This window comes from Mycolicibacterium aichiense (assembly GCF_010726245.1).
Classification (GTDB): domain Bacteria; phylum Actinomycetota; class Actinomycetes; order Mycobacteriales; family Mycobacteriaceae; genus Mycobacterium; species Mycobacterium aichiense.
In genome coordinates this window covers 1,823,849-1,938,218 of record NZ_AP022561.1, presented here as the reverse complement: position 1 = coordinate 1,938,218, position 114,370 = coordinate 1,823,849, and the positions used below count along the sequence as shown (strand labels likewise).

108 protein-coding genes and 2 tRNA genes (2 of these 110 cut by a window edge) are annotated in these 114,370 nt (G+C 67.3%); 33 read left to right on the top strand and 77 right to left on the bottom strand.

What is annotated here, in order from left to right; translation table 11 throughout:
• Positions 1-73 carry the 3' portion of a MarR family winged helix-turn-helix transcriptional regulator gene (locus tag G6N32_RS09355; RefSeq protein ID WP_115319357.1) on the top strand. The gene continues 353 nt to the left of window position 1, outside the view, so 73 of the gene's 426 nt are visible here — the last part of the coding sequence; its start codon lies beyond the left edge, outside the window; the stop codon is at positions 71-73.
• 42 nt (positions 74-115) lie between these two features.
• On the opposite strand, the gene G6N32_RS09350 is transcribed toward G6N32_RS09355, so the two are convergent.
• The 8 genes from G6N32_RS09350 to rpsB form a co-directional block, all read right to left on the bottom strand.
• Complete coding sequence (locus G6N32_RS09350) at positions 116-2,095, bottom strand: primary-amine oxidase (RefSeq protein ID WP_115319356.1); 1,980 nt, start codon at positions 2,093-2,095, stop codon at positions 116-118.
• Between the two features lie 6 nt (positions 2,096-2,101).
• The gene (locus tag G6N32_RS09345) at positions 2,102-3,622 is read right to left on the bottom strand and encodes an APC family permease (protein ID WP_163789209.1); all 1,521 of its coding nucleotides are present in this window, start codon (positions 3,620-3,622) and stop codon (positions 2,102-2,104) included.
• A 24-nt stretch (positions 3,623-3,646) separates the two neighbouring features.
• The gene (locus G6N32_RS09340) at positions 3,647-4,369 is read right to left on the bottom strand and encodes an ABC transporter ATP-binding protein (RefSeq protein ID WP_115319355.1); all 723 of its coding nucleotides are present in this window, start codon (positions 4,367-4,369) and stop codon (positions 3,647-3,649) included.
• A gap of 2 nt (positions 4,370-4,371) precedes the next feature.
• A complete protein-coding gene (locus G6N32_RS09335) occupies positions 4,372-4,938 on the bottom strand; it encodes an ABC transporter permease (protein ID WP_115319354.1) in 567 nt (188 codons plus the stop codon).
• Entirely contained in the window at positions 4,938-6,107 is a 1,170-nt protein-coding gene (locus G6N32_RS09330) for an FtsX-like permease family protein (RefSeq protein ID WP_163789207.1), read from the bottom strand. The genes G6N32_RS09335 and G6N32_RS09330 overlap by 1 nt, the downstream gene beginning before the upstream one ends.
• Before the next feature lie 100 nt (positions 6,108-6,207).
• Complete coding sequence (locus G6N32_RS09325; RefSeq protein WP_115319352.1) at positions 6,208-7,635, bottom strand: amidase; 1,428 nt, start codon at positions 7,633-7,635, stop codon at positions 6,208-6,210.
• A 136-nt stretch (positions 7,636-7,771) separates the two neighbouring features.
• On the bottom strand, positions 7,772-8,587 hold the full coding sequence (gene tsf, locus G6N32_RS09320) for a translation elongation factor Ts (RefSeq protein WP_115319351.1): 816 nt from the start codon (positions 8,585-8,587) through the stop codon (positions 7,772-7,774).
• A gap of 18 nt (positions 8,588-8,605) precedes the next feature.
• Positions 8,606-9,445 (bottom strand): 30S ribosomal protein S2, encoded by an 840-nt coding sequence (gene rpsB / locus G6N32_RS09315; protein WP_036339000.1) that lies wholly within the window; start codon positions 9,443-9,445, stop codon positions 8,606-8,608.
• 299 nt (positions 9,446-9,744) lie between these two features.
• Between rpsB and G6N32_RS09310 the strand changes: the two genes are divergently transcribed.
• Together G6N32_RS09310 and G6N32_RS09305 are read left to right on the top strand one after the other, a co-directional pair.
• Positions 9,745-10,236: a M23 family metallopeptidase gene (locus G6N32_RS09310; RefSeq protein ID WP_115319350.1), complete on the top strand. Its 492-nt coding sequence runs from the start codon at positions 9,745-9,747 to the stop codon at positions 10,234-10,236.
• A gap of 43 nt (positions 10,237-10,279) precedes the next feature.
• Complete coding sequence (locus G6N32_RS09305) at positions 10,280-11,710, top strand: protein adenylyltransferase SelO (protein WP_115319349.1); 1,431 nt, start codon at positions 10,280-10,282, stop codon at positions 11,708-11,710.
• Between the two features lie 4 nt (positions 11,711-11,714).
• Here G6N32_RS09305 and G6N32_RS09300 read toward each other — a convergent pair whose 3' ends face one another.
• Complete coding sequence (locus G6N32_RS09300; RefSeq protein WP_410432611.1) at positions 11,715-12,608, bottom strand: tyrosine recombinase XerC; 894 nt, start codon at positions 12,606-12,608, stop codon at positions 11,715-11,717.
• Between the two features lie 296 nt (positions 12,609-12,904).
• Complete coding sequence (locus G6N32_RS29245; protein WP_115319347.1) at positions 12,905-13,228, bottom strand: metal-sensitive transcriptional regulator; 324 nt, start codon at positions 13,226-13,228, stop codon at positions 12,905-12,907.
• Between the two features lie 92 nt (positions 13,229-13,320).
• On the opposite strand from G6N32_RS29245, the gene G6N32_RS09290 reads away from it, so the two are divergent.
• Positions 13,321-13,752, top strand: a complete 432-nt coding sequence (locus tag G6N32_RS09290; RefSeq protein ID WP_232077578.1) for an MmpS family transport accessory protein — start codon at positions 13,321-13,323, stop codon at positions 13,750-13,752.
• A complete protein-coding gene (locus G6N32_RS09285; RefSeq protein WP_115319345.1) occupies positions 13,749-16,724 on the top strand; it encodes an MMPL/RND family transporter in 2,976 nt (991 codons plus the stop codon). Before G6N32_RS09290 ends, G6N32_RS09285 begins: the two co-directional genes overlap by 4 nt.
• Here the strand turns inward: G6N32_RS09285 and G6N32_RS09280 are convergent.
• From G6N32_RS09280 to G6N32_RS09265, 4 genes are all read right to left on the bottom strand, one after another.
• Positions 16,721-17,569 carry a siderophore-interacting protein gene (locus tag G6N32_RS09280; protein WP_115319344.1) on the bottom strand — a complete coding sequence of 283 codons (849 nt, stop codon included), beginning with the start codon at positions 17,567-17,569 and terminating at the stop codon, positions 16,721-16,723. The two genes, G6N32_RS09285 and G6N32_RS09280, sit on opposite strands and share 4 nt — an antisense overlap.
• A gap of 76 nt (positions 17,570-17,645) precedes the next feature.
• Positions 17,646-18,809: a DNA-processing protein DprA gene (gene dprA / locus G6N32_RS09275; RefSeq protein WP_410432609.1), complete on the bottom strand. Its 1,164-nt coding sequence runs from the start codon at positions 18,807-18,809 to the stop codon at positions 17,646-17,648.
• Entirely contained in the window at positions 18,776-20,287 is a 1,512-nt protein-coding gene (locus tag G6N32_RS09270) for a YifB family Mg chelatase-like AAA ATPase (protein ID WP_115319342.1), read from the bottom strand. The genes dprA and G6N32_RS09270 overlap by 34 nt, the downstream gene beginning before the upstream one ends.
• A complete protein-coding gene (locus tag G6N32_RS09265; RefSeq protein WP_115319341.1) occupies positions 20,287-20,652 on the bottom strand; it encodes a YraN family protein in 366 nt (121 codons plus the stop codon). The genes G6N32_RS09270 and G6N32_RS09265 overlap by 1 nt, the downstream gene beginning before the upstream one ends.
• Positions 20,653-20,920: 268 nt before the next feature.
• Here G6N32_RS09265 and G6N32_RS09260 point away from each other — a divergent pair, with 268 nt between their 5' ends.
• Positions 20,921-21,379 carry a hypothetical protein gene (locus G6N32_RS09260; RefSeq protein ID WP_147292006.1) on the top strand — a complete coding sequence of 153 codons (459 nt, stop codon included), beginning with the start codon at positions 20,921-20,923 and terminating at the stop codon, positions 21,377-21,379.
• A gap of 32 nt (positions 21,380-21,411) precedes the next feature.
• Here the strand turns inward: G6N32_RS09260 and G6N32_RS09255 are convergent, their stop codons facing one another.
• The 3 genes from G6N32_RS09255 to G6N32_RS09245 form a co-directional block, all read right to left on the bottom strand.
• Positions 21,412-22,152 carry an HAD-IIA family hydrolase gene (locus G6N32_RS09255; RefSeq protein ID WP_276047688.1) on the bottom strand — a complete coding sequence of 247 codons (741 nt, stop codon included), beginning with the start codon at positions 22,150-22,152 and terminating at the stop codon, positions 21,412-21,414.
• 110 nt (positions 22,153-22,262) lie between these two features.
• A complete protein-coding gene (locus G6N32_RS09250; protein ID WP_115319338.1) occupies positions 22,263-22,871 on the bottom strand; it encodes a hypothetical protein in 609 nt (202 codons plus the stop codon).
• A 123-nt stretch (positions 22,872-22,994) separates the two neighbouring features.
• Positions 22,995-24,215 carry an MFS transporter gene (locus G6N32_RS09245; protein ID WP_115319337.1) on the bottom strand — a complete coding sequence of 407 codons (1,221 nt, stop codon included), beginning with the start codon at positions 24,213-24,215 and terminating at the stop codon, positions 22,995-22,997.
• Positions 24,216-24,393: 178 nt separating this feature from the next.
• Here G6N32_RS09245 and G6N32_RS09240 point away from each other — a divergent pair, with 178 nt between their 5' ends.
• Positions 24,394-25,572 carry an ROK family protein gene (locus tag G6N32_RS09240; RefSeq protein WP_115319336.1) on the top strand — a complete coding sequence of 393 codons (1,179 nt, stop codon included), beginning with the start codon at positions 24,394-24,396 and terminating at the stop codon, positions 25,570-25,572.
• A gap of 37 nt (positions 25,573-25,609) precedes the next feature.
• Here G6N32_RS09240 and G6N32_RS09235 read toward each other — a convergent pair whose 3' ends face one another.
• The 4 genes from G6N32_RS09235 to rplS are packed head-to-tail and all read right to left on the bottom strand — an operon-like array spanning position 25,610 to position 27,909.
• Positions 25,610-25,915, bottom strand: a complete 306-nt coding sequence (locus G6N32_RS09235) for a DUF2469 domain-containing protein (RefSeq protein WP_005148868.1) — start codon at positions 25,913-25,915, stop codon at positions 25,610-25,612.
• A 47-nt stretch (positions 25,916-25,962) separates the two neighbouring features.
• Complete coding sequence (locus G6N32_RS09230) at positions 25,963-26,676, bottom strand: ribonuclease HII (protein ID WP_115319335.1); 714 nt, start codon at positions 26,674-26,676, stop codon at positions 25,963-25,965.
• A gap of 3 nt (positions 26,677-26,679) precedes the next feature.
• A complete protein-coding gene (gene lepB, locus G6N32_RS09225; protein ID WP_115319334.1) occupies positions 26,680-27,513 on the bottom strand; it encodes a signal peptidase I in 834 nt (277 codons plus the stop codon).
• Between the two features lie 54 nt (positions 27,514-27,567).
• Positions 27,568-27,909 carry a 50S ribosomal protein L19 gene (gene rplS / locus G6N32_RS09220; RefSeq protein WP_036339053.1) on the bottom strand — a complete coding sequence of 114 codons (342 nt, stop codon included), beginning with the start codon at positions 27,907-27,909 and terminating at the stop codon, positions 27,568-27,570.
• Positions 27,910-28,220: 311 nt separating this feature from the next.
• On the opposite strand from rplS, the gene G6N32_RS09215 reads away from it, so the two are divergent.
• Complete coding sequence (locus G6N32_RS09215; protein WP_115321035.1) at positions 28,221-29,153, top strand: serine hydrolase; 933 nt, start codon at positions 28,221-28,223, stop codon at positions 29,151-29,153.
• A 13-nt stretch (positions 29,154-29,166) separates the two neighbouring features.
• On the opposite strand, the gene G6N32_RS09210 is transcribed toward G6N32_RS09215, so the two are convergent.
• The 6 genes from G6N32_RS09210 to G6N32_RS09185 form a co-directional block, all read right to left on the bottom strand.
• Positions 29,167-31,299: an MDR family MFS transporter gene (locus G6N32_RS09210; protein ID WP_232077752.1), complete on the bottom strand. Its 2,133-nt coding sequence runs from the start codon at positions 31,297-31,299 to the stop codon at positions 29,167-29,169.
• 149 nt (positions 31,300-31,448) lie between these two features.
• A complete protein-coding gene (gene trmD, locus G6N32_RS09205) occupies positions 31,449-32,153 on the bottom strand; it encodes a tRNA (guanosine(37)-N1)-methyltransferase TrmD (RefSeq protein WP_115319332.1) in 705 nt (234 codons plus the stop codon).
• 11 nt (positions 32,154-32,164) lie between these two features.
• Entirely contained in the window at positions 32,165-32,695 is a 531-nt protein-coding gene (gene rimM, locus G6N32_RS09200; protein WP_115319331.1) for a ribosome maturation factor RimM, read from the bottom strand.
• A 5-nt stretch (positions 32,696-32,700) separates the two neighbouring features.
• Positions 32,701-32,943 carry an RNA-binding protein gene (locus tag G6N32_RS09195; protein WP_005148848.1) on the bottom strand — a complete coding sequence of 81 codons (243 nt, stop codon included), beginning with the start codon at positions 32,941-32,943 and terminating at the stop codon, positions 32,701-32,703.
• Positions 32,940-33,416 (bottom strand): 30S ribosomal protein S16, encoded by a 477-nt coding sequence (gene rpsP, locus G6N32_RS09190; RefSeq protein ID WP_115319330.1) that lies wholly within the window; start codon positions 33,414-33,416, stop codon positions 32,940-32,942. The genes G6N32_RS09195 and rpsP overlap by 4 nt, the downstream gene beginning before the upstream one ends.
• A gap of 183 nt (positions 33,417-33,599) precedes the next feature.
• Positions 33,600-34,016 carry a nuclear transport factor 2 family protein gene (locus tag G6N32_RS09185; RefSeq protein ID WP_115319329.1) on the bottom strand — a complete coding sequence of 139 codons (417 nt, stop codon included), beginning with the start codon at positions 34,014-34,016 and terminating at the stop codon, positions 33,600-33,602.
• A 102-nt stretch (positions 34,017-34,118) separates the two neighbouring features.
• On the opposite strand from G6N32_RS09185, the gene G6N32_RS09180 reads away from it, so the two are divergent.
• Together G6N32_RS09180 and G6N32_RS09175 are read left to right on the top strand one after the other, a co-directional pair.
• Positions 34,119-35,753 (top strand): sulfite reductase subunit alpha, encoded by a 1,635-nt coding sequence (locus tag G6N32_RS09180; protein WP_115319328.1) that lies wholly within the window; start codon positions 34,119-34,121, stop codon positions 35,751-35,753.
• Positions 35,754-35,777: 24 nt separating this feature from the next.
• Positions 35,778-36,653, top strand: a complete 876-nt coding sequence (locus G6N32_RS09175) for a D-alanyl-D-alanine carboxypeptidase family protein (RefSeq protein ID WP_115319327.1) — start codon at positions 35,778-35,780, stop codon at positions 36,651-36,653.
• A 9-nt stretch (positions 36,654-36,662) separates the two neighbouring features.
• Here the strand turns inward: G6N32_RS09175 and G6N32_RS09170 are convergent, their stop codons facing one another.
• A complete protein-coding gene (locus tag G6N32_RS09170; protein ID WP_115321034.1) occupies positions 36,663-37,295 on the bottom strand; it encodes a DUF1942 domain-containing protein in 633 nt (210 codons plus the stop codon).
• Positions 37,296-37,505: 210 nt separating this feature from the next.
• Between G6N32_RS09170 and G6N32_RS09165 the strand changes: the two genes are divergently transcribed.
• Together G6N32_RS09165 and G6N32_RS09160 are read left to right on the top strand one after the other, a co-directional pair.
• Positions 37,506-38,348, top strand: coding sequence for a D-alanyl-D-alanine carboxypeptidase family protein (locus tag G6N32_RS09165; RefSeq protein WP_115319326.1), 843 nt, complete (start codon positions 37,506-37,508; stop codon positions 38,346-38,348).
• A 156-nt stretch (positions 38,349-38,504) separates the two neighbouring features.
• Positions 38,505-39,944: a hypothetical protein gene (locus G6N32_RS09160; protein WP_115319325.1), complete on the top strand. Its 1,440-nt coding sequence runs from the start codon at positions 38,505-38,507 to the stop codon at positions 39,942-39,944.
• Between the two features lies 1 nt (position 39,945).
• Here the strand turns inward: G6N32_RS09160 and G6N32_RS09155 are convergent, their stop codons facing one another.
• From G6N32_RS09155 to ftsY, 6 genes are all read right to left on the bottom strand, one after another.
• The gene (locus tag G6N32_RS09155; RefSeq protein WP_115319324.1) at positions 39,946-41,013 is read right to left on the bottom strand and encodes a metal-dependent hydrolase family protein; all 1,068 of its coding nucleotides are present in this window, start codon (positions 41,011-41,013) and stop codon (positions 39,946-39,948) included.
• Position 41,014: 1 nt separating this feature from the next.
• On the bottom strand, positions 41,015-42,580 hold the full coding sequence (gene ffh, locus G6N32_RS09150) for a signal recognition particle protein (protein WP_115319323.1): 1,566 nt from the start codon (positions 42,578-42,580) through the stop codon (positions 41,015-41,017).
• A 95-nt stretch (positions 42,581-42,675) separates the two neighbouring features.
• Positions 42,676-45,159, bottom strand: coding sequence for a [protein-PII] uridylyltransferase (locus tag G6N32_RS09145; protein WP_115319322.1), 2,484 nt, complete (start codon positions 45,157-45,159; stop codon positions 42,676-42,678).
• A gap of 74 nt (positions 45,160-45,233) precedes the next feature.
• Positions 45,234-45,572, bottom strand: a complete 339-nt coding sequence (locus G6N32_RS09140; RefSeq protein ID WP_036339085.1) for a P-II family nitrogen regulator — start codon at positions 45,570-45,572, stop codon at positions 45,234-45,236.
• Positions 45,573-45,577: 5 nt separating this feature from the next.
• Complete coding sequence (locus G6N32_RS09135; RefSeq protein ID WP_115319321.1) at positions 45,578-46,915, bottom strand: ammonium transporter; 1,338 nt, start codon at positions 46,913-46,915, stop codon at positions 45,578-45,580.
• A 195-nt stretch (positions 46,916-47,110) separates the two neighbouring features.
• The gene (gene ftsY / locus G6N32_RS09130) at positions 47,111-48,466 is read right to left on the bottom strand and encodes a signal recognition particle-docking protein FtsY (RefSeq protein WP_115319320.1); all 1,356 of its coding nucleotides are present in this window, start codon (positions 48,464-48,466) and stop codon (positions 47,111-47,113) included.
• 114 nt (positions 48,467-48,580) lie between these two features.
• Here ftsY and fni point away from each other — a divergent pair, with 114 nt between their 5' ends.
• Positions 48,581-49,591 (top strand): type 2 isopentenyl-diphosphate Delta-isomerase, encoded by a 1,011-nt coding sequence (gene fni, locus G6N32_RS09125; protein WP_115321033.1) that lies wholly within the window; start codon positions 48,581-48,583, stop codon positions 49,589-49,591.
• On the opposite strand, the gene G6N32_RS09120 is transcribed toward fni, so the two are convergent.
• On the bottom strand, positions 49,575-49,931 hold the full coding sequence (locus G6N32_RS09120; RefSeq protein ID WP_308213156.1) for an STAS domain-containing protein: 357 nt from the start codon (positions 49,929-49,931) through the stop codon (positions 49,575-49,577). The two genes, fni and G6N32_RS09120, sit on opposite strands and share 17 nt — an antisense overlap.
• Before the next feature lie 146 nt (positions 49,932-50,077).
• Here G6N32_RS09120 and G6N32_RS09115 point away from each other — a divergent pair, with 146 nt between their 5' ends.
• Both G6N32_RS09115 and G6N32_RS09110 read left to right on the top strand, forming a co-directional pair.
• Positions 50,078-51,328, top strand: coding sequence for a PP2C family protein-serine/threonine phosphatase (locus G6N32_RS09115; protein ID WP_115319319.1), 1,251 nt, complete (start codon positions 50,078-50,080; stop codon positions 51,326-51,328).
• Positions 51,316-52,317 carry a cobalamin B12-binding domain-containing protein gene (locus G6N32_RS09110; protein ID WP_115319318.1) on the top strand — a complete coding sequence of 334 codons (1,002 nt, stop codon included), beginning with the start codon at positions 51,316-51,318 and terminating at the stop codon, positions 52,315-52,317. The genes G6N32_RS09115 and G6N32_RS09110 overlap by 13 nt, the downstream gene beginning before the upstream one ends.
• A gap of 11 nt (positions 52,318-52,328) precedes the next feature.
• On the opposite strand, the gene smc is transcribed toward G6N32_RS09110, so the two are convergent.
• The 14 genes from smc to G6N32_RS09040 all read right to left on the bottom strand — a co-directional run bounded on the left by smc (position 52,329) and on the right by G6N32_RS09040 (position 67,539).
• Positions 52,329-55,919, bottom strand: a complete 3,591-nt coding sequence (gene smc, locus G6N32_RS09105) for a chromosome segregation protein SMC (protein ID WP_115319317.1) — start codon at positions 55,917-55,919, stop codon at positions 52,329-52,331.
• An 11-nt stretch (positions 55,920-55,930) separates the two neighbouring features.
• Entirely contained in the window at positions 55,931-56,218 is a 288-nt protein-coding gene (locus G6N32_RS09100; protein WP_115319316.1) for an acylphosphatase, read from the bottom strand.
• A complete protein-coding gene (locus G6N32_RS09095; RefSeq protein ID WP_115319315.1) occupies positions 56,199-56,615 on the bottom strand; it encodes an OsmC family protein in 417 nt (138 codons plus the stop codon). Before G6N32_RS09095 ends, G6N32_RS09100 begins: the two co-directional genes overlap by 20 nt.
• Positions 56,616-56,649: 34 nt before the next feature.
• On the bottom strand, positions 56,650-57,513 hold the full coding sequence (mutM, locus tag G6N32_RS09090; RefSeq protein WP_115319314.1) for a DNA-formamidopyrimidine glycosylase: 864 nt from the start codon (positions 57,511-57,513) through the stop codon (positions 56,650-56,652).
• Between the two features lie 27 nt (positions 57,514-57,540).
• On the bottom strand, positions 57,541-58,188 hold the full coding sequence (gene rnc / locus G6N32_RS09085) for a ribonuclease III (protein WP_276047952.1): 648 nt from the start codon (positions 58,186-58,188) through the stop codon (positions 57,541-57,543).
• A gap of 41 nt (positions 58,189-58,229) precedes the next feature.
• On the bottom strand, positions 58,230-58,829 hold the full coding sequence (locus G6N32_RS09080; RefSeq protein ID WP_115319312.1) for a YceD family protein: 600 nt from the start codon (positions 58,827-58,829) through the stop codon (positions 58,230-58,232).
• 58 nt (positions 58,830-58,887) lie between these two features.
• Positions 58,888-59,625: a cell division protein SepIVA gene (gene sepIVA, locus G6N32_RS09075; protein ID WP_115319311.1), complete on the bottom strand. Its 738-nt coding sequence runs from the start codon at positions 59,623-59,625 to the stop codon at positions 58,888-58,890.
• 169 nt (positions 59,626-59,794) lie between these two features.
• On the bottom strand, positions 59,795-60,361 hold the full coding sequence (locus tag G6N32_RS09070) for a hemerythrin domain-containing protein (protein WP_115319310.1): 567 nt from the start codon (positions 60,359-60,361) through the stop codon (positions 59,795-59,797).
• A gap of 89 nt (positions 60,362-60,450) precedes the next feature.
• Positions 60,451-60,936, bottom strand: a complete 486-nt coding sequence (coaD, locus tag G6N32_RS09065; protein WP_115319309.1) for a pantetheine-phosphate adenylyltransferase — start codon at positions 60,934-60,936, stop codon at positions 60,451-60,453.
• A gap of 11 nt (positions 60,937-60,947) precedes the next feature.
• Positions 60,948-61,499, bottom strand: a complete 552-nt coding sequence (gene rsmD / locus G6N32_RS09060; protein WP_115319308.1) for a 16S rRNA (guanine(966)-N(2))-methyltransferase RsmD — start codon at positions 61,497-61,499, stop codon at positions 60,948-60,950.
• Complete coding sequence (locus G6N32_RS09055; RefSeq protein ID WP_115319307.1) at positions 61,496-64,906, bottom strand: pyruvate carboxylase; 3,411 nt, start codon at positions 64,904-64,906, stop codon at positions 61,496-61,498. The genes rsmD and G6N32_RS09055 overlap by 4 nt, the downstream gene beginning before the upstream one ends.
• Positions 64,907-64,946: 40 nt before the next feature.
• Complete coding sequence (locus tag G6N32_RS09050; RefSeq protein WP_115319306.1) at positions 64,947-65,585, bottom strand: vitamin K epoxide reductase family protein; 639 nt, start codon at positions 65,583-65,585, stop codon at positions 64,947-64,949.
• Positions 65,582-66,370: a DsbA family protein gene (locus G6N32_RS09045; RefSeq protein ID WP_115319305.1), complete on the bottom strand. Its 789-nt coding sequence runs from the start codon at positions 66,368-66,370 to the stop codon at positions 65,582-65,584. The genes G6N32_RS09050 and G6N32_RS09045 overlap by 4 nt, the downstream gene beginning before the upstream one ends.
• A 74-nt stretch (positions 66,371-66,444) precedes the next feature.
• On the bottom strand, positions 66,445-67,539 hold the full coding sequence (locus tag G6N32_RS09040; RefSeq protein WP_115319304.1) for an alpha/beta hydrolase: 1,095 nt from the start codon (positions 67,537-67,539) through the stop codon (positions 66,445-66,447).
• A gap of 258 nt (positions 67,540-67,797) precedes the next feature.
• On the opposite strand from G6N32_RS09040, the gene G6N32_RS09035 reads away from it, so the two are divergent.
• A complete protein-coding gene (locus tag G6N32_RS09035; RefSeq protein WP_115319303.1) occupies positions 67,798-68,613 on the top strand; it encodes an aldo/keto reductase in 816 nt (271 codons plus the stop codon).
• Between the two features lie 41 nt (positions 68,614-68,654).
• On the opposite strand, the gene G6N32_RS09030 is transcribed toward G6N32_RS09035, so the two are convergent.
• The 5 genes from G6N32_RS09030 to G6N32_RS09010 all read right to left on the bottom strand — a co-directional run bounded on the left by G6N32_RS09030 (position 68,655) and on the right by G6N32_RS09010 (position 75,051).
• Positions 68,655-69,887: a globin domain-containing protein gene (locus tag G6N32_RS09030; RefSeq protein ID WP_115319302.1), complete on the bottom strand. Its 1,233-nt coding sequence runs from the start codon at positions 69,885-69,887 to the stop codon at positions 68,655-68,657.
• The gene (locus G6N32_RS09025) at positions 69,884-70,348 is read right to left on the bottom strand and encodes an RrF2 family transcriptional regulator (RefSeq protein WP_115319301.1); all 465 of its coding nucleotides are present in this window, start codon (positions 70,346-70,348) and stop codon (positions 69,884-69,886) included. The genes G6N32_RS09030 and G6N32_RS09025 overlap by 4 nt, the downstream gene beginning before the upstream one ends.
• 136 nt (positions 70,349-70,484) lie before the next feature.
• Positions 70,485-71,192 carry an HNH endonuclease family protein gene (locus G6N32_RS09020; protein ID WP_115319300.1) on the bottom strand — a complete coding sequence of 236 codons (708 nt, stop codon included), beginning with the start codon at positions 71,190-71,192 and terminating at the stop codon, positions 70,485-70,487.
• The gene (gene recG / locus G6N32_RS09015) at positions 71,189-73,405 is read right to left on the bottom strand and encodes an ATP-dependent DNA helicase RecG (RefSeq protein ID WP_115319299.1); all 2,217 of its coding nucleotides are present in this window, start codon (positions 73,403-73,405) and stop codon (positions 71,189-71,191) included. The genes G6N32_RS09020 and recG overlap by 4 nt, the downstream gene beginning before the upstream one ends.
• Before the next feature lie 2 nt (positions 73,406-73,407).
• Positions 73,408-75,051 (bottom strand): fatty acid kinase ATP-binding subunit FakA, encoded by a 1,644-nt coding sequence (locus G6N32_RS09010; protein ID WP_115321031.1) that lies wholly within the window; start codon positions 75,049-75,051, stop codon positions 73,408-73,410.
• 262 nt (positions 75,052-75,313) lie between these two features.
• On the opposite strand from G6N32_RS09010, the gene rpmB reads away from it, so the two are divergent.
• Positions 75,314-75,508, top strand: a complete 195-nt coding sequence (gene rpmB, locus G6N32_RS09005; RefSeq protein ID WP_036339124.1) for a 50S ribosomal protein L28 — start codon at positions 75,314-75,316, stop codon at positions 75,506-75,508.
• Between the two features lie 78 nt (positions 75,509-75,586).
• On the opposite strand, the gene G6N32_RS09000 is transcribed toward rpmB, so the two are convergent.
• Both G6N32_RS09000 and G6N32_RS08995 read right to left on the bottom strand, forming a co-directional pair.
• Positions 75,587-76,309, bottom strand: a complete 723-nt coding sequence (locus G6N32_RS09000) for a uracil-DNA glycosylase (protein ID WP_115319298.1) — start codon at positions 76,307-76,309, stop codon at positions 75,587-75,589.
• A gap of 22 nt (positions 76,310-76,331) precedes the next feature.
• Positions 76,332-77,327 (bottom strand): thiamine-phosphate kinase, encoded by a 996-nt coding sequence (locus G6N32_RS08995; protein WP_410432643.1) that lies wholly within the window; start codon positions 77,325-77,327, stop codon positions 76,332-76,334.
• A 92-nt stretch (positions 77,328-77,419) separates the two neighbouring features.
• On the opposite strand from G6N32_RS08995, the gene G6N32_RS08990 reads away from it, so the two are divergent.
• Together G6N32_RS08990 and G6N32_RS08985 are read left to right on the top strand one after the other, a co-directional pair.
• Positions 77,420-77,656, top strand: coding sequence for an Lrp/AsnC ligand binding domain-containing protein (locus G6N32_RS08990; RefSeq protein WP_115319296.1), 237 nt, complete (start codon positions 77,420-77,422; stop codon positions 77,654-77,656).
• Complete coding sequence (locus G6N32_RS08985; RefSeq protein WP_115319295.1) at positions 77,646-78,212, top strand: DUF3515 domain-containing protein; 567 nt, start codon at positions 77,646-77,648, stop codon at positions 78,210-78,212. Before G6N32_RS08990 ends, G6N32_RS08985 begins: the two co-directional genes overlap by 11 nt.
• Before the next feature lies 1 nt (position 78,213).
• Here G6N32_RS08985 and G6N32_RS08980 read toward each other — a convergent pair whose 3' ends face one another.
• From G6N32_RS08980 to G6N32_RS08970, 3 genes are read right to left on the bottom strand one after another with little or no spacing between them, the layout of a single operon-like run.
• A complete protein-coding gene (locus G6N32_RS08980) occupies positions 78,214-79,317 on the bottom strand; it encodes a D-alanine--D-alanine ligase family protein (protein WP_115319294.1) in 1,104 nt (367 codons plus the stop codon).
• 59 nt (positions 79,318-79,376) lie between these two features.
• Positions 79,377-80,486 carry a cystathionine gamma-lyase gene (locus G6N32_RS08975; protein ID WP_115319293.1) on the bottom strand — a complete coding sequence of 370 codons (1,110 nt, stop codon included), beginning with the start codon at positions 80,484-80,486 and terminating at the stop codon, positions 79,377-79,379.
• Positions 80,483-81,499, bottom strand: coding sequence for an NAD(P)H-dependent glycerol-3-phosphate dehydrogenase (locus tag G6N32_RS08970; protein ID WP_276047944.1), 1,017 nt, complete (start codon positions 81,497-81,499; stop codon positions 80,483-80,485). Before G6N32_RS08970 ends, G6N32_RS08975 begins: the two co-directional genes overlap by 4 nt.
• A 69-nt stretch (positions 81,500-81,568) precedes the next feature.
• On the opposite strand from G6N32_RS08970, the gene cofC reads away from it, so the two are divergent.
• The 3 genes from cofC (at position 81,569) to mutT1 (ending at position 85,482) form a co-directional block, all read left to right on the top strand.
• Positions 81,569-82,207 (top strand): 2-phospho-L-lactate guanylyltransferase, encoded by a 639-nt coding sequence (cofC, locus tag G6N32_RS08965; RefSeq protein ID WP_115319292.1) that lies wholly within the window; start codon positions 81,569-81,571, stop codon positions 82,205-82,207.
• Positions 82,208-82,274: 67 nt separating this feature from the next.
• Positions 82,275-84,446: an RNA degradosome polyphosphate kinase gene (locus G6N32_RS08960; RefSeq protein ID WP_115319291.1), complete on the top strand. Its 2,172-nt coding sequence runs from the start codon at positions 82,275-82,277 to the stop codon at positions 84,444-84,446.
• Positions 84,447-84,516: 70 nt separating this feature from the next.
• On the top strand, positions 84,517-85,482 hold the full coding sequence (gene mutT1 / locus G6N32_RS08955; protein WP_115319290.1) for an 8-oxo-(d)GTP phosphatase MutT1: 966 nt from the start codon (positions 84,517-84,519) through the stop codon (positions 85,480-85,482).
• Positions 85,483-85,534: 52 nt separating this feature from the next.
• Here mutT1 and G6N32_RS08950 read toward each other — a convergent pair whose 3' ends face one another.
• The 3 genes from G6N32_RS08950 to leuC form a co-directional block, all read right to left on the bottom strand.
• On the bottom strand, positions 85,535-86,194 hold the full coding sequence (locus G6N32_RS08950) for an HU family DNA-binding protein (RefSeq protein ID WP_115319289.1): 660 nt from the start codon (positions 86,192-86,194) through the stop codon (positions 85,535-85,537).
• A gap of 199 nt (positions 86,195-86,393) precedes the next feature.
• Positions 86,394-86,990 (bottom strand): 3-isopropylmalate dehydratase small subunit, encoded by a 597-nt coding sequence (leuD, locus tag G6N32_RS08945; protein WP_115319288.1) that lies wholly within the window; start codon positions 86,988-86,990, stop codon positions 86,394-86,396.
• Positions 86,991-87,009: 19 nt separating this feature from the next.
• Positions 87,010-88,443: a 3-isopropylmalate dehydratase large subunit gene (gene leuC, locus G6N32_RS08940; RefSeq protein ID WP_115319287.1), complete on the bottom strand. Its 1,434-nt coding sequence runs from the start codon at positions 88,441-88,443 to the stop codon at positions 87,010-87,012.
• Positions 88,444-88,518: 75 nt separating this feature from the next.
• Between leuC and G6N32_RS08935 the strand changes: the two genes are divergently transcribed.
• Both G6N32_RS08935 and G6N32_RS08930 read left to right on the top strand, forming a co-directional pair.
• Positions 88,519-89,220, top strand: coding sequence for an IclR family transcriptional regulator (locus tag G6N32_RS08935; protein WP_115319286.1), 702 nt, complete (start codon positions 88,519-88,521; stop codon positions 89,218-89,220).
• Between the two features lie 42 nt (positions 89,221-89,262).
• Positions 89,263-89,760, top strand: coding sequence for a PPOX class F420-dependent oxidoreductase (locus G6N32_RS08930; protein WP_115319285.1), 498 nt, complete (start codon positions 89,263-89,265; stop codon positions 89,758-89,760).
• Positions 89,761-89,810: 50 nt separating this feature from the next.
• Here G6N32_RS08930 and G6N32_RS08925 read toward each other — a convergent pair.
• The 4 genes from G6N32_RS08925 to G6N32_RS08910 all read right to left on the bottom strand — a co-directional run bounded on the left by G6N32_RS08925 (position 89,811) and on the right by G6N32_RS08910 (position 92,404).
• Positions 89,811-89,886: transfer RNA gene (locus G6N32_RS08925), tRNA-Glu, on the bottom strand.
• A 75-nt stretch (positions 89,887-89,961) separates the two neighbouring features.
• Positions 89,962-90,033, bottom strand: a tRNA-Gln gene (locus G6N32_RS08920).
• Positions 90,034-90,137: 104 nt separating this feature from the next.
• Positions 90,138-91,628 (bottom strand): glutamate--tRNA ligase, encoded by a 1,491-nt coding sequence (gltX, locus tag G6N32_RS08915; RefSeq protein WP_115319284.1) that lies wholly within the window; start codon positions 91,626-91,628, stop codon positions 90,138-90,140.
• Entirely contained in the window at positions 91,628-92,404 is a 777-nt protein-coding gene (locus G6N32_RS08910; protein ID WP_115319283.1) for a fumarylacetoacetate hydrolase family protein, read from the bottom strand. The genes gltX and G6N32_RS08910 overlap by 1 nt, the downstream gene beginning before the upstream one ends.
• 105 nt (positions 92,405-92,509) lie before the next feature.
• On the opposite strand from G6N32_RS08910, the gene G6N32_RS08905 reads away from it, so the two are divergent.
• Positions 92,510-93,697, top strand: coding sequence for an MFS transporter (locus G6N32_RS08905; RefSeq protein ID WP_115321029.1), 1,188 nt, complete (start codon positions 92,510-92,512; stop codon positions 93,695-93,697).
• On the opposite strand, the gene G6N32_RS08900 is transcribed toward G6N32_RS08905, so the two are convergent.
• Positions 93,694-94,704 (bottom strand): 3-isopropylmalate dehydrogenase, encoded by a 1,011-nt coding sequence (locus G6N32_RS08900; RefSeq protein WP_115319282.1) that lies wholly within the window; start codon positions 94,702-94,704, stop codon positions 93,694-93,696. The two genes, G6N32_RS08905 and G6N32_RS08900, sit on opposite strands and share 4 nt — an antisense overlap.
• Positions 94,701-96,287, bottom strand: a complete 1,587-nt coding sequence (gene serA, locus G6N32_RS08895; RefSeq protein ID WP_115319281.1) for a phosphoglycerate dehydrogenase — start codon at positions 96,285-96,287, stop codon at positions 94,701-94,703. Before serA ends, G6N32_RS08900 begins: the two co-directional genes overlap by 4 nt.
• A 65-nt stretch (positions 96,288-96,352) precedes the next feature.
• Between serA and G6N32_RS08890 the strand changes: the two genes are divergently transcribed.
• Positions 96,353-97,780 carry a phytoene desaturase family protein gene (locus tag G6N32_RS08890; RefSeq protein WP_115319280.1) on the top strand — a complete coding sequence of 476 codons (1,428 nt, stop codon included), beginning with the start codon at positions 96,353-96,355 and terminating at the stop codon, positions 97,778-97,780.
• 50 nt (positions 97,781-97,830) lie between these two features.
• On the opposite strand, the gene ilvC is transcribed toward G6N32_RS08890, so the two are convergent.
• From ilvC to G6N32_RS08875, 3 genes are read right to left on the bottom strand one after another with little or no spacing between them, the layout of a single operon-like run.
• Positions 97,831-98,832 carry a ketol-acid reductoisomerase gene (gene ilvC, locus G6N32_RS08885; RefSeq protein WP_172507308.1) on the bottom strand — a complete coding sequence of 334 codons (1,002 nt, stop codon included), beginning with the start codon at positions 98,830-98,832 and terminating at the stop codon, positions 97,831-97,833.
• A 52-nt stretch (positions 98,833-98,884) separates the two neighbouring features.
• Complete coding sequence (gene ilvN / locus G6N32_RS08880) at positions 98,885-99,397, bottom strand: acetolactate synthase small subunit (protein WP_036339188.1); 513 nt, start codon at positions 99,395-99,397, stop codon at positions 98,885-98,887.
• Positions 99,397-101,256: an acetolactate synthase large subunit gene (locus tag G6N32_RS08875; protein ID WP_115321028.1), complete on the bottom strand. Its 1,860-nt coding sequence runs from the start codon at positions 101,254-101,256 to the stop codon at positions 99,397-99,399. The genes ilvN and G6N32_RS08875 overlap by 1 nt, the downstream gene beginning before the upstream one ends.
• Before the next feature lie 258 nt (positions 101,257-101,514).
• Between G6N32_RS08875 and G6N32_RS08870 the strand changes: the two genes are divergently transcribed.
• Positions 101,515-101,919 (top strand): PH domain-containing protein, encoded by a 405-nt coding sequence (locus G6N32_RS08870; protein ID WP_115321027.1) that lies wholly within the window; start codon positions 101,515-101,517, stop codon positions 101,917-101,919.
• Here the strand turns inward: G6N32_RS08870 and G6N32_RS08865 are convergent, their stop codons facing one another.
• Positions 101,920-102,753, bottom strand: a complete 834-nt coding sequence (locus G6N32_RS08865) for a DoxX family protein (protein WP_178059265.1) — start codon at positions 102,751-102,753, stop codon at positions 101,920-101,922.
• A gap of 136 nt (positions 102,754-102,889) precedes the next feature.
• On the opposite strand from G6N32_RS08865, the gene G6N32_RS08860 reads away from it, so the two are divergent.
• Both G6N32_RS08860 and G6N32_RS08855 read left to right on the top strand, forming a co-directional pair.
• Positions 102,890-104,020 carry a PQQ-dependent sugar dehydrogenase gene (locus G6N32_RS08860; protein ID WP_115319277.1) on the top strand — a complete coding sequence of 377 codons (1,131 nt, stop codon included), beginning with the start codon at positions 102,890-102,892 and terminating at the stop codon, positions 104,018-104,020.
• A 126-nt stretch (positions 104,021-104,146) separates the two neighbouring features.
• On the top strand, positions 104,147-105,430 hold the full coding sequence (locus G6N32_RS08855; protein WP_115319276.1) for a TetR/AcrR family transcriptional regulator: 1,284 nt from the start codon (positions 104,147-104,149) through the stop codon (positions 105,428-105,430).
• On the opposite strand, the gene G6N32_RS08850 is transcribed toward G6N32_RS08855, so the two are convergent.
• Genes G6N32_RS08850 through G6N32_RS08835 form a run of 4 tightly spaced genes read right to left on the bottom strand, consistent with a single transcriptional unit; the run spans position 105,417 to position 109,229 of the window.
• Positions 105,417-105,887 (bottom strand): ribose-5-phosphate isomerase, encoded by a 471-nt coding sequence (locus G6N32_RS08850; RefSeq protein ID WP_115319275.1) that lies wholly within the window; start codon positions 105,885-105,887, stop codon positions 105,417-105,419. The two genes, G6N32_RS08855 and G6N32_RS08850, sit on opposite strands and share 14 nt — an antisense overlap.
• Positions 105,884-107,602, bottom strand: coding sequence for a dihydroxyacetone kinase family protein (locus G6N32_RS08845; protein WP_115319274.1), 1,719 nt, complete (start codon positions 107,600-107,602; stop codon positions 105,884-105,886). The genes G6N32_RS08850 and G6N32_RS08845 overlap by 4 nt, the downstream gene beginning before the upstream one ends.
• A gap of 8 nt (positions 107,603-107,610) precedes the next feature.
• Complete coding sequence (locus G6N32_RS08840; RefSeq protein ID WP_115319273.1) at positions 107,611-108,378, bottom strand: SDR family NAD(P)-dependent oxidoreductase; 768 nt, start codon at positions 108,376-108,378, stop codon at positions 107,611-107,613.
• 20 nt (positions 108,379-108,398) lie between these two features.
• Positions 108,399-109,229, bottom strand: coding sequence for a sugar phosphate isomerase/epimerase family protein (locus tag G6N32_RS08835; RefSeq protein WP_115321026.1), 831 nt, complete (start codon positions 109,227-109,229; stop codon positions 108,399-108,401).
• 202 nt (positions 109,230-109,431) lie between these two features.
• On the opposite strand from G6N32_RS08835, the gene G6N32_RS08830 reads away from it, so the two are divergent.
• Genes G6N32_RS08830 through G6N32_RS08815 form a run of 4 tightly spaced genes read left to right on the top strand, consistent with a single transcriptional unit; the run spans position 109,432 to position 113,304 of the window.
• Positions 109,432-110,775, top strand: coding sequence for an MFS transporter (locus G6N32_RS08830; protein WP_115321025.1), 1,344 nt, complete (start codon positions 109,432-109,434; stop codon positions 110,773-110,775).
• A complete protein-coding gene (locus tag G6N32_RS08825) occupies positions 110,775-111,614 on the top strand; it encodes a transketolase (protein WP_115319272.1) in 840 nt (279 codons plus the stop codon). The genes G6N32_RS08830 and G6N32_RS08825 overlap by 1 nt, the downstream gene beginning before the upstream one ends.
• Positions 111,611-112,600, top strand: a complete 990-nt coding sequence (locus tag G6N32_RS08820; protein WP_115319271.1) for a transketolase family protein — start codon at positions 111,611-111,613, stop codon at positions 112,598-112,600. Before G6N32_RS08825 ends, G6N32_RS08820 begins: the two co-directional genes overlap by 4 nt.
• A 44-nt stretch (positions 112,601-112,644) precedes the next feature.
• Positions 112,645-113,304 carry a GntR family transcriptional regulator gene (locus G6N32_RS08815; protein WP_115319270.1) on the top strand — a complete coding sequence of 220 codons (660 nt, stop codon included), beginning with the start codon at positions 112,645-112,647 and terminating at the stop codon, positions 113,302-113,304.
• 181 nt (positions 113,305-113,485) lie between these two features.
• Here G6N32_RS08815 and hypE read toward each other — a convergent pair whose 3' ends face one another.
• Positions 113,486-114,370, bottom strand: the 3' portion of a protein-coding gene (gene hypE, locus G6N32_RS08810) for a hydrogenase expression/formation protein HypE (protein WP_115319269.1). It continues 183 nt past the right edge of the window; 885 of the gene's 1,068 nt are visible here — the last part of the coding sequence; its start codon lies beyond the right edge, outside the window — the gene reads right to left on this strand; the stop codon is at positions 113,486-113,488.

Sequence of the window (114,370 nt, the reverse complement as noted above, 5' to 3'; positions counted from 1 at the left end):
GATGGCGGGCCTGTCCGCCGAGCAGCGGCGAGAATTCCGTAACATTCTCGCCGCCCTCGGTGCCCCGGACTAAAAGCTGCTCCCGAATTACGTTGCGGTGCAGCGTCGGTGGTTGTCAGTGATTGGCGTGACAGCCTTTCGGTGGTGACGGCGGCAGGTCGAGCGCGGGATTGCCGTCGAAGAAGCCGATCGGCTTGAGGTGGAATCCGGTGTACGCGCAGGGCATCACCGGCCAGTCCTCGGGCCGGACGATGTGATGTGCCCCCACCGTGTACCAGAGCACCACGTCGGTGTTGTCCAACGGTGCGTCGTCGGCGATGTACTCGGGCAGACCCTGCGCCTCCGCACACTGATACATGTAGTCCCCGGCGGCGAACTTCTCGGCCGGGTCGTACTTCGTCACCCACAAGTTGTGCTGCACGAAGCGGGCCCGGTCATAGATGTAGGAGCCCTCCTGCACCATCACCGGTACCGGATCACGTGGCACCAGCTTGTAGCCCACCTCGGCGCCGAGTTCGTTGATCTTCGACGGGTTGGTGACCTTCCAGTACCGCCCGGTCTGCCAGTTCCAGTCCCGCGCACCCTCGGCCTCCGACGCCACCAGGGTGTCTCTGGTGATCCAGGCGTTGTGGTGCGGATTGAGCGCCGGATCGGGCTCGGCGATCGAATCCACCTCGTAGACACTGTTGTTCGCTCCGTCAATGGCCATGTCGAGCCGGAAGCTGAAGAAGTGCTGGTGATTCGGGCCGTAGATACCGGGCGCCACGAGCTTGCCCCACCGCGGCTTCTCCCCCTCGGGAATCGACCCTGTCGTGAGCACCCCGGAGAGTTTGACCTCCATCTCGATCGATGCGTCGTTGTACAGGTACCAGAAGAATCCGTACTCATAGTTGCCGACGGTGCAGATCATCGAGATCACCAGCCGGCGCGACCGGCGCACCTCGACCTCGCCCGTGCGAAAATCGGTGTGCTTCCAGGAGATTCCGTAGTCTTCTTCGTGCATGCAGATCGCATTCGGGATGGTGACCGCGTTGCCGTCGGAATCGTGCACCATGCCGTCGAAGTAGAAGATCTCGCCCAGACAGTCGCAACCCAGGGTCAGCGGGTTCGCCGAGAAGCCCATGCCGACCTCGCCCATGTCGAAGACGTTCTTGTTCCAGTGCGTCGGCGAGGTGTCCCCGTACGGCACCACCATTTCCGAGAGCGCGGCCCGGTACATGATCGGCCGGACGGTACCCCGGTCGTTGTAGGTGATCTCGTGCAACGTCAGACCCTCGCGGGGGTTGAATCCCACCCGCAGAGACCACTTCTGCCACTGAACCTTCCAGCCGTCGACGGTGAAGCTCGGTCCGTCCGGCTGGGTGATCTCGATGGTTTTGACGTCGTCCCGGAACTCGGTGAAGGCCGGCCGGTTGTCGGCGTCGAACATGAACTGCGCCGAGTAGTTGCCCGCTTTGGGCGGCAACGGCACCACGCCGTGGTCTTCGACATCGAGCACCGTCATGGAGTCGAGGTCGAAGGTCACGATGACCCCTTCCACCGGACGCGCGTATCCGTGCTCCGACGGCGCCGCCCGCATGAACGTCAGCGGGCGGCAGATCAGCGGTGAGTTCTCGTAATGATCCTGCGCGCCGTAGTAGCCGGCCGGCCACGGATCGATCATCGCCAGGTCGAAATCGGTGATGCCGCGCTTGCGCATCGCCTCCTGCCAGCGCGGGTCCGCCCGGACCACCTCCTCGACGCCGGTCATGTGCTCGACCAGATACGACGGGAAGCGGCCCGGGATCGCGGTCCAGGACTCCACCACCCGGGCGCCGATGTCGACGACCGATTCGTAGACCAGCTTGGCTGCCGCGTCGTACATCGTGCAGAAGGCACGACGCGGGACATCGGTCGCCGACTCGAACGTCAGCTGCGCGTTCTTGTCCGGCTCGGCGAGCTGGATCATCACGAATTTCAGTGTCGGCGTTGCATAGTCGGACTCTTTGACGATCGCGGCCGCCATCTCGATCTCGGCACCGCTGAGCGGGTCGAGCGGGTAAGCGGCGCGGTCATCGGTCGTTCCCGTGCTCAGCACGGTGCTGTCCATGGTCATTGTCGGTCAAACCGCCTCAGGGCTAGGTGATTCGGACTTCTTGAGATCGAGCACAGCCAGATGGGCCAGTGCGTCTCCTTCGGTCATCTTGCGTGCCGAGCGCCGGCCGAAGATGTAGACGATGACGCCGAGGGCGAACATGCCGACCGCGATGCTGCCGGTCCACATCATCCAGGTGCTGTCGGGGACGTCCTTGATCCACGACTTGGCGAACGAGTAGTAGATGCCGCCCAGGGTGCCCAGCGTGCCGATGGTCACGGTGATCCAGACGCCCACCGTGCCACCGGGAATCCGCCAGAACTTCTCGGCGGCATAGCGATCCGCGTACTTCTTGCGCGCCAGGATGACCGGGAACAGGAAGAAGAACCCGGAGATCAGCCAGGCGATGGACAGGCCACCCTGCAGGAACACCGTGACGTTGGCCATGCTGCTCTGCGAGTACAACCCGACGATCAGCAACGACGACAGCACGCCCTGGATCAGCACGGCGGTGACGGGGTTGCGCGTACGCGGGTTGAGGTGGGTGAAGATTCGCGGCAGGTGACGCTCCAGGCCGGAGACGAAGATCAGCCGCGAATAGGTCACCTGGTAGCTCATCAGCGCGACGAACACGATGCAGGCCAACACCACGGCCGCGACTTCCATCACGCCCTTGGGAGCGGCGGTCCCCAGCATGCCGATGACGCCGGTGACCGGGTCGACCTGGTCGGCAGGCAACACCATCACGGTGCCCAAGGTGGTCAACAGATAGATCAGGATCAGCGCGATCGATCCGTAGACCACCATCTTCGGGCCACTCTTGCGCACCGAGAGGAACTCGGCGCCCATGTTGTACGGCGTCTCGACACCCACCAGGTACAGCAGCACCGTGCCGTACAGGAAACCCGCTCCGGCGAAATCGGGCACCAGCGCGGCGTGCGCGGTGAACGGCTGCGCCGACCCGTTACGGAAGGCGTAGACGACGCCGGCGATGAAGATGACGGCGGTCAGGGCCCAGTAGATGACGAAGACGGTGTTCATGATGCGTTGGTTGGCAGCGAGTTTGGCCAGCGCCAGCCCGATGACGGCCCACAGCAACGCCACCTGGATGATGATGGTGAGCGTCAGGCCCAGCTCGGCGTGGAAGGCCAGCAGCAGGAACTGCAGGATGATCGCCGGCGACGACGCGGAGTTGAGCACCACCGGAATCCACGACAGGTAGCCGCCGATGAATCCCCATGTCTCCCCCATGGTTCGGGTCGCCCAGATATAGACACCACCTTCACCGGGCCACAGGTTGCCCAGTTCGGCGACCGCCATGCCCGCCGGAATCAGGAAGGTGAGAATGCCGAGAATCCACATCGGGATCGCGGTCCACCCGCCGGCGGCCATGATCGACGAGCCGGTGATCCAGCAGATGATGAAGACGTAGGTGGCGGTCAGGCCGAAGGTGGTCATCACCTTCGGCAGTACCTGCTCGGGAACGAGCTCTGTGGTCAGCAGCTTGTCACGTCCGGCCGAGGCCGGCGCGTCTATTTGTTGCGTCATACGTAACTCCCCATCGGAGTTGGATCAATTGATGATTTGTCCGTCTCTCATCCGGACGACACGGCTCGCTTCATCGGCCACCGTGGGATCGTGGGTGCTGGCAACGACCGTCACGCCCAGCGTTGAGCACAGGTCGCGCAGCATGCGCACCACCGTTTCCCCCGTGCGGTGGTCCAGATTCGCCGTCGGCTCGTCGGCCAGCACCAGCGTCGGGTTACTGATCAGCGACCGCGCGATCGCGGTGCGCTGCTGCTCGCCGCCCGACATCTTGGTCGGCTGGTGGTGCACGCGGTGGCTCAGCCCGACCAGGTCGAGCAGGTCGAGTGCGCGCTGCCGCAACGCCTTACGGTCGTACGGCTCGAACATCAGCGGCAGCTCGACGTTCTCCACCGCGGACAGGAACGGGATCAGGTTGTAGCTCTGGAAGATGAACCCGATGGTGTCGTGGCGCAGCGCGGCGAACTGGCTTTCGGTCAGCCTGGCGGTGTCCCGGCCTGCGATCAGCACCGACCCTTTGGTCGGCCGGTCCAAGCCGCCGATGATGTTCAACAGCGTCGACTTGCCGCTACCGCTCGGACCCATCAGGCAGACGAATTCGCCTGGCATCACGGTCAACTCGGCGGAGATCAGGGCTTTGACGACTTCGTCGCCGAGCTTGTGCAGCTTCCACACGTCGCTGATCTCGATCACCGGCGACGGCTCGGGCGCCGATGCGACGTCGGAGACGGCGTCTTCGACTGCGGTCATGTCTAACCTCCGGTCGACAGGGAGTGGACAGGGGGACGCGACGCCGCGTTCCAGGTGGGTATGACGCTGGTCGCCAGAGCGGCGGCGATGCTGACGACGATCGCGATCGCCGCGCCGAATCCAAGACCGACCGCCGACACCCCGGTGGGCACCAGGCCGAGCATTCCCAGTGCAACAGCGGCGATCATCGCCAGTACCACACCGACAATCGCTCCGAGCGTGGCCGCGACGGCCGGCTCCACGAGCAGTGCGGCGATGACGGGACGGCGCGGCACTCCGGTGGCGCCGAGCACCCCGAGTTCGCGGGTGCGGTGGGCGATCGTGCGGGTGGTCGCCACCGCCACTTCCACGACACCCACCAGCAGCACGGTGATCGCGATCAGGATGACGGCCCGGCCGATCTCGTTGGCATGGCCCAGCGACGCCGACTGTTCCTGGATGCCGGCCGACATTCCGAAGACGATGACGACGAGGAAGGCGCCCGTTGCGGTGGTGACGATCGGTAGCACCATCTCGCGGACCCGGCGTCGTGCCGCCAGCCAGCCGTAGGAGAGTCCGAATTTCATCATCAGCGCGCTCCGAGCAGGTCGACCGGACGGTTCTGCAGCAGGCGATGCACCGGTATCAGCGCGCCGACGATCGACATCGCGGGCAGGAAGCCCGCCACCATGCCCGCCGCCTGCAGCCAGGCAACCGGGGTGGCGATGCCCGGAATCACCAGCCACACAGCGACTCCCGCGGTCAGCACGCCCACCACGTAGGCCGCCACGAACACCACGGCGGACTCCACCAGGAAGAAATAGAGCACCTCGTCGGCCAGGCCGATGCTGGACATGATGCCGAACTCACGGCGGCGTTCCTGCACAGCCGCCAGGAAAGACGACACCGCGATGATGAAGCCCAGCACCAGCCCGATGATCGAGATGATGCCCAGCGTCGAGCTGGTGACCTTGCCGGAGAACAGCGCCGAGAACTTCTGGTCGAATGTCAGCGGACCGGTTCCGCCCACCGTGTCGTAGATCAGTCCCGGGCCACCGGGATCGGGCTTGACGGACGGATCGGAGGTCGACCGCAGTCCTACCGCGTCACCGAAGGCGCTGCCGAGGGTTCGGCTCTTCTCCTGCCCGGTCGGCGCGAACACGGTCCACCACCCGTTGTCGCCCACCACGGTGCGCGCCAGTGGGGTCGACACCGTGACCGATTCTCCCGCGCCGCGCACCACCACAGCGAGGCTCTGCGAGCCGACGCTGACCCGGTCACCGTCGTGCACACCCAGACGCTGCGCGACACCGGAGCCCAAAACCGCTTGACCGTCCGGGATTTCGTCGCCGCCACGCAGTGAGACCGGCGTACCGCCGATGTCGGTGGTGCCCGAGAGCGTCTTGATCGCACGCCACCCCCCGGGGGCGTCGATCGCCGGGACCGGACCGTCGGCGACGAGCGCCTGCACCGAGCTGTCGTAGTGGACGCCCGCGGCGGGCACCGCCCACAGTTGAGCACCACCGAGCACGTCGGTCACCGAATCGGCGCCGGTGATGGCGAAGCTCGATGAAATCGTGCGCACCACCGTCACGCAGGTGATCGCCAGTGCGATACCGAGAACCGACAGCACAAACCGTTCGGGCCGCCGGCGGATGTTCGCCCAAGCAAACCGGAGCAGACGCACGAACGTCTTGTTTCCGGATGTTGTGGCGATCACCGATGGCCGCGAAATCGTTGTGGAGGCAGAGGTTTCCACACCGAAAATATTCGGCGTGGACTGTTTCGGCCACCGAATCCGCTGATGTCCCTCGAGTTACGCGAACACCCCGGCTGTTAAATCAAGGTGTCCGCGCCAACTACTGCGACAGCGGCTGTTGGTGCGCGGTGTCGATGCGCGGCCACGGCTGCGCGGCCTCGAGTTCGTAGGCGAGTTCCAGGAGTCGGCGTTCGTGGCCGAGCGGTCCGGCCAGCATCATGCCCACCGGCATCCCGGACGCGGATTGGGCCAGTGGCAGGGAGATTGCCGGCTCGCCGGTCGCGTTCTGCAACGGGGTGAACGCCACCCAGTCGATCAGTCGGTCCATGATCTGCTCGAAGTCCGCGGTGGGGTCCAGATGACCGATCCGGGGCGTCTCATCGGCGAGCGTGGGCATCAGGATCACGTCGTAGGTTTGATAGAGCCGGGCGGTGACCCGCCGCAGCCTGCGCAGCCGCGTAATGGCGATCGGCAACTTGTGCAGGTTGCGACTGGCGTGCCGGTCGAGGCCCAGGGTGAGGTTGTCGAGCTTCGTCTTGTCGAAACTCTGCCCGAATGTCCGCTGCCCGGTGCGCACCAGTGTCATCGCCAAAAATGCCCAGTACAACAGGAAGTCGTCCAGGAAGTAGCGCGGCACCGGCGGCTGGTCAAGGTACTCGACGTTATGGCCAAGGCCGGCAAGCAATTCGGCGGTCTTCAGAGTGTGGTCACGGATGCTGGGCGCGGCCTGGCGGACGACCGACTGGGTCACGACGGCGATGCGCAGCCGGGCAGCGCTCGGCCCGGTGACGGCACCGATCGGTGGCAGTTTGCGGTCACGCCAGACTCGCTCGGCTTCCCGGTAGAACGCGGCGGTGTCGCGCACACTGCGGGTCAGCACCCCGTCGTTGACGATGCGCACCGGCATCTGTCGGGTCATCTTGTCCAGCGGCAGCCGGCCCCGCGAAGGCTTGAGGCCCACCAGACCGTTGCAGGCGGCGGGGATGCGGATGGAGCCGCCGCCGTCATTGGCGTGAGCGATGGGCACCACGCCTGCCGCGACGAACGCACCGGAGCCCGACGACGACGCGCCGGCGGTGAAATCGGTGTCCCAGGGATTGCGCACAGCGCCCAGCCGCGGATGCTCCGCGGACGCGCTGAACCCGAATTCCGAGAGCTGCGTCTTGCCCAGCGGCACCAGGCCGGTGGCCAGGAAGAGACTGGCGAACTCACCGTGCGCGGGCTTCAGACGCGGCTCCCAGGCGTCGGTGCCCTGCATCGTCGGCATGCCTTCGACGTCGACGTTGTCCTTGATGAACGTCGGCACCCCGTCGAAGTATCCGCGGCCGCCGGCGTGGCTGCGGGCCAGTGCCCGCTCGAACGTCTGATGGGCCAAACCGTTGAGCATGGGGTTGACCGCCTCGGTGCGCGCGATGGCGGCCTCGACGAGCTCAGGGCGGGACACTTTGCCGGTGCGGAGGGCGTCGACCAGGGCGACGGCGTCCATCGTGCCGAGCGCGTCGTCGCGGTAGGCGTTCACATGTTGCATTCCGCCGACGCTAGCAGGCACGTGTTCAATAACGGCGATCCCCAGACATGGCAAAACCCCGCGCCTCCGGGATCGCCGGATGTGGCACGGGGTTTTCCAGTGGACGGTTGGTGTTCCGTCCAAGCTTGGTGTCGGGCTAGGCCTGGCCGACCTCGAACCGGACGAACCGTGTCACGGTCACGCCGGCCTCGTCGAGCAGTGCCTTGACCGTCTTCTTGCTGTCGGACACCGACGGCTGGTCGAGCAGCACGACGTCCTTGTAGAAGCCGGTGACCCTGCCCTCGATGATCTTGGGCAGTGCCTGCTCGGGCTTGCCTTCGGCCTTGGCGGTCTCCTCCGCGATGTGGCGCTCGTTGGCCACGATGTCGGCGGGGACGTCGTCACGGGTCAGGTACTTGGCCTTCAGCGCGGCGATCTGCAGTGCCACCGAGTGCGCGGCCTCTTTGTCCGAACCGGTGTACTCGACCAGCACGCCCACGGCGGGCGGCAGGTCGGCAGCACGCTTGTGCAGGTAGGCCTCGACGTTGCCGTCGAAGTACGTGGCACGGCGCAGTTCGAGCTTCTCGCCAATCTTGGCCGACAGCTCCGCGACGGCCTGCTCGACCGTCTTGTCACCGATTTTGGCGGCCTTGAGGGCCTCCACGTCGGCGGCCTTGGACTCTGCCGCGGCCGCGACCACGTCGGAGGCCAGCTGCTGGAACTCGGCGTTCTTGGCGACGAAGTCGGTCTCGGAGTTGAGCTCGATCATCGCCCCGCCCTTGGCGGCGACCAGGCCTTCGGCGGTGGCGCGCTCAGCGCGCTTGCCGACGTCCTTGGCGCCCTTGATGCGCAGCGCCTCGACAGCCTTGTCGAAGTCGCCGTCGCTCTCGGCCAGGGCGTTCTTGCAGTCGAGCATGCCCGCACCGGTGAGCTCCCGAAGCCGCTTGACGTCGGCAGCGGTGTAGTTAGCCATGTGGCCCTTCCCTAAGAACTAAGAACCTTCAGTGGTGGTTTCGGTGGCGACCGGCCCAGCGTCGTTGGGGGCCGACGCGGTTGCGCTGGCGAGCAGCTCCTGCTCCCACTCGGCGAGCGGCTCGGCAGCGGCTCCGGAACCGGAGTCGGCCTTGTCGCCCGCATTGACGCCGGAGCGTGCCTGCAGACCCTCGGCCACCGCGGAGGCGATCACCTTGGTCAGCAGCGCCGCGGAGCGGATCGCGTCGTCGTTGCCCGGGATCGGGTAGTTGACCTGATCGGGGTCGCAGTTGGTGTCCAGGATCGCGATGACCGGGATGCCGAGCTTGATGGCCTCGCTGATCGCGAGGTGCTCCTTGTTGGTGTCGACGACCCACACCGCGGACGGCACCTTGGCCATGTCGCGGATACCGCCGAGGCTGCGCTCGAGCTTGGTCTTCTCGCGGGTCAGCATCAAGATTTCCTTCTTGGTGCGACCCTCGAAGCCACCGGTCTGCTCCATGGCCTCGAGCTCCTTCATCCGCTGAAGGCGCTTGTGCACGGTCTGGAAGTTGGTGAGCATGCCGCCCAGCCAGCGCTGGTTCACATACGGCATGCCGACGCGCGTCGCCTCTTCGGCGATGGATTCCTGGGCCTGCTTCTTGGTGCCGACGAACAGGATCGTGCCGCCATGGGCGACGGTCTCCTTGACGAACTCGTAAGCCTGATCGATGTAGGTCAGCGTCTGCTGCAGATCGATGATGTAGATGCCGTTGCGGTCGGTGAAGATGAACCGCTTCATCTTGGGGTTCCAGCGTCGGGTCTGGTGCCCGAAGTGCGTGCCGCTGTCAAGCAGCTGCTTCATGGTTACAACAGCCATGGGTCGGCCATTCCTTATGTGTTGTCGGTTGTCGCCCGGCTTCGGGTGAAGCCAAGCCCTGGCGCCTGAGGCGTGCCGACCCGTCGTTGTGAAACCTCGGACGAGACCAACCGGCATGCGTGGTGCAAGTGTCGACGTGGCGAACTTGCGGAACAGGCGCGCGAAGTCAACCCGCTCGCGCGAGTTGCAGGCAAAAGTTTACACCGCCCGAAGGGGTGCTTTGTCCACAGCGCCGCGGCCGTCCCCAATGTGGCTCCTGGCGGCTTTCGCCTCCCCGTATAACACGCTGAACTGGAGCGATGCGGGTCCTTGCGGTGGTGGTGGCGGCGTTGCTGGTGTGCGCGGGTACCGGACGTGCCGACGCCGGGCGGTTGCTGTGGCCGCTGCGGCCTGCGCCATCGGTGACCAGGACCTTCGATGCACCGTCACCGGACTGGCAGCGCGGCCACCGCGGCGTTGACCTGGCCGGGCTGCCTGACCAGCCGGTTTACGCCGCCGGCTCGGCGACGGTGGTGTTCGCCGGGAGGCTGGCCGGACGCCCGGTGGTGTCGCTGGCGCATGCCGGCGGATTGCGCACCAGCTACGAACCGGTCGACGCCGCGGTGCGGGTCGGTCAGTTGGTCGATGGGTCGACGCCGCTGGGCCGGCTGCTGCCCGGGCACGCGGGTTGCCCGGCACCGGCGTGCCTGCACTGGGGTGCGATGTGGGGTCCATCGTCGCGAGCCGACTACGTCGATCCGCTGGGCCTGTTGGCAAGCACACCGGTCCGGCTCAAGCCGCTGACCGGGTGAGCATCCCTACCGCGAGCAGCAATTCTCCGTAGGCTGGTCGTCAATGAGCATCGCGCCCGACACGACCGTCGTCCTCGGCCACCGATTCGCCGCCGAGCTGCCCGAGATCGCGCTGCGCTGGCAGGCCGAAGTTGCACCCGATCCACGGCTGCTCGTGCTCAACGAGCCGCTGGCCGCGGAGTTGGGAATGGATCCCGGGTGGCTGCGCAGCTCCGACGGCGTCGGTCTGCTGGTCGGGACCCGGCTGCCCGCGGACGCCGAGCCCGTCGCGCAGGGATATGCCGGACACCAGTTCGGCGGTTGGGTGCCGCGGCTCGGCGACGGTCGCGCATTGCTGCTCGGCGAGCTGGTCGATGCCGGCGGGCAGACCCGGGATCTTCATCTGAAGGGGTCGGGACGCACTCCGTTCGCCCGCGGCGGCGACGGCTTGGCGGCAATCGGTCCGATGCTGCGCGAATACCTGATCAGCGAGGCGATGCACGCACTGGGCATTCCGACCACCCGTTCGCTGTCGGTTGTGGCCACCGGGCGCGTCGTCCAGCGGGACACCCCACTGGAGGGTGCCGTGCTGGCCCGTGTCGCGTCGAGCCATCTGCGCGTCGGCACCTTCCAATATGTCGGTGCCGCAGGCCAACTCGAGGTGCTGCGGCGACTCGCCGACCATGCGATCAGCAGGCACTACCCGGGCGCCGCCGAAGCAGACAATCCGTATCTGGCGCTGCTCGACTCGGTGATCGCAGCTCAAGCCGACCTCGTCGCGCAGTGGATGCTGGTCGGGTTCGTCCACGGCGTGATGAACACCGACAACATGACGATCTCGGGTGAGACGATCGACTACGGGCCATGCGCGTTCATGGACGCCTTCGACCCCAAAACGGTGTTCAGTTCGATCGACTCGTGGGGCCGGTACGCCTATGGCAACCAGCCTTCGGTGGCCACCTGGAATCTGGCTCGCTTCGCCGAAGCGTTGCTCGGGCTGATCGCTGAGGATCAGGACCGCGCTGTCGAGCTGGCCACCGAGTCGCTTCAGCAGTTCGCGCCGCAGTACTCGGCAGCGTGGTTGGCGGGCATGCGCCGAAAGCTCGGACTGGGTCACGACGTTGAGGACGGAACCGCCGTGCAACTCACCGAGGATTTGGTGGAGCTACTCGACAGCGAGCGCGTCGACTACACCTCGTTCTTCCGCCGACTCGCCGACGGTGTCATCGCGCCGCCGTTCGAGGCGTGGGCGTCCCGGTGGCGCGGCCTGAGCCCGGACATCGATGCGATGCGCCGGGTCAATCCGGTGTACATCCCCCGCAACCACCTCGTCGAGGAGGCGCTGGCCGCCGCCACGGCGGGCGACCTGGAGCCGTTCACCCGGCTGCTGGTCGCGCTCAACTCGCCGTACGACGAGCGGGCAGGATTCGAGCGCTACGCCGAGCCCGCCCCGGAAGATTTCGGCCGCTGCTTCCAAACATTCTGCGGCACTTAGATTTTCAGGCGCGCGGATGCGCTTGGTCGTGCACGGCACGTAGGCGCGCCACCGTCACATGGGTGTAGAGCTGCGTGGTGGCCAACGTCGAGTGGCCCAAGATCTCCTGGACGATGCGCAAGTCGGCGCCGCCTTCGAGGAGATGGGTGGCCGCACTGTGCCGCAGGCCGTGCGGTCCGATGTCAGGCGCTCCGTCGACCGCCGACATCGTTTGGTGCACGACCGTGCGGGCCTGGCGGGGGTCGAGTCGCTTGCCGCGCGTCCCGAGTAACAACGCGGAACCGGAGTCGGTGGTGGCCAATTCGGGTCGGCCGTCGGTGAGCCAGGCGGTGAGCGCGGCCAGCGCCGGCGCCCCGAACGGGACCGTGCGTTGTTTGTTGCCCTTGCCCAGGACCCGCAGCACCCGCCGGCCGGTGTCGACGTCGTCGATGTCCAGACCGCACAACTCGCTGACGCGGATGCCGGTGGCGTAGAGCAGCTCGACGATCAGCCGGTCCCGGAGCGCAAGCGGGTCACCCTGCTCGGCGCCGAGGTCAGCGGCGGCCATGGCGGCCAACGCCTGATCCTGACGTAGTACCGCGGGCAGGGTGCGACGGGCCTTGGGCAGCTGGAGCCGAACCGCGGGGTCGTCCGCGAGCAGACCGCGCCGGGCGGCCCACGCGGTGAACGTCTTGACTGCCGAGGTGCGCCTGGCAAGGGTCGTTCGGGCCGCCCCGGCGGCGGATTGCGCGGCCAGCCAGGACCGCAGGACCGGTAGGCTCAGTCCGCCCAGCCCGGCGCCGGGGGCGCGCTCGTCGAGGAACGAGAACAGCGATTTCAGGTCGGTGAGGTAGGCCCGCTGGGTGTGCTCGGAGCGGGAACGCTCCAGCGCGAGGTACTCGGCGTAGTCGTCAAGGATCGCCGCGTAGTCACTCGGGTCCACTCCCCTACGTTCGCACCCCCGCACACCCGGGCGCGCGCGGACGCGCGGCGTGTCCCGCCGTCGTGACTATTCCGTTGCGTCAGGACCGCTTGAACGGGTTCCAGCGCGACCGCGGCGCTTCGCTCTCGGCGTGACCCGAGCACCACTGCCCGGCAGGCACGCCGCGACGTACTTCATCGACGTGCATGCCACAGCCCGACCACGTCGTCTTCCCGCACACCCGACAATTCACAGCTCGGCACATCGTGATCTCCTTTCCGGAAGAGCCGGCGTCAGGCCAGGCTCAAGAACAATTTCTCCAACTCGTCGATCGTCAACTTCTGGGCGCCTTCGCGCCCCGCGACGGCTGGGTCGATGCATTCACGCAGGCCGGTCGCGATGATCGTGAAACCCGCACGGTCCAAGGCCTTTGACACCGCTGCGAGCTGCGTGACGACATCCTTGCACCCGCGACCCTCTTCGATCATCCCGATCACACCGCCGAGTTGGCCGTGCACGCGGCGCAGCCGCGTCAGGGTTGCGGCGACGGCCGCATCACACTGCGGCTGCTGGTCATTCTCGACGTCGACGACATCGACTTTCTCGGTTCCCACCATTTCTGTATACCATACCCCCTATGGTATTACTAGATCGTCGTCGTCCACGGGCTGCGGCCTGAGTCGCGTCACACGAGAGGGAGATGCCGCCGATGGTTGGCTTGCTGAAACGGTTTTGGGTGGTGGCGATAGTGGCCGTCGCCCTGCTCGCCGCGGTCGGTGTGGTAGGCCGGCTCCGGACGTTCTTCGACTCCGACAAGCCCTATGTGGCTGCCGCGATGCCGGCAGACGCCATCAAGCCGATCAACACCAAGCGGGTGACCTATCAGATCGTCGGCCCCGCAGAGGCATCCGGGCGAATCAGCTACCTCGACGTCAACGGCAGAACGATAGAGGCGTCCTTCACCGAGTTGCCCTGGTCGGTGACGGTGAGCACCACCGACCCTGGCGTGCTGGCCAATGTGGTCGCCCAGGGTGACACCGATGCGCTGGGCTGCCGCATCCTGGTCGACGACAAACTCGTCGCCGAGAACTTCGCCAACGGCCGTGATGCGCAGGCTTTCTGTCTGGACAAAGCCGCATGAGCGCGCACGTCAAGAACAACCGCACCCGCATCCCTCGCACCATCCGGGCACTGGCCGTCCCCATCATCCTCGTCTGGGTGGCCGTCACCGCAGCCGTGAATCTGCTTGTCCCCCAGGTCGAGAAGGTCGGCATGGCCAACGCTGTGTCGATGTCACCGCAGGACGCGCCCGCGGTGATCGCCGCCAAGCGGATGGGGCAGAAATTCCAGGAGTCCAGTTCCGACAGCATCGCCATGGTGGTGCTCGTCGGCGACCAACCCCTGGGCGACGCGGCGCGCCGCTACTACGAGACCCTCGTCGAGAAGTTCAAGGCCGACTCCAAGCACGTCGAGCATGTTCAGGACTTCTGGGGCGACATGATCACCGCCGCGGGCGTCCAGAGCAGTGACGGCAAGGCCGCGTACGTCCAGCTGAACTTGGCCGGCGACCAGGGCAGCACCGAAGGCAACCACTCGGTGGACGCCGTGCGCACGATCATCGACCAAACCCCGCCTCCGGCAGGGCTACACGCCTATGTCACCGGGCCTGCGCCGTTGACCACGGATTCACTCGAGGCCAGTGACCGCGGCATGATCAAGATGACCGTGGTCACGATGATCGTCATCACGATCATGCTGGCCCTGGTGTACCGATCGGTGAGCACCGTGCTGCTCATACTGGCCATCGTCGGCATCGAGATGGGTGCCGCCCGCGGCGCGGTCGCGGTGATCGGCCACCTCGGAATCATGGACTTCTCGACGTTCTCGGTTCCACTGATGACAGCATTGTCGATCGCAGCGGGCACCGACTACGCCATCTTCCTGATCGGTCGATACCACGAAGCCCGACAGAACGGCGAGGATCCGGAATCGGCCTACTACAGCGCATTCCACGGCGTCGGCCACGTCATCCTCGGCTCCGGACTGACCATCGCGGGCGCGATGCTGACGTTGCGGCTGACCCGGCTGTCCTACTTCAATTCGCTGGCCTACCCGTCGGCCATGGCCCTGATCATCGTCGTCGCCGCCGCGCTGACCGTCGCCCCGGCCATCCTGGTCGTCGCCAGCCGATTCGGTCTGCTCGATCCCAAACGGATGATGAAGACCAGAGGGTGGCGCAAGGTCGGCACCGCAACAGTGCGCTGGCCCAAACCCATTCTCGCCGCGGCGACCAGCGTCGTACTGCTCGGCCTGCTGGCCATGATCGGCTACAAGACGAGCTATGACGACCGTCGCTACATTCCCTCAGACGTGCCGGCCAACGTCGGGTACGCAGCGGCCGAAAAACACTTCAGCACAGCGCGGCTCAACCCCGACATCATGACCATCGAGTCGGACCACGACATGCGCAACCCCACCGACATGATCGTGCTCGACCGAATTGCGAAGGCACTGTTCAGGATCAAAGGCATCGCGATGGTGCAGAGCATCACCCGGCCACTGGGCTCCCCCATCGCCCACAGCTCCATCCCGTACCAGATCAGCATGTCCTCCGTACCGATCACCCAGAACCTGCAGTTCTTGAAGCAGCGCGTCGGTGACATCAGCAAGATGAGTGACGACATGGGCGCAATGATCGGTTCGATGACACAGCTGCAGGCGCTGATGGTGAAGTTCTCCGACGCCATGCACACCACCGTCGGCTCGGGCAACGGCATGGTCGAGTCAGCGCACCGCAGCATCGCCGACATGGACACCATGAAGGCCACGCTGGACCAGATGCGGGACAACATCGCCAATTTCGACGACGAGGTGCGGCCGTTCCGCAACTACTTCTACTGGGAGCCAAACTGTTTCAACATCCCAGCCTGCTTTGCGGTGCGCTCGGCGTTCGACGCCATGGACGGCGTCAACACGTTCAGCGACAATATGGCTTCGCTGCAGACCGACATGACCGCGATGGTCGACGGCATGGACAAGATGGTCAACGGCATGGACAGCATCGACGCACTGGTGCCACAGATGGTGGCGCAGTTCGGCCCGATCATCGCGACCGCCACGACTATGCAGCACACCCTGCAGACCATCCACAGCAGTTTCGACGGGCTCATCCAGCAGATGCAGCAGATGACCGACACGGCCACCGCTATGGGTGAGGCGTTCGACGCATCCAAGAGTGACGACTACTTCTACCTGCCGCCGGAGGTGTTCGCCAACCCCGACTTCCAGAAGGGGCTCAAGCTGTTCCTCTCACCGGACGGCAAAGCGGCCCGGCTGATCGTGACCCACGACGTGAATCCCGCCTCGGAAGCCGGCATCTCGGTGGTCGACGATCAGCTGACGGCAGCACACGAGGCGATCAAGGGCACCGCGCTGGCCAACGCGGACGTCTACCTGACCGGCACCGCCGCCACCTACCGCGACGTGCAGGCCGGTGCCAAATACGACACGATGATCGCCGCGTTCGCCGCTCTGACACTGATCTTCATCGTGATGCTGATCATCACGCGTGCATTGGTGGCGTCGATGGTGATCGTCGGGACGGTGGTGATCTCGCTGGGTGCCGCGTTCGGCTTGTCGGTGTTCATCTTCGAACGGATCGTGGGCATCGAATTGAACTGGATCGTGCTGGCATTCGCGGTGATCATCCTGATGGCCGTCGGCAGCGACTACAACCTGCTGTTGGTGTCGCGGTTCAAGGAGGAGATCGGCGCGGGTATCAACACTGGCATCATCCGGTCGATGGGCAGTACCGGCACGGTGGTGACCGCCGCCGGACTCGTGTTCGCGTTCACCATGGGTTCGATGATCTCCGGCGACCTGCTCAACGTCGGTCAGGGCGGGATGACGATCGGGATCGGCCTGCTGCTCGACACGTTGATCGTGAGGTCCCTGATGACACCGTCGATCGCCGCCATCCTCGGGCCCTGGTTCTGGTGGCCGCTGCGGGTGCGCCAACGGCCGGCCTACAGCGAGCGGATGCGCGCCGTCCCGGCCGAGCGGGCTGTCACGTCCGGAACCGGAGATGACACCGAGGTGCTTGCCCCGGCTTAGCCCTCCCCGGCTTCGGCCTCGGCGAGTTCGCGCTTCCACTGCTTGAACGTCTCTTCGGTGCGGCCGCGCCGCCAATAGCCGGAGATGGAGGCCCACTTGGCGTCGACGCCGCGCTCCTTGCGGATGTAGGGCCGCAGGTTGTGCATGACGGCTTGGGCTTCACCGTGGATGAAGACCTGGACCTGGCCCGGAAGCCACAGGGTGGTGGTGACGGCCTCGATCAGCGGTGCGTTGTCGCCGGCCCGCTCATCGCCGACGAGATCGGCGCGACCGCCGCGGTAGATCCAGTTGATGGCCACGGATTCCGGCGCAATGAGCTCGACTTCATCTTCAGGTCCGGCAACCTCGATGAAGGCCTTGCCAACAGCGTTGGGCGGCAACGCTTCCAGGGCCGCGCTGATGGCGGGAAGCCCTGCCTCGTCGCCGGCGAACAGATGCCAGTCGGCGGCCGGGTCCGGCGCGTACGCCCCGCCGGGCCCCATCAGATAGATGGTGTCGCCGGGCTTGGCGGCCGCCGCCCATGGTCCGGCGACGCCGTGCTCACCGTGGACCACGAAGTCGACAGTGATCTGACGAGCCTGCGGGTCGACGCGGCGCACCGTGTAGGTGCGCACGGTGGGCTGCTGTTCGGGCGGGAAGTCCGTGAAGCTGTCCAGCGTCAGTGGATGCGGCAGCGAGGAGACGTCGATGTCGTCACGGACGAAGACGAACTTGACGTAGGAGTCGGTGAACTCGCCGGGTGTGAACGTGTCGAACCCGGTGCCACCGAGGACGACGCGCACCATGTGCGGCGCCAGCTGCTCGGTACTGACAACCTGAAATGTGTGTAGTGGTCGACCCGCCACATCGCCTCCCGACGAAAATCGATAGCCAACCGGCTCGACTATACGTTTCGAGCGTGTGTTCCGGCCGTCTACATCGTCAGGCCGGCCTGCGTGCGAGCCGCCAGCAGCCGTCCTCACGGCGGACAAGTCCGGCGATCTCCAGCATCGCCAGCGGACCGAGCACCGCGGTCGGCGCCAGGCCGGACGCCACCGCGATCTCGTCGGCGCTGCGCACACCGCGGGCCGGCAGCGCCTCGTACACCTGCTTCTCAGGGTCACTCAGGCCGTCGAGCGGGCCAACCGGTCGCGGCTCCTCGTCGGCGAATTCACCGGCCCGACCGACCAATTCGACAATCTCTTCGGCTCGTGTCACCAGCTCGGCGCCACCCCGCAGCAACGTGTGGCAGCCCATCGACGACGCCGAGGTCACCGGCCCGGGCACCGCACACACCACCCGGCCGAGTGCCCGTGCCCACGCGGCGGTGTTCGCCGCCCCGCTGCGGACACCGGCCTCCACCACGACGGTGGCCGTAGCCAGCGCCGCCACCAGCCGATTACGGGTGAGGAAGCGGTGCCGCGCGGGCCGCACGCCCGGCGGGTACTCCGTGAGTAGCAGGCCGGAATTGCCGATCCGGTGCAGCAGCGACGAATGGCCGGCCGGATACAGCACGTCGATGCCACCGGCCAGCACCGCCACCGTCTGGCCCTCACCCGCCAGCACGGCTCGGTGCGCCACGCCGTCGATGCCGTACGCGCCGCCGGATACCACCGCGACGTCCTGCTCGGCCAATCCCGCGGCCAGGTCGGCGGCGACGTGTTCGCCGTACCCCGACGCCGCCCGCGTACCCACGATGGCCGCAGCCCGCTCCGCGACCTCGTCGAGCCGGGCCGGGCCGATCGCCCACAGCGCGATCGGTGCTCGACCGTGCGGCCTTTCCCGCACCGCAGATCCACCGAAGGCCGCGAACGCCAGGGTCGGCCATTCGTCGTCGTCGGGCGTGATCAGGCGGCCTCCGCGCCGCCGCAGCAGAGCCAGGTCTGCCTCAGCTGCATTGATGTCACGCCGAGCGGCCGTCCGCTTCCGCAACGCATCGCTCACCTCGCCCGCGGCGACCCGGTGGGCGGTGTCCACCGGGCCGACATCGCCCACCAACGTGGCGATCTCGTCGCAGGGCGGTTCGGCGACCCTGGACAGATATGCCCATGCCAGCGTTCTGGCCGCGTCCGTCACGGCTTTGCCCCTCCCTGGCGGAAGCTCAATGCCACCGCCACGTCATCGATGTTCGGTGCAGTGCGTCCGGCCAGATCCGCCAAGGTCCACGCGACCCGCAGTGAGCGGTCCACGCCCCGGATACTCAGCACCCCGCGTTCGAGGGCGGTCTTCAGCGGCGCCATGGCGGTGGCGTCGAGCCGGAACTTGCGGCGCAGCACCGACCCGGTGACCTCGGCGTTGGTGGTGAACCCGTACCGCCGCCACCGCTGCGCGGCCGCCGCGCGCGCCTGTGCCACCCGATCACGCACGGCGACAGTGGGTTCCGCGGCATCGGGGGCGAAGGCACCGGCACGCACCATGTGCATCTCGACCCGCAGGTCCACTCGATCCATCAACGGCCCGGACAGCTTGCCGAGATAGCGGCGTTTCTCCACTGACGTGCAGATACAGTCTTTCGGGTCGGTTTGCGCGCAGGCGCACGGGTTGGCCGCCATCACGAGCTGAAACCGCGCGGGGTAGCACGCCACCCCATCACGGCGCGCAAGCCGAATTTCACCGTCTTCCAACGGTGTTCGCAAAGACTCGAGCACGCTGACCCGAATCTCGGCACATTCGTCGAGGAAGAGCACTCCACGATGTGCGCGACTGACCGCACCGGGCCGCGCGATGCCCGAGCCGCCGCCGACCAGGGCGGCCACACTCGACGAGTGATGCGGGGCGATGAACGGCGGCCGGGTGATCAGCGGGGTGGTCTCGGACAGCATTCCGACCACCGAATGGATCGCCGTCACCTCCAGCGCCTCACGTTCGGTGAGTTCGGGTAGCAACCCGGGAAGGCGTTGGGCCAGCATGGTTTTCCCCACGCCGGGCGGTCCGGTGAGCATCAGGTGGTGCGCACCGGCGGCAGCCACCTCGACGGCGAACCTGGCGTGCGCCTGGCCCACCACATCAGCCAGGTCGGCAACCGAATCAGTGTGCGGCGCCGGTGTGGCCACGCGATCGGCGAGGGCGGCCTTTCCCGTCAACCAGCCTTGCAGCTGCCGCAACGTCTGGGCGCCAAGCACTTCGATACCGTCGACCAGGCTCGCTTCAGCGAGATTGGCGACCGGCACCACCACAGTGGGCCAGCCTTGTCGCTTGGCCGCCAAGACGGCCGGGAGGACGCCGCGCACCGACCGGATCCGGCCGTCGAGCGCCAGTTCGCCCAGCAGCACCGTCTTCTCCAGCCGATCCCACGGCTTCTTATGGCTTGCCGACAGCACCGCGGCGGCGATCGCGATGTCGTACAGCGACCCGGCTTTGGCCAACGTCGCCGGCGAGAGCGCCAACGTCAGTCGCGACATCGGCCACTCGTTGCCGCAGTTGGTGATTGCCGCGCGCACCCGATCTCGGGACTCGCGCAGCGCAGCGTCGGGCAGCCCCACCAGGTACACCCCGGGGAGCCCAGCGGTGATGTCGGCCTCGATCTCGACGATCTCGCCGTCGAGGCCCCGTACCGCGACCGAGTAGGCGCGCCCCAGCGCCATCAGCCGACTCCACGCAGGTGGGTGATCTCCGGTGTGCGCTGCCGACCGATGCGCACCCCGATGACGTCGATGCGGACCGCGGACCAACTCAGGTCTTGGCTGGCCAGCCAGATCCCCACGAGTCGTCGGATCCGCCGCACCTTGGCCGGGGTGACCGCGTACTCGACCCCGCCGAACCCGTCACCGGTGCGGGTTTTCACCTCCACGAACACGACCGTGCCGTCAGACGCGGCCGCGATCACGTCGAGTTCGCCGTAGCGGCAGCGCCAATTGCGAACCATGATTCGCCAACCCAGCGACTCCAGATGCTCGACCGCCAGCTGCTCCCCCAGCGCACCGAGCTGGTTGCGGCTCATCGTCGTCATGGGTGCAGCGTCGGTGATTCGACCGACAGGCGCAGACCGCCGAGATCCGAATCACCGCGAAACGGACCGACCTATCCCCAGATCCGCGCTCATCCACAGGCTGTCCCGTCGCTGCGTTCGAGCGTGTGCGGGCTCGAGGGCGCGGTTGGTCTGGAACCGGAGTTGCATCAGTAGCCCGATGCCACGGTTGCTTTCGGGAGGCCTGTCGGCGGGCAGCCTCGGGTAAGCGCGTTCGCGACCGCTCACCGCTGTCCGTAGACTCCGGCGCATGGTGCGCATCGTGTCGGCCTTGCTTGCGGGTGTCGCACCTCTGGTGCTCATATCGTGCAGTCATCCCGAAGCCGCAGAGCCGGCACCGAGCCCGATGGCCGCCTCGAGCTCAGCCGCGGCGCCGCCTCCCGTCGGGCCGGCCTTTGGGCAGTCCTGTCACCTCGCGCCCGTGCGCGACCTGCTGGAGTGGCACCGCTCGGTTCACCCACCCGGACCGGACGGCTCCACGGGACAGCCGCCGTCGGCCGTGAAGTTCGGTGACGTCAACCTGGTGGGTTGCAAGAGTTCGCTCGACGGATGGGTTGAACGGCACTCGGACAGCGCGGCCGACACCGCTGCCGGGTTCCGGGACTGCAGCGAAATCGCCTGGGCTGACGACAATCCCGGTTACGACGTCCATGCATTGCCGGCGCCGCGCCTCAAACACGTTCTCTTGCAAGCGGGCAACGACTGCTGATCAGACCGCCACGGGACACCGCAGCCGGCGGCTCAGATCAGCTCGATCGCCTCGGCGATCGAGGGCAACACCCGCGCCGGGCGGAACGGGTAGCGCTCGATGTCCTCGACCGTCGTCGAACCCGTGAGCACCAGAATCGTTTCCAGCCCCGCTTCGATTCCGGCCACCACGTCGGTGTCCATCCGGTCGCCGACCATCACCGTGCTCTCCGAATGCGCCTCGATCCGGTTCAGCGCGCTGCGGAACATCATCGGGTTGGGCTTGCCCACGAAGTAGGGTTCGCGCCCGGTGGCCTTGGTGATCATCGCGGCCACCGACCCCGTGGCCGGCATCGGTCCTTCGGCCGACGGCCCGGTCACGTCGGGGTTGGTGGCGATGAAGCGGGCACCCTGGCCGATCAGCCGGACTGCCTTGGTGATCGCCTCGAAGGAGTAAGTGCGCGTCTCGCCGAGCACCACGAAGTCCGGATCGGTATCGGTCAGTGTGTAGCCCGCCTCGTGCAGAGCGGTGGTCAGTCCTGCCTCGCCGATGACGTACGCCGATCCGCCGGGCAGTTGATCGTTCAGGAAAGCCGCGGTGGCCATGGCCGAGGTCCAGATGGCCTCTTCCGGCACATCCAGTCCCGAACGCGCCAGCCGCGCCGCCAGGTCACGCGGTGTGTAGATCGAGTTGTTGGTCAGCACCAGGAATCGCCGCCGCTTGTCGATCAGGCACGCCAAGAACTCGGCGGCCCCGGGCAACGCATGCTCCTCGCGCACCAGCACACCGTCCATATCGGTAAGCCAGCATTCCGGTGTCGTTCGCACGGTCCTCCCTTCGGGGACGTCCTCCACATCAGTGTTACCCGATAAGGCGTCGCCAACCCCACGTTCGAGCAAGGCGGTCATGACGCGATATCCGCAGCAGCCCGACGCTGCACCACCCGGCCGACGCTGGTGCACGCCTGCGTGAACGTCGCCACCGGTGTCGCCCGAAGGTGCTCGTCATCCATAGCGGGCGGAACACCATGGCTACCAGAGGATTCCGAGCCGTAGAGCACGCTCCACCCCACTGAGCCGTTGTCATCGGAATGAGCGACCACCAGGGCGTCTCGCGTCGACATCTGGTCCAGCAGTGTTTCGAGCACATAGTCGGGTTCGGCCAGCACGACGACGGGCTCGGCGCCCAGCGCGGCCAGTCGCGCCACTTCCTCGTGCAGTCCGGTCTGCTCCGTCAGCAGGATCTGCAGCAGCATCCGATCACTTGACGTATCCCGATGCACTGCACCGACTCTGGTCCGCACCCACATGCCGCCGACCAGTCCCTCGATGTGCTCGACGATCGGGGGCAGCTCGCGGCGGTCCACGTGCAGCCGCTCGCACAGGCACATCCGGTAGGACGCACGGGCCTCGGCCAGCGTGTTGGCTCCGCCGGCGCAGCCGCTGGGCACACCGCGGAAGGCCAGCTGAGGCTGGTGGTCGGGGTCGTGGCGAAATATCACATGCTCAGCCATCAGCGTGCCTCCCGGCGGTGGCCCGCTGCCCTACGACGATCGTCACCCGTTGCCGCGCAGGCAGATACAGGTCTACGCACATCGGTGCCCGCCGTCTCAGGAGGAATGCCAGCATCGCGCGGATCACGAGGACACCGCCGCAGATCGACGCTGCAGAGCGACCGAGACGCTCAACACCACCAGGCCGACGACCGCCAGCGCCGCACCCGCGGCAGCCGGTGCGGTGTAGCCATACCCCGCTGCGATCACCAGCCCGCCGATCCACGCCCCCGACGCGTTGGCGATGTTCAAGGCCGAATGATTCAGCGCGGCGGCCAGCGTCTGCGCCTCGGCGGCGACATCCATCAGCCGGGTTTGCAGCGCGGGCGCGATCGCCGCTCCGCTGGCACCGATGCCGAACAGCAGCAGCATTGCCGTGAACGGGTTGTGCGCGCCGGCCACGAAAGCCGCGAGCACCACCGCAAGCGCCGTCATCGACACATACAGTCCGCGGATCACCGAGCGGTCGGCCATCCGGCCGCCGGCCAGGTTGCCGACCACCATGCCGGCCCCGAAAACCATCAACCCCAACGGAACCCACGAGCGGGAGACTCCGGTGACGTCGGTCAGCGTTGTTGCGATGTAGGTGTAGACGGCGAACATGCCGCCGAAGCCGACCATGCCGATCGCCAGCGCCAACCAGACCTGCGGGCGTCGCAGCGCGCCCAGCTCGGCCCGGGGGCTGGTGCTGCTGGTCGCAGCCAAGTCCGGGAGCCACATCCAGATCGCAGCCAACGTCACCAGCCCGATGCCGACGACGAGCGCGAAAGCACTTCGCCAGCCGAGCAACTGGCCGAGCCAGGACGCCAGCGGCACTCCGATCACGGTCGCCACGGTCAGGCCGGTCATCACCTGCGCGACCGCCTTGGCCCGGCGCTCCGGCCCGAGCAATTGCGCAGCCACCAGTGCCGAGACACCGAAGAATGCGCCATGCGGAAGGCCCGCGAGGAAGCGGGCGGCGATCAGGACTCCATAGCTGGGCGCCAGCACGGTCAGCACGTTGCCGAGGGCGAACAATGCCATCAGGGTCATCAGCACGACCTTGCGATTGAATTTCGCGGTCAGCGCGGCGATCACGGGCGCACCGACCACGACGCCGAGCGCGTAAGCGGAGATGATGTGGCCCGCGGTCGGTTCAGAGATCCGCAGGCCGCCGGCGATCTCGGGCAGCAGGCCCATCGCGACGAATTCGTTGGTGCCGATGCCGAAGGCGCCGAGCGCCAGGGCAAGAATGCCCAGCCCGGTCCTGGTCGGGCAGAGCGCGGGAGACGCCGCCGGTGCGGCGGGTCGGAGCGTGAGGGTCACGGGTGCTATCGACTTTCTGTGCGGTGGCGGATGCTGCCGCGGTGCAGCGCTCGGTCCCTGTCCCCCGACCCTACCGCCACTTAAACCACACAACCAACCGACTTTTGTCTAAATCTGGCCAAAGTGACGGGTGTCTCCATTGCTTTGCCTGACCGATTGATCTTGGTTCAATGGAAAGATGCCGGTAACCACGCGTTCCGCTGCCCCTGCCACAACGGGGGATGTTTTCGCGCTGATACGCACCGGCACGGCCACCACTCGAACCGACGTCCGGGAGTTGACCGGGCTGTCCAGGACGGCTGTCGGCAGTCGCATCGCGGCTCTGTCCCGCCGCGGGCTGGTCTCCGAGGGCGAGGAGGGACCGTCGACCGGTGGTCGCCCTCCGGCGCTGGTGCGGTTCAACGCCGAAGCCGGTGTGGTCCTGTCGGCGGCCGTCGGCCGCAGCCGCACCCGGCTCGCGGTGTGCAACCTGGCCGGCGACATTCACGCCCTGGCCGATATGGACTCCGAGATCCGCATCGGCCCCGACGATCTGATGCCCGACTTGGTCAAGCGCCTCGAAGTACTGCTCGACGAGAGCGGTAGACCCGCTGCCGACGTGCTCGGCGTCGGGGTGTCGCTACCCGGCACGGTCGACCAGCAGCGCGGCTGCAGCCTGGCGTCCCCGGTGATGAGCGGTTGGGACGGCGTTCCGCTGGAGCCGTACTTTCGGAAGCTGACGGCGGCGCCGATCTCGCTCGACAACGACACCAACGTCCAAGCCCTCTCGGAGCTCCGCGGGCCCCTGAGAAGTCACGACGATCTGCTGCTGATCAAGGCGTCCACCGGGCTCGGCGCGGGGATCGTGTGCGGCGGTGTGCTCCAGCGCGGCGCTGTGGGCGCGGCCGGCGAGTTCGGCCACAACAAGACCGTCGCGGCGGCGGGCATACCGTGCCGTTGCGGCGACACCGGCTGCTTGGAGGCGATCGCCGGTGGCTGGGCATTGGTGCGCACACTGCAGGAGCAGGGCAGGCCGGTCCACCACATCCGCGACGTCGTCGAACTGGCCAACCACGGCGACGGCGAGGCGCGCCGGCTACTGCGCGAAAGTGGCCGTCACGTCGGGGAGGTGATCGCCGCCGCGGTGAACCTGCTCAACCCCGAGGTTCTCGTCGTCGGCGGCGACATGTCGGGCGCGTACGACGTCTTCGTCGCCGGGTTACGAGAAACGTTGTACGGCAACGCAACTGCACTGGCCACCCGACACCTTCAGGTCGTCCCGTCGACGTATGGCGACCGGGCAGGCAATATCGGCAGCGCGATGCTGGTCTTGGAGAAGATCCTGTCCCCCAGCGCCATCGACGCATCGCTGCGCTGACGAGAGTCCGTGCAGTCCGTGCAGCGCCGACCCCGACCTACTCGGGCAGTCGCAGCTCGGGCTTCTCGACCTCTTCGATGTTGACGTCCTTGAACGTGATCACCCGAACCTGCTTGACGAACCGTGCCGGGCGGTACATGTCCCACACCCACGCGTCGGAAAGTCGCAGCTCGAAGTAGACCTCACCATCGGTGTTGCGCGGCACCAGTTCCACGCTGTTGGCCAGGTAGAAGCGGCGCTCGGTCTCCACGACGTAGCTGAACTGCCCCACGATGTCCTTGTATTCGCGGTACAGCGAGAGCTCCATCTCGGTCTCGTATTTTTCGAGATCTTCGGCACTCATCGGTTCAGCTGTCCTCTTTGTCTTGTCGTGGTGCTATCCATCTTGACTCACACCTGATCGTCGCGCTGCGGTGGTGGGCACTCCATCACCATCTCGGTACCCCCGGCGCGTGCCACCCGCCGGACATTGATGTAGGAAAACCGGTGCTGTCGGCAGGGACCGAGATCGGTCAGCGCCGCACTGTGCGCCGGCGTGCTGTACCCCTTGTGGTCGGCGAAACCGTAGCCCGGGTGTTCATTGTCCATCGCCACCATCAGCCGATCTCGGCTGACCTTCGCCAGCACACTGGCCGCGGCGATACAGGCCGCCGCGGCGTCCCCGCCGATCACCGGGAGCGACGGCATCGGCAGCCCCGGCACCCGGAACCCGTCGGACAGCACATAGCCCGGCCGTACCGACAGCCCCGCCACCGCGCGCCGCATCCCTTCGATGTTGGCCACGTGCACGCCTCGACGGTCGACCTCGGGAGCCGGGATGAACACCACGTGATACGCCAGCGCGTACCGCTTGATGATCGGGAAGAGCCGCTCCCGTTCGGCGTGATTGAGCTTCTTGGAGTCATCGAGCGCCGAGAGGCTCTCCATCCGATTGGGCCCCAGCACACAGGCCGCCACCACGAGCGGACCCGCACACGCGCCGCGGCCGACTTCGTCCACTCCCGCCACCGGGCCCAGACCGCTTCTATACAAAGCGGATTCGAGGGTCCGCAGTCCTGACGATTTGCGGATCACCGTCCTCGGCGGCCACGTCATCGCCGGCACGGATCAGCCCTGCTGCGGGTCGAACGAGGACACACCACCCCAGCGCGACGGCGGCCACGCGATGAACCGCGCCTTGCCGATGACGTTGCTCACCGGAACGGTGCCGGCCATCGGATCACCCGTGCACAGAATGCCCTTCTGGGCGTCGGCGGGTGTGCTGGTGCAGTGGGCGCGCGAATCCGCCGAATGCGTGCGGTTGTCGCCCATCACCCACAACCGGCCCTCGGGCACCTTGACCGGGCCGAACTCATTGCCCAGGCATGGGTAGACGGCCGGGTCGGCCATCATGGTCTGCGCATTGAGGTAGGGCTCGGTGAGGGGTTTGCCGTCAACGGTCAATCCGCTGTCGGCGCGGCATTCGACCGTCTGGCCTCCGGTGGCGATGACGCGCTTGACCAAGTCGTTCTCGTCGGGTGGCACGAATCCGACCACCGACAAGGCGTTCTCGATGTAGCGGACGGCGGTGTTGGTGGACCGGATGGATTTGTAGCCGACGTTCCAGTTGGGCGGGCCCTTGAAGACGATGACGTCACCGGGGCGGGGATCGCCGAACCGATACGTGACCTTGTCGACCATGATCCGGTCGCCCACGCAGCCCGCGCAGCCGTGCAGCGTGGGTTCCATCGATTCCGACGGAATCAGGTACGGACGCGCGATGAACGTCAGCATCACGTAGTACAGGACTATGGCGATGGCAACGAGGATCGCGCCTTCGCGCAACGCCGATTTCTTCTTTTCCCCGGTCTCGGGGGCAGCGTCGGCGGGGTTGTAGTCCGCCCCGTCCGTCGCGGTGAGGTTGTCCGGAGTGGAGTCGTTCGAGCCCGTGTTGTCGGTCACGTCGTCAGCGTAGTCAGACCGGCTGACCGGTCAGTGCCTCGAACACGTCGAAGCTCAGCGCTTTTCCTTGATCTTGGCCTTCTTGCCCCGCAGCTCGCGCAGGTAGTACAGCTTGGCGCGACGCACGTCACCGCGGGTCAGCACCTCGATGTGGTCGATGTTGGGCGAATGCACCGGGAAGGTGCGCTCGACACCCACTCCGTAGCTTTCCTTGCGCACGGTGAAGGTCTCGCGGATGCCACCGCCCGAACGACGGAGTACGACGCCCTTGAAGACCTGAACGCGCTGCTTGTTGCCCTCGATGACCTTCACGTGGACATTGATGGTGTCCCCGGGGCTGAAGGTCGGGATGTCGTCGCGCAGCGACGCCTGGTCGACGAAGTCCAGCGTGTTCATCGGTGACACTTCCTTGCGGTTCGCGGCGCAGCCACCTGCCTGCGCGGAAAGCGCTGGCGATCGCCGGGCCGATGGATTCGGGCACGTGATGTTTGGCGCAGCAGGCGGAAAAGTCCCAGCCCGCGCGGCAACTGCTCAATTGTGCCAGATGCACCGCGAGCAATGAAATCGCGCGACCCGCCGAGGCACCGCTGATCTGTCGACCAACTAACTGCGCGGTGTAGAAAAGGTACCGTTAACCTGGACTAAGGTCGGGCGGCAACGCGGCACCCCGGATCTCAGCGTTGCACCGGCCCCCCGAGGAGATGGACATGCGACGGCATCTGTCGATGCTGGTCACCGGCACCGCGGCGGCAGTGATCGGCGTTTTGGTAGCCGCTTCGTCCGCTCAGGTAAATGCCGGCCCGAGCGACGGAGCGGCCCGCCCGGTGAACCTGCTGTCCACTGATCCGAATGTCGTCGCCCAGGCTCCCGCCCTCGGTCCGCTGCCCGACGCCCCGCCGGACGCCTCGACCAATCTGGATGTGCGCGCCAAGGAAGCGGCCTCGGAGGCCGCGCAGGACGGCGCCGACATCAGTTTCACCCTGCTCGACCGCACCACCGGACGGATCCTCAGAGGCGGTGATGACGCGCCGTTCCCGGTCGCGTCGGTGAGCAAGCTGTTCATCGCCGACGACCTGCTGCTGCAGGTCGCCAAGGGCCAGCGCCAGCTCACCCCGGCAGAGCAGCAGTCCTTCGACGTCATGCTGCGGTCGTCCGACGACAGCGCCGCCGAAGTGTTCTGGGGCGAGGGCGGCGGCAGCGCGATCATCAGCAGGGTCACCGCGCGATACGGACTCACCTCAACCAGCGCGCCCTACGACGGCAACTGGTGGAACACCATGAGCACCACCGCCGATCTGGTGCGCTACTACGACATGCTGCTCGACGGTGCGGGCGGACTGCCTGCCTCGCAGGCCTCGGTCATCCTCGGCGACCTGTCGGCGTCGACCCCCACCGGTGCCGACGGCTACCCGCAGCGCTTCGGCATCCCCGACGGGCTGTTCGCCGAACCCGTTGCGGTCAAACAAGGTTGGATGTGCTGCTGGAACGGCGGCAATTGGCTGCACATGTCCACCGGAGTGATCGGACCGGACCGGCGTTTCGTGCTGGCCATGGCCTCATTGCAGCCGGTCGACGACGCGACCGCACGGAACACGATGACCCAAGCGGTCAAGACGATGTTCCCCGACGGACGGATCTGATCCCCCACCGCTGTCAGCGACGCGGCGGTCCCGGCGGCGGCTGCGGGGGCTGACGGAATTCGGCGCGAGCCCGGAAGGGCCGGGTCGGCTCATTGCCCACGGTCGCGTTGCCCACGGTCGCGGCCACGGCGGCGTTGTTCGCCATCGGGCTGGCGAGCCGCGTCGTCGGCGCCGTCGGGCTGGCGGCGCGTCGGGGACCGAGCACCAGCGGACGGGTGGCCTGAGCGCTCTCGTCGTCGTTCTGTTCCAGCACTCTGCGGGCGATCCGCTCGATCGCGCCCTGCACCTGCATGCGGTCGGGCCGGCCTTCGAAGGCGGGCGACCGGGTGAGGGTGTCGGTGATCCAGCCCGCGAGCATGTTGCGAGCATGGTTCACCTCCGCGGCGCCGGCCGGGGTGAGCCACAGCTGATCGCCGCTGCGCTGGGCGTAGCCGTTGGCCACCAGCCGGTCGAACGTCGGCTCCAGGATCTCGACCGGGACCCGGTGGTGGGCGGCGACGGCGCTCAGATCCGCCGTGCCTGCCACCTGCGCGTGCCGGTAGATCCGCAACGCGGCCCACATCAGCGGAACGTCGAGACGAGTGCCGCCCGCGCGTGCCAGGGCAGGCAGGTGCTGGCCGCGGCTCTCGCGCAGCAATCGGCTGACAGCCACTTCCAGCACCTTCTCGGCTGGTTCGGTGGTCGGCATACCGAAGCCCTCGCCGAGGTCGGTGCTGCCGGTGGCGGCCGCGTCGCGCAGCGGCACCTGTTTGAGGAACAACGCCAGAACGAACCCGACGATCGCCACCGGCGCCGCGAACAGGAACACCTTGCTCAGCGAGTCGGCGTAAGCGTCGACGATCGGGGCAGCCGCTGCGGGCGAGAGCTTGTGCAGCGCCTGCGGTGACTGCGCGACCTCGGGCGAGGCACCGCTGGTGGCCAAGGCCGCCGGCAGCCGGTCGGCCAGGAAGTTACTGAACAGCGAGCCGAAGATCGCGGCGCCGAACGAACTGCCGATGGTGCGGAAGAAGGTGACTCCCGAGGTGGCCACACCCAGGTCGGTGAAGTCGACGGTGTTCTGCACGGTCAGGATCAGCACCTGCATGCTCAGCCCGATCCCGGCGCCGAGGACCAGCAGGTCCAGCGATTGCACGAGCGTCGAGGTGTGCGCATCCATCAGCGACAGCAGGATGAACCCGACCGCCATGGTCGCGGTGCCCACAATCGGGAAGATCTTGTAGCGCCCGGTGCGTCCGACGATCACACCAGAGGTCAGCGACGTGGCCAGCAGACCGGCAACCATCGGCAGGGTGTGCAGGCCGGACACGGTGGCAGACACCCCGTCGACGAACTGCATGTAGGTCGGCAGGAACGTCAGCGCCCCGAGCATCGCGAATCCCACGACGAACGACAGCACGCAGCACACCGTGAACACCGGGTCGGCGAACAGCCGGATCGGCAGAATCGGTTCGGCCGCCCGCATTTCGACGAACACGAAGGCAACCAGGATCGCCACCGAGCCGACGAACAGTCCGATGATCGTCGGCGAACCCCACGGATACGTGGTGCCACCCCAGCTGGTGGCCAGGGTCAGACCGGCCGCGCCGAGACCCACCAGCACGATGCCGGGATAGTCGATGACCGGTCGGGAGGTCCGGCCCAGCGCCGGAATCGCCACCGCCGCCACCGCGAGCACCACCACCGCGACCGGCACGTTGACCCAGAACGCCCACCGCCACCCGAGGTGGTCGGTGAACAGGCCGCCCAACAGCGGGCCCACAACGGTGGTGACGCCGAACACCGCGCCCAGCGCGCCCTGGTAGCGGCCGCGTTCGCGTAGCGGGATCACTTCGCCGATGACCGCGACCGCGGTCACGGTGATCGCGCCGCCGCCGATGCCCTGCAGCGCGCGAGAGGCGACCAGCATCGACATCGACCCGGCCAGGCCGCACAGCACCGAGCCGGCCAGGAAGAACAGCACGGCGGCCTGGAAAACCGGTTTGCGGCCGAAGGTGTCGCCGAGCTTGCCGACGACCGCGGTCACGATCGTCGACGCCAGCAGGTAACTGGTGACGACCCACGACTGGTGGCCGGCTCCGCCGAGGTCGGCGACGACGGTGGGCAGTGCGGTCGCGACGATGGTCTGGTCGAGCGCGGCCAGCAGCATGCCGAGCACCACAGCGAGGAAGACGAAGTTGCGCTGCCGGCCCGTCACCTGCGCGGCCGCCGGTGCTGGCGGAGCGCCGCTGGATGGACGTGTCACGCTGTCCTCAATACCCCTCCGCGACCGTGGCTAAGCTGCGCCGCGCCGTGCTCTCAGTCACCGATCCCCGAGCCACCGAGCAGGTCCGGCCTGCGCTCGCGCGTCCGCTGCAGTGCCTGCTCGCGACGCCATGCCGCCACTTTGGCGTGGTCTCCGGAAAGCAGTACGTCCGGGACGGGCAGCCCGCGCCAGGTGGGCGGACGCGTGTAGCTCGGACCTTCGAGCAGTCCGTCCTTTTCCGGCGAGTGCGAATCATCCTGGTGCGAGCGCGGATTGCCCATCACGTTGGGTAGCAACCGGACCACCGCCTCGATCATCACCAGCGCCGCGACCTCACCACCGGCCAGCACGTAGTCCCCGATCGAGACCTCCTCGACCCGCATCCGCCGCCGTGCGTCCTCGGCGACCCGCTGGTCGATGCCTTCATAACGGCCGCAGGCGAAAACCAGATGCCGCTGTGCCGTCCAGGCTTGGGCGTCGTTCTGGGTGAACAGCCGTCCTGCCGGCGTCGGGATCACGAGAACGGTGTCCTCGGTACAGATCTCGTCGAGCGCCTCACCCCAGACCGGGGCTTTCATCACCATGCCGGGGCCGCCGCCGTACGGGGCGTCGTCCACCGAGTGGTGGACATCGTGGGTCCAGCGACGCAGATCGTGCACGGCGAAGTCCACGATGCCGGACTCGATGGCCTTGCCGGGCAACGACTGTCGTACCGGGTCGAGATACTCGGGGAAGATCGAGATGACGTCAACCTTCATTGCTGCGCATCTCAGTCCAAGCCGTCCAGATCCAAAAGCCCTTCGGGAGGATCGATTTCGACGATCCCGTCGGCCAGCGACACCGACACCACGATCGCTCCGACGAACGGCACCAGGACTTCGGTACCGTCGGCTCCGCGCACCGCCAGCAGTTCCGCGCCTGCGGTGTGCAGCACCTCGGCGATCGAGCCGACGACGCGGCCGTCCACGGTCCGTACCGTCAGCCCTTCGAGCTGATGGTCGTAGAACTCGTCGGGATCATCGATGGGAGGCAGTTCCGCGGAGTCGACGACGAACAGGTGGCCGCGCAATGCGTCGGCGGCAGTGCGGTCGGAGACCCCGCGCAGCCGTACCAGCAGACGCCCGCCGTGCGGCCGGGCCGACTCGACGACGACGTCTTGGCCGCCGTCACCGCGAGATGGCCGCAGCCGCAACCGGTTTCCGACCGCGAACCGCTCTTCGGGGTCATCGGTGCGGACGTCGACCACCAGTTCCCCGGTGATGCCGTGAGCCTTGGCCACCCGCCCGGCGACGAGTTCCATGGTCGCTACTGGTCGGTGTCCACCACGTCGACGCGGATCCCTCGGCCACCGATACCGGCGACCAGGGTGCGCAACGCAGTCGCGGTGCGACCGCCGCGGCCGATCACCTTGCCGAGGTCCTCGGGGTGGACGTGAACCTCAACCGTGCGTCCCCGCCGGTTGGTGACCATGTCGACGCGGACGTCGTCGGGATTGTCGACGATCCCGCGGACCAGATGCTCCACGGCGTCGACGACGACCGAACTCATTCTGCGGCGGTCTCAGTGGACTCGGCAGCCTCGGCGGCCGGCTCAGCGGCGGGCTCGGCCTCGGCGGCGTCAGCCTTCTTGGCCGGGGCCTTCTTCTTCTTGGCCTGGGTGGCCTCGCCACCCGGCGCGCCGTCGGCCTCGGCCAGGGCGGCGTTGAACAGGTCCAGCTTGCTGGGCTTGGGCTCCTTGACCTTCAGCGTGCCCTCGGCACCGGGCAGGCCCTTGAACTTCTGCCAGTCGCCGGTGATCTTCAGCAGGTTGAGAACCGGCTCGGTGGGCTGGGCGCCGACCGACAGCCAGTACTGAGCGCGCTCGGAGTCGATCTCGATCAGGCTCGGCTCTTCCTTGGGGTGGTAGCGGCCGATGACCTCGATCGAGCGGCCGTCGCGGCGGGTGCGCGCGTCGGCGACAGCGATGCGGTACTGGGGGTTGCGGATCTTGCCAAGCCGGGTGAGCTTGATCTTGACAGCCATGAACTAACTCCTGTGGGTATCACGCTGCAATTCAGCGATGCCGGCGGATTGCCGGATCCGGTTTTGCCTCGCGTGCGTGACCAGCCGGCGGCCCATCCATAACGGAAGCCGCGGTCGGACAGCCACCGATTGTGCCAGACGGCCCTGGTCAGGTGTTAATCGCGCGACCTGACGCAGGCCGGATCAGACGACCTTCTGGATGCACTTCTGCTCGACGCGCCGCGTCATCCGCCAGCCGTCGGGGGTACGCACGAACGCGTCGTCATACCAGAGCCCGCAGAACATGATCTGGCCGTCGTCGCCGAGCGCCATCGGGTTGAACAGGATGGTCCGCGAGGTCGCGGTGTCGCCGTCGAGGCGGATGTCGAAGTTCCCGAGCATGTGGAAGTAGGCCGGGAAATTCGGCAACACCTCGGCCAGCCACGCCTTGACCTCGGGGAAGGCGCCCGCGATCCCGCCCAGTTCGGTGTAGTCGATGTGGGCGTCCGGGGTGAATACGCGATCGAGGTCGTCGAAGCGGCGGCTGTCGATCGCCGTCGAGTAGTCGACCAGCAGCTGCTGGATCTCCATCCGATCCGACATCTCTTCAAGGCTCAGCATGCGCGTGATTCAACACCTGATCGGCGGGCGCGGCGGACGTGGTCCACACCTGCGGGACACTTTCTACTAAGGTTTGCCTAACCAAATCAGATCGGAGCAGGTGTGCTGGAGCGACCCGGTTTCTCGCTGATCATCGGCTACGCCAGCGACATGGGCACCGCCGAGTACATCGCCATGCAGCTGGCCGACGCGATGAAAGAAGCCGGGATCGACGCCACCGAAACCGAGCTGAACGACGTCGCCCTCGACGAGGTCCGGGCCGCGACCCACATCGTCGTGGTGGCGTCGACGTTCGGCGAGGGCGAGGTCCCCGACAACGGCACCGTGTTCTGGGAGGAGCTGGCGGCTTCCGACACCCGGCTCGACGGCCTCGGCTATGCGGTCCTGGCGCTGGGCGACAGCTCCTACGACCTGTTCTGCAACGCCGGCCGGATCATCGATGCCCGCCTCGCCGAACTGGGCGCTCATGCGCTGTCCGAGCGTGCCGAATACGACTGCTACCGGGAGGGCGACGCTCGCGAGTGGATCGCCGACATCGCCAAGATCCTCATCGAGGCGGCCGCCGCGGCACCCGCCTCCGGAGAACCCCCTGCCCCCAAGGCGGCGCCGCACCGCCGTCATGAAGCCACCCCGTGGACCGACGCCAATCCCTTCACCTCGACCGCCCTGGTGAACCGGCTGCTGACGGCGCCGGAGTCCGACAAGGAAGTCCGCCATATCGAGCTGGATCTCGCGGACTCCGGCATCACGTATCAGGCCGGCGATTCGGTGGCCGTGCATCCGGTCAACAATCCCGTGCTCGTCGAGGCCGTGCTGGCCAAGCTCGGCGTCGACGGCACCTACGTCGCCGCGGGCAGCGATCGGCCCCTGGGCGAACTGCTCGCCACCGACCTCGACATCTGCTCGCCCTCACGGGCATTGCAGGCGCTGGTCGCCGCTCGCACCGGCGACACCGAGGCCGCCGCGGCGTTGCGCTCCCCCGATCCCGCGGTGGTGTCGTCGTGGCTGTACGGCCGCGACGTGCTCGACCTGCTCGACCTTGCCGATCTGGAGCCAGACGAGGTACTGGAAACGTTGCGGCCCTTACAGTTTCGCGACTATTCGATCGCCTCGAGTCCGTTGGCCCATCCGGACCGGCTGCACCTGACGGTGGCGACCGTGCGCTACCACTGCCGAGATCGCGCCCGCGGCGGCGTGGCTTCCACATTTCTGGCCGACAAGGTCTCCAGTGGGCAGTCGGTGCGAATTCACCTGCGGCCCAACCACAATTTCCGGCTGCCGGCCCCGGATGTACCGATCATCATGGTCGGGCCGGGAACCGGCATCGCGCCGTTCCGCGCGTTCCTGCATGAACGCCAGGCGACCGCTGCGCCGGGCAGATCCTGGCTGTTCTTCGGCGACCGGCGGCGCCACACCGACTTCCTGTACGGCGACGAGCTGACGCGATTCCACGAGTCCGGCACACTGACCCGACTGGACCTGGCCTTCTCGCGGGAAAGCGCCGGGCCGAAAACCTACGTCCAGCACCGCATGAAAGACAACGCGCGAGAGTTGTTCGCGTGGCTCGACGGCGGCGCGCATCTATATGTCTGCGGTGACGCCGAGCGAATGGCCAAGGACGTCGACGCAGCCCTGCACGAGATCGTCGCCGAGGCCGGTGACATGGACGCCGCCGCCGCGCACTCCTACGTCAACGAGCTGATCAAAGCCCATCGGTACGTGCGCGACGTCTACTGACCGAGCGGGTTAGGCTCAGGGCCCATGCGCAGACTTCTCGCGGGCCTGACGACGGCGCTCACGGTATTGACGGCGACGGCAGGAATTGCCAACGCGGACACCGTCGATCAGCCACCGGGCTCGGTGCCGATCCCCGATGGACCCGCGCCCGCGTGGATCGTGGCCGACATGGACACCGGCCAGGTACTGGCCGGTCGTGACATGTACACCGCGCATCCGCCGGCCAGCACGATCAAGACACTGCTGGCCCTGACGGCTCTGGACGAGCTGCCCGATCTGAACGCGACGGTCGTCGCCAGCAACTCCGACACCCTGGTCGAATGCAATTGCGCCGGTGTGCGACCCGGTCGCGTCTACACCGCGCGTCAGCTGCTCGACGGGCTGCTGCTGGTGTCGGGCAATGACGCCGCGAACACCTTGGCCGACATGCTCGGCGGCTACCAGGAAGCGGTCGACAAGATGAACGCCAAGGCCCTCGCGATCGGAGCGACCAACACCCACGCCACCACACCGTCCGGCCTGGACGGGGCGGGTGGCCCGGGCTGGACCACGCCGCATGACCTCGCCGCGATCTTCCGCGCCGCGATGGCCAACCCGGTCTTCGCGCAGATCACCGCCCAGCCGGTGGCGATGTTTCCCGGCGACGCCGGCGATAAGGCACTGGTGAATCAGGACGAACTGCTGGCCCGATATCCCGGCGCGATCGGCGGCAAGACCGGCTTCACCGACGCCGCACGCAAGACGTTCGTCGGTGCCGCCGACCGTGGCGGCCGCCGTCTGGTGATCGCGATGATGTACGGGCTGATCCACGAAGGTGGCCCGACGTACTGGGATCAGGCGGCGGCGCTGCTGGATTGGGGCTTCGCCCAGAACCCGTCCGAGAGCGTCGCCGCCCTGTAGTCCGCCCGGTTAGCGCCGTCCGCCGCCCCCGTTGAACCCGGGCTGCGCGGCCTCACCTTCGGTGATCTGATACGGCGAGGTGGCCAGGTCGTTGGGGGTTGCCACGATCGCCGAGTTGTCTCCCGACGGCGGAGCACCGGCCGGGGCCTGGTTGTCCGGCGCGACCTGGAAATTCTCATCGGAATCCGGGACGACGACCGGCGCCGCGGTGCTTCCCGGATCACCCGGCACCCAGGCCAGAAGGTCGCGGGTGCCGTCGTTGAAGACAACGCTATTGGGGATGTCTCCCACGACATCGAAGTAGAGTTTTGCGCCGTTCGACGCCCCCCAGATGGACGGGTAGAAATCGCCGGACTCAGCCCGGGCACCGAAGCGCTCGATGAACGGCGGGTAGCTGCCGCCCATCCCGTCGATCGTCAGCTTGGCCGAATACAACGTGCCGTTGTGTGGCACTGGATCCGAACTCGGCTTGAGCTTGCCCACGACGTAGCCGATGTACGGCAGGCCGTTGGGCCCGTTCAAGGTTTCCTGCTCGCCGAACACCCGCACGCTGTCAGTCGCCCACGCCGGCGCGGCGCAGACGCCGGCCATGCCCAATGTGACGACGGTGGCGGCCACCCCGGCCATTTTCGCGATCTTCACAGTCTCTCCCCAGCTGTTCAGTGCCACATCACGCATGTGTGTGGCGAAAACTTTACTGTGACCTACCTCTCAGCGTCCCCTTTAAAACAGCATCTCCTGAATTGATCACCATGCTCGTCGCCACGCGTTAAACGCATCGCCCGTCATCGCAATGCATTCGAGACTCGCCCGCGTCGTTGCCGAGGCGCAGTCTGGTTAGCGTCGGCACTCATGCCGGCCCGCCCATTCGTCGCGATGTTGGGCATCGCCATGTCCCTGGTGGTGGTGGCGCCGGCCGCGGCCGCGCCAACCCCGCAGCCGGCCGGAGCGGTGACTGCTCCGCCCGACGGTCCGGCGCGGGCCTGGCTGGTCGCCGACCTCGACACCGGCCAGATTCTGGGTAGCCGCGAACCCTATAGCGCGCACGCACCGGCGAGCACCATCAAGCCGCTGCTGGCGATGGTCGTGCTCGACACGTTGGCGCCCAACGCCGCGATCCGGGCGACGGCGGCCAACACCGGCGTCGAATGCTCCTGCGTCGGGCTGGTGCCCGGCCAGATCTACACCGCGCGCCAGCTGCTCGACGGACTGCTGCTGGTGTCGGGAAACGACGCCGCCAATCTGCTTGCCGACATGCTCGGCGGACAGCGTGCTGCAGTGCAGAAGATGAATGCGAAGGCCTACCAACTGGGCGCCCGCAGCACCCGAGCCGGATCGCCGTCAGGGCTGGACGGGCCGGGCTGGGAGTCGGTCACCACGCCACACGATTTGGCGTTGATCTACCGGGAGGCGTTGCGCTATCCCCTGTTCGTGCAGATCGTCCATCAGACCTCGGCGCAGTTCCCCGACCGGTCGGGGTACCGGGAGATCAAGAACCAGGATCGCCTGCTGCGCAGCTACCCCGGCTTCATCGGCGGCAAGAGCGGCTACACCGACCTGGCCCGCGAAACCTACGTCGGCATGGCGCAACGGGGCGGGCACCGGCTGATCGTGGTGGAGATGTACGGCGACGACGATCTGTGGAATCAGGCCGCTCAACTGCTCGACTGGGGCTTCAGCCACTACCCCGCATGAACCACCGCAAACGCGGCGCTATCCACTTGATATCGGAAAGATCAACGATTCACTGATATTGCCGAATTGACGACCTTGCGAGCTAATTAGCTCTACTCTCAGGACGGCCGATATCGGCCGTTCTTATCAACGTTGGTTTCGGGACGGGGATCGTTGATGGATTTCAACACGGGTCAGACGCGCAGGCGCAGGGCCGCACACAAATTCGCCGCGTGGCTCGCCGCAGCCACGATGGCCGCGGGCCTCGGCGCGGCGGTGGTCAGTGGCACCGCAGTGGCCTACGCCGACACCGGGTCGTCCGGCTCAGCGTCGCACGCCAGCTCGGGCGCATCGAACTCCCCTGCGACAAAGCATGATTCGACGGGATCGTCGCGTAGAACGGCTGCCAACCTCGCACCGAAGACCGGCCCCACCAGCGCTGCCGCAAGCACGCCGACATCTCGGGCGTCCCTGTCGCTGGTTCCGGACACCGTCGCGCCCAAGACCAAAGCCTCCGCGGCACCGCAGCTGCCGACACCGGAGGCGGTGCTCCGATACACGTTCTTCAACAGAGCGCCATCGGCCCATCCCACCCAAAACGCGCAAACCGGTGACAACAAAGAGATCACGGGTGCCATCAACGGCGCCAGCAACAACGGGCTCGGCCTGACCTACAAGGTCACCCAGCAACCCAAGTACGGCGAACTGAGTTTCGACCCGAACACCGGTAATTACAGCTACGTCGCCCGCAACGACCTCATCACGCCGGGCATCACCGATCAGTTCACGGTCGCGGTCAGCAACGGGGGCGCCGCCAAGCTGCCCGGCGTGCTGGGCCAGCTCCAACTCGCGCTGCACTCGATGGCGGTCGCCCTCGGGGCGGCCAAACCGGACACCGTCGAAAAGACGATCACGATCGCGGTCACCGGCACCGGCCAGTACGGGACTCCCGACGCGAACGCGAAGTGGTACCAGGACCAGCAGGTCGACAACAGCTGTGTCCTGGTCGCAGACGCGGGGATCATCGGCCAGCTGACCGGGAACTTGCTGACCGAGCAGTACATGATCACGCTGGCGAAGAACACGACCAGTGTGTCGAACCCGCCGCGAAAGATGTACCTGGGCACCCAGGCAGAAACCAAGTTCGCTGGGCTGACGATCACTGATGGCGTAGCCCTGTTGAAGCAGTTCGGTATCGACGGGACCTATACGACGTACAAGACCGCGCCGCGGGGCGGCCAATCGCGGAAAGAGGCGGCAGAGGTCAAGGCAGCGGACGGAAACCGGGCACTGACTGCCCTCTCGGCTGCCCTCGCCGAGGGCAAGGCGGCCATGGTCGATGTCGATGCGGATTCCATCGTCAAGGCAGCCAATGGGCAAGTCAGCGACACCATCGCAACCGAAACCAATCACATGGTCGTGGTGACCGGCGTCGACATCAAGGCCGGACTCGTCTACCTCAACGACGGCAATCTGAGCAAGGGCAGTGTCGGCATCCCCATCAAGGCATTCATGGATTCGTGGGGCGCAGATAACTTCGGGCTCGTCACCGCTCAGAAGGCCGTGTCCGACGCGTCGTTGCCCGCCGCGACCGTGACCCTGTCCATCGCCGCCTGATCTAGTACACCCGGCCGCGCAGGATCACCCGGTCGGGGTTGGACAAGACGTCGGCGCCGCCGCGCGGATCCTCGGTGTAGCACACCAGATCCGCCGGCGCGCCGTCGTCGAGAACGGGCCTGCCCAACCACCGGCGCGCATCCCAGCACGCCGCGCCGAGCGCGTCGGTCGGGTTCATCCCGATGCGCTTCAGTGCTTCGACCTCGTCGGCGATCCGGCCGTGGACGATCGTGCTGCCCGCGTCGCTGCCCGCGTAGATCGGCACACCTGCTTCCCTGGCCGCGGCCACCCGCGGGTAGCAGCTCGCATAGAGCTCGCGCATGTGGGTGGCGTACGTCGGGTATTTGCTTGCAGCGTCGGCAAATCCGGGGAAGTTTTCGATATTGATCAACGTGGGCACCAGCGCGGTGCCGTGCTCGACCATCATCGCGATGGTGTCGTCGGTCAGCCCGGTGCCGTGCTCGATGCAGTCGATGCCCGCACCGATCAATCCGGGTAATGCGTCCTCGCTGAATACATGCGCGGTGACCCGCGCGCCCTCGTCGTGGACGGCGGCGATCGCCGCGCGCAGCACGTCGTCGGACCACAGCGGCGCCAGGTCCCCCACCGAGCGGTCGATCCAGTCGCCGACCAGCTTGACCCATCCATCGCCGGCGCGAGCCTGGGCGGCCAGTGCCTCGGGCAGCTGCCACTCGTCCTCGAGTTCGATGGCGAAGCCGCGCGAATAGCGTTTGGGGCGGGCCAGATGCCGTCCGGCCCGGACGATCCGCGGCAGGTCGTGGTGATCGTCGAGGCTGCGGGTGTCGGTCGGCGATCCGCAGTCGCGCAGCAGCAGCGCGCCGACCTCACGTTCGCGCTCGGCTTGGGCGATCGCCTCGTCCAGCGGGATCTCGCCATCGTCGCCGAGCCCGACGTGGCAGTGGGCGTCGACCAGACCGGGCAGGATCCAGCCGCCGTCAAAGATGGTCTCGGCGTCGACGACCGGCTCGGCGGACAGAACGCCGTCGACGATCCACCACTCCACGATCTGACCGTCGGGCAGGCCGCGGCCCCGAACGTGGAGCCGCACGCTAGCTCTTGCCCGGGAACTTCAGCTTGGACAGATCGAAGTCAGCAAGGCCGGGCGGCAATTCGTTGAGGCCGTCGGGCATTCCGGACAGGTCCGGGAAGCCACCGGGCATGGCGCCGGCGAGCAACGGATTTGCCTTCGGCGGCGTCGGCCCACGCCCGCCCTTCTTCTTGCCTGCCTGCTTGTTCTTGCCCTTGGCCGCCTTCTTCGATGAACGGCGCCCGAACGGCATGCCCATCGCACCGGCCATCTGCGACATCATCTTTCGCGCCTCGAAGAAGCGATCGACGAGCTGGTTGACCTCGGACACCGTGACACCGGAGCCGTTGGCGATGCGCAGTCGGCGCGAGGCGTTGATGATCTTCGGGTCGGCTCGCTCCTGCGGCGTCATGCCGCGGATGATCGCCTGCAGCCGGTCGAGCTGTTTGTCGTCGACGGTGGCCAGCGCGTCCTTCATCTGGCCCGCACCGGGCAGCATGCCCAGCAGGTTGCCGATCGGGCCCATCTTGCGGATCATCAGCATCTGCTCGAGGAAGTCCTCCAGCGTCAGCTCTCCGGAGCCGATCTTGGCGGCGGCTTCCTCGGCCTTCTGCTGATCGAAGACCTGCTCGGCCTGTTCGATCAGGCTCAGCACGTCGCCCATGCCGAGAATCCGGCTGGCCATCCGGTCGGGATGGAAGACATCGAAGTCTTCTAGCTTCTCACCGGTCGACGCGAACAGGATCGGCACGCCGGTCACCTCGCGGACCGACAGGGCCGCACCACCGCGGGCGTCGCCGTCGAGCTTGGTCAGCACGACGCCGGTGAATCCGACACCGGAACCGAAGGCTTCGGCGGTGGCCACCGCGTCCTGACCGATCATCGCGTCGAGGACGAACAGCGTCTCGTCGGGGTGCACGGCGTCGCGGATCGCGGAGGCCTGCTCCATGAGCACCTCGTCGATGCCCAGCCGGCCGGCGGTGTCGACGATAACGACGTCGAAATGCTTGCTCTGCGCCTCGGCCAGGCCGGCGGCGGCGACCGCGACCGGATCACCGGGTCCGGCACCCTCGGTATCGGCGGCGTCGGGTGCGGTGCCCGGATGCGGAGCGAAGACATTGACGCCGGCGCGCTCGCCGACGATCTTGAGCTGGTTGACCGCGCCGGGCCGCTGCAGATCGCAAGCCACCAGCAGCGGGGTGTGGCCCTGGCCCTTGAGCCACTTGGCCAGCTTGCCGGCCAGGGTCGTCTTACCGGCGCCCTGCAGGCCGGCCAGCATGATGACCGTCGGCGGGTTCTTGGCGAAGGCCAGCTGCCGGGTCTCCCCGCCGAGGATGCCGATGAGCTCCTCGTTGACGATCTTGACGACCTGCTGGGCGGGGTTGAGCGCTCCGGAGACCTCGGCGCCGCGGGCACGCTCCTTGATGCGGTTGACGAAGGCGCGCACGACCGGCAGCGAGACGTCGGCCTCGAGCAGTGCCAGCCGGATCTCACGTGTGGTGGCGTCGATGTCGGCGTCGGTCAGCCGACCTTTGCCGCGCAGGCCCGTAAGTGCACCGGTCAACCGATCGGACAGGGATTCAAACACGCAGTAAGCCTAGCGGGCGGAGTCGGGCGCCGAGATCGACGCCATGGTCGCGCCCGCTTGTCCAACCACAACCATGGTGTCGGTTTCGCGTGGGACTAACCGGCTGCTTCGACCGGCTTGGCGGGTGGCGGCGTCGGCAGCACCGCATAGAGGTCGTTCTCCAGTCGCCTGCGCGCCTCGTCGACCGATACCGACGCCGGGACCGAGATGCCGAACGCGTCGACCACCGACGATCCCAGGGTGGTGATCTTGGCCCAGGCGATGTCCGCGCCGGTCCGCTCCAGCACGCCGGTGAGCGTCGCGAGCAGCCCGGCGCGATCGGTGGTGCGGATTTCGACGATCAGCCTGCCCTCCTCGCTGCCGTCGTGCCACAGAATGCGCGGTGGGGCGGGCACGGCGTTGATCGGCACGGCGGGCTTGTGCTCCCCCACCCGGCCGGTGCCGTACTGGGCGGCGTCGGCGTCGCGCTTCTCCAGAGCCGACATCACGTCGAGTTCGCCGCTGAGCGCAAGGATGAACTGCTGCCGGAGAAGTTCCGCCGCGGGCGGGGCACCGAAGCGCGGTGACACCACGAAGGTGTTGATCGCCGCACCACCGGTGCTGTTGACCGACGCTGAATGCACGCGCAGCGAGTTGAGCGCCAGCACCCCGGCCGCCTTCGACAACAAGCCGCGCCGGTCCGGCGCGATCATCGTGACGTTGAAGGTGTGCACGCTGTCCCCCGGCGTCATCTCGACGTGCACGCCGCCGTCAGCGGCCAGTGAAATATGTTGCGGATCAATCGGATCCGCGTGCGGTTGCGGCTCGCCGGCCAGCATCAGCCGGCAGCGTCGGACCAGATCGCCGATCAGCGAGGCCTTCCAGTCTCCCCACACCCCGGGCCCGGTCGCCAGCGAATCCGCCTCGGCGAGGGCATCGAGCAGCTCGAGCAGCACCGGGTCGCCCCCGAGTGCGTCGATGACACCGGAGATCGTCTTGGGATCCTGCAGGTCCCGGCGCGTCGCGACGTCCGGCAGCAGCAGGTGGTAACGCACGATCGCCGACAGCACGTCGATATCGGACGGCCACAAACCCAACCGGGTGCCGACCTGCACGGCCAGCTCGGCACCGATGACACTGTGGTCCCCGCCGCGACCCTTGCCGATGTCGTGCAGCAGAGCGCCCAGCACCAACAGGTCGGGGCGAGACACCCGCGTGGTGAATGTGCTTGCCCGCGAGACCGTCTCGACGAGATGGCGGTCGACGGTCCAGATGTGAACGACGTCGCGGGGCGGCAGGTCGCGAACAGCTCCCCACTCCGGGAACAACCGTCCCCACAACCCGGTGCGGTCGAGCGCCTCGATGGTGGCCACCGTCGTCGGGCCCGCGGCCAGCAGCACCAGCAGGTCCTTGAGCGCATCGCGCGGCCACGGCGTGCGCAGCTCGGGGGCGGACGCGGCCAGTCTGTTCAGCGTCGACGCCGACATCGGCAGTCCGGTGGTCGCCGAAGCCGCCGCGACCCGCAGGATCAGGCCGGGATCGCGTTCCGGCCGGGCGTCCCGGGCCAGGATCACCTCCCCGGCGAATTCCACCACCCCTTCGTCCAGCGGGCGACGGGTCGGCCGCCGCAGCACCGAAAGACCGCGCTTGGGAAGGGCATTGGCCGCGGTCCGGAGCCCGGCATCCACATAGTAGCTGATGGTGCGCGCCGCATCGGAGAGCACCCGGGCAAGATCGAAGCGATCACCGATGCGCAGGGCCGCGCCGATCTCGTCGGCGAACTGGGCCAGCAGTTGGTCACGGCCGCGTTTGGACGACCGGTGCAGTTCGGTGCGCACGTTGAGCAGCGCCAGGTGCGCGCCGCCGAGTGAGCCGGTCGGCGACACCAGCGAGTGACTCGGGTACACATCCGCCAGTTGCGCGATCGCCAGAGCGTTGAGCAGCTGAACGTCGCGCAGCCCGCCCCGGCCGCATTTGAGGTCGGGTTCCGCGCGGTGCGCGATCTGCCCGCTGCGCTGCCAGCGCGACTGCGTGAGGTCGACGAGCTCGTCGAACCGGGAGGCGATCCCGGTGCGCCATTGCCGTCGCGCGCCGCCGATCAACAGCTGGGACAGCTCGGCGTCCCCGGCGATGTGCCGCGCTTCGAGCATCGCGAGCCCGGCCGAGATGTCCTCATTGGCCACCGCGAGCGCTTCGGGCACCGTGCGGACACTGTGGTCCAGTCGAATGTTGGCGTCCCACAAGGGGTACCAGAGCAGTTCGGCCACTTGGGTCACGATGTCGACCGGCATGTTGTCGTGCAGCAGCATCAGGTCGAGGTCGGAATACGGTACGAACTCGCGGCGGCCGAGGCCGCCGGTGGCGACGATGGCGAACCCACTGGTGGCCGTGATACCGATCTCGGTGGCCTTGGTGGTGAGCCAGAATTCATGCAGATCCAGCAGCGCGTCGCGCAAGGCCGCCGAATCCAGGTGGCGCTGACCGCCTTCCAGCAGTTGCTTGTTGGCCGCGGCCAGGTCTTTCGCGGGTTTCGACGAACCCGCCGCCGGTGCCTCCCATCGGGAGGCGCCGGCGGCGGAATCTCTTGATTGCTTTGTCATCTCAGTCCTCCAACGGCCGACGCTCGACTAACGCTTATTCGGTGCGGCCGCGAAGGAACCTCACAACGTCTGCGTCAGAGAGCGTCGGACCCCCGCTCACCGGTGCGGACCCGAACGACGGTCTCCACCGGGCTGACCCACACTTTGCCGTCGCCGATTTTGCCGGTTCGTGCGGCCTGCACGATGACGTCCACGACCTTGTCGACCGCGGAGTCATCGACAATGACCTCCACGCGCACCTTGGGCACGAAGTCCACGGAGTACTCCGCGCCTCGGTACACCTCGGTGTGACCCTTCTGACGTCCGTATCCCTGGACCTCGCTGACGGTCATCCCGAGGATGCCCGTCTGCTCCAGACCGGTCTTGACGTCTTCCAGCGTGAACGGCTTGACGATCGCAGTAATCAGCTTCATTTCCCTCATTCCTCCGCGCCGTGACGACCGAGAACAGAGCCCGTGCCGGCGGTCGCGAAGTCGTACGCGGTTTCCGCGTGCTCGGCTTCGTCGATACCGGATGCCTCTTCCTCGCGATCAAGCCGCAGTCCGATGGTGTACTTGACGATCAAGGCCAAGATAGCTGTCCCGACAGCGGAGTACCCCAGAACCGCGAACGCACCGATGGCCTGCTTGATCAACTGATCGAAGCCACCGCCGTAGAACAGGCCGGAAACCGCCGCCGGTGCCTCTGCGGTGGCCACCAGGCCCACCATCAGGGTGCCGAACAGACCGCCGACGAGGTGCACACCGACTACGTCGAGCGAGTCGTCGAAGCCCAGCTTGTACTTCAGGCCCACCGCGAGGGCACAGACGATACCCGCACCCGCGCCGATCGCCAGCGCGCCAAGCACATTCACCGACGAGCAGGACGGGGTGATTGCGACCAGGCCGGCCACGATGCCCGATGCCGCACCGAGGGTGGTGGCGTGGCCGTCGCGAATCCGCTCGGTGAGCAGCCAGCCCAGCATGGCGGCACCCGTCGCGACCGTGGTCGTGATGAAGGTGACGCCGGCAATTCCGTTGGAGCCCACCGCGGAACCCGCGTTGAAGCCGTACCAGCCGAACCACAGCAGACCCGCACCGAGCATCACGAACGGCAGGTTGTGCGGCCGCATCGGGGTGCCGGGCCAGCCGAGGCGCTTACCCAGGATGATCGCCAGGACCAGACCGGCGGTACCGGAGTTGATGTGCACCGCGGTTCCACCGGCGAAGTCGATTGCCTTGAGCTTGTTGGCAATCCAGCCGCCCGTCTCACCGGTGACACCGTCGAAGGCGAACACCCAGTGGGCGACCGGGAAGTACACGAACGTGGCCCACAGGCCGGCGAACACCAGCCAGCCGCCGAACTTGAGGCGATCGGCGACCGCACCGGAGATCAGGGCCACCGTGATGATCGCGAACATGAGCTGGAAGGCCACGAAGACGACCTGCGGAATGGTTCCGGCCAGCGGGATGGAGACGGCCGCATCCTCCGGCTTGAGTTGCAGGTAGGTGCCGCCGATCAGCCCCTTGAGGCCGAAGTACTGGCTGGGGTCACCGAACAGGTTGAACTTGTCGTTGCCGAATGCCAGTGAGTAGCCGTACAGCACCCACAGCACCGTGACCACGCCCATGGCACTGACGCTCATCATGATCATGTTGAGCACGCCCTTGGCACGCACCATGCCGCCGTAGAAAAAGGCCAGGCCCGGCGTCATCAGCAACACGAGCGCGGAGCTCGCAAGCATCCATGCTGTGTCGCCGGTGTCCGGCACACCCATTACGGGAAATCCATCCACTCGCAGTTTCTCCTTCACCCATGCCACGGTTAGGCACCGTTGACCTAGGCCAAGACAATGCGCAGTGGTTGTTTCAGCTAAGACGCCTAGGTGTTTCGCATATGTGAACGGATCGGCAGTATTCGTTTCGCGGGTGTTACATCCCGCAATTCGTGCCGCTCAGAACGATTTCCGGGACTAGCCGAGCAGCGCGTCGACGAATGCGGCCGGCTCGAACGGTGCGAGATCGTCGGGGCCTTCGCCCAATCCGACGAGCTTAACCGGCACCCCGAGCTCCTGCTGAACCCTAAATACGATGCCGCCCTTGGCAGTCCCGTCGAGTTTGGTGAGCACCAGTCCAGTGATGTCGACGACCTCGGCGAAGACCCGGGCCTGCGCCAGACCGTTCTGGCCGATCGTCGCGTCGAGCACCAGCAAGACCTCGTCGACCGCCGCACGTTTGCTCACCACTCGCTTGACCTTGCCGAGCTCGTCCATCAGGCCGGTCTTGGTGTGCAGGCGCCCGGCGGTGTCGATGACGACGACGTCGGCGCCGGCCTCGATTCCTTTGTCCACCGCGTCGAATGCCACCGACGCCGGGTCGGCGCCCTCGGGGCCGCGGACGACGTCGGCCCCGACCCGCGACGCCCAGCTCTGCAACTGGTCGGCGGCGGCCGCGCGGAACGTATCGGCCGCGCCGAGGACCACCCGGCGCCCGTCGGCGACCAGCACGCGGGCCAGCTTGCCCACCGTCGTCGTCTTGCCCGTTCCGTTCACGCCGACGACCAACAGAACCGACGGCTTGTCGGCGTGCGGCAGCGCCTTGATGGAGCGGTCGAGCCCCGGGTCGAGTTCGGAGATCAGCACGTCCCGCAGGACCGCGCGGGCGTCGGCCTCGGTGCGCACAGTGGCTGCGGCCAGCCTGCTGCGCAGCTGCTCGATCACCGAGCTGGTCACCACCGGGCCCAGGTCGGCGATCAGCAGGGTGTCCTCGACCTCTTCCCAGGACTCCTCGTCGAGGTCGCCGCCGCCGAGCAGACCGAGCATGCTGCGGCCCAGGGCGTTCTGCGACTTGGCGAGCCGGCCGCGGAGGCGCTCGAGGCGGCCTTCGGTCGGCGCGATCCCGCTGAGGTCGGGCGCGGTCGGCGTGACCTCGGCGGGCGCGGGGGTCGGCTCGACAGCAGGCTCGTCGACGACGGTCTCGGCGGCAGCGGGCGGTTCGGCCACCGGCGGTTCGGGCAGCCGCACATCTTCGATGGGGCGCTTGACGGAGTCGCGCGGCAGTGCGGCATCGTCGCCGACCCCGGGCAGGCCCGTGGTGTCGATCGTGGGCGGCGCCGCAGGCGCTGGGGGCGGCGCGGTCGTTACTGACGATTGTGTGAACGAAATGCCGCTCGACGCGCTGTAGCCGCCGGATCGGTCAATTGGTGTGGGACTCTCTGAGCTGCGGCGCAGACTGATTTGGCGCCGCCGATAGCGGACCAGACCGATGATGAGTGCAGCAACGACCAGGACGGCGATGACCGCGATAGCGATCCAGAGACCCTCTGACACCGTGCCATTGTTTCAGGGCGCGGGGATGGTCCGCGCCACCCCTGGGGTACGGGGTATCTCGTGACGACGGACGACGCGGGAATCGGGCAGGAGCGAAGCGACCTGGGAATCGGTATGGCGAGCCGCAAGCTGCGCCACATCGACGCCTGCCTTCACGGGCCGGTGCAATACGAGACCGTGACGACCGGCTTCGAGCGCTACCGACTTGCGTACAACGCCCTGACCCAGACCAACCTCGGCACGGTCGACCTCGGGACCAGCTTCCTCGGCGCGCAGCTGCGCGCGCCGGTTCTGGTCGGGGCGATGACCGGCGGGGCCGAGCTGTCCCGCACGATCAATCGCAATCTCGCCGAGGCCGCGCAGAAGCTCGGGATCGGCATGATGCTGGGTTCGCAGCGCATCATGCTCGACGACCCCGACGGCACTGTGGCGGCATCCTTCGACGTGCGCGACCTCGCCCCCGATGTCCTGTTGGTCGGCAACATCGGGCTGGCTCAGCTCTCCGATGCCGCGGTGCCCAAGATCGCGGCGGCGCTGGACCGGATCGGCGCCAACGCACTTGCCGTTCACACCAATCCCCTCCAGGAGGCGATGCAGGCCAACGGCGACACCGACTTCAGCGGCTCGCTGGAGCGATTGCGCACGCTGGCCGAAGCGCTGCCCTACCCGATCCTGGTCAAGGAGGTCGGCCACGGGATCGGGGCTGCTGCTGCCGAGCGGCTGCGGGACCTGCCGATCGCGGCGGTCGACGTCGCCGGAGCCGGTGGGACGTCGTGGGCCCGGGTCGAACAGCTGGTGCGCTACGGCGAGGTGCGCTACCCGGCGGTCGCCGAGTGGGGGGTCCCGACCGCGCAGGCCCTCACCGAAGTTCGGGCCACCCTGCCGGGCATGCCCCTGATGGCCTCCGGCGGCATCCGCACCGGGGTCGATGCCGCAAAGGCACTGGCGTTGGGTGCCGATGTGGTCGCTTTGGCCCGACCGCTGCTGGCCCCGGCCATCGAGTCACCGGCCGCCGCGCTGGAAGCGTTGCATGGCTTCGTCGAAGAGCTGCGTGTCTGCCTGCACGGCTGCGGCGCCGATGACGTGGCCGCGTTGAAACGTGTGGACCTCACGCACCTCGGCTGAGCCGGTCGACCGCGGTCTGCAGGGACGCAACGACGTCGAACACCTCGGTCAATCCGATCAGCTTCAGCGGCCTGCTGGTGCCGGGCCCGTCGGCGACCACCGCGAATCCGATGTTCGGGGACGTCGCCTCGTACGCGTCGACAAGCACTTGCATGCCGGCCGAACCGAGGAAACTCACATCGGTCAGGTCGATGATCAGGGCGTCCGGGCGTTGCTCGAGGGTGCTGGTGACGAGTTTCTCCAGACGCGGCGACGTCAGTAGATCGAGTGCCCCGGAAGCACTGACGACGGCGGTTCTTCCCAGCCAATACTGGCGGGAATCGTAAGCGTCCAAAGCCACCCTTCGATGATCGGTGCCCGGCCGGCGGGCGACAACTATCGGAAGGCTGCTGCTTGAACCTCGGCGAACAGACTAGCTCACGCCGTTGGCTTGCTCTAACGGCCAGGCCTGGCCTTGCGGTGACGATTCCCGCTAGCGTGGAGACAATGGCAAACCAGTTCGCGCCCGATGTCGCGCACCGCGAGGTCGAGATCGCGATGAACGGATCGCTGAATTTGCGGCGGACCGTCTTGAATCTGCTCAGCGCTGTCCAGCCTGGGCTGGCGGACTGGGCGGTACTGGCCATGCCGGATCACCGGACCGGTGGGCTGACCGTCTACGGCGGCGCCAACGTCGGGTTCTCCGACGTCATCGCGCGGTCGTCGCCGTCCGAGCGCGGGCTGGATCAGGTGCTGCGTACCGGCCAGCGACTCCATGGCCACGTCGGTCACGACATGTCCCTTGCCGATATCGGCACCCGCCTGCGGCACCGCGCCCTCGCCGAGGAACTCGCCGCCTTGCGTCCGGCGGATGTGCTGACCCTGGCACTCACCGCCCGGGGCACGACGCTGGGCGCATTCGTTCTGGTCCGCACGGCGGGGCGGCTGTTCGACGCGGACACCATCGCCGAGGCCGAGCGGGTCGGCGCGACGGCGGCTGTCGCACTGGATTCGGCGCGGCTCTACGAGGAGCGCGGACAACTGGCCGCGGCACTGCAGCGCAGCCTCCGGCCACCGAAACTCCCTGCGGCCATCGGGTTTTCGGTCGCAGCGCGGTATCGGCCCGCAGTCGAGCATCTTGAGGTCGGCGGCGATTTCTATGATGTCGTCGGTAGCAGCGATGACGTGGTGCTCACCCTGGGCGACGTGTGTGGCAAAGGAGTCGATTCCGCCGCGCTCACCCTGCAGGCCCGCCAAACCATCCGTACCGCGGCGCATTTCGACCGCAGCCCCGATCGGGTTCTCGACACGCTGAACACGGTGTTGTGCGACCAGGCGGTGGGGCGCTTCGTCACCACGCTGTGCGCGCGGGTGCGCGGCAGGCCGGACGGCCAATGGGCCGAAGCGCACGTCGCCACGGCCGGACACCCCGGCCCGATCGTGATTCGAGCCTCCGGCGATGTCGAACAGATCGAGGTGTCCGGGATCGCCGCCGGGGTGAAGCTCGGGGTGCACTATCGGCCTGCCGCAGTGCGATTGGAGCGCGGCGACACCATGCTGATGTTCACCGATGGCGTCGAGGAGGCCCGCCGCGACGACCGTCTCTATGGAGTGCGCCGGCTGCTCGAACTGCTGCCTTCCTACGCCGGAGCCGGCGGGGAGGCGATCTGCGAAGCGGTCGAACGTGATGTCCTGGAGTATTTGGACGGTGATCCGCACGACGACATGGCACTGCTGGCGGTCACGTGCGGGAGCTGACACCGCTGGCCGACTACCAGCATGCGTTGGCGAGCAGGAACCGAGCACAGGCGACCGGTGTCGTCACCCAATTGCTCACTGAGGGTGTGGATCCCGTGACGGTGCTCACCGACGTGATAGCCACATCGCAGCGCGAGGTCGGTATGCGTTGGCAGCGCGCCGAATGGACCGTCGCCGACGAGCACGCCGCGACCGCGATCTCGGTGGCCGCCACCGCCGCCGTCGCAGACTATGTGAGTGCAATTCCCGTGCGGGATAGGTCGGTTCTGGTCGCCTGTGCCGAACGGGAGTTCCATGAACTGCCTGCCATGATTATCGCCTGCGCATTGCGTGCGCATGGCTGGGACACCACCGTGTTGGGCGCGGCGACCTCTCCGATGCGGCTGAGTCAGCATCTTGTGGACGACGGACACGACGCGGTGGCCATCAGCTGCTCGGTGTTGGGCGCCTTGCCGACCACCCGCCGCTTCATCGAGGCGGCCACCGCGGCGGGGGTGCCGACCCTGGTCGGTGGTCCGGCATTCGGCTACGACGACGTGCGCGCCCGGGCGCTGGGCGCCACCGCGTGGGCATCCAGCGCACACGCCGCGGTCACAGCGATGGAGGGGCTGCCGACGGTTTCCGGTGTGCTACCGGAGATTTCACCGGCGGCGAGCGCCGAGCAGGCGCAGCTGGATCTCCACCACCGGCGGATCGTCGAGTCGCTGCGCGAACGGTGGTCGTTGACCCGTCAGCCGCAGAACACCGTGTTCGCGAACCTGACCCGCGACACATTGAATCAGGCCCTGCACGCACTGTCGGCGGCGCTGCTCACTGGTGACCCGCGGCCGATCGCCGAGACTGCGTGGTGGATCAGCGACGTGCTGCAGGCCCGCGATGCCGACCCAGCCTCGGTGGCCGAGCTGGCGGGCCTGCTCGCCGACACCCTCGACGACTATCCGTTGGCACGCGATCTCGTTCGAGAGCACTTCACCATCGAATCCAGTTGAGCAGCAGACGGTTACGGCGCCGCGCTGGCGACCAGCTCTTGGCCGCGCATCCGCTGCGAGATCACCGTGGTGATGCCGTCACCCTGCATCGTCACGCCGTACAGGGCGTCGGCGATCTCCATGGTCGGCTTCTGGTGGGTGATGACGATCAGCTGTGACTGTGACCGCAACTGCTCGAACAGCCCGATGAGCCTGCGCAGATTGACGTCATCGAGGGCGGCCTCGACCTCGTCCATGACGTAGAACGGCGACGGCCGGGCCCGGAAGATCGCCACCAGCATGGCGACCGCGGTCAGCGACTTCTCGCCGCCGGAGAGCAGCGAGAGCCGCTTGACCTTCTTACCGGGCGGGCGGGCCTCCACCTCCACGCCGGTGGTCAGCAGGTCGCTCGGGTCGGTCAGCAACAGCCGGCCTTCACCGCCGGGGAACAGCGTTGCGAACACCTGCTCGAACTCGCGCTCGACGTCGGCGTACGCCTCGGCGAACACCTGCAGGATGCGCGCATCGACGTCGGCGATCACGTCGAGCAGATCCTTGCGGGCGGCCTTGACGTCTTCGAGCTGCGTGGACAGGAAGTTGTAGCGCTCCTCGAGCGCGGCAAACTCTTCCAGCGCAAGCGGATTCACTCGGCCCAGTTCGGACAGCTCGCGTTCGGCCCGCTTGGCCCGGCGTTCCTGAGTCGGACGGTCGAACCGCATCGGCGCCGGCGCCATGACCTGCTCGCCGCGCTCCTTGGCCTGTTCGTATTCGGCCATCTCCAGCTCGGACGGCGGCAGCGTCACATCCGGGCCGTATTCGGCGATCAGATCGTCGGCGGACATACCGAACTGCTCCAGCACCATCTGCTCGAGCTGTTCGATGCGCAGCGACGCCTGTGCCTTGGCCACCTCGTCGCGGTGCAGCGAGTCGGTCAGCGCGGCGATCCGGCTGTTCAGCGTGGTGACTTCCTCACGCGCAGCGGTCATCGCGGTAGCGCGTTCCTGCCGTTCGGCGGCCAGCGCATCACGGCGCCGGGACGCCGCCGCCACCACACCGGACAGGTGCCCGGCCACACGGCGTCCGGCCTCGGCTACCGCGGCCGCGACCGCGGCGGCGTGCTCGCGCGCGGCGCGTGCGCGCTGAGCGCGAACGCGCGCCTCCCGCTCGGCCGCGGCGGCTCGTCGCAACGAATCCGCCCGTCCACGAACGGCATTCGCACGTTCCTCGGCGGTGCGCACGGCCAGCCGCACCTCGACCTCGACGGCACGGGCTTCCTCGGCGGCGGACTGCATGTACTGGCGGTCCTCGGGCGCGTCTTCGACCTCGGTCGCCCCGTCCTGGGCGGCGGCCAGCCGGTTCTCGAGCTCGGTGAGCTCCTCCACCGTGCGCAGCCGACCGGCCTCGAGCTCGTCGCGCTGAGCCTGCTGGCGGCGCCACTCCCCCTCGGCGGCGCGGGCTTCCTGCCCGAGCCTGCCGAGCTGTTCGTAGATCGCGGCGATCGCGGCGTCGGATTCGTTGAGCGCCGCCAGCGCTTGTTCGGCGGCGTCCTGGCGCTCACCCTGCTCGGTGAGCGCGCCGGCCAGCGCGGCCGACAACTCGGCGACCTGGGTCTCGGCTGCCGCGAGTTCGCGGGTGGCCTTGTCGATTTCGCCGGCGATCTCCAGTGTGCTCGGCTTGCGGTCGGAGCCACCGCTGACCCACCCCGCGCCAACCAGGTCACCGTCGAGGGTGACCGCGCGCAGCGCCGGCTGTGCCGCGACCAGATCCAGCGCGGCACCAAGATCCTCGACGACGGCGACGTCGGCGAGCATCGCCGTCATGGCGCCCTGAAGTCGGCCCGGCGCCTCGATCAGATCCAGCGCCCACAACGCGCGCTGGGGCAGTGAACCGGATTGGCGCGGCGCGATCGGCCAGTCCCCCAGCACGATCGCAGCCCGGCCACCGTCGGCGTCCTTGAGCGCTCGCACCGCCGAACTGGCGGCGTCGAAGTTCTCGGCGGCCACCGCGTCGGCCGCGGCGCCCAGCACCGCCGCCAACGCCCCCTCGTAGCCCGAACGCACTTTGACCAAGTTGGCAATCGTGCCGAAAAGTCCTGCACCGCCGCGGTTTTCCGTCAGCCAGGCCGAGCCGTCCTTGCGCTCCATCCCGACTGCCAACGCATCGATGCGAGCACGCAGCGAGGCGACCTGGCGTTCGGCGCTGCGCTCGGCGGCCTGCAACTCGGCCACCCGCTCGTCGGCCAGCCGCAGCGCGGTGATCGTGCGGTCGTGCTGCTCGTCGAGGCCGACCTCGCCCTGGTCCAGTTCACCCACCCGGCCCTGCACGGTCTCGAACTCGGCCCTGGCGTGCTGGGTGCGGGCGGCCGCCTCTTCGATCGCGGTGGTCAGCCGGGCGACGCCCTCGTCGATGGACTCGACCCGGGCGCGTACGGTCTCAACCTGCCCGGCCAGCCGGGCGAGCCCTTCGCGGCGGTCGGCCTCGGCGCGCACGGCGGCCATATGGGCACGTTCGGCTTCGGCGGCCGCGCGTTCACGCTCGGAGAGCTCGGCGCGGGCGAACTCCAGCCTTGATTGCGCCTCGGCCAGCTCTGCCAGCAGCTCCTGCTCCCGTGCGGCGACCTCGTCGGCCTCGGCTTCCAGCTCGTCGGGGTCCGGGCCCGTGCTCGCGGTGGGCTCGGTCTCGAGGTATTGCGCTCGCTCAGAAGCGATCCGGACGGTGGCGCTGACCCGTTCGGCCAGCGCCGACAGCCGGAACCAGGCCTGCTGGGCGGCATCGGTGCGTTCGGACAGCGTGGCCACCGCGGCCTCGTGAGCGGCCAGCGCCGCGCCGGCGACGTCCAGCCGCTTCGCGGCCTCGTCGTGCTCGCGGCGCAACGTGGTCTCGGTGTCGTCGGCACCGGCGAACTCGGCCCGCCGGGTGACCAGGTCGTCGGCGGCCAGGCGCAGCCGCGCGTCGCGCAGGTCCGCCTGAATCGTCTGAGCTCGCCGCGCCATCTCGGCCTGGCGGCCCAGCGGCTTGAGCTGACGGCGCAGCTCGGTGGTCAGGTCGGTGAGCCGGGCCAGGTTGGCGGCCATCGAGTCGAGCTTGCGGACCGCCTTTTCCTTGCGTTTGCGGTGCTTGAGCACGCCGGCGGCCTCTTCGATGAAGGCCCGCCGGTCTTCTGGGCGCGACTCGAGGATCTGTGAGAGCCGGCCCTGACCGACGATGACGTGCATTTCGCGGCCGATGCCGGAGTCGCTGAGCAGCTCCTGGACGTCCATCAACCGGCAGCTGGTGCCGTTGATCTCGTACTCCCCGGCGCCGTCGCGGAACATCCGCCGGGTGATCGACACCTCGGAGTACTCGATCGGCAGTGCGTGGTCGGAATTGTCGATGGTCAGCGTCACCTCGGCGCGGCCCAGCGGGGCCCGCGAGGAGGTGCCGGCGAAAATGACGTCTTCCATCTTGCCGCCGCGCAGCGTCTTCGCCCCCTGCTCGCCCATCACCCAGGCCAGCGCGTCGACGACATTGGACTTACCGGAGCCGTTCGGTCCGACCACGCAGGTGATGCCGGGCTCGAGGCGCAGAGTCGTCGCCGCGGCGAAGGACTTGAAGCCCTTCAGGGTCAGACTCTTGAGGTACACGGCGTGCCAGACTACCGCTCGCCAAAGCCTCTGATGGCTTCGCCGCGCGGTGACCAGTCGACAACAACCTTGTCGACGTGCCCAGGTGTTTTCCCACTATTGAGCAGCTGTAACAGCTGTTCACATGCGTCACGGGGACCCTGCGCGACGACCAGCACCCGGCCGTCGGGCTGATTGGACGCGTACCCGGTCAGACCCAGCTCCAACGCACGGGATCGAGTCCACCAGCGGAAACCCACGCCCTGGACGTGGCCGTGCACCCAGGCGGTCAGGCGGACGTCAGGATCGGCCAACGTCATCCACCTCGAACCGGACCTCGGTGCCGGATTTCAGGGTGCGACCCACGGTGCACACCTGGTCGATCGCCCGGTTGACCACCACCACCAGCCGCTCGATCTCCTCCGGGGACAGCCCGGACAGGTCGATTTCCAGCTTCTCCGCCAGCAGCGGGTAGCGCTCCTGCTCCCGGTCGGCCGGCCCGGATACCCGGATCGTCGCCGGATAATCGTCGCCGAGGCGGCGGCGCAGCGGTTGATCGCTGCTCAGCCCGCTGCACCCGGCCAGCGCGATCTTGAGCAGCTCGCCGGGGGTGAAGACACCCTCGTCGGTCTCCGAGCCGATCAGCACTTCGGCGCCGCGGCTGCTGCGCCCGGTGTAGCGGCGGATGCCGGTGCGTTCCACCCACAGCTCAGTCATATGTTCATGTCTCCTTGGTCTCGACGTGCGGGCCTCAACGCCGTGGGCGCGGCTGACCCGGTCTTCGTTGACAGCGTGGGCAGTAGAACGACGAGCGATTCATGAACTTCTCGCGGCGGATCGCGGTGCCGCAGCGCGGGCACGGCCGGTCCTCCTGGCCGTAGACGTTCAGCGACCGGTCGAAGTACCCGGACTGCCCGTTGACGTTGACATACAGCGAGTCGAACGAGGTGCCGCCCTGGCCGAGCGCTTCACGCATCACCTCTCCTGCCGCGTCGAGCAGTTCGCCGAGTTGGCGGGGGGTCAGGTTCTCGGCCAGCCGCGCGCCGTTGATCTTGGCCCGCCACAACGACTCGTCGGCGTAGATGTTGCCGATACCCGACACCACGGTCTGATCGAGCAGCTGCCGCTTGATCTCGGAGTGCTTGCGGCGCAACACCGTAACGACAGCGTCGCGATCGAACCGGGGATCCAGCGGATCGCGGGCGATGTGCGCCACCGGCTCGGGCACTCGGCTGCCGTCGACGTCGACCAGGTCGGCCAGCTGCCACCCGCCGAACGTGCGCTGATCGACGAAGCTCAGGGCGGTGCCGTCGTCGAGCAGCGCCGCGATGCGCAGATGGTTGGTGTTGGGTACCGGGCCCAACAGCATCTGGCCGCTCATACCCAGGTGCACCACCAGTGCGGCTTCGTCATTCAGGGTCAGCCACAAGTACTTTCCGCGCCGGTCGGTGCCGGTGATCTGCGCGTCGAGCAGCCGGGCGGTCAGATCGGCCGCACCGGCAACGTGGCGGCGCACGGCCCGGGGATGGTGCACCCGTACCGCGGAGATCGACCTGCCTGCGACGTGAGCCTGCAGACCGCGCCGCACCACCTCGACCTCAGGCAGCTCAGGCATCGCAGTAACACCGAATGCGACTGTGGCTCAAGCGTTGTCCAGCGCGTTCCACGCCGCGGCGGCGGCCTTTTGTTCGGCTTCCTTCTTTGACCTGCCGACGCCGTTTCCGTACTCGGTGTCCATCACCAGGACGACGGCGGTGAATTCCTTGTCGTGGTCGGGCCCGGTGGAGGTGACGACATACGACGGCGGTCCCAGACTGCGCGCGGCGGTGAGCTCCTGCAGGCTGGTCTTCCAGTCCAGGCCCGCCCCCAGCGTCGGCGCGGTGTCCAGCAGATTGCCGAACAGCCGCAGGATCACGTCGCGCGCCACGTCGATACCGTGCTGCAGATACACCGCGCCCAGCAGCGATTCCATGCCGTCGGCCAGAATGCTGGACTTGTCGGCTCCGCCGGTGTTGACCTCGCCTCGGCCCAGCAGCAGGTGCGCGCCGAGGCCCTCGTCGGTCAGAGCTCGTCCCACGTCGGCCAGCGCCTGGGTGTTGACGATGCTGGCGCGCAGTTTGGCCAGGTCACCTTCGGTGCGTTCGGGATGGCGATGGAACAGCTCGTCGGTGATCGTCAGGCCGAGCACCGCATCGCCGAGGAACTCCAGACGTTCATTGGTGGGCAGGCCGCCGTGCTCGTAGGCATAGCTGCGGTGGGTCAACGCCAGCGTCAGCAAGTCTTCCGGCATGTCGACGCCGAGTGCGGCAAGCAGATTTTCGCGTGGCGGGCTCACGACGCGCCGGCCCCGGGTTCGGGGGTGTCGGCGTCTGCTGCAGGGAACATGCCCGCCAGCTTGGCGAACCGCGGGTCGATCACGTCGTGCTGGTGGCCGGGTTCTCCTGCCAGCACGACACCACACTGCGGGCATAGCCCCGCACAGTCCTCGGTGCACAACGGGGCGAACGGCAGCGCCAGGCCGACGGCGTCGACGATCGGCTGTTCCAAGTCGATGGTCTGGTCGACGACGTGGCCGACCTCGTCTTCCTCGGTGGTGGATTCCGTCGCGCTGTCGGGGTAGGCGAACAGTTCGGTGAGCGAGATCTCGACATCACCGGTGATCTCGGTCAGGCAGCGGGAGCACTCGCCGCGGGTCGGTGCGTACACGGTGCCGGTGACCAGGACACCCTCGGACACCGACTCCAGGCGCAGATCCAGCGTGAGGTCCGCACCGCGTTCGATGGCGACCAGGTCCAGCCCGATCCGCGATGGGCTGGGGACGGTTTGGTGCAGCTCGAGCATCGAGCCGGGGCGGCGCCCCAAGCGGGAGATGTCGAGAACGAGCGGCGACCGTGGTTTGCGCTTCGTCTGAGCACTGCGTGAAGTCGCCATGTTCCGATCTTAAAACCCGGCGCCGGGCGATTGTGCCAGTAGGCGCGGGCCGGGACGCTCAGCGCTGCGCGTAGTCGTGGGTGCCCGCGGCGGTGCGCAGTTGGTGACGCCCGCGGCTCACCGAACGCAATGTGCCGTTGAGGTAGTCCTCGAACTGGGCGAGTTTGTTGTCGACGTAGATGTCGCACTCGCCGCGCAGCCGGTCGGCTTCGGCGTGGGCGGTGTCGATCAGCCGGGTCGACTCGGCGTTGGCCGCCTGGACGACCTCGGTCTGGGAGACCAGCCGCTGCTGCTCCTTGATGCCTTCCTGCACGGCCTTCTCGTAGGAGATGTTTCCGCTCTCCACGAGCCGGTCGGCCTCGGCCTTGGCCCGGCTGGTGGCCGCTTCGTACTCGCGCTTGGCGGTCGCCGCCAGGCGGCTCGACTCGTCGCGAGCCTCGGCGACCATACGTTCGCTGTGCTGACGCGCCTCGGCGACCATCCGGTCGGCCTGCGATTTGGCGTCGGCCAGCAGCCGGTCGGCCTCGGCGCGGGCATGGCTCAGCAGGGAGTCGGCCTCGGCGGTCGCGTTCGACACCATCGAGTCGGAGTGCTCTTTGGCCTCCCGCAGCAACGAATCGCGGGCGTCCAACACATCCTGGGCGTCGTCGAGTTCACCGGGGATGGCGTCCTTGATGTCGTCGAGGAGCTCCAGCACGTCACCGCGCGGCACCACGCAACCAGCCGTCATCGGAACGCCGCGGGCCTCTTCGACAATCGCGCTCAATTCATCGAGCGCTTCAAAAACTCGGTACACGGCGCCACCCTCCTGGGCTTGTTGGTAGTGACCAGTGTGCCTGCTGTTACGCCTGTGACTGCGGTGGCGGCCCGGTGTGTCGGGCAGACATTTCTGGCAACCGCACCGGTCAGGGGCGTCTCGACGACGATTATGTCGGCTCGGCACCCCCGAGGAGGCGGATCCGGCGCTACTTGATGGCGGCCGAGATCGCGTCGCGGGCGCGGTCGAGCATCGATGCGAACGGACCGACGGCGAAATTCAGGACGGCCGACTCCACTCCGGCGTGCGGGCGGGTCGGGGCGATCGCCTCGGCGGCGCGCACGGCTCCGGCCATCCGCTCGAGCGCCTCATCGTCCAGCTCGGCCTGCAGCTGGCTGAACTCCTCGTTCTCCTCGCGTTCGGCGTGCTCGACCACCGCATCGCGAAATTTCATGAGCTCGTCGAGGAACTCCTGGGAGTCGACGTCCATCTTTTCCAGAGCCGACAGCTGTTCCTTGGCCTCGTGCTCCTCGGCGATCCGGGCATCGACGATGTTGTCACCGTCGGTCAGCTCGTGCCGCGCACGCGGATGGACCACCATCTCCTCCGCGGTTTCGTGCACGGCGAGGAGCTGCCGCAGATCGACGAACGCCTTCTCCCGGGCCTTGGACTCCGAGGCGGACAGCACGTCGTCGAACATGTCCTTGATCAGGTTGTGCTGGTGCTTGAGAAAGTCGACGACGTCCGTCGTGGACTGCACAAATGTTTCGACCACAGCAATGCCTCCGCTGTTTGGTGGGTTGTCGGCGCAGGGCTGTGCGCCACCTAGGCGGTACCCGGCGGACCCGACACCAAACCCAATGGTCAGCGCGCGCGCTGTGCCAGCTTGGCCTGCAGTCGGCGGTTCACCGACTCCGGCAGCAGCGCCGAGACGTCACCGCCGAATGTCGCAACCTCTTTGGCCAGCGACGAGGAGACGAACGAGTACTGCGGTGTGGTGGCCACGAAGAAGGTGTCCACGCCGGCGATGTGCTTGTTCATCTGGGCCATCTGCAGCTCGTACTCGAAATCGGTTCCGGTGCGCAGACCCTTGACGATCGCGGTCATTCCGCGCTGCTTGACGAAGTCGACGACCAGTCCCTGCCCGGACTCGGCGTGCAGGTTCGGCAGATGGGCGGTCGCTTCGGAGATCATCGCGATCCGCTCGTCGATGTCGAACATCCCGGACTTGTTGGGATTGATCAGCACGGCGACGATCACCTCGTCGAATTGCGCTGCGGCGCGCTCGAAGATGTCGACATGACCCCGCGTCACCGGATCGAACGATCCCGGGCATACCGCGCCACTCATAGCGGATGACGCTAGCAGGCCGCGATCTCGATCCGGGTATCTCCGTACCGGCGGTTGTCCCAGGCCGTCCAGCCCGCCGGCCAGGACAGTTCCGGCGACGACGTGGCGCGCTCGACCACCACCACGCTGCCCGGCGCGACCCAGCCGTGTCGGCCCAAACTTGCCAGCACGGCCTCGATGTCGGCGCTCGACACCTCGTACGGCGGATCGGCCAGCACCAGGTCCACAGGTCCATCGGCGCCGGCGGCGAGCACCGCGGCGACCGCCCCGCGGCGTACCGTCGCTCCCGGCAGGCCCAACGTCGCGACGTTCCGTTTGATGACAGCGGCTGCGCGCGAATCACTTTCGACGAACAACGCCGAGGCCGCACCGCGCGAGAGCGCTTCCAGCCCGAGCGCCCCCGAACCGGCGTAGAGGTCCAGCACCCGCAGACCATCGAAATCCCGCCGCGCGGCAAGGACATTGAACAATGCTTCACGGACCCGGTCCGTGGTCGGTCGGGTGCCACGGGGCGGCACATCGAGGCGCCGGCCGCCCGCACTGCCCCCGACGATGCGGGTCAGGCCGATCCCCCGGTCAATCCCTCCGAACCGATCACCACCAGCAGGTCACCGCCTTCGACCTGCGCGGTGCTGCTGACGGCGACGCGAGTGACGGTGCCGCTCTTGGGTGCGGTGATGGCGGCCTCCATCTTCATCGCCTCGATGGTGGCGATGGTCTGGCCCGCTTTGACCTTCTCGTCGACGGCGACCCCGACGGTGACCACCCCGGCGAACGGAGCGGCGACGTGATCGGGGTTGGTCCGGTCTGCCTTCTCGGCGGCCGGCACGGTTTCGGCGATGTTGGTGTCGCGCACCAACACCGGGCGCAGCTGGCCGTTGATGATGCACATCACCGTGCGCATTCCGCGTTCGTCGGGTTCGGAGATGGCCTCCAGCCCGACGATCAGCTCGACACCGCGCTCAAGCTCGATGCGATGTTCGTCGCCGTGCCGCAGACCGGACCAGAACTGGTTGGCCGAAAGTCCCGAGGTGTCGCCGTACTCTTCGCGGTGCGCCTCGAATTCCCTGGTGGGCCCGGGGAACAGCAGCCGGTTCAGTGCCGCCTGGCGGGCCGGGCCCGGTTCACCCAGCACCTTCTCGTCTTCGACCGACAGCGACTTTTCGGGCTTGGCGGCCCCACGCCCTTCCAAAGCCTTGGTGCGCAACGGTTCTGGCCAGCCGCCGGGCGGATCGCCAAGCTCGCCGCGCAGGAACCCGATGACCGAGTCCGGGATGTCGTGGCGGGCCGGGTCTTCGGCGAACTCCTCGGCGGTGATCCCCGCACCGACCAGGGCCAGCGCCAGGTCGCCGACCACCTTGCTCGACGGCGTGACCTTCACCAGCCGGCCCAGGATCCGATCGGCTCCCGCGTAGGCGTTCTCGACGTCCTCGAACCGCTCGCCCAGCCCCAGCGCGATGGCTTGGGTACGTAGGTTGCTCAGCTGGCCGCCGGGGATTTCGTGGTGGTACACCCGGCCGGTCGGTGCGGGCAGGCCGGCTTCGAACGGGGCGTACACCCGGCGCAGCAGCTCCCAGTACGGCTCCAGGTCGCATACCGCGTCGAGGTTGATGCCGGTGTCGTACGGCGTGTGCGCCGCGGCGGCGACGATCGCCGACAGCGGAGGCTGGCTGGTGGTGCCCGACAGCGGAGCCGCCGCCCCGTCCACCGCGCTGGCGCCGGCATGCCAGGCCGCGGTATAGGTGGCGAGCTGACCGCCCGGGGTGTCGTGGGTATGCACGTGCACCGGCAGGTCGAAGCGGCTCCGTAGCGCGGAGACCAGCGTGTGCGCCGCCGGTGGGCGCAGCAGCCCGGCCATGTCCTTGATCGCCAGCACGTGGGCGCCGGCGTCGACGATCTGCTCGGCCAACCGCAGCCAGTAGTCGAGCGTGTACAACGTCTCGGCCGGGTTGGACAGGTCGCCGGTATAGGACATCGCGACTTCGGCGACCGCCGAGCCGGTCGCGCGCACCGCGTCGATGGCCGGCCGCATCGACTCGACGTTGTTGAGCGCGTCGAAGATTCGGAAGATGTCGACACCGGTGCGAGCGGCCTCGTCGACGAACGCGTGCGTCACCGTTTCCGGGTAGGGCGTGTAGCCGACGGTGTTGCGGCCGCGCAGCAGCATCTGCAGGCAGATGTTGGGGATCGCCTCACGTAGCGAGGCCAGCCGCTCCCACGGGTCTTCCTTCAAAAACCGGAGCGCGACATCATAAGTCGCTCCACCCCAGCATTCGATGGACAGCAGTTCCGGCGTCATCCGAGCGATGTACGGGGCGACTTTGAGCAGTCCCGAGGACCGCACGCGGGTCGCCAGCAGTGACTGATGGGCGTCGCGGAACGTCGTATCTGTCACGCCGATCGCGGGAGTTTCCTTGAGCCACTTGGCGAATCCCTCAGGACCCAGTTCATCGAGGCGCTGCTTGCTGCCGGGCGGCGGGGCGCTCGTCGCGATGTCGATGTCGGGCAACTTGTCCTGCGGGTAGTACCGGGGCCGGTCGCGGTACGGCGAGTTGACCGTCACCTCGGCCAGGAACTTCAGCATCTTGGTTCCGCGGTCCGCGGAGGTCCGCGACGTCAGCAGTTCGGGACGCTCGTCGATGAACGACGTGGTGATCCGCCCGGCCTGGAAATCCGGATCGTCCAGAACCGCTTGCAGGAACGGGATATTCGTCGAGACGCCACGGATCCGGAACTCGGCTACCGCCCGCTTGGCACGGGCCACCGCGGTGGGGAAATCGCGGCCACGACAGGTGAGCTTGACCAGCATCGAATCGAAATGCGCGGCGATGTCAGCGCCAAGATGGGTCCCGCCGTCGAGCCGAATACCCGCGCCGCCCGGCGAGCGGTAGGTGGTGATCCGTCCGGTGTCGGGGCGGAATCCGTTGGCCGGGTCCTCGGTGGTGATGCGGCATTGCAGGGCCGCACCGTGCGGCGCGATGGCGTCCTGGCTCAGACCCAGATCGGCCAGCGTCTCCCCCGATGCGATCCTCAACTGCGCCGACACCAGGTCGACATCGGTGATCTCCTCGGTCACGGTGTGCTCCACCTGGATCCGGGGATTCATCTCGATGAACACATGCCGGCCGCGCTCGTCGAGCAGGAACTCGACGGTGCCCGCGCAGGTGTAGCCGATGTGGCGGGCGAAGGCGACGGCGTCAGCGCAGATCTGGTCGCGCAGAGCCGGATCCAGGTTGGGCGCCGGGGCCAGTTCGATGACCTTCTGATGGCGGCGCTGCACACTGCAGTCGCGCTCGTAGAGGTGGATGACGTTGCCGTAGGTGTCGGCGAGGATCTGTACTTCGATGTGACGCGGGTTCACCACGGCCTGTTCGAGGAACACCGTGGGATCACCGAAGGCGGACTCGGCCTCGCGGCTGGCAGCCTCGATCGACTCCGGCAATGCCGACGGCTCGGTCACCCGGCGCATTCCGCGGCCGCCGCCGCCGGCGACGGCCTTGACGAACAGTGGGAACTCCATGTCCTCGGCGGCAGCGACCAATTCCTCCACCGAGGCCGACGGCGCCGACGACGTCAGCACCGGCAGGCCCGCCTCGCGGGCCGCGGCGATCGCTCGAGCCTTGTTGCCGGTGAGTTCGAGGATCGAGGAGTCGGGGCCGACGAACGTGATCCCCGACGCCGCGCAGGCTGCCGCCAATTCGGGATTCTCCGACAGGAAGCCGTAACCGGGATAGATCGCGTCCGCGCCGGCCGCCTGCGCGGTGGCGACGATCTCGTCGACAGACAGGTACGCCCGTACCGGATGCCCGACATCGCCGATTTGATACGCCTCGTCGGCCTTGAGGCGGTGCAACGAATTGCGGTCCTCGTACGGGAAGATCGCCACCGTGCCGATGCCCATTTCGTAGGCGGCGCGGAAAGCTCGGATCGCAATCTCACCGCGATTGGCCACGAGGACTTTGGAAATCACTCAGATACCCTACCCGCGTGACCGCGCCTGTGATGGGCGACTAGATGAGCGTGGACCAGTAGTTCCAGAAGCGGACGAGGATCATCAAGAGCAACGCGGTGAACCACAGCGTCACGATCGACCATCGCCAGGTGTAGAGCACTCGGGCGACCACGTTGCCCGCCAGCGGGCGAAGCGAGATCGAGGACACCACGACCAACAGCGGGACGGTGACCGCCCACACCACCATGCAGTACGGGCACAGTGCGCCGATGCGGTACAGCGTCTGGAAGATCAGCCAGTGGATGAACACCGTGGCCAACGCGGTGCCCACCGTGAGTCCGAGCCAGTACCACCGCGGCAGCCGCACCTTGGCCACGGCGAGTACGCCGGTGGCCACGACGACGGCGAACGAGGCGATTCCGATCAGCGGGTTCGGGAAGCCGAAGGCCGACGCCTGCGGTGTGATCATCACCGATCCGCAGGACAGCACCGGGTTGATGCTGCAACTCGGCACGTAGGCCGGGTTGACCAGGATCTCGATCTTCTCGATCGTCAGGGTGGCCGAGGCGACCAGACCGATGACGCCGGCGATCAGCACCCACCAGGCGCTGGCCGGCCGCACCGCGACCCCGCCCGACGGGTCTTTCGACTCGACGGGTTCGGTCGGTTCGACCGGAGCCGGGGTCGCCACGCTCATGACGTCGGGGCCGGCGTGGGCTGGGTCGGGCTCGGCGGCGCGGGGGCGTTGTCCAGGCCGGGCACGTTGCCGACGATGGCCTTGACCTTGGTGATCAGGTCCTCGGGCGAAGCCGGGCTGATGTCCTGGCCGTTGAGCCGAATGGTCGGCGTCGCCGTGATCTTCGATGCCGCGGCCAGACCCTCGACCATGTCGCTGTGCTTGCCGGAGTTGATGCACGACGAGACCTTGTCGGTCGGCACCCCGGCCTGCCGGGCGGTCTCGATCAGGCGGGCGTTGTCAGGGGCACCGCCCGCACCTTCCTCGGGCTGCATGGCGAACAGCGCGGAGTGGTAGCGCGGGAACGCTTCCTTGTCGGCGTCGCCGACGCAATAGGCCGCGTTGGCCGCGCGAGTGGAGTAGTTGTCGTTGAGCCGCGAGTTGAGGATGGCGACCGAGTAGTAGTCGGCGGCTATGGCACCGGCTTCGACCAACTTGGAGATGGTCGGGCCGAAAGCCTTCTCGAAATCACGGCAGTGCGGGCATTGGAAGTCCTCGTAGAGCGACAGAACCGCCTTGGGCTCGTCGGTGCCGTCCTTCTTGATCAGCTGGCTCGAGGTGATCCGCACCGCCTGCGCGTCGCCTGCCGCGGCGGTCTTCTTGTCGTGACTCATCACGATGTAGAGCACCAGTGCGACGGCGAAGATGACGACGATGCCGGTCAGCCCCAGCTGGATGGCCAGGTTGCGCTTACGGTCCTGGGCTTTCAGGTCGTAGCGGGGGGTGGACTTCTTGTTGGTGGCCACGGCTCGGCTGATCCTCGCTGTCAAGACTGGAGTGTTGGCGCCTCTAGAGTACCGGCGCTCCTGCCCGCCGAATCTCAGGCGCGGGCGAGGTGGGCGCGCAGCGCCGAGATCATCTCGGCGTTGCACCGGCTGACCTGGCCGCCCAGCGCATTCAGGTTGAGGAATGCGTGGGTCATCGGACCCATCTGCCGCAGATCGGTCAGCACGCCCGCTGCCTGCAGTTTTGCCGCGTATTGCTCGCCTTCGTCGCGCAGCGGATCGAACCCCGCGGTGATGACCAGCGCCGGTGCGAGCCCGCTGAAATCGTCGGCCAGCAACGGCGACACCCGGGGATCGGTGATGTCGACACCGGAGCCCTCGACGTAGGCGTCGGCGAACCAGTCCATGTTGTTCTTGGACAGCAGGAATCCGTCGGCGAACAGCGTTCGCGACCGGGTTCCGCCGCGCAGGTCGGTGGCCGGGTAGATCAGCCACTGCAGGCTGGGCTGGCGGCCGCCGCCATCGCGGGCCAGCTGTGCCACCACCGCGGCCAGGCAACCGCCGGCACTGTCACCGCCCACCGCGATGCGGTCCGGATCGGCGCCCAACTCCGCGGCGTTCAACACGGCCCACAGGTACGCGGCGTAGGCGTCGTCGACCGCGGCGGGTGCCTTGTGCTCGGGCGCGAGCCGGTAGTCGATGGACAGCACGTGCACACCGGCGTCACGGCAGATCAGCCGGCAGGCCGAATCGTGCGTCTCGAGATCGCCGAAGACGAATCCACCGCCGTGATAGAAGACCAGCAGCGGCGCGCCGTCGCCGTCTGCGGGGCGATAGTGCCGGGCCGGGATGATTCCGGCCGGACCGGGAATCTCCAGCGGGGAGATCTGCGCGACGTGGATGTCGGCCTCGTCGAGGCTGTCGGTGGCTTCCCGGTTCTGACGGCGGGTGGCGATCGGATCCCCGGTGACCGCGAGGCTGCTCATGCCGACCGCGCGCTGGGCGGCCAGCATCATCTGGATCGACGGATCGAGGGTGTTGCCGTCGATCGTGATGGCGCGGCCACCCGACAGCAGTCTCTTGACGGCGCTCGGCAGGTGCGGGATGGCCTTGACGCCGGCGCGGTTGGCCACCGGCAGCGCCCTCTTCAGGAACCGGCTTCGTGCGGTGCCGGACACGGTCTCTGTCATTGATGTTCCTCGGTTCTGGTGCGCAGTACCGGTATCGCCGCAGCGTACGGGACCGCAACTGTCGGCAGCCCGTCAGCCCCGCCCGGGGTCGGCGGTTGACGAATCCGACAATTCGACCATTTCTCGGCGGCGGCGCGCCGGGCCTGCTCAAACGACATATCGCCCTGGGTACTATCGTCACCCGAAGTCGGTTGACCCCGGAGCCGATTGCGACGGGTCCTGTCCCCGACTCATTCGACTCCACAGACAGGTGACACGATGCCGGCGGCCGCGATCCCCACCGTCACGCTCAACGACGACAACACCCTCCCCGTGCTGGGCCTCGGCGCCGCCGAGCTGTCCGCCGAGGAGACCGAGAGCGCGGTGGCCGGCGCCCTGGAGGCGGGTTATCGGCTGATTCAAACCGCGAAAAGCAACGAGGCGGCCGTCGGGCGCGCCATCGCCGCGTCGGGCCTCCCCCGGGCCGAACTGTTCATCGCCACCAAGCTCGCAACCGAGGACCAGGGTTTTCAGTCCTCCCAGGACGCCATCCGGGCCAGCCTCGAACGCCTGGGCCTGGAGTACGTGGACCTGTACCTGATGGACTGGCCCGCCGAGCAGAACGGCAAGTACATCGACGCCTGGGGCGGGATCATGCGGTCCCGCCAGGACGGTCTGATCAAGTCGATCGGTGTCGCGAACTTCACCCCGGAGAACCTCTCGGACATCATCGACCTGAGCTATTTCCCGCCCGTGGTCAATCAGATCGAACTGCACCCCCTGCTCAACCAGGCCGAGTTGCGCGCGGTGCACAGCGAGCGCTCGATCCTCACCGGGGCCTACATCCCGACCGACGAGAGCAAGCTTGCCGGCAATCCCGCAATCGCCGAAGTTGCTGCGGCGCACGGGAAGTCACCGGCACAGGTGCTGATCCGCTGGAGCCTGCAGCAGGGCGATATCGTCATTCCGCGCTCCGCCCCGGCACAGATCGCCGAGAACGCCGATGTGTTCGACTTCGAACTCACCGCCACGGAGATCGAGACCCTCAACGGTCTCGACGACGGGACCCGGTTCCTGCCGAATCCGGCAGCCTAAGGCCCTTCAATCCGGGCGCCCGCCGACGAGCCCGCAGCGGCTCAGGCGTCCAGCAGCCAGTCGTTCGGGCTGAACAGCTCGCAGTGCACCCGATCCGCGGGGATGCCGCGGGCGGTCAGCTGGGCGCGCACCGCCTGCACGAAACCGTCGTTCCCGCAGAGGTAGATCTCTGCGCCGTCGGCGATCTCGACGTCGTCGAGGTTCATCAGCCCATCGTGGATCCGGGGGTCGTCACCGTCGACGCCCTCGGCGTACCAGAGATCCAGACTGGCATCGGGCAGGATGTCGACGAGTTCACGGTGTCGCTTACGCAGCGGGTGCGTCGCCACGCTTCGGTCGGCGTGCAGGACCTGCACCGGAACCGCATGCGACTGCCCGACAAGGTATTCCAGAATTCCCACCATCGGTGTGATGCCGATGCCCGCAGAGATCAGCACCACCGGTGCACCACTGCGCGGCTCGGGCAGATCGCCGAACGGCACCGTGACGTCGAGCAGGTCACCGACCCGGACACAGTCGCGGATCCAGTTCGACACTTCGCCCGCCGGGCTCTGCCCGACAGCGTCGACCGGCTTGACCGCGAAGGTCAACTCAGAGGCCCCGGGAGCGTTCACCAAGCTGTACTGCCGCAGCTGACGTGCGCCGTCGGGCAGTGTCACGCCAACCGAAACATATTGCGCCGCAGCAGCTCCGGCCATACCGTCGGATCCCACCGTCACCAGCACGGCGCCGGAGGGGTCGTCTTCGCGGGCGGTGACCCGCAGCCGGCGGAAGACATCGCCGGCGTCGACCCCGGCGCCTGCGTAGAGATCGAGCTCCAGCGCGATCAGGGTGTCGGCCATGATCCAGTACACCCGGTCCCAGGCCGCGGCGACGTCGGCGGTCACCGTGTCGGCGCCCAGCACCTCGACGATCGCGGCGAACAGGTGCTCGTGCACGATCGGGTACTGGTCGGCGGTGACGCCCAGCGACGCGTGCTTGTGGCCGATGCGCGACAGCAGTTCGCTCGGGTGCGGCAGGTCCGGATTGACCAGGTGCGTAGCGAAAGTCGCGATCGAGGCGGCCAGGGCCCGCTGCTGCGATCCCTGTGCCTGATTGCCGCGGTTGAACAGGTTGCGCAGGAGTTCCGGGTGACGACCGAACATCCGCCGATAGAACACCGACGTGATCTCGTCGACGTGCGCACCGACGAGCGGCAGTGTCGCCGTGATGATCTCGGCGTGCGCCGGCTCCAGTTCCTGAACCCCGGCCGCGTCGACTGCGCTGGTGGTCATGTCAGATTCCCTTCGGTTGTGAGTGGTGCGGTTGTGAGTTGTAAGACGACGGGCAGCATCTGGCTGCCGACGAGATCGGCGATCGTGTGGCGATCGAGTTCGGCGTAGAAGGCCTCTTTGGCATCGGCGAGCACCCGACGCAGGCGGCAGCCCGCGATCAGCGGACAGGCCACCTGGCCGGTGCAGTCGACGACTTCGCGGTCACCTTCCAGGCGGCGCACCAACCAGCCCAGTGACGCCTGGCGGCCGGCTTCGGTGAGTTCAAGGCCGCCGGCGCGGCCCCGGCGGGAGTGGACCAGCCCCAGTTCGGTCAGCCGCGACACCGCCTTGGCGACGTGGTTCTCCGACGCGCCTGCCGCGGCGGCGACCGTCCTGGTGGTGACCCGCTGCTCGCGAGCCTGACCGGTGGCGAGCAGCATCATGGCCCGCAGACCTAGGTCGGTAAACCGTGTGAGCTGCATAAACCCGACGCTAGATTATTCCGCATCGCGGATGCGCATTTTCTGGGTGTGGGCTTGAATACTACGAATCGTGCGGTTTTTTGACCTGCGGTGACGGCCCCGCGAGCCCGATTTCGGGGGAATCCGGCCCCGCCGGCTAACGGCTGGGGCAGGTGCCCGCGGCCGAACGCAGCTCGTCGGCAGACGCCTGGTCCACCGGTAGTGCGTAACCTCGCAGCACCGCGATGAACTGCATCGCGTACTGGCACCAGAACGCGTGATTGGGCGGCATCCAGCTGCCGGGCGGCTGGTCGCCCTTGTCCTGATTCACCTGGCCGTCGACGGCCAGCAGGTTGGCCGGATCGTTGGCGAATCGAATCCGCATGTCGTCCGGCCAGTTTCGGGCGCCCATGTCCCACGCATACGCCAGCGGCACCAGGTGATCAATCTGCACCGCGGCCCCGACCTGCGCGCCGCGGGTGAACGGGATCGTCGCGCTGGTGTACGGGTCGTGCAGGACGCCGGTGGCGACCGCCTGCGGGCAGCGTTTGGTGAACACGAAGGTCTTGTCGACGAGATCGCGGTCAAGCACGTCGTCACGGGTGTCGCAGCCGTTGTGCCCGCCAGGCGCGGAGTTGTTGTCGTCCCACGCATCACCGAATGCCGCGCGCCGGTAGTCGTTGCCGCGCAGCCGCTGCGGGATCACCACGATGCCGTCGAGCACGTCGGTTCCCGGTGCCACCGTCGGTACGTCGGCGCGGGCGATCATCGCATCGGGATGGCTGGTCGAGGACGTCACCTGTACGGAGACGATCACGGCCAGCGCCGCGATCACCGCCAGCCAGATCAGCGACCGCTGTCTCACGACTTGTCCAGGTAGTCGATCCGGTCGCCGCCGGTGAACTGGCCGGCCAGGACCGCCATGCCGGGGTTGGCCGGATCACGGGCATAGATCGACTGAGCCACCTCTCGGGCGTCGACGATGACCTCGAGGTGCTCGGCCAGAGACAGAAAGCGCAGCGTGATAGGACGGCCGGACTGGTTGAGCCCCAACACATCTCCCTCGCGGCGCTCCTGCAGGTCCAGATCCGCCAACTCGAAGCCGTCCAAGGTGCTGGCCACCGCGGTCAACCGGTCGCCGGCTTTGGATCCCTCGGGGAGCTTGGTGGCCAGCAGGCACAGGCTGGCATGCGAGCCGCGCCCGATCCGCCCGCGCAACTGGTGTAGCTGGCTGATGCCGAACCGGTCGGCGTCCATCACCACCATCACCGTCGCATTCGGCACATCCACACCCACCTCGATGACCGTGGTGCACACCAGGACGTCGATGTCGCCTGCCCGGAACGCGGCCATCACCGCGTCCTTCTCGTCGGCGGGCAGCCTGCCGTGCATCAGGCCCAACCGCAGCCCCGCCAGCGGCCCGTGCCCCAGGTGGTTGAACAGGTTGACGACGGTCTCGGCGGGCGGGCCCGCTTCCTGCTCGCCCGACTTGTCGTTCTCGTCGATCCGGGACGCCACGACGTAGGCCTGCCGGCCTTCGCCGACCTCCTCGGTGATCCGCTGCCAGGCCCGCGCCAGCCATTGCGGCTTGTCCTTGATGAAGATCGTGTTGGTGGTGATCGGCTGGCGCCCGCGCGGAAGTTCGCGCAGGGTCGAGGTTTCCAGGTCGCCGTACACCGTCAATGCGACCGTGCGCGGGATCGGTGTGGCCGTCATGACCAGTAGATGCGGAGTCAGTCCCGCAGGCGCCTTGGCGCGCAACCGGTCTCGCTGCTCCACGCCGAACCGGTGTTGTTCGTCGACGACGACGAAGCCCAGCTTGTGGAACTCGACCGCGTCCTGCAACAGCGCGTGGGTACCGACGACGATGCCCGCCTCCCCGGACGCCACCTCATCGCGGACCTGACGTTTCTGGGCCGCCGACATCGACCCGGTCAGCAGTGCGACGCGAGTCGCCCCGTCCTCGCCACCGAGTTGGCCGGCCATCGCCAGCGGCCCGAGGACGCCGCGGATCGACTGGGCATGTTGGGCGGCAAGGACTTCGGTCGGCGCGAGCAATGCGCACTGGTAACCCGCATCGACCATCTGCAGCATGGCCACCACCGACACGATCGTTTTGCCGGAGCCGACCTCACCCTGCAGCAGCCGGTTCATCGGCTTGCTCGCGGCCAGTTCGCAGGAGACGACGTCGAGCACCTCACGTTGACCCGCCGTCAACGCGAAGGGCAGTCGCTCGATCAGCGCAGCGGCCAAGCCGTCGTCACGGCGCGGCGCGACGGGGCCGGATTCGGAGAGCTCGCCGTGGCGGCGCTGCGCGAGCGCCCACTGCATCCCCACGGCCTCGTCGAACCGCAGCCGCTCCCGGGCCGCCTCCCGCTCGGGCTCCCGCTCGGCGACGTGAATGGCGCGCAGCGCCTCATCTTCGGAGATCAGACCTCGTTGGCGCACAACGCTTTCGGGCAGCGGATCGGGTATGGGGTCCAGTACCGCGAGTACCTGCTGCACGCAGGCGTAGATGTCCCAACTCTGCAGCTTGGAGCTGGCCGGGTAGATCGGGAAGAAGTCGCGCTCGAACGCCGCCATCGACAGTTCGCCGGCCTCCGAGGTCGACGTGTCTGCGATCGTCTTGAGCGACTTGCTTCCGAACACCCTCCCCCGCGGGGAGTTCAGTGCCAGGAAGTCCGGGTGCGTGAGCTGCATGTTGCCCTTGAAGAACCCGACCTCGCCGGACAGCATCAGCCGGACGCCCTCGATCAATTCCTTCTTCAGCCACTTGGCGTTGAAGAACGTCGCGGTGACCTTGCGCCGGCCCTTGCCCAGGGTGATCACCAGATACTCGCGCTTGGGTTGGCGATTGGTCCAGCGGACCTCGGCCTTCTCGATCTCGCCGACCAGCGTGATGTGCTCGCCCTCCTCCGGCGGCGCCTCGTCCTCGCCCCACACCGACATTCCGTGGATGTACTTGCGCGGGTAGTGCCGCAGCAGGTCGTCGACGGTGCGGATGCCGAACACGTCGTCGAGCAGGCCGGCGGCCTTGCCGCCGGCGATCCCGTCGAGACGGTCGGTGAGACTGACCATGACTACTCCACCCCGATCAACAGCTCGTCGCCGCGGTGACCGGTGGCGTAGGTGGCGAATTCGATTCCGGGATGGCGCCGGTGGATGTGCGCGGCCAGCGCCTCGGCGATAGCCGGATCGGTGCCGGCACCGGTCAACACGGTCACCAGCTCACCACCGGCCACCAGCAGCAGATCGATCAGTCCGGCGGCCGCACCGGTCACATCGTCGGCGACCACCAGGACTTCGTCACCGGCGATGCCCAGCCCGTCACCCGGTTCGCAGCTCCCCGCCCACGTGAGCGCCTGTTCGGTGGCGGTGCGCACCGAACCGTGCCGGGCCGCGGCCGCCGCCCTGGCCATCGAATACCCGTCGTCGACGGCCTGCCGGCTTGGGTCGTGGACCGCGAGCGCAGCCAGCCCCTGCACCATCGAACCGGTCGGCAACGCGACAACGTCTATGCCCCAACCGATTCCGGCCGTGCACCCGGCGACCAGCTCCTCTGCCGCCACATAGCCGTTGGGCAACACCATCACCTGAGCGGCCCCGGCATCGACCAGCGCGCGTAACAGTTCGCGGGCACTCACGCCGTTGACCGGATCAGCCAGCTCGGCGTCCGGCCGCAGCACACAGGCGCCTTCCTGACTGAAAAGCTCTGCGGCACCGTCTCCGTCGACGACGGCAAGCACCGCGCGCTCCCGACTCCAGCTGCCCGGAGAAACCCGGGCGGGCCCGGTGCTCAACACCGAGATCTGAATCCTGCTGACCGCACCGGCCGCCAACCCGGCCTCCACCGCGGCGCCGGCGTCGTCGGTGTGCACGTGTACCGAATAGCGTTCGGCCGACGCGGCGATCGCGACCGATTCGCCGAGCTGCTCCAGCCGGGTGCGTAGCGGTTCGAGGGTGGCCGGCTCGCAGCCGGCGAGCAGATACATCACTTCGAATTGCGGCGGAGCCGGTTCCGCGGTGGCGGTCTCGATCAGCGGCGGGCCCGGTTCGTAGACGTGCCGGTGCGGCGCATGTCCGGTGACGGTGGCGATCAGCGCGTCGATGAGAACGAGGAAGCCGCGCCCGCCTGCGTCGACCACCCCTGCCTCGGCCAGCGCGTCGAGCTGTTCGGGCGTGCGATCCAGCGCGGTGACCGCGGCCTCGCCGCCTGCGGTGAGCGATTCGGCAAGACTGGCGCCATCGGCGGCCCACTGTTGCACGGTGTCGGCGACGGCCTGCAGCACCGAGACGATCGTGCCGGCCACCAGCTGGCCGCCCATCGACGACACCACCAGCCCGACCGCGTGCCGAAGGCCCGCGCCCAGCAGTACTGCGTCGATGTCGGCGAGATAACCGCCGGTGTCGGCGGCCGCCGCGGCGGTGACGTCGGCCAGACCGCGCAGGATCTGCGACAGGATCACCCCGGAGTTGCCCCGGGCCCCGTGCAATGCGCCCTCCGCGAGCGCGGCGGTCAGCTCGTCGACGCCACCCGAGCCGGTCACCGAGTCCGCCTCGGTCAGCGCCGCCCGCATGGTGAACAGGAGGTTGGTCCCGGTATCGGAGTCGGCCACCGGGAACACATTGAGCCGGTTGATCTCGTCGGTGTGGGTGATCAGGTCGCCGACCGCGGTAGAGGCCCAGTCGCGTAGCGCAGATGCGTCCAGCCGCCGGTCCGGCATCGGCACCTCCTCGCGATCCCTGGCCATCACACGGCGTCGTCGCGCCAGCCTATCCAGTCCACCCGACACCGCGATGCCGCCGCGGCGCAGGGCGGTGGGATGGCCGGGTCGCCGCAGGTCAGGTGGCCGCAGGCGGTGTCGTCCAGGCGTTGCAATGGCGCATTTTGGCGTTCGGTTCGCCGGACGGCTATCCTAGTCAGGTTGTCGGGTCACCCGTTTCGGTCGTTGGCCCCCAGGAACACGTTCGATAGAGGAGTTCTACATGGCTGCCGTGTGCGACGTCTGCGGAAAGGGCCCCGGCTTCGGCAAGTCGGTGTCGCATTCCCATCGCCGGACCAGCCGTCGCTGGAACCCGAACATCCAGACCGTGCGCGCCGTGAGCCGCCCCGGTGGCAACAAGCACCGCGTGAACGTCTGCACCTCCTGCCTCAAGGCAGGCAAGGTCAGCCGCGGCTAATTCCGCTCTTCCGCCCAAACCGACGTACGGGCGGAAAAGTTCGAGACGTTCCCTGCGAAACGTCGATCTCGGCGCGCGTTAAGGCAGTCGCCAGTCGATCGGCTCGGCACCCATCCCGGTCAGCAGTTCGTTGGCCCGGCTGAACGGCCGCGAGCCGAAGAACCCCCGGGACGCCGACAGCGGTGAGGGATGCGGCGACTCGATCGCGACGCATCGGCTAATCCCCGGGTCGCTTCGCTCCTGCCCGCCGGAGCCCCCCAGCATGGGCTTGAGCGTCGACGCGTCCCGCCCCCACAGGATCGCCACCAAGGGTTGATCGCGCGCCACCAGCGCGCGGATCGCGCATTCGGTGACGGCCTCCCAGCCTTTCCCCCGATGCGATGCCGGGGTTCCCGGCCGCACGGTCAGCACCCTGTTCAGCAGCATGACACCGCGCTGCGACCACGGCGTGAGGTCACCGGTCGACGGCTGTGGGTGGCCGAGGTCCGCGGTGTATTCGGTGAAGATGTTGGCCAGGCTGCGCGGTACCGGTCGTACGTCGGGGGCGACCGAGAAGCTCAGACCCACCGCGTGCCCCGGCGTGGGGTACGGATCCTGACCCACGATCAGTACCCGCACCTCGTTGAACGGAAAGGTGAAGGCCCGCAGCACGTTCTGGCCGGCGGGCAGATAGTGCCTGCCTGCGGCGATCTCATCGCGCAGGAACGTGCCCATTTGGGTGATCTGGTCACTGACCGGGGCGAGCGCCTGCGCCCAGCCCTTGTCGACGAGTTCGGCCAGCGGCCGGGCGGTGGTCGTCACCGACGTAACCTAACGCGCGCCGTCAGTCGAAGGATTGCCAACCCGCCGCGCCATCCCACCCGAGGCCGTCGACGAGCACGCCGGGCCCGCCGTCTCGCACGGTGCCGATCACCCGCCACCCGGGCGGAACCGCGGCGGGAAAGCAGGCGACGAGGGCGTGATCTTCGCCACCGGAGAGCACCAGCGCGCGGGGATCGGCATCGGCCGCAGCGGCCGCGGCAGTGACGGCGTCGACATCAGGTCGCAGCGCGTCCGTGGCGAGGTCGATGAGAACCCTGGAGTCGCGGGCGATGTGGCCGAGATCGGCCAGCAGGCCGTCGGAGACGTCGGTCATCGCCTGAGCCCCGGCCGCCGCCGCCACTATGCCCTGCCCGTAGGGCGGACGCGGGACCAGGTGTCGCTGCCGCAGCTCGGTGAAATCATCGATGCCCTTGTGCCACAACAGATATCCGGCAGCAGAGCGGCCCAGCTCACCACTGACGGCGACCACCGACCCCGGCCGCGCTCCACTGCGCAGCACCGGCGGCCGGCCGGACAGGTCGCCGAATGCGGTCACCGATATCACCCACTGGGGGCTGGCGACCAGATCCCCTCCGACGATTCCGGCGCCCAGCGGACCGGCCTCCAGCCACATTCCGTCGGCCAACTCCTGCGCTCGGGCCGCCGGGGTGTCGGGCGGGGCGCCGAACGCGACGACGAACGCGCTGACCCGCGCGCCCATCGACTCGATGTCGGCGGCGTTCTGCGCGATGGCTTTTCGGCCGACCTCCAGCGGAGAGGACCAATCCAGCCGGAAGTGACGCCCTTCGACGAGCATGTCGGTGCTCACGACGACCCGGCCGTCCGGCATCGCCACCACCGCGGCGTCGTCTCCCGGCCCGACCGTGACGGCCGCGGGTTGACGACGTCCGGCCACCAGCCGGTCGATCACGGGGAACTCGCCGAGCTGGCGCAATGTGGGTTCGCCGCCGTCGGCCACGAGGTGTGCCCTCCTCCCGTCGCCCAGGCTGATCGGCACGGCAACCTGCGGTACGTTGGGGCCTTGCCGGCACCCGGACATGCCAGTCTAGGGCGGCGCCGCATGCGAGCGGCCATCGAGAGGAGGCGACGGTGGTGGAGGCGTACATGCTGATCCAGACCGAGGTCGGCCGCGCCGAGGTCGTCGCCAAGCAGGTGGCCGCGCTGCCGGGCATAGTGTCCGCCGAGTACGTGACCGGTCCCTATGACGTGGTGGTCCGAGTCGCCGCGACCACCAAAGATGACCTGACCGCCGCCGTGGTGCCCAGCGTTCAGCAGATCGCCGGGATCACCCGAACCCTCACCTGCCCCATCGCCGATGCCGACTGAGCCCCTTCCCGTCGCCGGCGAGGACAGCACAAGGGACGGACCGCCCCGCGCCTTCCTGATCGCCGCGGTCGTCGTGGCCGTGGTGGCGATCGGCGCGGTGCTTGCGATCGCGGCTACCCGCAAAGCTCCGGTCCAGCCGGTGGTCATCGCCGCCGCCCCAGCGCCGCAAGCGGATTCACCGAGCTGCCGCACTCTGATCGGCGCGTTGCCGGAAAACCTCGGCGAATTCCATCGGGTCGCGGCGGCCGAGCCGGTGCCACCCGGCGCGGCAGCCTGGCGTGGGGAGGCCGACAATTACCCGGTCATCCTCCGCTGTGGCATCGACCGGCCCGCGGAGTTCATGGTGGGCTCCCCCATCCAACTGGTCAACGCGGTCCAATGGTTTCAGCTCGACGATCCCCAGACCGATCGCAGCACCTGGGTCACCGTGGACCGCCCGGTGTACCTGGCACTCACCCTGCCGAAAGAGTCTGGCCCCACGCCCATTCAGGCGTTATCGGACCTGATCGCGCGAACATTGCCTGCGGTTCCGATCGACCCGAACCCGCCTCGCTGAGTCAGCGCAGACCGGTCCCGCGCGCCAACGCCGTCTCCACCATGGTGCCGACCAGCGTCGGGTAGTCGATGCCGCTGGCAGCCCACATCCGCGGATACATCGAGATCGTGGTGAACCCGGGCATGGTGTTGATCTCGTTGACCACCGGACCGTCCTCGGTGAGGAAGAAGTCCACCCGCGCCAAACCCTGGCAGTCCAGAGCCTTGAAAGTACGAATTGCCAAGTGCCGCAATTCCTCTGCAACGTCTTCATCGACTTTCGCGGGGACGTCGAGTTCGGCGCCGTCGTCCAGATATTTGGTGGCGAAGTCGTAGAAGCCGTCTTCGCGGCCTGCGATGCCGGCGACCCGGATCTCGCCGATCGCGCTGGCTTGCACTGACCCGTCCGGGAATTCGAGGACGCCGCACTCGAGCTCGCGGCCTTCGATCGCGGCTTCGATGATGACCTTGGGATCGTGTGAGCGGGCATCGGCGATCGCCGCGGGTAGCTCGTCGGGGCTCGTGACCCGGTTCACCCCGATCGAGGACCCACCACGCGCAGGTTTGACGAACATCGGAAAGCCAAGGCGCATGATGTCGTCGAGCGTCGGCGCCTTCTCCTGCGGCCGCAGCACCACATGATCGCCGATCGGGAGACCGTCGGCGGCCAACAGCTTCTTGGTGAACTCCTTGTCCATGCCTGCCGCGCTGGCCAGCACGCCGGCGCCGACGTACGGCACGCCCGCCAATTCGAGCAGACCCTGGATAGTGCCGTCTTCGCCATAGGGCCCGTGCAGGATCGGGAAGACGACGTCGACCGCCGTCAGTACCTCGCCGGCTGCCTGACCCAACGACACCAGCTGGCCGTGGCGCTGCGGATCGGCAGGCAACGCCAGCGCCGTGCCGGAGTCACCCGTGACCTCTGGCAGCCGCCGGTCGGTGATGGCCAGGGTTTCCGGCTTGCCGTCGGTCAGCACCCAGGAGCCCTCCGGGGTGATGCCCACGGCGACAACCTCGAACCGTTCCGGGTCGAGGTTGCGCAGGATGCTTCCGGCCGACACGCAGGAAATGGCGTGCTCGGAGCTGCGGCCCCCGTAGACGACGGCAACGCGGATACGAGAAGTCACAAGCTAGAGAGGCTACGCCCCCGGGCGCTATCAGCACGATCTGACGCTGTGAGCAGGCACTATCCTGCGTCCAGGGCCGCGAGGACGTCAGCGACCAGATCGTCGGTGTCCTCGATGCCTGCCGAAATCCGGGCGAATCCACCGGCCACCGGGTCACCCCAGCGGGCCCGACGGTCGACGCAGGTGTGAAGGCCGCCGAAGCTGGTCGCCGCCACCAGCAGGTCGCTGCGCTGCACCAAGGCGTGGACGGCGTCGGCGTCGGGGAGTTCGATCGACACCAATCCCCCGAAGCGGCGCATCTGCACGGCGGCCAGCGCGTGGGCCGGGTCGTCGGGCAGCCCCGGGTAGCGCACTGAGCGGACGCCCGGGTGGCCGCGCAGCGCGGTGGCCAGCGCGAGGGCGTTTCGGCATTGCCGGTCGAAGCGCAGGCCGAAGCTGCCGAGGCTGCGCAGCACCAGCCACGCTTCGAACGGCCCCAGGATCGCCCCGGACAGCAGCCGCTCCCGCTCCACTGCGGCCATCAGCTCGTGATCGGCGCCTGCGATGTACCCGGCCAGCAGATCGCTGTGACCCGACAGGGCTTTGGTGGCGCTGGCCACCACCAGATCAGCGCCCAGCGCGAGCGGTTGCTGACCCAGCGGAGTTGCGGTGGTGTTGTCCACCAGCAGCCGCGCGCCCCGGTGCCGGCAGATCTCGGCGAGCCTGCGCACGTCCACGACTTCCAGCCCCGGATTGGTCGGGGTTTCCGCCAGCACGACGTCGGCGCCGCCGGCGGCCCGGTAGATCTGCTCCGCGTCGGCCTCGTGAACCGTAATACCTTGCGGGGCAAGATATTCCGCGGCATAGCGGCGGACCTGGTAGTAGCCGTCGGCGGGGACCACCAGTACCGAGCCGGGTGTGGCCGTCACGCGCAGCGCGGCGGTGATCGCAGCCATCCCGGAACCGAAAGCCAGGGCGGCGGCGGCTCCTTCGAGCTCAGCCAGTGCCGACTCGAGCTGCCGCCAGGTGGGGTTGGTGGCGCGCCCGTAGGTGTTCTGCTCGCTGCCCTCGTCGTCGGACAGGTGGTACGCCGACGCCGGAACCGGACCCGGCTGAACCGGCGCTCCCGGAATCGGCAGGGAACTCACAGCTTTGACGGCGCGCGTCGAGTCGCCGTAGCGGTCGGTCATTCCGGTTTGGTGCTGCGGCCCAACAACAGCGCCACCGCCTGGTCGACGGACAATCCTTTGTGGCACACCCGGTGGACCGCATCGGTCAGCGGCATCTCGACGTCATAGCTCGACGCCAGTGCCAGGATCGATTCACACGAGGTGACGCCTTCGGCAACGTGCCCGCCGGCGGCCAGTTGGGCGGCCTCCATGGTGCCGCCGCGGCCGAGTCGCTCACCGAAACTCCGGTTCCGCGAATGCGGCGACGTGCAGGTGGCGACCAGGTCGCCCACGCCGGCAAGACCGGCCAGCGTCGCGGTCTTGGCGCCCACGGCGATGCCCAGCCGCATGATCTCGGCCAGGCCGCGGGTGATGATCGCCGCAGCGGTGTTCTCCCCGAGTCCCACTCCGGCGGCCATGCCGCAGGCCAGCGCGATGACGTTCTTGCACGCCCCGCCGATCTCGGTGCCGATGACGTCGGCGTTCGTGTAGGGGCGGAAGTAACCCGTGCTCAGTGCGCGCTGCAGGGTGATCGCGCGCCCGGAGTCGGTGCAGGCCACCACCGTCGCGGCCGGCTGCCCCTGGGCGATCTCATCGGCCAGGTTCGGGCCGGAGACGACGGCGACCTGGCTGGGATCGACGCCGGTCACCGCAACGATGACCTGGCTCATTCGCATCAGGCTGCCCAACTCGATGCCCTTGGCCAGGCTCACCAGAGTTGCGCCGTCGGCGATCACGCCGCGCCACTGTTCGAGGTTGGTGCGCAAGGTCTGCGCGGGCACGGCGAGCAGCACGGTGGTCAGCCCGTCGAGAGCCTCCGCGGCATCGGTGGTGGCGCGGATCGTGTCCGGCAGCGCGATGCCGGGGAGGTATCCGGGGTTGGCGTGTGTGATGTTGACCGCCTCGGCGACTTCCGCGCGACGCGACCACAACCGGACCTCGGAGCCGGCGTCGGCGAGAACTTTGGCCAGTGCGGTTCCCCAGGCGCCGGCGCCCATCACCGCGGCGGTGCCCACCGTGCTGGTCATGGTCATTAACGTAGCCCACGCCGCCGGGACCGCTCGCCGGCCAGGAATGCAGGCGACCCGAACGACGCTGGAAGGATGGTGAACATGAGCGCGGACCTCGGCGTGATCATTGCGGTGAAACGCCTCGCGGCCGCCAAGACCAGACTCAGTCCGGTGTTCTCGGCGAGCACCCGCGAGCAGGTGGTGCTCGCGATGTTGATCGACACCATCACGGCGGCCCGCGCGGTCAGCGCCGTCGCGTCGATCACCGTGGTCACCCCCGACGACACGGCGGCCGCCGCCGCCCGTGAGCTCGGCGCGGAGGTGCTCTTCGACGCCACGCCGCCGACCGAGCCCGACCCGTTGAACACCGCCGTCCGATTCGCCTGGGCTGCCGTCAGCATGAACACGGCCAATACTGTTGTGCTGCAAGGGGATTTGCCCGCACTGCAGACTCACGAACTCACCGACGCCGTGGCGCATGCGCGGGCGTACCGGCGCAGTTTCGTGCCCGACCGTCCCGGCACCGGTACCGCGGCGCTGTTCGCGTTCGGGGTCCCATTGGACCCACTACTCGGCCGGGATTCGGCCCGCCTGCACCGCGACTCGGGTGCCGTCGAACTGACCGGCGTATGGCCGGGGCTGCGCTGCGACATCGACACCATCGAGGACCTGGAGGCAGCGCGACTGCTGGGTGTCGGGGCGGCGACGACCAGGGCAATCAGCCACCACTGACGGTTAACAACGCCTGAACGGCCAGCAACTTCTGCCTGCCTCGGTCCGCGCGCTCCGCGGATGGGGGATGATCGGAAGCGTGACGGACACCGATACCGATGCGCGATCGACGGACGACGGCTGGCAGCCCGGCGACGCAGCGCCGGAGGCCCCGCCGGCGGCCACGGCTGCCGCCGTCGAGAATGCACTGCCCGAGGACCGGTACCTCAACCGAGAGCTGAGCTGGCTGGACTTCAACGCCCGCGTGCTGGCGCTGGCGGCCGACACCTCACTGGCTCTGCTGGAGCGGGCGAAGTTCCTGGCGATCTTCGCGTCCAATCTCGACGAGTTCTACATGGTCCGGGTGGCCGGGCTGAAGCGCCGCGACGAGATGGGGTTGTCCGTGCGTTCCGCCGACGGGCTGTCGCCGCGCGAACAATTGCGCCGGATCGGCGAACGCACCCGCCAGATCTCGTTGCGACAGGCCGAGGTCTTCATCCAGTCGGTGCGGCCGGCCTTGGCCGACGAGGGAATTCACATCGTCACGTGGGCGGACCTCACCGACGCCGAACGCAGTGAGTTGTCGACGTACTTCCACGAGCAGGTCTTCCCGGTTCTCACACCGCTCGCCGTCGACCCCGCCCATCCGTTCCCCTTCGTCAGCGGGCTGAGCCTCAACCTGGCGATCACCGTGAAGTCGCCCGACGACGGTGGCGAACACTTCGCCCGCATCAAGGTTCCCGACAACGTCGACCGGTTCGTTGTGCTCAAGGGCACCAACGGAGATAGCGACGTCGTCCGGTTCCTGCCCACCGAGGAACTCATCGCGGCCTTCCTGCCGGTGCTGTTTCCCGGCATGGAGATCGTCGAGCATCACGTCTTCCGCATCACCCGCAACGCCGATATGCAGGTCGAAGAAGACCGTGACGAAGACCTGCTTCAAGCGCTCGAACGTGAACTGGCGCGACGGCGATTCGGGTCTCCGGTGCGCCTCGAGGTCGCCGACGACATGACCGAGCACATGCTCGAACTGCTGCTCCGCGAGCTCGACGTCCACCCGGGCGACGTGGTGCAGGTGCCGGGGCTGCTGGATCTTTCGTCGCTGTGGCAGGTGTACGGCATCGACCGACCTGCCCTCAAGGACCGCCCGTTCGTGCCGGCCACCCATCCGGCGTTCGCCGAACGGGAGACGCCCAAGAGCATCTTCTCCACGCTGCGCGACGGTGACGTGCTGGTACATCATCCATACGACTCGTTCTCGACGAGCGTGCAGCGCTTCATCGAACAGGCCGCCGCGGACCCGAATGTGTTGGCCATCAAGCAGACGCTGTACCGGACCTCCGGTGACTCCCCGATCGTCAACGCGCTCATCGACGCGGCGCAGGCGGGCAAGCAGGTGGTCGCCCTGGTGGAACTGAAGGCCCGTTTCGACGAGCAGGCCAACATCAAGTGGGCCCGCACGCTGGAAGATGCGGGCGTGCATGTCGTTTACGGGCTGATCGGGTTGAAGACCCACTGCAAGACCTGCCTGGTGGTGCGCCGCGAGGGCTCGACGATCCGTCGCTACTGCCATATCGGCACCGGGAACTACAACCCGAAAACCGCGCGACTGTATGAGGACGTGGGCTTGATCACCGCCGCGCCCGACATCGGTGCGGACCTGACGGATCTGTTCAATTCCCTTACCGGCTACTCCCGCAAGGTCAGCTACCGCAACCTGCTGGTCGCCCCACACGGAGTGCGCAAGGGAATCATCGAGCGCATCGAACGCGAGATCGACGCGCACCGCCGAGGCGAGAACGGCCGGATTCGGCTGAAGGCCAACGCCCTTGTCGACGAACAGGTCATCGACGCGCTGTACCGCGCATCGCAGGCCGGTGTCCGCGTCGAGGTGGTCGTCCGCGGCATCTGCGCCCTCAAGCCGGGTGCCGAGGGTTTCTCCGAGAACATCGTCGTACGTTCGATTCTCGGCCGGTTTCTGGAGCATTCACGGATCTTCCATTTCAACGCGATCAACGAGTTCTTCATCGGCAGCGCCGACATGATGCACCGCAATCTCGATCGGCGCGTCGAGGTGATGGCACAGGTGAAAGATCCCCGGCTCACTGCGCATCTCGACGACATCTTCGAATCGGCCATGGATCCCTCGACGCGATGCTGGGAGCTGGGACCCGAGGGCCACTGGACCGCGGCGCCGCAAGATGGCAGGCAAGTCCGGGACCATCAGGTGTGGCTGATGGAACGTCATCGGCAGCGCTGAGTGCTTTCCCCGTTGCGACCCACCAGATCCGGTCCCGCACAGGGCCCCGAAATGATTTGCGGGAGTTGACGTGGCCAAGAGAGCGTCACGTGACAGCTCGAGGACCAAATCGACGAACAAGGCAGCGGCAAAGAACGGCAAGACGCTCAAGCGTCGGGTGATTGCCGCCGGTGCGGCGCTGTGGCGACACGATCCCGACACGGGCGAGTTGCACGTCGCCGTGATTCATCGCCCGCGCTACGACGATTGGTCGCTACCCAAAGGCAAAGTGGATCCGGGCGAAAACGAGCCTATCGCCGCGGTGCGCGAGATCTGGGAGGAAACCGGCCAGCGGTCTGTTCTGGGCCGTCGCCTGATCCAGACGCACTACCCGATCCCGCAGGGAACCAAGATCGTTCACTACTGGACGGCACGGGCACTGGGCGGCGAATTCACGCCCAACGCCGAAGTCGACGTGATGGAGTGGCTGCCGGTCGCCGACGCGGCGCAGCGTCTCACCTACCCGCACGACCGGGAAGTGCTGAAGGCGTTCGCCAAGCAACCGGCCGACACCACGACGGTCTTGATCGTCCGGCACGGAACCGCGGGCATCAAGTCCCGCTACAAGGGCGACGACCGAAGCCGGCCGCTGGACAAGAACGGTCGCGCGCAAGCGGAATCGTTGGCCGGCCAGCTGATGGCATTCGGGGCCACCGACGTCTACGCGGCCGACCGGGTTCGCTGCTCTCAGACAGTCGAACCGCTGGCGCAAGAACTCGGCGTGACGATCTCCGCCGAGACCAGCCTCACCGAAGAGGCGTACGCCGCCGACCCGGACGCCGCGCACAACCGCATCATCAAGATCGCCGCGCAGGGCGGGACACCGGTCATCTGCACGCAGGGCAAGGTGATTCCCTACCTGCTGGCCTGGTGGCGTGGCACCGACAAGCCGGACAAGTCACGTAACCGCAAGGGCAGCACCTGGGTGCTGTCGCTGTCCGGCGACCGGGTCGTGGCCGCCGACTACATCGACAGTCCACTGGCAACACGACCCTGACACGCGAATACGCCGCGGGCGCACGGCCCGCGGCGTATTCAACTTCAGCTATTTAGCGACGGCCCTTTTTGGCCGGAGCCTTCTTGGCCGGAGCCTTCTTGGCCGGTGCAGCCTTCTTGGCGGGCGCGGCCTTCTTGGCCGGAGCCTTCTTGGCCGGAGCCGCCTTCTTGGCGGGCGCGGCCTTCTTGGCCGGAGCCTTCTTGGCCGGAGCCGCCTTCTTGGCGGGCGCGGCCTTCTTGGCCGGAGCCGCCTTCTTGGCCGGTGCAGCCTTCTTGGCCGGTGCAGCCTTCTTAGCCGGTGCAGCCTTCTTGGCAGGAGCCTTGGTAGCAGCCTTCTTCACGACCGCCTTGCGAACGGCCTTCTTGGCCGCTGCCTTCTTGACGGGTCCGCCGACAGCACCGCGCTTGACGGCGGGGCCCTCCGAAGGAAGCTTCTGTGAACCAGAGACGACGGCCTTGAACTGAGCGCCGGGACGGAAAGCGGGAACGGAAGTCGGCTTCACTTTGACGGTTTCGCCGGTGCGCGGGTTACGCGCCACACGAGCGGCACGACGCCGCTGCTCGAAAACGCCGAAGCCCGTGATGGTCACGCTGTCGCCCTTGTGCACCGCGCGCACAATGGTGTCGACGACGTTCTCCACCGCCAGGGTTGCCTGCCGACGATCTGAGCCCAATTTCTCCGTGAGTACGTCGATGAGCTCTGCTTTGTTCATTCAATTCCTCCGAAGCCAGTGGTCCACTTTGGACCGACTGCAGAACACGGTAAACCCAAGAGCTGCAGATTTCCAAGAGCCACGCCCAATTTCAGGCATTACTTAGGAGGATTTCAGCAATCCGCTTGCCGCCCTAGGGCGGTGATTTCAGGGCGTCCGAACCCCGGTTTTGGCGCGGGATTTCGGCGTCCCGCGTCGTTCAGGAGGGCGTCGTAATGCGCGGCTTCCAACTCGGACGAGCCTCCTCGAAGGCCGCGATTTCATCGCGTTTCCGCAGCGTAAGGCCGATATCGTCGAGGCCTTCCAGCAGTCGCCACGCCGTGTAATCGTCAATCGTGAACGGCACCACGGCTGTTCCCGCGGTGATATTTCGATCTTGAAGATTCACAGTCAGTTCCAGCCCTGGATTCTGCTCGATGAGCTTCCACAAAAGTTCAACATCATCTTGAGCGACTTCGGCCGCCAGCAGCCCGGCCTTGCCGGCGTTGCCGCGAAAGATGTCGGCGAAACGGGATGAGATGACGACCCGGAATCCGAAGTCCATGAGCGCCCAGACCGCATGCTCGCGCGACGAGCCGGTGCCGAAGTCCGGTCCTGCCACCAGAACCGAACCACGGTCGAAGGGGCTCAGATTCAGAACGAAAGAAGGATCGTTGCGCCACGCGGCGAACAATCCATCCTCGAAACCCGTTCTGGTAACCCGCTTCAAATACACCGCCGGAATGATCTGATCGGTGTCGACATTGGACCGCCGCAACGGAACACCGATGCCGGTGTGGGTGTGAAATGCATCCATCGTGTTCTCCTTAGCAGGTCTATTTTTCGAGATCGGCAGGCGAGGACAGCGTTCCGCGCACCGCGGTCGCCGCGGCGACCGCAGGCGAAACGAGATGTGTCCGCCCGCCCTTGCCCTGCCGGCCTTCGAAATTCCGGTTGGACGTCGACGCACAGCGCTCCCCCGGCGCCAGCTGATCGGGGTTCATGCCGAGACACATCGAGCAGCCCGCTTGGCGCCAATCAGCACCGGCGGCGGTGAAGATCTCGCCCAGCCCTTCACTTTCGGCCTGTGCGCGCACCCGCATCGAGCCCGGAACGATCAGCATGCGGACCCCGTCGGCGACCTTGCGGCCACGCAGTACGTCGGCCACCACCCGCAGATCCTCGATACGCCCGTTCGTGCACGACCCGACGAAGACGGCGTCGACGGCGACTTCACGCATCGGCATCCCCGCCCGAAGGTCCATGTATGCCAACGCCTTCTCGGCGGCCTGCCGCTCGGCATCGCTGGTCATCAACTCGGGGTCGGGCACCGAGTCGGCCAGCGGAACACCCTGTCCGGGGTTCGTGCCCCACGTGACGAAGGGGCTCAGCGTCGTCGCGTCGATGTAGACCTCGGTGTCGAATTCGGCACCCTCGTCGGTCTTCAGCGCCTCCCACGCGGCCACAGCCGTATCCCAATCCGCACCGGTGGGCGCGTAGGGACGGCCCCGCAGGAACTCATAGGTCGTCTCATCCGGCGCCACCAAACCGGCGCGGGCGCCGGCCTCGATGCTCATATTGCAGATGGTCATCCGGCTCTCCATCGACAGTGATTCGATGGTGCTGCCGCGATATTCGATGACGTAACCCTGACCGCCGCCGGTACCGATCTTGGCGATCACGGCCAGGATGATGTCCTTGGCGCTGACTCCGGCAGGCAGCGCGCCGTCGACATTGACCGCCATCGTCTTGAACGGACGCAGCGGAAGTGTCTGGGTGGCAAGCACATGCTCGACTTCGGAGGTGCCGATCCCCATCGCGATCGCCCCGAACGCCCCATGGGTGGAGGTGTGGCTGTCGCCGCACACGATCGTCATTCCGGGCTGGGTCAGTCCCAGCTGGGGCCCCATCACGTGAACGATGCCCTGTTCGGCATCGCCCATCGGATGCAGCCGAACCCCGAATTCGGCGCAGTTGTGGCGCAGGGTCTCGACCTGGGTCCGGGAGATCGGATCGGCGATCGGCTTGTCGATGTCGACCGTCGGGACGTTGTGGTCCTCGGTGGCGATCGTGAGATCCGGTCGGTGCACCGGACGGCCGGCGAGCCGCAGCCCGTCGAAGGCCTGCGGGCTCGTCACCTCATGGATGAGATGGAGATCGATGTAGATCAGGTCGGGTTCACGTGATGAGCCGGTGCCGGTTCCGGCGACCACGACGTGGTCGTCCCACACCTTCTCGGGCAGTGTCCTGGGCTTGTCGGACTGAGCCATGGGTTCTCACTTCACTTCTCGATTCCCGGACGGCGAGAGTGGCTATCTCACATTTCGGGACGCTAGTATCTCTCTATGAGACAGGATAGCGGCATCGGCGTGCTGGACAAAGCCGTGGGCGTACTGCACTCAATCGCCGAGTCCCCCTGCGGGTTGGCCGAACTCTGTGAGCGAACCGGCCTGCCCCGCGCGACCGCCCACCGGCTGGCCGCCGGCCTGGAGGTCCACCGCCTACTGGCCCGCGACAGCGCCGGCCGGTGGCGACTCGGACCGGCCATCTCCGAATTGTCCGCCCACGTCAACGATCCGCTGCTCGCCGCGGGCGCCACGGTATTGCCCCGGCTGCGGGAGATCACCGGCGAGAGCGTGCAGCTCTACCGCCGCGAGGGCACTACGCGGATCTGCGTCGCTGCGCTGGAACCCCCTGCCGGGCTTCGCGATACCGTGCCTGTCGGAGCTCGCCTGCCGATGACGGCAGGGTCGGGCGCGAAGGTCCTGCTGGCCTTCAGCGACACCGCAACCCAGCAGGCCGTGCTCCCGACGGCGAAATTCACCGAACGCACCCTCGCCGAGGTCCGCCGCCGAGGCTGGGCGCAAAGCGCGGCCGAACGCGAGCCGGGGGTGGCCAGTGTCTCGGCCCCGGTGCGGGATCGCACCGGCACGGTGGTGGCGGCGGTGTCGGTATCGGGTCCGATCGACCGGATGGGCCGCAGGCCCGGCGCGCGTTGGGCCGCCGATCTATTGGCCGCCGCCGACGCACTGACGCGCCGACTGTGATCCCCGCGACAGCCGCGCCGCAGGGCCTGACAAACTGACGCCATGGGAACCAATCAGCGCAACCAGATCGTCATGTCCGACGACGAAGTCGCCGACTTCGTCGCACGCAGCCGCACCGGCACCATGGCGACCATCGGACCCGACGGCCAGCCGCATCTCGTGGCCATGTGGTACGGCGTCCTCGACGACGAGATCTGGGTCGAGACGAAAGCCAAGTCGCAGAAGGCCGTGAACCTGCGTCGCGACCCGCGGGTGAGCTTCCTCATCGAGGACGGCGACACCTACGACACCCTGCGCGGCGTCTCCTTCGAAGGTGTCGCCGAGATCGTCGAAGATCCCGACACCATCTTCAAGGTCGGTGTCAGTGTGTGGGAGCGCTACAACGGCCCCTACACCGACGACCTCAAGCCGGCCGTCGACATGATGATGAACAAGCGTGTGGCGGTGCGCATTGTGGCCAAGCGCACCCGATCCTGGGATCACGGCAAGCTCGGTCTGCCCCCGATGCCGCTGGCCGGCTCCACCGCGCCCGCCGACTAAGTCGGCCGAGAAACGACGAATCGCCCGGTCGATGACCGGGCGATTTGATTTGGTAGCCCCGATGGGATTCGAACCCACGCTACCGCCGTGAGAGGGCGGCGTCCTAGGCCGCTAGACGACGGGGCCAGAACCAAATCCGTGGCGCGCCGTGTGGCGCACCGGGTTGCCAGCATAGCCCAGAGGGCGTTGCCGACATAATTGCTGGGGTACCAGGACTCGAACCTAGAATGAGGGAATCAGAATCCCTAGTGTTGCCAATTACACCATACCCCATTACCGGCCTATAACCGCTGGTCAAGCAGCCTTTTCCTGGTTTCCCAGGGGGTGAAGGCCGCTCCGCCAAGGTTCGCGGGCCGACGAGCAGACTATCAAAGATTTTACCCGTCTTTTTCCGGCCCCCCGGCTCGCTCGTGTGCATCCCGCAGTCGCTGCAGGCTGCGGTCGCGACCGAGCAGCTCCAGGGACTCGAACAACGGTGGGCTGATCGTGGATCCGGTCACCGCCACCCGGATCGGGCCGAAGGCCTTGCGCGGCTTGAGTTCGAGACCCTCGAGCAGCGCCGCCTTCAGCGCCTCCTCGATGGCCGGCGTCGTCCACTCGGGCACCGCGTCGAGTGCGGTGATCGCCGCGGCCAGCACCGGCGCCGCGTCGGGACCGAGCTCCTTGGCGGCCGCCTTGGGGTCCAGCTCGTAGGCGTCGTCGTCGAAGAACTTCAGCAGTGACCAGCCGTCGGAGAGCACCACGATGCGGGTCTGGACCAGCTGCGCGGCGGTCGCGAAACCCGCGTCGTCGAGCCCGGTGTCGTGGCCGTGCGCGTCGAAGTAGGCGCGCAACCGTGCGGCGAACTCTGCCTCGTCGAGACGCCGAATGTGCTCGGCGTTGATCGCGTCGGCCTTCTTCTGGTCGAAGCGTGCCGGGTTGGAGTTGACGTCCACAACGTCGAAGGCGGCGACCATCTCGTCGAGGGTGAAGATGTCCCGGTCCTGGGCGATCCCCCAGCCCAGCAGCGCGAGATAGTTCAGCAGACCCTCGGGGAGGAAGCCCCGATCGCGATGCAGGAACAGGTTGGACTCCGGGTCGCGCTTGGACAGCTTCTTCGTACCCTCCCCCAACACCGGTGGCAGGTGCGCGAATTCGGGCACCCGGTCGGCCACCCCGATGCGTATGAGCGCCTGGTACAGCGCGACCTGGCGCGGCGTAGAGGGCAGCAGGTCCTCACCGCGCAGCACGTGGGTGATCTTCATCAGTGCGTCGTCGACCGGATTGACCAAGGTGTACAACGGTTCTCCCGTGGCCCGGGTCAGAGCAAAATCGGGAACTGTGCCTGCGGCGAACGTCGTGGTGCCGCGGACCAGGTCGTGCCAGCTGATGTCCTCGTCGGGCATCCGCAGCCGCATCACCGCATTGCGCCCCTCGGCGGCGAAAGCGGCGCGCTGCTCGTCGGTCAGGTCGCGGTCGTAATTGTCATAGCCCAGTTTCGGATTGCGGCCCGCCGCCACATGCCGGGCCTCGACTTCCTCCGGCGTGGAGTACGCCAGGTAGGCCTCGCCGGAGTCGAGCAGACGTGCCAGCACGTCACGGTAGAGCTCGGTACGCTGCGACTGCCGGTACGGCTCGTGAGGGCCGCCCACCTCCGGGCCCTCGTCCCAATCCAGACCCAGCCACCGCAAGGCTTCAAGCAATGCGGCATAGCTTTCCTCGGAATCGCGCGCGGCGTCGGTGTCCTCGATGCGGAACACGAATGTGCCGCCGGTATGCCGGGCGTAGGCCCAGTTGAACAGCGCGGTGCGCACCATCCCGACGTGCGGAATTCCGGTTGGCGACGGGCAAAACCGTACGCGCACCGTGTCGTTGGTGGCCGCGGTCATCAATTGGCCTTTCGGATCACGGGATTGGACAACGTTCCGATGCCCTCAACGCTGATGCTGACGGTGTCGCCGTTCTCGATCGGACCGACGCCTTCGGGCGTGCCGGTGAGAATGAGATCACCGGGCAGCAACGTCATCACAGCCGAGATCCACTCGATGATCGCGCCGATGTCGTGGATCATCATCGAAGTCCGGCTCAGTTGGCGCACCTCGCCGTTGACCTCGGTGCGGATCTCCAGATCGGAGGGATCGAGGTCGGTGACGATCCACGGGCCGACGGGGCAGAACGTGTCGTGACCCTTCGCACGCATCCACTGACCGTCCGCTTTCTGCTGATCGCGGGCGGACACGTCGTTGGCGATGGTGTAGCCGAGGATGTTCTCGGCGGCACGGGCGGCAGGGACGTCCTTACACGGCCGGCCGATCACGACGGCGAGTTCGCCCTCATGGTGTACCGGTGAAGCATTGACAGGCAACTGAATTGGCACACCGGGGCCGATGATTGCGGTGTTGGGCTTGAGGAAGATCACCGGATCTTCCGGTGCCTCGCCGCCCATCTCCGCGATGTGCGCCGCGTAATTCTTGCCCATGCACACCACCTTGCTGGCCAGGATCGGCGCCAGCAGGCGCACATCGGCCAGCGGCCAGGTCCGGCCGGTGAACGTCGGCGTGCCGAACGGATGTTCGGCGATCTCACGAACGATTTCGCTCCCACGGTCACCTTCGATACTGACGAAGGCGACCCCATCGGGGCTGGCGATTCGACCCAGGCGCATGGCAACAGCCTAGTGCTCGGGCCGCCGGCTCCCGCTATCACCCAGATGTCTCATATTTCGAGAAATGGATTCAGCATTGTGGGACGCGAATGGGATCATGAACGCATGGCCGTCGACACGATCAGCACTGTGCGCCGATGGATGATGCTCGTGATCGCGCTGTTCGCAACCCTGTCCGCCAACGTCTTCATCAACGGGGCGGCGTTCCTCATTCCGACCCTGCACACCACGATGGGCCTCGACCTGGCCAAAGCCGGCCTGGTGTCGGCGATGCCGAGCTTCGGCATGGTCGTCACGCTGATCGCCTGGGGCTATGTGGTGGACCGGGTCGGTGAGCGTTTCGTGTTGTCGGTCGGCTCGGCGCTGACCGCCGCCGCGGCGCTCGCAGCGGCCGCCGCGCATTCACTGTTCGTGGTGGGCGTCTTCCTGTTCCTGGGCGGAATGGCGGCCGCGAGCAGCAATTCGGCCAGTGGGCGGCTGGTGGTCGGGTGGTTTCCGCCACATCAGCGCGGGCTGGTGATGGGCATCCGACAGACTGCCCAGCCGCTGGGAGTGGCATTCGGTGCGTTGGTGATTCCCCGGCTGGCCCAATCCCACGGCGTTGGCGTCGCGCTGCTGTTCCCGGCGATCGTGTGCGGTGTGGCGGCGGTGGTGTGCGCCGTCGCCGTAGCCGATCCGCCGCGGCCTCCGCGAGCCGAGGCGCCGGCGGAGCACCTGGCCAACCCCTATCGCGGCTCGGCGCTGCTGTGGCGCATCCACGCCGTGTCGGTGCTGCTGGTGGTGCCGCAATGCGTGGTGTGGACATTCACCCTGGTGTGGCTGATCACCGACCGTGGCTGGACGGCGCAGGCCGCCGGACTGATGGTGATGTTCGCGCAGATCCTGGGAGCGCTGGGGCGCATCGCCGCCGGGCGCTGGTCGGACCGGCTGGGTCTGCGGCTGCGGCCGATTCGCACGATCGCGTTGGCGGCGTCGGCGGCGATGTTCCTGCTGGCACTGACCGACGCGCTGCATTCACCGCTGAGCATCGCGGTGATGGTCGCGGCGTCGGTGATCACGGTGAGCGACAACGGATTGGCGTTCACCGCGATCGCCGAGATCACCGGGCCGTTCTGGAGCGGCCGGGCGTTGGGCGCGCAGAACACCAGCCAACTGCTGACCACCGGTATCGTGCCGCCACTGTTCGGCGCGCTGATCGGTGTCCTGGGTTACCCCGTGGCCTTCGCCGTGTGCGCGCTGTTCCCGCTCGTCGCGCTCCCGCTGGTCCCGACGGACCCGCCGCGTCAGGACTAGAGCGCTGCGCGGATGCGGTCGCCGACCTCGCCGGTCGACAACGTCGCATCGCCACGCGTGGCCAGGTGATGGGCGACAGCCTTGTCGACCCGGGCCGCCGCGGCGTCCTCGCCGACGTGACCGAGCAGCAGCGCCACCGACATCACCGCGGCCGTCGGGTCTGCGATGCCCTGACCCGCGATGTCGGGCGCGCTGCCGTGGACCGGTTCGAACATCGACGGATTGGTGCGCGTGGCATCGATATTGCCGCTCGCAGCCAGGCCGATCCCGCCGCAGACGGCGGCCGACAGATCAGTGATGATGTCGCCGAAGAGGTTGTCGGTGACGATGACGTCGAACCGCCCCGGGTCGGTGACCATGTGGATGGTGGCGGCATCAATGTGCTGATACGCGACTTCCACATCGGGGAATTCGGTGCCGACCTCGGCCACCACCCGTGACCACAGGCTGCCCGCGAACGTCAGCACATTCGTCTTGTGCACCAGCGTCAGATGCTTGCGGCGGGACTGCGCACGGGCGAACGCATCGCGCACCACGCGCTCGACGCCGAACGCGGTGTTCACGCTGACCTCGGTGGCCACCTCGTGCGGCGTCCCGACGCGCAGCGCGCCGCCGTTTCCGGTGTAGGGGCCCTCGGTGCCTTCGCGCACCACGACGAAATCGATGCCGGTCACCCCGGACAGCGGACTGTCCACACCCGGATACAACCGACCCGGTCGCAGGTTGACGTGATGGTCCAGGGCGAACCGGAGTTTGAGCAGCAGCCCGCGCTCGAGAACTCCGCTGGGCACCGACGGGTCGCCGATCGCACCGAGCAGGATGGCGTCGTAGCCGCGCAGTTCCTCGATGGTCTCCTCGGTGAGCAGCTCACCGCTGGCGTGATAGCGACGCGCACCGAGGTCGTACTCGGTCTTGTCCACGCCGGGCAGCACCACGTCGAGCACCTGCAGCGCTTCGCCGATCACTTCCGGGCCGATGCCGTCGCCCGCGATCACCGCCAATTTCATGACAGGTCCACCACTTCCAGGGTCGTCGCGCCGACGGCCGTGCGGATCGCCGACCGGACATCGTCGGACACATCGCGGTCCAGCCGCAGCATCAGGGTCGCGGCCTCGCCGCTGGTGTCCTGGCTCAGCTGGGCCGCCAGGATGTTCACGTCGGCGTTGCCGAGCACCGTGCCGATCTTGCCCAGCGCGCCGGGCTGATCCGAGTAGTGCAGCACCAGGTTCACGCCCTCGGCGCGCAGATCGAAGTTGCGCCCGTTGATCTGGACGACCTTCTCGACCTGTTGCGGGCCGGACAACGTGCCGGACACGTTGGTGGCCGTGCCGTCGGGACCGACCACCCGGACATCGACCAGGCTGCGGTGGTTGGGGCTTTCACTGGCCGTTGTCAGTTCGCTCTGCAACCCGCGCTCGGCCGCCAGGTTCGGCGCGTTGACGAATGTCACCTGCTGATCGGTCACCGTCGAGAAGAACCCGCGCAGAGCCGAAAGTTTCAGTACCTCAACATCTTCGGAGGCGATCTCACCGGAGACCCGGACCGACAGGTTCGACGCGGCACCGGTCGACAGCACCCCGACGAGAAGGCCGAGCTTGCGAGCCAGGTCCAGCCAGGGCGCCACCTCTTCGCTGACCGCGCCGCCGCCGACGTTCACCGCATCCGGCACGAACTCGCCGGCCAGCGCCAGCTTGACGCTCGCCGCCACGTCGGTGCCTGCCCGGTCCTGAGCCTCGGCGGTGGAGGCGCCCAGGTGCGGGGTGACGACCACCTGCGGCAGTTCGAACAGCGGGCTGTCGGTGCATGGTTCGGTGCTGAAGACGTCGAGGCCGGCCGCGAACACATGCCCGCTGGTGATCGCATCAGCAAGGGCTTGCTCGTCGATCAGACCACCACGGGCCGCGTTGACGATGACCACGCCCTTCTTGGTCTTCGCCAGGGCCTCCTTGCCGAGCAGACCGGCGGTCTCCGGGGTCTTGGGCAGGTGCACGGAGATGAAGTCGGCGCGGGCCAGCAGGTCGTCGAGCGACATCAGCTCGATGCCGAGCTGAGCGGCGCGGGCGGCCGGCACGTACGGGTCGTAGGCGATGACGTGGGTGCCGAAGGCGGCCAGTCGCTGCGCCACCAGCTGTCCGATGCGGCCCAGACCCACCACGCCGACGGTCTTGCCGAAGATCTCGGTGCCGGAGAACGACGACCGCTTCCAGGTGTGCTCGCGCAGCGTCGCGTCGGCGGCGGGGATCTGTCGCGCGGCCGAGAGCATCAGGGCCAGCGCATGCTCGGCGGCGCTGTGGATATTCGACGTCGGCGCGTTGACGACCAGCACCCCGGCGGCGGTGGCGGCGTCGACGTCGACGTTGTCCAGTCCGACCCCGGCACGGGCGACGATCTTCAGCTTCGGAGCGGCGGCGATGACCTCGGCGTCCACCGTGGTGGCCGAGCGCACCAGCAGTGCGTCGGCGTCGGCGACGGCGGCCAGCAGTTTGGGCCGGTCCGGGCCGTCGACCCAACGCACCTCGACCTGGTCACCCAGGGCCGCGACGGTCGACTCGGCGAGCTTGTCTGCGATCAGTACAACGGGCAGATTCACGCCGGTCAGCCTAGTGGTTGTCGCCCGGTGGACGATCATCGGCCGTGGTGCGGTCTACTTAGGCGGTGGACGTGACCGTCGTCGGTAGTGGTCCCAATGGGTTGGCGGCCGCCGTCATCTGCGCGCGCGCCGGGTTGTCCGTGCGCGTCATCGAAGGCCAGCCGACGGTCGGCGGCGGTGCCCGCACCGCGGCCGACCCGGAATATCCCGACATCCGGCATGACGTCTGCTCGGCCGTGCACCCGCTGGCACTGGCCTCGCCGTTCTTCGCCGAGTTCGACCTCCCGGCGCGCGGGGTTCAACTGGTGGTCCCGGAGATCTCGTACGCGAACCCACTGCCGAACCGGCCCGCCGCGATCGCGTATCACTCGCTGCAGCGCACCTGCGCCGAACTCGACGACGGCAACTCATGGCGCCGGCTGTTCGGCCCACTGGCCTCTCACCCCGACGGCGTGCTCGGATTCTTCCTCGGCGACAAACGCTCGCTACCGCCGGATCTCCTCACCACCGTGCGATCGGGGCTGCGGGTACTCGCCCAGGGCAGTCCGGCGTGGGGCGTGCTGCGCGGCGAGGATGCCCGCGCGTTGTTCACCGGCGTTGGCACTCATGCCATTTCGACGATGCCGTCGCCGGTGAACAGTGGCGCCGGGATCATGCTCGGCACGGTGGCGCACACCGCGGGCTGGCCGGTGCCGGTCGGCGGCAGCCAGGTGATCGTCGACGCGATGCTGGCCGATCTGCAGGCCCACGGCGGCGAACTGGTTGTCGGTGAGCCGGTGACCTCACCACCGCCGGGTGTGGTGATCTACGACACCGCGCCGACCGCACTGCTGGACATCTATGGCTCGGCGGTGCCGGGTGCTTACGCAAAGTCCTTGCGGCGCTACAAGTTCGGACCGGGTGTCTGCAAGGTGGACTTCGTACTCTCCGGTGACATCCCCTGGCGTGACGAGCGGATGGCGAACTCCCCCACCATCCACATGGGTGGGACCCGCGCGCAGATGGCCTACGGCGAGAAGGAGATCGCCTCGGGACGGCACGCCGAGTGGCCGATGACATTGGCGGCGCTGCCGCACCTGTCCGACCCGTCGCGGGTCGACTCCGCGGGACGCCGACCGCTGTGGACCTACGCCCATGTTCCGTCTGGCTCCACCGAGGACGTCACCGAGACGGTCATCCGGCTGTTCGAGAACGCCGCGCCCGGCTTCCGGGATCTGGTGCTGGCGTCGCGATGTGTGACCGCGGCGCAGATGCCTGAGCACAACGCGAACTACGTCGGCGGCGACATCATCGTGGGCGGTGCGACGCTGTTCGCAGCGATGGTCGGCCCGACCCTGCGCTGGAATCCGTGGACCACCCCGATCCCCAAGGCGTACCTGAGTTCGTCGGCGACTCCGCCGGGCACCGGCGTACATGGGATGTGCGGCTACTACGCCGCGCGCACGGTGCTCAAGCGCGAATTCGGCCTGCCGCTGCCCTCGCTCGCACCGTAATCGGGCGCGATTTCCGGTGCTGTACCCCGGAAATCGCGCCCGATTCGTAGCTACGCGGTTTCGGTGATCGGCCGGTCGACCCAGCTCATCAGGTCGCGCAGCTTCTTGCCGGTGACCTCGATCGGGTGCTCGGCGTTCTTCTTGCGCAGCGCCTCGAGCTCCTTGTTGCCGCCCTCGACGTTGGCGACCAGGCGCTTGACGAAGCTGCCGTCCTGGATGTCTTTGAGGATGCCGCGCATCCGCTCCTTGGTGTCGGCGTCGATGACGCGCGGGCCGGAGATGTAGCCACCGAACTCTGCGGTGTCGGACACCGAGTAGTTCATCCGGGCAATGCCGCCCTCGTACATCAGGTCGACGATCAGCTTGAGCTCGTGCAGCACCTCGAAGTAGGCCATCTCGGGGGCGTAACCCGCCTCGACCATGACCTCGAAGCCGGCCTTGACGAGTTCCTCGGTGCCACCGCACAACACGGCCTGCTCACCGAAGAGGTCGGTCTCGGTCTCTTCCTTGAAGTCGGTCTTGATGACGCCCGCGCGGGTGCCGCCGATGCCCTTGGCGTAGGACAACGCCAGCGCCTGGCCCTCACCCTTGGGGTCCTGATCGACGGCGATCAGGCAGGGCACACCCTTGCCGTCGACGAACTGCCGGCGCACCAGGTGGCCGGGACCCTTGGGGGCGACCATGCCGATGGTCACGTTGGCCGGCGGCTTGATCAGACCGAAGTGGATGTTCAGGCCGTGGCCGAAGAACAGCGCGTTGCCATCCTCGAGGTTCGGCTCGATGTCATTGGTGAAGATCTCGGCCTGCGCGGTGTCGGGGGCCAGCAACATGATGACGTCGGCCCACTTGGCGACCTCGGCGGGGGTGTCGACCTCGAGGCCCTGCTCGGTGACCTTCTCGCGAGACTTGGAGCCCTCCTTGAGGCCGACCTTGACCTGCACACCCGAGTCGCGCAGGCTCAGCGAGTGCGCGTGGCCCTGGCTGCCGTAACCGATCACACCGACCTTGCGGCCCTGAATGATCGACAGGTCGGCGTCATCGTCGTAGAACATCTCAACTGACACGATTGAACTATCCTTTTCGTTGTTTTCTTCGGTGGGGTCGTTATTTGGCATTCGTCATGCCGCGCGGTCCTCGCGACAGTGACACCACGCCGGACTGCACGATCTCGCGCACGCCATAGGGTTCGAGCACCCGCAGGAACGCCTCGATCTTCTCCTGGGTGCCGGTCGCCTCGATGGTCAGCGACTCGGTGGACACGTCGATCACCTTGGCGCGGAACAGGTTCACCGCCTCGATGACCTGGCCGCGGGTGCCGGCGTCGGCGCGGACCTTGATCAGCGCGAGTTCGCGGTGCACCGAGTTCTCGACGTCCTGCTCGACGATCTTGATCACGTTGATCAGCTTGTTGAGCTGCTTGGTGATCTGCTCGAGCGGCGTCTCCTCCGCGGTGACCACGATCGTCATCCGCGACATGTTCTTCTGCTCGGTGGCTCCGACCGCCAGCGACTCGATGTTGAAGCCACGCCGGGAGAACAGGGCGGCCACGCGGGCCAGCACACCGGGCTTGTCTTCGACCAACACCGAAAGGGTGTGGGTGACAGTGTTTCCCGCCATCAGGCCCGTCCCTCCTCATTGTCGTCGAACAGCGGGCGGATATTGCGCGCCGCCATGATCTCGTCGTTGCCGCAGCCGGCGGCGACCATCGGCCACACCTGGGCGTCGGCCCCGACGATGAAGTCGATCACCACCGGGCGGTCGTTGATGGCCCGGGCCTGGTTGATCACATCGGCGACGTCTTCTTCACGCTCGCACCGCAACCCGACGCACCCGTAGGCCTCGGCCAGCTTGACGAAGTCCGGGATGCGATGGCTGTGGGTGGCCAGATCGGTTTGGCTGTAGCGCTCTTCGTAGAACAGGGTCTGCCACTGACGCACCATGCCCAGGTTGCCGTTGTTGATCAGCGCGACCTTGATCGGCACCCCTTCGACCGCGCAGGTGGCCAGCTCCTGATTGGTCATCTGGAAGCAGCCGTCACCGTCGATCGCCCACACCTCGGCTTCGGGGCGGGCCATCTTGGCGCCCATGGCCGCCGGAACGGCGTAGCCCATGGTGCCCAGACCGCCGGAGTTCAGCCAGGTGCGCGGGTTTTCGTAGGAGATGAACTGCGCGGCCCACATCTGGTGCTGGCCGACGCCCGCGACGTAGATGGCGTCCGGCCCGGCGATCTTGCCCAGCTGGGAGATCACGTATTCCGGGCTGAGGCTGCCGTCGTGCTGCGGGTCGTAGCTCAGCGGGTAGGTCGCCTGGATCCCGTTCAGATACTCCCACCAGTCACCCTGGTTAGCCCGTGGATCCGCGCCGATCTTGCGCAGCGCCTCGATCAGCTCGCTGATCGCCAGCTTGACGTCGCCCACGATCGGCACGTCGGCGTTGCGGTTCTTACCGATCTCGGCCGGGTCGATGTCGACGTGGATCACCTTCGCCTCGGGGGCAAAGGAATCCAGCTTGCCGGTCACCCGGTCGTCGAACCGCGCGCCCAGTGCGATCAGCAGGTCGCTCTTCTGTAGACCGGCCACCGCGGCGACGGTGCCGTGCATGCCCGGCATGCCCAGGTTCTGCTCGTGGCTGTCCGGGAACGCACCGCGCGCCATCAGCGTGGTCACCACCGGGATACCGGTCAGCTCGGCCAGCGTCCGCAGCTCGGCCGTGGCGTCGCCGCGGATCACGCCGCCGCCGACATAGAGCACCGGCTTGCGCGCCGCCGCGATCAGCTTGGCGGCCTCACGGATCTGCCTGCTGTGCGGCTTGGTGTTCGGCTTGTAGCCGGGCAGGTCGATCTGCGGCGGCCAGGAGAACGTGCACTGCCCCTGCAGGATGTCCTTCGGGATGTCAACGAGAACAGCGCCCGGCCGTCCGCTTGACGCGATGTGGAATGCCTCGGCGATCACCCGCGGGATGTCGTCGCCGTTGCGCACCAGGAAATTGTGCTTGGTGATCGGCATCGTGATGCCGGAAATGTCCGCTTCCTGGAAGGCGTCGGTGCCGATCAGCGTCCGTCCGACCTGGCCGGTGATGGCGACCACGGGGATCGAGTCCATCTGTGCGTCGGCCAGTGGGGTGACCAGGTTGGTGGCACCCGGGCCCGAGGTGGCCATCATGACCCCGACCTTGCCGGTGGCGTGGGCATAACCGCTGGCGGCGTGCCCGGCGCCCTGTTCGTGGCGAACCAGCACATGGCGCAGTTTCTGGGAGTCGTAGAGCGGGTCGTAGACCGGCAGCACCGCGCCGCCCGGGATGCCGAAGATCGTCTCGACACCGATCTCCTCCAACGAGCGGACTACCGCCTGGGCGCCCGTGAGCTGCTCCGGGGCGACGCGCTTGGCGGCGGTCGTGCCGTTCTTACCGGCGGAATGTGCTGCGCCTGGGCTGTCGGCGGTGGCCGACGGCTCGGGTGGTCGCGTGGGTGCGCTCACGATGTCGTCCTTTTCGATGCTGTTCATTTCTTCGGGCAAGAAAAAACCCCCGTCAGCTTCGGCGGCTGTACGAGGGTTGCGCGCTGGTGCGTGTGGCTATGCCCGTGTCGGGGCAAGCGCGGCACCAACGCGCTGGCCAATTACTACGAGCATTCCGCCGGTCTTCATAACCTGCGACGGTAGCCTCCGCACTGGTCAGGCGTCAAATCCCGACGCGGGCCCCACGTCGCGCCGCCGGTTGGTGGGATGATGGCGGCCATGGCCTCCCGTCGTGCACCCGATGAATCGACGACCAAACCTGTGGTGATCCGGATGTCGCCGATGGCGCATTTCGCCTCGGGCTTCCTGGCATTGGGCCTGCTGGTGATGATCACCGTGTTCCCCACCTGGGGCGCGGTGTTCATGGTGCTGCCCGTCCTGGCGTCGGTGGCGATCGTGCGGCTGCGCACCGTGGCTGACCGCAACACCCTGACGGCACGCACGTTGTTCGCCAGCCGCACAGTCGGCTGGGATGAGGTGGACGGGCTCGGGTTCGAGCGCACATCGTGGGCACGGGCGCACTTGCGGGACGGTTCGCAGCTGCTGTTGCCCGCGGTGACGTTCACGACGCTGCCGCTGCTGGCGCAGGCCAGCGGCGGGCGGGTGCCCAATCCGTACGAGTGATCAGGCCAGTGGGTTGTTGCCGTGCAGGAACACCCACGCCGCGATGCCGCCACCGATGCCGAGCAGCAACGCGATGAACGATCCGACGAACGGGCGCCTGGCCCAGCCGCGGCCGCCGTCGAATCCGTAGCGACCGGGTCCGACCAGGATCACTGCCGACGTCGCGACGATCAGCACCAGCAGGTACTCGATGCCGTCCGGTCCCAACACGGCGAGGTAGCCGTCCTGGCGCTGTGCCGAGATGATCGTGAGCAAGCTGTTCACCAGGTAGGCGACCCCGCCGGCAGCGGCGATCGGGGTGAAAAGCCCGAGCACCAGCAGCACACCTACCAGGATCTGGGCGCCGGCACCGGCATAGGTGAGCACACTGGCGTGCTGATAGCCGGCATCAGCGAGCGCGGTCTTGAAGCCGTCCAACCCCTGGCCACCCCACCAGCCGAAGGCCTTCTGCAGTCCGTGCCCGATGAACGCCGCACCGATGACGACGCGCAACAGCAACATGCCAAGGTCCTGGGTACCTCGGCGGCCGGCGGCCTTCGCGCGTTCTTCGGCGTCGATGGGCTCGATCTCCATCGGCGTGGCCTGCGAGGGCGTCGGGTCAAGATGCGGCTGCACGTAGGGCAACGGCTCGGGGTCGTGCAACAGGCCGTAGCCGGTTGACGGCGCCGAACCCGGCAGTCCGGACGTGTAGTGCGGAATCGTCGTGGTCTCGAAGTCGCCACCGTAAGTGGCTGAGGGGAGATCGTCCTCCGGGTCGACCAGCTTGGCCGACATCGGCCGGGCCGAGGAATCGTCGGGGCGCTGCCAGTGCGGATCGGGGCCTTGACTCGTCACGGGAGTCAGAGTAAGGCCACCCGGGGTGCAAACCTGGGATTTGTGCGGCGCTTCTAGCGGCCAATATTGCCTGGATTTGGCGTCGTTGCCGGGCCGTCGTGGCGAACATCGGCGCGATATCCGTAACCTGGCGGGCATGCAGGTACGCCGGTCGGTTCGCGGAGTGCTGGCCGGGCTCTGTGCCGTGACGGTCGTTGCCGGGTCGTCGGCGGGCTGCGCGAAGTTCAACAACGACATTTCGCAGCCTTTCACGACTGCTCCGCAGCTGGCCCCGGGCCAATCGTCGACCCCGCCGCCCCCACCGCCGCTGCCGCCCAAGCCCTTCCCCAAGGTCTGCCCCGCGCCCGGCGTCATGCAGGGCTGCCTGGAGAGCACCAGCGGATTGATCATGGGCCCGGACAGCAAGACGGCCCTGGTGGCCGAACGCACCACCGGTGCCGTCAAAGACGTGTCGGTGAGCGCCGAGCCGAAGGTCCGCACCGTCATCCCGGTCGATCCCAGCGGTGACGGCGGGTTGATGGACATCGTGCTGTCCCCCACCTACTCGCAGGACCGGCTGATGTACGCCTACATCAGCACGCCCACCGACAATCGGGTGATCCGGGTTGCCGACGGCGACATCCCGAAGGACATTCTGACCGGGATTCCCAAGGGCGCCACCGGCAATAGCGGATCGTTGATCTTCACCAGCCCGACGACGCTCGTCGTGCAGACCGGCGACGCCGGCAACCCGGCCCTGGCCGCGGATCCGAAGTCGTTGGCCGGCAAGGTCATCCGGCTGGAGCAGCCGACCACCGTCCAACCCGCCCCGCCCACCACCGCGCTGTCCGGCATGGGTCCGGCCGGTGGCATGTGCATCGATCCCACCGACAAGTCGCTCTACATCACTGACCGCTCCGCCGCCGGTGACCGCCTGCAGCGCATCACCCCGGATGCCAAGACCTCCACGGTGTGGACGTGGCCGGACCGTCCCGGCGTCGCGGGCTGCGCCGCATTGGACGGCACGATCCTGGTGAACCTGGTCAACGCCAAGCAGACTGTGGCAGTGCGACTGGCGAAGGGCACCGGGTCGGTGACGGGTGAGCCCGAGGTGGTGCGCCAGGACACGCACGGCCACGCGTGGGCGTTGCAGGTCGCGCCGGACGGAAACATCTGGGGCGCAACGGTCAACCGCACCGCCGGTGACGCCGAAAAGCTCGACGACGTGGTCTTCCCGCTCTTCCCGCAGGGCGGCGGATTCCCGCGCAGCAACGCCGACAACACCTGACGCCGAAACCAAACGCGTCTCTCGGAGCTGGTCGTTTTCGATGCACATCCGCAGGTGGTGGGCCTTTCAGCCAGCCCAGCTCTGGTAGCGTCTACCAAATATTGGGTTCCAGCCGCTGGAGGGGTCATGGGTCGCTCGCGCATGACACCGAACACCGGCACGAGTCACGCCTACGACGACGGCACGCGCCGCACCGAGATCTTGCAGACCGCCGCGTCCATCATCGCAACCTCCGGCCTGCGCACGTCCTTGCAGGATATCGCTGAGGCGGCAGGCATTCTTCCCGGCAGCCTGTACCACCATTTCGATTCCAAAGAAGCGATCCTTGTCGAGTTGCTGCGCCGCTATCACGAGGACCTGGACCGGATCGCCGACGAGGCGCAGGCCCGTCTCAACGATCCCGATTTCCACCCGGCTTTCGACCAGATTGCTGGCCTGTGCAAGGCGATCGCGCGGTGCTCGGTCGCCCACCGCGCGGCGCTGCAGATGTCTTTTTTCGAAGGCCCGAGTTCGAATCACGAGCTGACCGCTCTGGCCGCGCGCAGGCCCACCGCGCTGCTGCAGTCGATGCTGGAAACCCTTCGGGCGGCCCGCTGGAGCGGCTATCTGAGGTCCGATGTGGATCTGGCGATGCTTGCCGGGCGGGCCGTGCAGACGATGCTGCAGATCGGGCTCGACGTGATGCGCGGCAACGCCAGCTCGGACAAGTCCGCAGCGCTACTGTGCCGAATCCTCTTCGAGGGCCTGGCCGCCGGCGCGCCGACCGACGAACAACTGGACGGATCCGCGGCGTTCCAGGCCGCGGACGCGGTCGTCCGATCCTGGACCGACGACGCTGACGCCGACGACAAGGCTGCCCACATACGCGCCGTCGCCAGAACCGAATTCGGCAAGAAGGGCTACGAGGTCACAACCGTCCGGGACATCGCGTCGGCGGCCGGGATGGGCACCGGGACGGTCTATCGATTGATCGGATCCAAGGAGCAGCTGCTCGCGGCGATCATGCAATCGTTCGGCGAGAAGGTCGCGCTGGGGTGGTCGGAGGTGTTGGCGTCGGACTCCTCGAGTGTCGAGAAGTTGGACGCCCTGAGCTGGATCAACACCAACGCGCTGGATCGATTCGCCGACGAGTTCCGGATTCAGCTGGCGTGGATGCGGCAGTCTCCCCCGGACACGCCCAACCCGGGATGGCTGTTCACCAAACGCGTGCGCCAGATGAAAGCCATACTCTCCCAAGGCATCACGTCCGGCGAGATCAGCATCGACAGCCCATCCAACGATCTGCTGGCGCGCTCGGTGATCGGCGTCGGCTGGATTCCCGAGAGCATCCTGCGCGAGGTCGGCACCCGCGCCTCGCTGTTGTGCGTGCGCGACACCTCACTTCGCGGCGTCGTCGTCACGCGGTCGTAGGTTCGTACCCGCGGATCGCCTCGACTTTCTCGGCGGACGCCGACGCCGGATCGAACTCGTAGCTCAGCCATTCCGCGGCCAGGCGACGGGCCAGTTCGACCCCCACCACCCGCTGCCCGAAGCAGAGAACCTGCGCGTCGTTGCTGAGGATCGCGCGTTCCACCGAGAAACTGTCGTGGGCGGTGACGGCACGGACGCCGGGGACCTTGTTGGCGGCGATCGCGACCCCGAGACCGGTTCCGCAGATCAGCAGCGCCCGATCGGCCGCGCCCTCGGCCACCATTCGGGCCGCCATCACCGCGACGTGCGGGTAGGCGGTGTGCTCGTCGGGGCCGACCCCGACGTCGATGACGGACTCCACCCGCGGATGCGATTCGAGGTCGCGGCGCAGGATGTCCTTGTATTGCAGTCCGGCGTCGTCACAACCCACGACGATCCGCAGCGGTCGGCTGTTCATCGCTTCTCCTCGATCAGTTCAGCCACCGTGGTGACACACAGGGCCAGGGATACCGCGCCGGCGTCGGGGGTCCCGAGGCTGCGCTCGGCGAGCGGGCGGGCCCGGCCCACCATGGGTCTGAGTTCGGCGGTCTCTGCAGCAGCCTTCTGCGCCACCTCGGCAGATTGCGACCATGCGGACCGCCAATCTGCTCCTGCTTCGACACTTTCGGCGAACGCGTCGACGAAGGGCCCAAGGGCATCGAGCATGGTCTTGTCTCCGCGAGCGGCCTTGCCCAATGCACCCAGCGCGTCGTACCCGGCCCGCAGCGCCGCAGCGACAGCGGTATCGCCGGGCAGCCCGTGATCTCCGAGGACGCCCGCGGCGGCGTTGAGCGCCGCGCCCCACAACACCCCGGATGTCCCGCCGGCCTTGGCAGCCCAGGCGTCGCCCGCGGCACGAAGCACCGATGCGATTCCCCCCGCCTGGGCTGCCATTGCCCGCGCTGCCTCAGCGGCAGCGGTGGATCCCTTGACCATGCCACGACCATGGTCACCGTCGCCGGCGACGGCATCGATCTTGCCCAACTCGTCCTCGGCATCGACCATCTGCTGAGCTATCGCCGAAAAGCTCTCCGCCACAACGTGACCACCGGCTTGCGATGCCGCGTCCGCGTCGGCAACCGCGACTCGCACCGCGGTCTGCGTGACTTGCGAGCGCCGCTTCCCGGTCTGGGCCGAGACACCGCCTTTGCGGTAGGCGGGGGTATCGGCCGGCGACGTCCACAGCCGTTCGAGTTCCTCGTCGAGCCACATCACGGTCAGCGAGCACCCCGCCATGTCCAGGCTGGTGACCAGTTCGCCGACCTCGGGATGCACGACGGCGTGCCCGGATTCGGCCAACAGCGAGGCCACCGACTTCCACACCACGAACAGCTCCTCATATTTCGTGCGTCCCAGACCGTTGAGGATCACGGCCACCCGCCCCGATGCACCTGCCGGCTTCTCGGCGAGCACGCCGGACACCAGCAGTCGGGCCAATTCGGCGGCCGTCGGCATCTCATGGCTGGCGATGCCCGGCTCACCGTGGATGCCCAAGCCCAGGCCCATGGTGCCGGCCGGGACGGTGAACAGCGGCCGATCCGCTCCCGGCAAAGTGCACCCGTCGAATGCGACGCCGAGGGTGCGGGTTGCGGAGTTGGCCTTGATCGCCACCCGCTCGACCTCATCGAGGTCGGCACCTTCTTCGGAACGCGCTCCAGCGCAACGGAATACCGTGAAGTCGCCGGCGATCCCGCGCCGCTTGGCGAGATCAACGGGGGCCGCGCTGGCGATATCGTCGGTCACGGTGAGAAACCGGGCGTCGATCCCGTCGGCGCGCAGTTGCTCGACGGCGAGTCCGAAGTTCATCACGTCGCCGGCGTAGTTGCCGGTGAGCAGCAGGACACCCGCGTCGCCGTGGGCGGCTCGTGCCACCGACGCCGCCTCCTGTGCCGACGGCGAGGTGAAGATGTTGCCCACCACCGCCCCGTCGGCGAACCCCGGTCCGACCACACCGCAGAACGCCGGGTAGTGACCGGAGCCGCCGCCGACCACCACCGCCACCTTGCCTGGCGGTGTCTCGGTCGCCCGCACGACGCCGCCGGGTACTCCGACCACGTACGACGCATGGATGTCGAGAAAGCCGCCGAGCATGTCCTCGGTGAAGGTGGCCGGGTCGTTGAAGAGGCGTGTCATGTCATCACCTAGTGAATGTGGCTGCCGCCGTTGATATCAACGGTGGTTCCGGTGAGGTAGCTGGCGTCCGCGCTGGACAGGAAGGTGAAGACGGCGGCCACCTCATCGGTGGTCGCGGTGCGGCCGACCGGAATGGCGGCAGCCAACGCCGCCTCCTGCTCATCGGTCGAACCGACCCGGATGTTGGTGTCGACGGCGCCCGGCGTCACGGCATTGACGGTGACGCCCTTGTCGGCGACTTCGCGGGCGAGCGCCTTGGTGAAGCCCAGGATCGCGGCCTTGGCCGAGGAGTAGGGCACCTTGCCGAAGACGCCGCCGCCGCGCTGGGCCGACACCGACGACATGTTCACGATGCGGCCCCAGCCCTGCGCGATCATGTCCGGCAGGAACGCCTTGGTGACCAGGTAGGTGCCGGTCGCATTGACGGCGAACACCTTGTTCCACAGCTCGAGGGTGGTTTCCAGGAACGGCACCGGGGAGGTGATGCCCGCGATGTTGGCCAGCGCGCCGACGGACGGCAGATTGCCCGATGCCACCTCTGCGGCCACCGCGGCGTGCGCGGCCGTCACCGATTCCTCCGAGGTGACGTCCACGGCGTGGCCGAAAGCGGGAACTGCAAACTGGTTTCCGATCTCGGCAGCGACCTTGGCTGACCTCTCGCCGTCCAGGTCGAGGATGACGACGGCCCAGCCTTCACTGGCGTAGCGCTGGGCGACAGTCACTCCGATTCCCTTTTCCGAGGTGGCGCCGGTGATCACTGCGGTCTTCTGGTCCATGAATTCTCCTGGTGTGCTTCTCAGATGAGTTCGGAAATGACTTGGCCCGCAAGGACTGCCGCCGCGGGGCGCTCGTCGTCGCTGACGTCGCGGGTTTCCAGTTCAAGGGCGAAGTGGCCGCTGTAGCCGCTGTCGGCCAGCGCCTTGAGACCGCGGCCGAAATCGACCGCGCCATTGCCCACGGATAGATTGATGTTGCCCGGCAACGCATCTCGGATGTGGACATGGCTGATACGCGCACCGAATCGGTTGGTGAAGTCGACCGGGTCGCCGCCGGACGCGACGATGTGACTGAAATCCATCACGATCCCGACGTCATCACCGAGCCGGTCGTACAGCTTCTGCGCACGGTCGATGTCGAAGCACAGCCGATGAAAGTGCAGGGACTCGGTCCACAACTCGACTCCGCAATCGCGCGCCGTTTCCGCTGCGGCGCGCAACTCGTCGGCAACTCGGCCGAGATCCGCATCGAGACTTGCCCTCGGTTGGTGGCTCAACGCTCCGCACGGCAGCACCAGAGCGCGCGCTCCGGTCACCGCCGCCAGTGCGATGAGCATCTCGAGATGGCGGGACCGTGCCGAGCGTTGCGCGCCATCCACGGCGACGTTCAGATCACCCACGTCGCAGTTGATGGACCGAATCGTCAGGCCGGACCGATTGACAGTCGCGGCAACCTCCTCGACGGCCCCGTCGTCGAGCACGTACGGCACGTGGTCGCACACACCGGGCAGCGCACCGAGGTCGATCTCGGTGAATCCGAGATCAGCGATCGTCGCCAACGCCCGCGGCAGCGCCTGGTGCCGAAAAGTGATGGTGGAACAGCCGAGGCGGCCGTGGAAAGCGGTGCTCATGTCACCTCCAATGCGTGTGATGACGACCACAGTAGCGGTGATGACTGTTAACAGTCAACCACCAACATCTAACAGCTGTTGACTGTTGACAGCGCGGTGTGGGCGTGGTCACACTGGTGATCTGACGCACTGTTGACAGTCAGCAGTGATCTGGAGGGCTGTTCAAGACCAGCTGGAACGAGAGTTTGAAAGGATGACCAGCATGAGCGACGACGCTCTGACAATGCGGGGCCCGGTGAACGGCACACCGGACGCCAAGCGGGTTGCGATCGGCTCCGGAGTGGGAGCCGTCATCGAGACCTATGACTTCATCGGGTTCGGGACGGCCGCCGCGCTGTACTTCGGCCACGCGTTCTTTCCCAACTCCAGCCCGGTGGCCGGCACGCTGGCAGCGTTCGCCACCCTCGGAGTCGGCTTCGCCGCCCGCCCACTCGGCGGGATCATCGGCGGCCACCTCGGCGACCGGCTCGGGCGCAAGCCGGTGCTGGTCGCCTCTCTCATCGTCATGGGGCTGGCCACCTTCGCGATCGGCCTGCTGCCGACCTACGCGGCCGTCGGCGTGCTCGCCCCGGCTCTGCTGGTGGCGGTGCGCATCATCCAGGGTCTGGCATTCGGCGCCGAATGGGGCGGCGCCATCTTGATGAGCTACGAGCACGCACCGTGGAAGCAGAAGGGTCGCTACACCGGCATCGTGCAGGCCGGCTTCCCGGTGGGACTACTGCTGGCCAACCTCGTCTTCCTGGTCAGCGTTCACATCGGCGGCGACTGGGCCTGGCGGGTCCCCTTCCTGGCCAGCATCGTGCTCGTCATAGTGGGGCTCATCATCCGCGCCCGGGTGCCCGAGTCCCCGGTCTTCACCGATGTCAAGGACGAGGGCAAGATCGTCAAGTCCCCGATCACCCAGGTCATCAAGACCGATTGGCGAAACATTCTGCGCGGCATCGGGCTTCGCATCGCCGAGACCGCCGGATACGCAGTGTCGATCACCTACATGATCAGCTACCTGAAGAACGCCCAACTGGCCGACAAGACCGAAACCCTTGTGGCTCTGTGCATCGCTTCCTTCGTCGGCATCTTCGCCACCATGGCATGGGCCCGGCTCACCGACAAAGTCGGACGACGCCCCGTCTACATCTGGGTCTGCGCGTTCGGCATCCCGTTCGGCGTCCTAATGTTCCTGCTGGTCAACACCGGCTTCCTTCTGGTCATCATCGCCACCTTCGTCATCGCATACGGCGTGTGTCAGAACGCGTTGGCCGGCGCTCAGGGTGCCTGGTTCCCCGAGCTGTTCACCGCGAACACACGCGCCTCCGGAGCCTCACTCGCCTACCAGATTTCGGCCATGGTCTCCGGGTTCACCCCTTTCATCACGACGCTGCTCTATGAAGGCTTCGGCTGGATCGGTCCCGCTCTACTGTTCTCCGCCTACGCCGCGATCGGCTTGGTGGCTGCCATCGCCACCCGCGAAACCTGGGGGGCGGCCGAGCGCAGTGCAGCTGAGGCGGCCACCGCCGATGCGTCGGCTCGGCACTCCCTGGCCGCGTGATGACCACCGCTACCCGGGTCGCGCGCGTCAGCGAGGCCGCCTACCGAATACGTCATCACGCCCTCAACATGGGTGAGGCACAAGGCCAGGGTTACGTCGGGCAGGCACTCGGTGCCGCCGACATGCTGGCCGCCGTGTACGCCGACCAACTGAATTACCGGCCGCAAGATCCGCACTGGGATGGCCGGGACCGGTTCTTGTTGTCCACCGGCCACTACGCCATCGGCCTCTACGCCGCACTGGCCGAGGCGGGCATCCTGGACGTCGGCGAACTGGCCACCTACGGCTCGGACGACTCCCGTCTTCCGATGTCCGGAATGGCCAGCTACACACCGGGAATGGAGATCTCGGGAGGGTCGCTCGGACACGGATTGACCGTTGCCGTGGGAATGGCACTGGGCCTGCGCCATCAGGGCAACACCGCCAGGGTGATCAACTTGCTGTCCGACGGCGAGCTCGACGAGGGTTCGACGTGGGAGGCGGCGATGGGCGCTTCTCATCACGGGTTGTCGAATCTAATTGCCACGGTGGACATCAACGCCTTGCAGGCCGACGGTCCCACCGCCGGCGTTCTACGCACCGAACCGGTTGCCGACAAATGGGCCGCCTGCGGCTGGCACGTTCAGCGCGTCGACGGCAACGACGTCGCAGCGCTGTTGACGGCGTTCGATCAGGTCAGCGCCGACACACCATCAGTCATTCTGTGCGACACCAGAATCGGACGGGGCGTTGCGCTCCTCGAGACTCGGGAGAAGGCGCACTTCATGCGGATCGACGCTGACGAATGGCAGATCTGCCGCGATCAGCTGACCGCAGGTTACGAAGGAGTTCCGGCATGACCACCGCGGCACCGCAGAAGTTGAAGACCTCGGCGATGATCGCGTCGTTCGCCGATCCCGGCCAGAAGACGGCGCCGGCACCGTTCGGCCACGCGCTGGTCAAGGCGGCGCAGGCGAATGACCGGATCGTCGGCCTGACTGCCGATCTCGGCAAGTACACCGACATGCACATCTTCGCCAACGAGTTTCCCGACCGCTTCTTCCAGATGGGAATGGCCGAACAGCTGCTGTTCGGCGCGGCGGCGGGGATGGCCGAGACGGGACTGATTCCCTTCGCCTCGACCTACTCGGTGTTCGCCGCGCGCCGGGCCTACGACTTCATCTGCCTCGACATCGCCGAGCCCAATCTCAACGTCAACGTCATCGGCGGTTTGCCAGGACTCACCACCGGATACGGCCCGTCACACCAGGCCACAGAGGACATCGCCATCTTCCGGGGCATGCCGAATCTGACGATCGTCGACCCGTGTGACTCCGTCGACATCGAACAGGCAGTCCCCCAGCTCGCCGAGCATCCCGGCCCTACCTATCTACGGTTGCTGCGCGGCAACGTGCCCACGGTGCTCGACGAATACGACTACCGATTCGAACTCGGCAAGGCCAAGGTGCTCCGGGACGGCGCCGACGTGGTCCTCATCGCCAGTGGCCTGATGACCATGCGGGCGTTGCAGGCCGCCGACCGGCTCGGCGCACACAAGGTCGACGTCGCGGTCGTGCACACCCCGACCATCAAACCTTTCGACGCCGAAACGGTTCTGGCCCAGGTTGATACCGACCGGCTGGTCCTCACCTGCGAGAACCACACCGTCGTCGGCGGCCTGTTCGAAACGGTGGCCTCGGCGGCGGTGCGGCGCGGGTTGAGCAAGCAGATCACTCCGATTGGACTGCCGGACGAGTTCTTGGCGGCCGGCGCGCTCCCCACCCTGCACGATCGGTACGGCCTGTCGACGGACAAGATCGTCGCCACCGTGCTCGACCGGCTGTAGCATTCACTGTTGACAGATATATGTTGACAGCTGGGAGGCGCCTGATGTCCGTCGAACCGACGTCACTGCTGCGCCTGGAGAAGACCAGCTTGCGCGAACAGGCGCTGACTGCATTGCGCCGCGCCATCACCACCGGCCAGCTGACACCGGGTACCCACCTGGTCGAGACGGAACTGTCTGAGGCACTGCAGATCAGCCGCGGAACGCTGCGGGAGGCCATGCGGCAGCTTCAGCAGGAAGGCCTGATCTCCTCCGGCGCGCGCGGCCGGTTGTCGGTGCGCCACCTCGACGCAAAGGAGATTCGCGACATCTTCGGAGTCCGGGCGGCGCTGGAAGCACTGGCCGCCCGCGAGTTGGCCGCGCTACCCGATCGCGACACAGCAGTGGCAGCCCTGCGACATGCGGTCAGCGAGATGGACAAGTGGGCCGCCGCCAATCTGGAAGACCGGATCGAAGCCGATCTGCGCTTCCACCGGACGATGTGTCAGCTGACCGGCAACGAGACGCTGCTGCATCAATGGTCGTCTCTGGAGGGCAGCATCCGGATGTCGATCATGTTCGCCGGCGTCGATCGCGCCATCAAGAACATGAATGCCAAGCGTCACAATGACATTGTCGACGCCATCGAATCGGGCGACGGACAGCGTGCAGCCGATGCGGTCCACGAGCACATGACCGGGGCCGCATCGGTTCTCGTCGCCTAACGGCGATCGAAGAACACCGGTAACGACGTCGGCGACCGGAAGTCTGTCCGCGAATATGCGGATCGTCCCCGTCCGGATCCATCCGCAGATTGGGCAGCCCCGGTGCTGCTAGGCGCGCCGGTGCCCGCCGCTGTGGGCTGACACGCCGTAAGGCATACCCGTGCGCAGTCGAGGATCCCACTCAGCAGATTCTTGGAAGTTGTTCGCCCAGTTCACGTTCGATCACCCGGGTGGTGCCGAAGGGGGTGCGACCCACGACCATGCCCGGGTGATCCTCGACAGCGCGGCCGATAACGACCGCCCCCGCTCCCTCGGGCCGGGATCGCATGGCCGCCAACACGGCATCGCTGTGCGCGGGGTCGACGAAGGCCACCAACTTACCCTCGTTGGCAACCTGTAGCGGATCGAGCCCCAGGAAACTGCATGCCGAGGCAACCGAGTCCGGCACCGGGATGCGCTGCTCGTCGAGTTCGACACCGACACCGGCGGCGCGGGCGATCTCCACGGTCGAGGCGACCAGCCCCCCGCGGGTCGGATCACGCAGGGCGTGTACGACGTTCGGGTCGGGCACCGTCGCCAGCATCGCCGCCACCAACCGGTGCAACGGCGCGCTGTCGGTGACCACCGTCGTCCCGAAGTCGATACCTTCGCGCACACTCATGATCGCCACGCCATGCTCGCCAAGATTGCCGGACACGATCACGTGGTCACCGGGACGGGCTTGCTCAGGCCCAATGCGGACGCCGTCTGGTATCACGCCGACACCGGCGGTATTGATGAAAAGGCCATCCGCACTGCCTCTTCCGACGACCTTGGTATCGCCGGTGACGATGCCCACCCCCGCGCCGGCGGCCGCCTTGCCCATCGTCTGGGCGACGGACCCGAGCACCTCGAGCTCCAAACCCTCCTCGATGATGAACCCGGCGGTCAACCCCAGCGGCTGAGCACCGCTGCACGCGAGATCGTTGATCGTTCCATTGACAGCCAAGTCCCCGATGTTGCCGCCCGGAAAGAACAGCGGGTTGACCACATAGGAATCTGTGGTCAGGGCAATGCGCCCACCGGC

Bases quoted from the DNA above. Each gene is read 5' to 3' on its own strand.
- G6N32_RS09350 (WP_115319356.1), bottom strand. From the start codon at position 2,095: ATGACCATGGACAGCACCGTGCTGAGCACGGGAACGACCGATGACCGC.
- G6N32_RS09345 (WP_163789209.1), bottom strand. From the start codon at position 3,622: ATGACGCAACAAATAGACGCGCCGGCCTCGGCCGGACGTGACAAGCTG.
- G6N32_RS09340 (WP_115319355.1), bottom strand. From the start codon at position 4,369: ATGACCGCAGTCGAAGACGCCGTCTCCGACGTCGCATCGGCGCCCGAG.
- G6N32_RS09335 (WP_115319354.1), bottom strand. From the start codon at position 4,938: ATGATGAAATTCGGACTCTCCTACGGCTGGCTGGCGGCACGACGCCGG.
- G6N32_RS09325 (WP_115319352.1), bottom strand. From the start codon at position 7,635: ATGCAACATGTGAACGCCTACCGCGACGACGCGCTCGGCACGATGGAC.
- tsf (WP_115319351.1), bottom strand. From the start codon at position 8,587: ATGGCTAACTACACCGCTGCCGACGTCAAGCGGCTTCGGGAGCTCACC.
- rpsB (WP_036339000.1), bottom strand. From the start codon at position 9,445: ATGGCTGTTGTAACCATGAAGCAGCTGCTTGACAGCGGCACGCACTTC.
- G6N32_RS09310 (WP_115319350.1), top strand. From the start codon at position 9,745: ATGCGGGTCCTTGCGGTGGTGGTGGCGGCGTTGCTGGTGTGCGCGGGT.
- G6N32_RS09305 (WP_115319349.1), top strand. From the start codon at position 10,280: ATGAGCATCGCGCCCGACACGACCGTCGTCCTCGGCCACCGATTCGCC.
- G6N32_RS29245 (WP_115319347.1), bottom strand. From the start codon at position 13,228: ATGGTGGGAACCGAGAAAGTCGATGTCGTCGACGTCGAGAATGACCAG.
- G6N32_RS09290 (WP_232077578.1), top strand. From the start codon at position 13,321: ATGGTTGGCTTGCTGAAACGGTTTTGGGTGGTGGCGATAGTGGCCGTC.
- G6N32_RS09285 (WP_115319345.1), top strand. From the start codon at position 13,749: ATGAGCGCGCACGTCAAGAACAACCGCACCCGCATCCCTCGCACCATC.
- G6N32_RS09270 (WP_115319342.1), bottom strand. From the start codon at position 20,287: ATGGCGCTGGGGCGCGCCTACTCGGTCGCGGTACGGGGCCTCGACGGC.
- G6N32_RS09265 (WP_115319341.1), bottom strand. From the start codon at position 20,652: ATGACGACGATGAGCCGCAACCAGCTCGGTGCGCTGGGGGAGCAGCTG.
- G6N32_RS09260 (WP_147292006.1), top strand. From the start codon at position 20,921: ATGGTGCGCATCGTGTCGGCCTTGCTTGCGGGTGTCGCACCTCTGGTG.
- G6N32_RS09255 (WP_276047688.1), bottom strand. From the start codon at position 22,152: ATGGACGGTGTGCTGGTGCGCGAGGAGCATGCGTTGCCCGGGGCCGCC.
- G6N32_RS09250 (WP_115319338.1), bottom strand. From the start codon at position 22,871: ATGGCTGAGCATGTGATATTTCGCCACGACCCCGACCACCAGCCTCAG.
- G6N32_RS09240 (WP_115319336.1), top strand. From the start codon at position 24,394: ATGCCGGTAACCACGCGTTCCGCTGCCCCTGCCACAACGGGGGATGTT.
- G6N32_RS09235 (WP_005148868.1), bottom strand. From the start codon at position 25,915: ATGAGTGCCGAAGATCTCGAAAAATACGAGACCGAGATGGAGCTCTCG.
- rplS (WP_036339053.1), bottom strand. From the start codon at position 27,909: ATGAACACGCTGGACTTCGTCGACCAGGCGTCGCTGCGCGACGACATC.
- G6N32_RS09215 (WP_115321035.1), top strand. From the start codon at position 28,221: ATGCGACGGCATCTGTCGATGCTGGTCACCGGCACCGCGGCGGCAGTG.
- G6N32_RS09210 (WP_232077752.1), bottom strand. From the start codon at position 31,299: ATGCTGCTGGCCGCGCTCGACCAGACCATCGTCGCGACCGCACTGCCC.
- trmD (WP_115319332.1), bottom strand. From the start codon at position 32,153: ATGAAGGTTGACGTCATCTCGATCTTCCCCGAGTATCTCGACCCGGTA.
- rimM (WP_115319331.1), bottom strand. From the start codon at position 32,695: ATGGAACTCGTCGCCGGGCGGGTGGCCAAGGCTCACGGCATCACCGGG.
- G6N32_RS09195 (WP_005148848.1), bottom strand. From the start codon at position 32,943: ATGAGTTCGGTCGTCGTCGACGCCGTGGAGCATCTGGTCCGCGGGATC.
- rpsP (WP_115319330.1), bottom strand. From the start codon at position 33,416: ATGGCTGTCAAGATCAAGCTCACCCGGCTTGGCAAGATCCGCAACCCC.
- G6N32_RS09185 (WP_115319329.1), bottom strand. From the start codon at position 34,016: ATGCTGAGCCTTGAAGAGATGTCGGATCGGATGGAGATCCAGCAGCTG.
- G6N32_RS09175 (WP_115319327.1), top strand. From the start codon at position 35,778: ATGCGCAGACTTCTCGCGGGCCTGACGACGGCGCTCACGGTATTGACG.
- G6N32_RS09165 (WP_115319326.1), top strand. From the start codon at position 37,506: ATGCCGGCCCGCCCATTCGTCGCGATGTTGGGCATCGCCATGTCCCTG.
- G6N32_RS09160 (WP_115319325.1), top strand. From the start codon at position 38,505: ATGGATTTCAACACGGGTCAGACGCGCAGGCGCAGGGCCGCACACAAA.
- G6N32_RS09145 (WP_115319322.1), bottom strand. From the start codon at position 45,159: ATGACAAAGCAATCAAGAGATTCCGCCGCCGGCGCCTCCCGATGGGAG.
- G6N32_RS09140 (WP_036339085.1), bottom strand. From the start codon at position 45,572: ATGAAGCTGATTACTGCGATCGTCAAGCCGTTCACGCTGGAAGACGTC.
- G6N32_RS09135 (WP_115319321.1), bottom strand. From the start codon at position 46,915: ATGGGTGTGCCGGACACCGGCGACACAGCATGGATGCTTGCGAGCTCC.
- fni (WP_115321033.1), top strand. From the start codon at position 48,581: ATGGCGAGCCGCAAGCTGCGCCACATCGACGCCTGCCTTCACGGGCCG.
- G6N32_RS09115 (WP_115319319.1), top strand. From the start codon at position 50,078: ATGGCAAACCAGTTCGCGCCCGATGTCGCGCACCGCGAGGTCGAGATC.
- G6N32_RS09100 (WP_115319316.1), bottom strand. From the start codon at position 56,218: ATGACGTTGGCCGATCCTGACGTCCGCCTGACCGCCTGGGTGCACGGC.
- G6N32_RS09095 (WP_115319315.1), bottom strand. From the start codon at position 56,615: ATGACTGAGCTGTGGGTGGAACGCACCGGCATCCGCCGCTACACCGGG.
- mutM (WP_115319314.1), bottom strand. From the start codon at position 57,513: ATGCCTGAGCTGCCTGAGGTCGAGGTGGTGCGGCGCGGTCTGCAGGCT.
- rnc (WP_276047952.1), bottom strand. From the start codon at position 58,188: ATGCCGGAAGACTTGCTGACGCTGGCGTTGACCCACCGCAGCTATGCC.
- G6N32_RS09080 (WP_115319312.1), bottom strand. From the start codon at position 58,829: ATGGCGACTTCACGCAGTGCTCAGACGAAGCGCAAACCACGGTCGCCG.
- coaD (WP_115319309.1), bottom strand. From the start codon at position 60,936: ATGAGTGGCGCGGTATGCCCGGGATCGTTCGATCCGGTGACGCGGGGT.
- G6N32_RS09050 (WP_115319306.1), bottom strand. From the start codon at position 65,585: ATGAGCGTGGCGACCCCGGCTCCGGTCGAACCGACCGAACCCGTCGAG.
- G6N32_RS09040 (WP_115319304.1), bottom strand. From the start codon at position 67,539: ATGACAGAGACCGTGTCCGGCACCGCACGAAGCCGGTTCCTGAAGAGG.
- G6N32_RS09035 (WP_115319303.1), top strand. From the start codon at position 67,798: ATGCCGGCGGCCGCGATCCCCACCGTCACGCTCAACGACGACAACACC.
- G6N32_RS09030 (WP_115319302.1), bottom strand. From the start codon at position 69,887: ATGACCACCAGCGCAGTCGACGCGGCCGGGGTTCAGGAACTGGAGCCG.
- G6N32_RS09025 (WP_115319301.1), bottom strand. From the start codon at position 70,348: ATGCAGCTCACACGGTTTACCGACCTAGGTCTGCGGGCCATGATGCTG.
- recG (WP_115319299.1), bottom strand. From the start codon at position 73,405: ATGGTCAGTCTCACCGACCGTCTCGACGGGATCGCCGGCGGCAAGGCC.
- G6N32_RS09010 (WP_115321031.1), bottom strand. From the start codon at position 75,051: ATGCCGGACCGGCGGCTGGACGCATCTGCGCTACGCGACTGGGCCTCT.
- rpmB (WP_036339124.1), top strand. From the start codon at position 75,314: ATGGCTGCCGTGTGCGACGTCTGCGGAAAGGGCCCCGGCTTCGGCAAG.
- G6N32_RS08985 (WP_115319295.1), top strand. From the start codon at position 77,646: ATGCCGACTGAGCCCCTTCCCGTCGCCGGCGAGGACAGCACAAGGGAC.
- G6N32_RS08975 (WP_115319293.1), bottom strand. From the start codon at position 80,486: ATGACCGACCGCTACGGCGACTCGACGCGCGCCGTCAAAGCTGTGAGT.
- G6N32_RS08970 (WP_276047944.1), bottom strand. From the start codon at position 81,499: ATGACCATGACCAGCACGGTGGGCACCGCCGCGGTGATGGGCGCCGGC.
- cofC (WP_115319292.1), top strand. From the start codon at position 81,569: ATGGTGAACATGAGCGCGGACCTCGGCGTGATCATTGCGGTGAAACGC.
- G6N32_RS08960 (WP_115319291.1), top strand. From the start codon at position 82,275: ATGATCGGAAGCGTGACGGACACCGATACCGATGCGCGATCGACGGAC.
- G6N32_RS08950 (WP_115319289.1), bottom strand. From the start codon at position 86,194: ATGAACAAAGCAGAGCTCATCGACGTACTCACGGAGAAATTGGGCTCA.
- leuD (WP_115319288.1), bottom strand. From the start codon at position 86,990: ATGGATGCATTTCACACCCACACCGGCATCGGTGTTCCGTTGCGGCGG.
- leuC (WP_115319287.1), bottom strand. From the start codon at position 88,443: ATGGCTCAGTCCGACAAGCCCAGGACACTGCCCGAGAAGGTGTGGGAC.
- G6N32_RS08935 (WP_115319286.1), top strand. From the start codon at position 88,519: ATGAGACAGGATAGCGGCATCGGCGTGCTGGACAAAGCCGTGGGCGTA.
- G6N32_RS08930 (WP_115319285.1), top strand. From the start codon at position 89,263: ATGGGAACCAATCAGCGCAACCAGATCGTCATGTCCGACGACGAAGTC.
- gltX (WP_115319284.1), bottom strand. From the start codon at position 91,628: ATGACCGCGGCCACCAACGACACGGTGCGCGTACGGTTTTGCCCGTCG.
- G6N32_RS08910 (WP_115319283.1), bottom strand. From the start codon at position 92,404: ATGCGCCTGGGTCGAATCGCCAGCCCCGATGGGGTCGCCTTCGTCAGT.
- G6N32_RS08905 (WP_115321029.1), top strand. From the start codon at position 92,510: ATGGCCGTCGACACGATCAGCACTGTGCGCCGATGGATGATGCTCGTG.
- G6N32_RS08900 (WP_115319282.1), bottom strand. From the start codon at position 94,704: ATGAAATTGGCGGTGATCGCGGGCGACGGCATCGGCCCGGAAGTGATC.
- ilvC (WP_172507308.1), bottom strand. From the start codon at position 98,832: ATGTTCTACGACGATGACGCCGACCTGTCGATCATTCAGGGCCGCAAG.
- ilvN (WP_036339188.1), bottom strand. From the start codon at position 99,397: ATGGCGGGAAACACTGTCACCCACACCCTTTCGGTGTTGGTCGAAGAC.
- G6N32_RS08870 (WP_115321027.1), top strand. From the start codon at position 101,515: ATGGCCTCCCGTCGTGCACCCGATGAATCGACGACCAAACCTGTGGTG.
- G6N32_RS08860 (WP_115319277.1), top strand. From the start codon at position 102,890: ATGCAGGTACGCCGGTCGGTTCGCGGAGTGCTGGCCGGGCTCTGTGCC.
- G6N32_RS08855 (WP_115319276.1), top strand. From the start codon at position 104,147: ATGGGTCGCTCGCGCATGACACCGAACACCGGCACGAGTCACGCCTAC.
- G6N32_RS08850 (WP_115319275.1), bottom strand. From the start codon at position 105,887: ATGAACAGCCGACCGCTGCGGATCGTCGTGGGTTGTGACGACGCCGGA.
- G6N32_RS08845 (WP_115319274.1), bottom strand. From the start codon at position 107,602: ATGACACGCCTCTTCAACGACCCGGCCACCTTCACCGAGGACATGCTC.
- G6N32_RS08840 (WP_115319273.1), bottom strand. From the start codon at position 108,378: ATGGACCAGAAGACCGCAGTGATCACCGGCGCCACCTCGGAAAAGGGA.
- G6N32_RS08835 (WP_115321026.1), bottom strand. From the start codon at position 109,229: ATGAGCACCGCTTTCCACGGCCGCCTCGGCTGTTCCACCATCACTTTT.
- G6N32_RS08830 (WP_115321025.1), top strand. From the start codon at position 109,432: ATGAGCGACGACGCTCTGACAATGCGGGGCCCGGTGAACGGCACACCG.
- G6N32_RS08825 (WP_115319272.1), top strand. From the start codon at position 110,775: ATGACCACCGCTACCCGGGTCGCGCGCGTCAGCGAGGCCGCCTACCGA.
- G6N32_RS08820 (WP_115319271.1), top strand. From the start codon at position 111,611: ATGACCACCGCGGCACCGCAGAAGTTGAAGACCTCGGCGATGATCGCG.
- G6N32_RS08815 (WP_115319270.1), top strand. From the start codon at position 112,645: ATGTCCGTCGAACCGACGTCACTGCTGCGCCTGGAGAAGACCAGCTTG.